Below are 104614 nucleotides of genomic sequence, written 5' to 3'. Positions count from 1 at the left end.
ACTTCTGGTTCTTTCGGATCCTCCGGTTTCACTTCTGGCTCCTTCGGTTCTTTCGGATCTTCCGGTTTCACTTCTGGTTCTTTCGGATCTTCCGGTATCTTAAAATCTTCTTTTGTTTTCGGTAAAATTGTAACTGTAGGCTCAAGTGGTGTATTTATTCTATCGTCCACTATCGCTCTATTTGTTATCCCTTTACTTGGTGCTGCTTTTACCTTCGCTTTAAAAATAATACTACGTTCTTTCGTATCTGTAATTTCTAGATACTTCGCTATTACTTTTCCAAACTCCATTTTTAACTCTACTGGATTTGGTTCAGCCCCTTCAAATCGAATACTATCTTGCACGTACTCTAAACCGGCTGGAATTTCATCTTCTACCTTTACCTCAGTTAGTTTTCCGTTCTCTACCGTATTTTCAAAGCTAATTCGATATTCTACTTCTTCTCCTAACTTCGGTTCATGATTACTTACTGTTTTTTCTGCTTGTAATGCACCATCTTTATGTTGAGGCTGTATAGCGACATTCGGTTTCTCTGGTGGGTTTATTGTATCTTCCACAACCGCCGTATTCACAATCGCTTCGCCAATTTTAGCTTTATCTTTCACTTTTACTTTAAAGACGATGCTTCTTTCTTTCATGTCCGTAATTTCTGGATATTCTGCGAGTACTGTGCCGTTTTTCACTTTCACATACAACGGTTTCGGATTCTCTCCCTCGGCTCTTTCACTACCTTCTACAAACTCTAAGCCAGTTGGTAATTCATCCTTAATCTTCACCTTCGCTACTTTTCCATGCTCTACTACGTTACGGAAAGTAATTCGATACTCTACTTCTTCTCCTAATTTTGGAGATGGATTATTTACTGTTTTCTCAGCTTTTAGTTTTCCGTCCTTATACTCCGGCGTAATAATCGCTTCTGGTTTTTGCGGCGGATTCTTCGGATTATCATCATCCACAATTGCCGTATTCACGATTTTCTTACCGACTTTTACTGCTTCCGTTACTTTTACCTTAAAGCGAATACTACGCTCAGCTGTATCAGTAATATTTTCATACTTCGCACTAACCTTACCAGCTTCTTCTTTTAACTCTACTGGCGCTGGCTCATTACCTTCTGATTTTAAACTATCCTTCACATACTCTAAGCCAGTTGGTAATTGATCCTCAATTTTCACTTCTGCTAGTTTTCCGTTTTCTACCGTATTTTTAAAACTAATTCGGTACTCTACTTCTTCTCCTAGCTTTGGATCTTTTTTGCTTACCTTTTTATCAGCTTTAAATTTACCAGCTTTATGCTGCGGTGTAATATCTACTTCCGGTCGCTCTGGTGGATTTTTTGTATCATCAACAATTGCTTTATTTACAATTGCTTTGTCCACTTCAACAGAATCTTTCACCTTCACTTTAAAGATAATACTTCTTTCTTTCATGTCAGTGATATTTTCATACTTCGCACTAACCTTACCAGCTTCTTCTTTCAACTCTACTGGGGCTGGCTTATCACCTTCTGCTTTTAGACTATTTTTCACATACTCTAAACCAGACGGAATTTCATCCTCAATTTTCACTTCTGCCAGCTGTCCATCTTTCACCGTATTATTAAATGAAATTCGGTATTCGATTTCCTCACCTAGCTTCGGTTTATGATTATTCACCTTTTTATGAGCAGCAATTTTACCGTCTTTATATTGCGGTGTAATTTTCGCTGTCGGTTCAGTTATAGGGTGGTTCGGATCATCGACGTGGATAATCGCTTTATTTGTAATGTCCTTACCTATTGTAACCGAATCTTTCACCTTCACTTTAAAGACGATACTTCTTTCTTTCGTATCCATAATCTCTGAATACTTTGCCATTACCTTACCATTTTCTACTTTCAACTCCACTGGTTTTGGCTCTTCACCTTCAGCCTTTTCGCTTCCTTCTACAAACTCTAATCCAGCTGGAATTTTATCTTCTATCTTTACCTCTACTAGTTTTCCATCTTTCACCGTATTATTAAAAATAATTCGATATTCGATTTCCTCACCTAACTTCGGTTCACGATTACTTACTTCTTTTCTTGCCTCAATTTTTCCATCTTTATATTGTGGTGTAATCGGTACATAAGGCTCTTCTGGTAGATTCTTTGTATCATCTACAATTGCCTCATTTACGATTTCTTCTCCCACTTTTGCGCTTTCTTTTACCTTCGCTTTAAAGACAATACTTCTTTCCTCTGTATCTGTAATTTCTGGATACTTTGCCATTACTTTATTATTTTTCACCTGTAGCTCTACTGGTTTCGGTTTAGAACCTTCTGCTGTGATGCTGCCTTCTACATACTCTAAACCATTTGGTAAGGCATCCTTTATATTTACCTCTGCTAGTTTCCCGTTTTCTATCGTATTTTTAAAACTAATTCGATATTCTACTTCTTCTCCTAGTTTCGGTTTATGATTATTTGCCACTTTCTGCGCAGCAATTTTACCATCTTTATATTGCGGAGTAATTTCCACATGAGGCTCTTCTGGCTTATTTTTTGTATCTACTACGATTGCTTTATTAACAATCTCCTTACCTATTTCTACCTCTTCTTTTACTTTCACTTTAAAGATAATACTTCTTTCTTTTGTATCGGTAATTTCTAGATACTTTGCCATTACCTTACCGTTTTCAAATTTCAATTCTACTGGACTAGGCTTAGATCCTTCTGCTTGTAAACTGTTCTCCACGTACTCTAATCCAGCTGGAATTTCATCTTCTACTTTAACCTCTACTAGTTTTCCGTTTTCTACCGTGTTTTTAAAACTAATTCGGTATTCTACTTCTTCTCCTAATTTCGGTTTTTTATTGTTTACAAATTTCTCTGCTTTAAGCTTACCGTCTTTATATTCTGGCGTAATTGTTACTTCTGAAGTTGTTGGATCTTTTGTATCATCAACAACTACTTTATTGACAATGCCTTCACCAACCTTAAATTCTTCTTTTACTTTCGCTTTAAAGACGATACTTCTTTCTTCTGTATCCGTAATTTCTGGATATTTTGCGATTACTTTTCCATCTTTCACTTTCAGTTCTACCGGATCTGGCTTAGAACCTTCTGCTCGTAAACTATCTTTCACATACTCTAATCCATTTGGTAAATCGTCTTCTATTTTTAACTCTGCTAGCTTTCCGTTTTCTACCGTATTTTTAAAGCTAATTCGGTATTCCACTTCTTCTCCTAACTTCGGCGTTTCATTATTTACCGTCTTCTTCGCTTCCACTTTTCCGTCTTTATGCTGTGGAGTAATTTCTGCCGTCGGTGTTTCTGGCTCATTTTTCGTATCATCAATAATTGCTTTATTGACGATTTTTTTACCGACTTTCACTTCATCTTTTACTTTCACTTTAAAAGTGATACTTCTTTCTTCTGTATCCGTAATCTCTGGATACTTCGCCATTACCTTACCATTTTCCACTTTCAATTCTACTGGATCCGGCTTAGAACCTTCTGCTTTCACACTGTTTTCTACGTACTCTAAACCTTCGGGTAAAGTATCTTCTATTTTCACCTCTGCTAGTTTTCCATCTTCTACCGTGTTTTTAAAACTAATTCGGTATTCTACTTCTTCTCCTAACTTCGGCGTTTCATTATTTACCGTCTTCTTCGCTTTCACTTTTCCGTCTTTATGTTGCGGAATAATTTCTGCTGTCGGTGTTTCTGGCGGATGTTTCGTATCGCTCACAATCGCTTCATTAACAATTGAATCGCTCACTTTACCTTTTACTTTCACTTTAAAGGTAATACTTCTCTCTTTTGTATCTGTAATCTCAGGATACTTTGCCATTACCTTACCGTTTTCAAATTTCAATTCCACTGGATCTGGCTTAGAACCTTCTGCTTTTACACTGTCTTTCACATACTCTAATCCATTAGGTAAATCATCTTCTATTTTTACCTCTGTTAGCTTTCCATGTTCTACCGTATTTTTAAAGCTGATTCGGTATTCCACTTCTTCTCCTAACTTCGGCGTTTCATTATTTACCATCTTTTTCGCTTCAAGTTTTCCATCTTTATACTGAGGAATAATTTCCGCTGTCGGATTAACTGGCTTGTTTTGTGAATCATCAATAGTTGCTTTATTAATGATTTTTTTACCAACTGTTACTTCTTCTTTTACTTTCACTTTAAAAACGATACTTCTTTCTTCTGTATCCATAATTTCTGGATATTTTGCCATTACCTTACCGTTTTCAAATTTCAGCTCTACTGAATCTGTTCCGGCACCTTCTGCTTTCAAACTATTTTCTACATACTCTAAACCTTCTGGTAGAGTATCCTCTATTATCACGTCTGTTAGCTTTCCGTACTTAACCGTATTTTTCATACTAATTCGGTATTCTACTTCTTCTCCTAACTTCGGTGTTTCATTATTTACGATTTTCTTCGCTTTAATTTTTCCATCTTTGTGTAATGGTGTGATTTTTGCTTCTGGTTCTTTCGGATGCTTCATATCATCAACAATTGCTTTATTGATGATTTCCTTACCTACTTCCGCTTCTTCCTTCACCTTTACCTTAAAGACAATACTTCTTTCTTTCATATCTGTAATATTGTCGTATTCAGCAATGACTTTTCCATCTTTCACACTTAACTTTAATGGAGCTGGTTTATCACCTTCAGCCTTTTCACTGCCTTTTACATACTCTAAACCGTTAGGAATTGTATCCTCTATCGTTACCTTTTCTAGTTTTCCGTTTTCTACCGTATTTTTAAAGCTAATTCGGTATTCTACTTCTTCTCCTAGTTTTGGTGATGGATTATCTACTGTCTTCTTCGAATCAATTATTCCATCCTTATATTGCGGAGTAATTCTTTCTTCCGGCTCAATCGGTGGATTTTTCGTATCATCAACAATTGCTTTATTGACAATCTCTTTATCTACTTTTGCTTCTTCCTTCACCTTTACTTTAAAGACGATACTTCTTTCTTTCATATCCATAATATCGATATACTTAGCTTTGACTATTCCATTTTCAACAGCTAATTCTACTGGTCCAGGTGCTTCTCCTTCGGCCTTGATACTATTTTCTACATATTCAAGACCTTTTGGAATTGTATCTTCCACTCGCACCTCTTCAAGTTTTCCGTTCTCAACCGTATTATGAAAACTAATGCGGTACTCGATTTCCTCGCCTAGCTTCGGTTTCTTATTATTAACTACCTTTGTAGCAGCAATTTCACCTTTTTTACTTTGTGGTGTAATAACAACCTTCGATTCAGCAGGCTCATTTTTCGGATCTTTTGCAATTGCTTTATTTACAATTGCCTCCCCTACTTTTGCCGAATCTTTTACTTTCACTTTAAAGACAATACTTCTTTTTTCTGTATCCGTAATTTCTGGATACTTTGCCATTACTTTGCCGTCTTCCACTTTTAGTTCTACTGGCTCTGGTTTTATACCTTCAGCTTTCAAACTATCTTTCACGTATTCAACACCTTTAGGTAGTGTATCTTCTACTAGCACCTTTTCTAGTTTTCCGTTTTCTACCGTATTATAAAATGTAATTCGGTATTCCACTTCTTCTCCTAGTTTTGGTGTTTGATTCGTTACGCTTTTTTCAACATCCACTTTACCGTATTTATAATCCGGCGTAATCTTTTCTTCTGGATGCTCAGTTTGTCCATTTGGCTCACTCACAACCGCTTTATTAACAATCGTTTCTCCGGCTTTTGCCTCTTCTTTTACTTTCACTTTAAAGGAAATGCTTCGCTCTTTTGTATCCGTAATCTCTGGATATTTTGCGATTACCTTACCATTTTCTACTTTTAACTCTACTGGATTTGGTTCAGCACCTTCAGCTCTCTCACTACCTTGAACAAATTCTAAGTTAGATGGAATTTCATCTTCTATTGTAACTGCATCTAGTTTTCCCTTTTCCACCGTATTTTTGAAGCTAATTTGATATTCAACTTCTTCTCCTAGCTTCGGCTTTTTATTTGTTGCTTTTTTCTTTGCAGCAATTTTACCGGCCTTATGGTGTGGTGTAATCTTCTCTTCTAAATCCTGTGGTGGATTTGTTTTATCACTAACGGTTGCTTTATTAACAATTTCTTCACCAATTTTTGCAGTTTCTTTTACTTTTGTTTTAAAGACGATACTTCTTTCTTCCATATCCATAATTTCTGGATACTTTGCAATTACTTTACCATTTTCAAACTTCAGCTCTACTGGCTCTGGTTTTGCACCTTCTGCTTTCAAGCTATCTTTCACGTATTCAAGACTACTTGGTAATTCGTCTTCAATTGTCAATACATCTAGACGTCCATCTTTTGTCTTATTTTTAAATGTAATACGATACTCTACCTCGTCACCTAGCTTCGGTGTTTTATTAGAAGCTATTTTTCTTGCCTCTATTTCTCCCGGAACTTCTTTCGGAAGCGTAACCGTAACATTTGCATCATCTGTAGTTTCATAATTTACCTCGGTACTATCTTTTCCCTTTACAGCAACGATATTTTTTATTGTTGTATCTGATTGTACAGAAGCTTTCACTTTTACTTTAAATGTAATAATGGCACTTTCACCAGGTTTTAAAACACCGCCGTCTTTAGCATCTGCCCCTTCACCAATACGGAAATCAATTTGATTATTTACAAACTCTGCTTCATCATCGCTTGCATTATCTGTTTTATTTCCTTTATTACTTCCAGAAATATATTGTATAGACCCCGGAACATACTCTAAACGATCATCTAATTTATCAAAACCTTTTACATTAGATACAGGTGCTTGGTTATTTTTCGTATCATTTTTCACTTCAATTTGATACGTAAACTCTTCACCAGATTTAATTTCCTTAACTTCTTTACCGGCACTATCTAATGCCTTTTTATCAACTTGTAAGTTTGGAGCATTATGTTCTGTAACGAATGTAGCGTTATTTAATACGTAAATATCACCACCGCCACCATTTGCTCTAAAACGCATTTTTGCTTCTTTTAAATCATTTTTTACTTGAGTCGGTCCTTCAAGATGATACGTATGAATGTCAGTACTGAATGAATTTGTCCAATCCGGGTTATATCCTGGATATTTTTTTGTAACAAACTCGTTAGTACCGTCTACTTGTACTTCTGTCATAGACGAATCATTCGCATCATTGTCTTTACCGTTAATATTTTTTATCTTTATATATCCAGCACCAAAATCATATTCTCCATAATCATATGCATATCCATCTTTCTCAGCTGGGTCACCTTGCGATGAAAAATAACTAAATTTCGCCTTAAAAGCACCTTCTTTTGGTGTGTTTATTTTATTAACACTAATATCTGTCCAGGCTGTACTTTTTTGAGAGACTAGCCCTTCCCAAATCTTCATGTCTTTTACTGTTTCTTTATAGTTTTCATAAACTAATATAAGATTCCAGTTACCCCAGTAATAGCCGCCACCTGTTACATCTTTAATTTGTGGCACATTTGCAACTGTCAACGTTTGTGAAATCCCTTGCTGTGCAATTACATTTGTTACATCTGCATACGCAACATATCCTGCGCCACTACCTGAGTAATTAGAAATATAAGGTAGGTAATCCGCTTTTCGTATGCTATCAGCAGTTACATCTGCATATTCTTTATTTCCCATTTTCATTTTGACTGGTTGTCTTACTTGATCCTCGGTAACCTTTCTATCAGCAATATTTCCTGGTAACCCCATTGCTGCTGTCCAGAATAAGTAAGCCTTTTTCACTTTACTTCCGGCAGGAATATTAGGAAATGCACCTGTTGACGAATTAAAAGTACTATCATCGTTATCAACGTCCACAGTCATTTTATTCGTTTTATAACCCATACTTTGTCTGCCATAATGATCAGTCGTCAAACCAAGTGTTACATTGCCAGTCTGTACTAAATTACCAGCAGTAATTGTAGAATACAGTGGATCTCCAAATCCTTGCTTATCCCCTGTTTGCATTTGAACCTTCGAAGCATTCTCTGATGCAGCTTGTACTTTTGCATCGCTCTGATTTTCCGCTTCTTTTTCTAGTTTCTTCTCATCTTTATCTACTGGCTGCTTCACTAGTTCCGTGTTCGCTGTAGGTTTATTTTTATCTCCTGCAGATACTTTTAATTTTCCATCCACTTCTTTTGATTTAGCATCAGCTGGTGATCCGATTTCTTTCTTACTACTGTCAGCCTCATCATCGGTATTAGCTTCAACCTTGTCTTCAGAAGGAATCCCTTCAACATCTACAGACATGTTTCCTATTTGTAGTTGATCCTTTTGCACACTAATTTTTTGCTTATACTCTTTATTAAAATGTTGTGCACGACGAGCTTTTATTAACACAGTCATTTTTTCATGTGATTTTAAATCTTTAATTTTAAGATTAGAAGAAAGAACCTTTCCTCCCTTATCTTTTTCCTCTACATAGAAATCCGCTACCTTATTTTCAGGTAACTTCTCTCCGTTTACTTTCACAGATTGCGAAGGGAACGTAATTTCATTTTCATTATTTTGTTTAAGCACCAATTCTTGAATTGGTGTAGCTCCCGTATTTTCAATCGTATATTGAAATACGTGCTCCCTCTCCGCTACTTCTCCCTTATATATTTCAGCATTTACTTGCTCTGCCTTAATTTTCACATCATTTCCTTGTAACTCATCCCAGCTTTTTTTATTTATCTCTGTAGCAAAAGCACTGGGTGAAGGCAATATGATGGATAGGAGAAGTGTGATCATCGTTACGACATTAAAACACTTCAATACTTGCTTCATATTTTCTACCTTTCTCCTTTCTATATACTTGCTATCCGTCTACTTAATTTCAGTAACCCTTTCATTTAGTAGCCGGAGGCATAGCAATATATATCCACTCGCAACAATCCGCCCTACGAAAATGTATCGTTGAAATCCCAATTTCAACAATATAAATCTCATAGAATATCACTATTTTAATTTATCAAAAATAGCATATATATCGGACACTTATACAAACCTTTACCATTTTTTAATATAGTAAAAACGCTCTACTGTATAGGTTTATATAACAGTTAAAGGATACATAAAAATCTTAACATACTCCCTAACCTATTCATACATACAATAGAATTTTTACCATTTTTTAGTTATTTCAGTTTGTTGTTTATGATTGAAATTTTCAAAAAACAATAACCGTTACATGTAAAAATATGTTATATTACTAAAGAACATATGTTCTTATTTTGAAGGAGGAATTTGTAATGATAAACGAACCCATTATCGTAAAAAAAGAAGCTTTCCAAGCAATCGGCGTTTCGATTACGACGACTAACGAAATAGAGGCATCTACTGAAGGAAAAATTCCCGAGCTCTGGAACAAATACTTTCAAGAACAAATGATGCATCACATCCTAAATCAAAAAACGAAAGAAACATTCGCTTTCTACTCAAACTACGAGTCAGATGAAACTGGTACATATACATTTACAATCGGTATGCCCGTTTCTTCATTAGAAGATGTTCCTGAAAATATGACAACTTTAACAATACCTGCCGCTACGTATGCGGTATTTACAACGAGAAAGGGACCAGTTGCTGAAGTCGTTTGTGAAGCTTGGGAATATATTTGGCAATGGTCGAAAGAAAATAAACGTGCCTTCACAACAGACTTCGAGCTTTACGACGCAAGAGCATTAGACCCAAATCATGTACAATTGGATATTTATATTGCGTTAGCCTAAAAAAAGATGCCCATTCGGCATCTTTTTTGTCGTTAAATAGCTACTGGGCAAATTCATTATTATTGTCTACAATGAGAAAGTGCAGTATAGAAATATTAGAAACTGTATAAAGTGAAACTATAATCAGTGGGGGCATCTCCCATTAAGTATTAGCCCTCACCAATCGGGCGTTTACTGGTTTTTTAGTTTAAATTTGTCACATAGAAAGGAAGCAATATGGAGGAACTACAACAAAATAAAACTGCTTTAGAAGGAAGCGGAAAACCGTTATTAAAAAATACGAATTTCCTTTTTCTTTGGGCAGCTACTCTTTTTTCAAGCTTTGCTTTAGCCTTTTTTACTTTTTCACAAACGTGGTACATAGCAAAAACATTAAACCTTGAAGCTTCACTCGGTGTTGTTTTCGTAGCTCTTAGTGTTCCAAGGCTTATTTTTATGATTATCGGCGGCGCTGTAGCTGATAAATTCCCGAAAAAAAACATTATGTTTTACTCCAATATTATTCGAGCGATTCTTGTCGCAACCATTCTCACATGGTTTATCGTTGGTGATGTAACACTATATACATTTGCTTTATTCGCTTTATTCTTTGGACTTGCTGATGCTTTCTTCTGGTCAGCAGATGGATCTATCTTACCGGAATTGGTAGAAAAAAGCCGGTTAACACAAGCGAATTCACTTACACAAATGACGAACCAAGCATCGGTCATCTTAGGCCCTGTACTTGGCGGAATTCTGATCAAATTTACAAACTACGAGACAATATTTTCTATTACAATTTTATTACTGATTGTCGCAGCCATACTCGTTCAAAAAATACAATTTACGATGCCAGAACTAAAAGATACAGATAAAGGTATGTTCACTTCCATTAAAGAAGGAATCTTATATGTAAAGGAATCGCCATTCCTTTCAACTTTCCTTCTTTGTAGCGCCTTTTTAAATTTATTTTTAATTGGTCCGATGCAAGTCGGTTTCCCGCTTTTCGTTAAAAATGTTCTGCACGGTGACTCGCTCCATTTCAGTTACTTAGAAGCATCTGTAGGCGGCGGAATGGCAATAGGCGCTGTCATTGTCGGTTTAAAAAATATTAATCGTAGACGCGGACTATTTTGCATTATCATGATGCTACTGTCTGGTGTATTCTTCTTATCCATCAACTTTAGCACCGTACTTTGGCAAGCATTATTAGCCGGCATGTTTTATGGTATTACAATTGCAATGGCTATCGTTCCGCTTATGGCGATGATTCAATCGACAGTAAAAGAGGAAATGATGGGACGCGTAATGAGCTTACTTATGCTATCATCAATGGGCTTTATCCCGCTCTCTTATGCATTCACATCAATCGCACTTGCAATGGGAATTCCAATCGTAACCGTTATGAAAAGCGGTGCAATTGCTGTTATCGTCTTCGTACTATTTGTAGCGATTCGTGTTCCAGTTGTAAGAAAGTTCGACTAGCTACTTGGAGTCATGTATTATACGCATGGCTCCTTTTTAAATGGATCAAATAACGCTATCCCCTTACTTCTTCTCACAGCTGCTCCCCATTCTAATCCAACCTCTAAAAATAAATCTCGCACTGTACTATATAAAAGTGCCTTCACATTTTTACGGATTTCCCCATATTTATAAGCTCTCACAACACTCTTCACTCGCCAAATGAAATTTCCATACACTTCTTCATCAGCTAATATCTGCTCTAGTAAAACACCTTGCTCTAGTAACCCGCTCTTTTTATACGCAAGCTCGACCTTACTCCAAAATATATTAATTTTCTTCGGATTACTCGTCATCGGTACCAGTGCGTATATAAAAGGCTTCGGTATATCATGACGGCAATACGTCTCATCAAGCTCGTACGTTATTTTTCTTTTCTCTTTTATTTGTGGAATGTTTTTAGAAAGAGTTGTTTCCCTTTCGCTTTTTTGCTCCTTTCCGCTACAGCCAGCTGCACGATCCTCACTTTCACATGCGGACATTTTCATACGGTCATCCATGCGGTCAATTGCAGATATAAGAAAAATATATAAGTTCGCACTATACCCACCGCGCTTATGTCTTTCTTTTGTTGCAACACGCTTTATAATTCCTAGTTCCTCTAACTTTGCAATTGAACGGCGTACTGTACGAATACTCTTTCCAACATTCTTCGCAATCGTCTCCATTAACGGACAGGCGACTCCTACTGTTTTTTGTTTCTCATTCACCGCATACTTTCCTAAAAAATGAATAATGGTAGCATCCGTTTTATTCAATTGAAATCGATAGCACTTCAAAACTTGTTTTTGATATGTATTAAACTCTTCTTTACTTCGAAATTCACTGTATGGTTTCATTAAATTATATAAGCTTCCCATTTATATCACCTCATTTATAAGTAAGAGGCAGGAAGAGAATTTGGCGTGGAATTTAATATTTTTTTAATGGAGATGAAAATATGATCGTAATTAGCGCTTGTTTAGGTGGTATAGCTTGTCGATATGACGGAAATGACAATCTCGTTTCAAAAATAGAGGAGCTACTACAAAAAGAAGATACAGTCCTCATTTGTCCTGAAGTATTAGGAGGACTGCCAACACCTCGTCCTTCTGCTGAAATTATTGGCGGGAATGGCGACGACGTTTTGGACGGAAAAGCGAAAGTGATGACAAAAGATGGTGAAGATGTCACAAAAGCTTTCGTAAATGGTGCTTATAAAGCATTAGAACAAATTAAAAATTTACACCCAGAATATATTATTTTAAAGGAACGTAGTCCATCTTGTGGCAGTTCTACGATTTACACTGGAGAATTTAACGGCAATAAGCAAACTGGTTACGGGGTAACTACTGCTTTATTTAAAAGACACGGATTTAAAGTCATTTCAGAAGAAGAATTTGAAAACAAAAAAAGGAATTGACCCTGTTCGTCAATTCCTTTTTATCTGTCTTATTTCACATTTAATTTTTCTTTCACTTTCGCAGGAAGCTCGTCTTTCTTTACTTCTTCCCAAGCTGATACACCTTTTTTATCTGAGTGATATACGCGTAGGAATGCTTCTTTACGAAGATTTTTCACAGCTGTAAATTCTAATTCTTTTTCTTTACCTTCTTTATCAAATCCAGTTAGTTTATATTGATAATCTTTATATGGTTCACCATTACTAGACTTACCATTATACTCTTTTCCATCTACTGTAATTTGAACGTAGTACTCATCTTTACCCATACGGTTTAAATCACAACCAACTAACAAGCTTGCAAATACAACTAAAATACTAAACAGTGCAATGTATCTTTTCATTTCCTTCACCTCATATGTTTTTTCTTATATTCTTATCTTAAAGCCAAGAGCTTAAAGAAGAAATTCAAAAACATGACGTGAACATTACACTTTTGTAAGATAATAATTATTTCTTCACTTTAGAAATCGTCATTCTATCACCAATTGGAACCAGTACAGATTGTAAATGCGGGTCGTTTGCTATCATTTCATTAAACTTCTTCATAACTTCTGTATAACGTTTTTGTTTCGCACGCTCATCAGCTACACTACCGCCAATAACGTCTTTCACGCCAATTTCGCCACTTATCACGTAATTTCCTTATACCGTTTATTACGCCTTCTATTATGCCCTCAATTATAATCTCTATTACAAGATATCTTACTAAATTAATAATAGGTTTAATTACGTATCTCCCTATGAATTCAAAAATATCCTCCATCATATTTTCCTCCTTCTTTCAAAAGGAAGCTGCTACTCCTCCGCGTCCTTTTACGTCCAATTACAATTGCTGCCCTACTGCGGTATATATCAACAAAAATAATACGACAACAACATCCACAATAACGCTATTGAATTTGGAAGAAACTTCGGTAAATACTAATACTATAGTTAACATGGCTAAGAGAATTATTTTTTCACCTATATTCGGAGATGCTCCCAAAAACTTTATAAAATCAAAGACAACTTTACTACAACTCTTCCCGTAACTAATTTATTATCGTGGTAAACCGTCTTCCACTACATCCGTAACAGTTCCATTCGGTTCAAAGATTACACGTAATGATCCTTCTCCACCATAACCAGTATAGTCATATACTGAATAAGATTTATATTTCTCAATCACATGTGGCTGTCCAATTGCAGCTTTTACCTGATTCGCGGGCATACCTTTTTTTATTTTCAAATATTGATTGTAACTTACTGCTGCCGAATTGTTATTTACATCTTTATACCACGGTACACGATCGTTTTTTTCTTTATATTCCTTTACAGGCTCTTCAATACGTTTCGTAGATACCCGATTCTCCTTACCTTTATCTTTATCTGTATCCTTTATAGCAGTACGTTCAATATTCACAACGTAACCATATGTATTTAATTCAACCATAATTTCATATGTACCATCCGTATCTTTTTCAGTATAAAATACGCGTTTTTCATTGTTATTATAATATTTTATGTTCTCACCACCGTAGTCAATCGTATTAAGAATATCCGTATACGTCATACCTTCCTCAATTTTTTGAGATTCATCATGAGAAATATAACGCTTCTGTGATGATGAAGCGTCCTCATTTTTAATACTTTCACGTTTACTCGTAGTCATAGGTGTTTTCTTCTGATCTTTTAGTACGTCACCTTCCGCCTTCGCTGGTTGCTTTGCTCCTACTTTTGTTAATACGTCTGTATCGCTAGAACAAGCTCCCAAAATCGATACTGTAGTCAACGCCATCCCTACTATAAGTACTCTCTTAAATGACTTCACTCTAATCCCCCCGGTATTTTTTAATATCTAGTAATCAACGTATTTTAATTAATACGGAACTATTCAGTTCTATACAATTTGCTATAGCCTTCTCTCTCATGCACCTTTTTTATATAAAGTGAAACTTTAATCAGCCCTCACCAATCATCTTCGTTACAAATATTAACATTAAATATAACTAATAAATAGTATATTTCTTCTATTCATTTACATTTCTGTTGCATAATATTTTCCGAAACGAACAATATGAAACTCGAATGAACAATTTTCATCAAATATTCCATATATAATAACATTAAAATTTAATTTAAAAGTCACTTTGCATGCATTTTCTGTTTTAACGCCAAAAGAAAAGACCTTTCTAACGATTTTATTCTATCGCTAAAAAGGTCTTTTCTATTTTGGCTAAAAACTTAGTACTCTTCTGGCTTACCAGCATTCGTCGCTGTACGGAAAAATGATCCAAATCTGCATGATGCGATTGCGTTTAGATAATCAATCGTGAATTATGCGTTCAATTTAAAGCAGGTTAAAAAATAATAATTCCTTATTCAATTAACATATGCATTAGTTTAACAGCCTAATGCTGCTGTACCAAATGATAGTTTAGTTTTCAATATGTGAAAAGGGATTTCTAAATAATGAATTGAATATATATTTATTGTTTACGCGTTTTTGAGAGGTTCCTTTATGAGAGATAAGCCTTACTATATTCCTGTACTTCGCACAGTTCTATAATAACTAATAGTGATGCTGTGACGTGATTTTCTATTAGTGAGATAAAGTATTTTTCAATTCATTTATTATAAATTGCAACTCTCGTCCTCCAGAATTATTTCTTTTGGGTGAAAGTTTTTTTATGATATAAGTTTCATTCTGTCCTAATTTAAAGGTTTCGAGAGGAGAAATGATATGAACTCTATTTTATTAGATGTTCCGTTACAAATAGAAACAAACAGACTCATTCTTCGAGCACCACTTCAAGCAGGTGAAGGGAATGTAGTACACGAAGCTATTAAAGATTCCATTAATGAATTAAAGCAATGGTTGTCTTTATTTCAGTCCATTCCTACTGTTGAAGAAACGGAAATTCTTCTGAGAAATGCACATATAGATTTTTTGAAAAGAGAAAGCTTTCGCTATCTTATCTATCATAAAGAGACGAATGATTTTGTTGGAACAGCTAGCCTTCATCGAATTGATTGGAAGGTTTCTAAATGTGAAATTGGATACTGGATTAACACGCAATTTAGTGGCAGTGGATATATGACAGAAACAGTAAGTGCGTTAACAAACCTTGGATTTCAGTTATTCAAATTTAGAAGGATTGAAATACGATGTGAATGTAATAACACGAAAAGTCGTGCACTCCCTGAAAAACTAGGCTTTGAACTTGAAGGGATATTACGTAATGAAGATTTTTCAGCTGACGGCAAACAACTAACTGATACTTGCATCTATGCAAAAATAAAGTGAAATATTGATTAGCCTTGGTAATCGGGCTTTTACGGCAAAAGAAAAGACCTCCTTAACGATTTTATTCCATCGCTAAAAAGGTCTTTTTCTATTTCAGCTAAAACCTTAGCACTCTTCTGGCTTACCAGCATTCGTCGCTGTACGGAAAGATGATCCACATCCGCATGATGCGATTGCGTTTGGATTGTCGATTGTGAATCCGCCACCAAGCATAGATTGTTTATAATCAATTTTTACTCCTTTAACAATTGGAGCACTTTCTGTATCGATAACAAATTCAACATCGAAAAACTCAAGAACTGTGTCGTCTTCTTTTGGTTCTACTTCAAATCCTAAGCCGTAAGAAAGGCCAGTACATCCGCCGCCATGTACAGCAAGGCGCACGTACTTCTCTCCATCTTCAGCATCTTTTAACATATCTTTAATTTGAAAAGCTGCTTGTTCTGTTACTTCAATCATGAAATACACCATCCTTTCTGTTCTCATTCTATTATACATCTTTACGCTTCTATCTTGTACTCATACACTCCGCGGCAAATTACTTCCGCAGGTCCTTTCATTAACACGTTTCCTTCTTCTGTCCACGCAATCATTAAATCGCCGCCAGCTAAATGGACTGTAATTTCTTTACCACGTTCCATCTTGCCATTCAAAATAGCAGCTACAACGGCAGCGCATGCCCCTGTTCCGCAAGCTTGCGTTACACCTGAACCACGTTCCCAAACGCGGAAATTCATTTCTTCATCGTTTAAAATCTCGATAAATTCAACATTCACTCGCTCTGGGAACATTTCATGTGTCTCAAGAACTGGACCAAGTGTTGTAAGAGGTGCCTTCTCTACATCCTCAACAAAAATAACCGCGTGCGGGTTCCCCATTGAAACAGCCGTAAATGCATAACGATGATTATTATATAAGAAGTTTTCACGAATAAATGGTGTTTCACCTTCACCGAGCATCGGTATTTCTTTGCGTGTTAAACGTGGTGCACCCATATCAATTTTCGCTAATATAACTTTTCCTTCTTCTACCGTTACTTCTGCCGTTACAATGCCAGCTAACGTTTCAATTGTGAAAACTGTTTCCTCTACTAGTTTATGCTCATACGCATATTTCGCTACGCAGCGCAAACCATTACCACAGCTCTTTCCTTCTGATCCATCATTATTAAACATACGCATCTTCACCGGAGCTATATCAGACGGACAAATTAAAATCATCCCATCTGCTCCAATACCAGTATTAATATTTGAAACCTTTTCCGCCACAAGAGCTAAATCTTCTTCAGGAATTTGCTCTTCAAACATATTTACATATATATAACTATTGCCAAGACCATGCATTTTTGTAAAAGAAAATTGGCTCATTTGTATTCACTCCAAAAATAATTTGTTATTTTAAGTATAGAATGCATGCTTTTAGAACACAATATGAATGTCCCCCGTTTCTCATATTTGACAACGTTTGGCGATGAGCCACTCTTACACACATTGTGTAAGAAAAAAGCCCTTCTAAAAAGGGCCTTTTTTTATTTATCTATAGTATTAAACTACCCTCCAAAATAACGTTTTATCTAAAATAAAATGAAAAAGGCGTTGCTCATTCGCAACACCTTAAAACATTGGATTTTCATCCAAATACTCATATACATTATTAACAAGCTCTTCTACTGTTGCACCTTGTACAACTTCACCATTTACAAGTGCAAACGGTCCTTCAAAACAAATACCACAATACCCTAGACAACCATACTCCATTACATCTAAATTCGGATCTTTTTCTAATTTTTCTAGAGCTGCTTGTGAACCACTTGCAAGGTTACCTACACAAAATTCAATTAATGGTTTAATCAAAATTCTCCCCCCTGTACTACAAAACAAATTACCTTCTGACCTCATCTATAAGAAGAAAACTAAGCTGTCTCTTGTTGTTTTCGTTATACATCCTAAACTATTTAGTTACTTCACTATTTCACTTCAAAGTAGATGATTTTATTTTATATAACATGCTACTTGCAATGAAATAGTAACTAAAAAGGCAAAACAGTTTACTTTACTTTTCTTCTTATTGTACAACAGAGTATTCATTCATGCATTGTTATTTGTTCACAAATTCGATATAATTTGATTGAGTAAAGTCAAAATATTTTATTAATATAAAATTTTATGATTAGGGGATATTTCAACAGAAAAGGGGTAATCCATCATGAAACACCTCGTAATACTAGGTGGCGGCTACGGTGGAATGAGAATTCTACAAAGGCTACTTCCAAGCAACCAACTTCCAGATGATGTACAAGTGACATTAATCGACAAAGTACCATATCATTGCTTCAAAACTGAATATTATGCATTAGTTGCGGGTACTATTTCAGAAACGCATATTCGTATACCGTTTCCTGAGCACCCACGCCTCAATATTCAATACGGCACAATAACAAATATTGACCTCGAAGAAAAAGCGGTTCATCTCGATGGCGGCGAAGCAATCCAATATGATGATTTAATTATCGGACTTGGCTGTGAAGATAAATATCATAACGTTCCTGGGGCGAAGGAATATACACATAGTCTACAATCAATTGAACAAACACGTAAAACATATGAACAATTAAATAGTCTAGAACCAAATGCAACAGTAGCTGTCGTTGGTGCTGGCTTAAGTGGTGTGGAAGTTGCAAGTGAACTTCGCGAAAGCCGTTCTGATTTAAAAATCTATTTATTTGATCGAAAAGATAGAATTTTATTCCCGTATCCAGAGAAATTAAGTAGATACGTAGAAGAATGGTTCGTAAAACATAAAGTTAATATTATAAGAAACTCTAACATTACAAAAGTGGAACCAAATATTGTGTATAACCACGATGAACCACTTGAATGTGATGCAATCGTCTGGACAGCTGGTATTCAAGCAAATGAAGTTGTTCGAAACCTTCCAGTTGAACAAGATGGTAGCGGACGGGTTGTCTTAACGAAATATCACAATATTCCAAACAACGAGCACGTTTACGTTGTAGGAGATTGCGCAGCACTTCCACATGCACCATCTGCCCAACTTGCTGAAGGTCAAGGAGAACAAATTGTCCAAATATTATTAAAACGTTGGAATAATGAACCACTCCCTGATGAACTACCTGTTATTAAATTAAAAGGTGTTCTAGGATCTCTTGGTAAAAAACATGGATTCGGTTTACTCGCAAATCAACCGTTAATGGGACGTGTACCAAGATTATTAAAATCCGGCCTTCTTTGGATGTACAAATATCATAAAGGTTAATACTTTACAGGCTGTCTACTATGTAGGCAGCTTCTTTGCATCAGTTTTTAAAAATTATCAGACACATCTTTCTCAATATGTATAATGATTTATTTTTCATTTTTATATTAAAAACTATTGATAAACAGTGTATGCTATTTGTAAGTTGTTTTATTATTTCCTTGAAGACCGAATTCATTCGGTCTTATTTTTTATGTTATAAATACTTTTGTAGGAGGCATTACATTCCACTTATGAACTTATCGAAACTAAACAATCGAATAGAAGCGAAAAAGAAAGAGTTAATCTATCTCGTTGAACGATACGGATTCACTCATGATAAAGTGATTTCTTTCAGCCAAGAATTAGATCGTTTACTTAACTTATTAATAAAACTTAAGACGAAGAAAAAACGTTGTTCGTTATAACCATTTCCCCCTCTTTTTTGATACGATATAACTAGAATCAGAAAGGAGCGATTTATGTTTATATTAAAAGAGGTTATATATAAAGATATACTACACATTCCTTATTTACAGATTCAAAAAGAAAAGATCACTTGCATTATCGGTGAAAGCGGAAGCGGAAAAAGCACATTGCTTCGCATGTTAAACGATTTACAATCTCCAACATCCGGCACAATTGAATATAACGGAAAGTTAATTTCTGATTATCCGCCTATTCAATTACGTCGTGACGTAGTTATGCTTGGGCAAACTCCACCTCTTTTTGATGGAACCGTTAAAGAAAATCTATTAATGGGACTTCGTCTTTCTGAAAAACCATTTCCAAATGATGATGCCCTGCGGAGCGCACTACAAACCGTTAGCTTAGACAAGCAATTAGAAGATAGCGCCTCCTCATTATCCGGCGGTGAAAAACAAAGACTTGCCTTTGCACGTATCGTACTTATGGATCCGCCTGTCTATTTATTAGATGAACCAACTTCAGCACTAGACAGTGATACAGAACGCCGCGTTATGAAACAATTTACTGAACTAGCACGAAAAAAGAAGAAAACAGTTATTTTCATCACGCACTCGCAACAACTTCCAGAAGAAATTGCAGACGATATTATTGAAATTAGCAAAACAAAGGGTGCAACTAGAAAGGAAGTGCTCTCAGTTGAAGGGCGTTATTGAACTCCAAATTTGGCAACTTGCCGCTGCCTATATTTTCATTCTTATTTTAATTGGACTCGTAAAATTAAAAGGAATACCTCGCGAAAAACAAATCGCACTCGCAACATTCCGTATGACCATTCAGCTCGTACTTGTTGCATATGTCCTTACATACGTATTTGAAAACAGTAATCCATTTTATACAATTGCTCTCATTACTTCTATTACTACCTTTGCAATTTTTAATATTTATAAACGAGTTAACATCCCGATGTCTAAAGAATTAAAACGAGTAGCCGCCCTTTCCATGGTCGCCGGATCAATTGGGCCACTTCTACTATTTATCTTCGTTATTATCGGTCATGACCCTTGGTATGCTCCGCAATATATCGTCCCTATTACAGGAATGTTAGTTGGGAATGCCATGACTGGTGTTTCTCTCGGTGCAAATACGTTCTTAAACAATATGAAGTCGCAAAGAGGTCAAATTGAAGGTGCACTTATGCTCGGAGCAACACCGAAAGAAGCTGCTGCTCCGCTCATTCGAGACGCTTTTGATTCTGCTATTTTACCAACAATTAATTCTATGGTCGGAATGGGGATTATAAGCTTACCAGGCATGATGACTGGTCAAATATTATCCGGTGTATCACCGTTCACAGCCATTCAATATCAAATCGCCATTATACTCGGTATTTCAGGAAGTACTGCCTTTGCTGTCATTATCTTTTTACAGCTTGGATATAAAACGTTCTTTAATAAGCGATGTCAGTTGAAAGAAATTGACTATGATGCACGGTGAATCGTGCGTAGTTCACGATGAATGAAATTATATTAACGATTTTTTCAATATATCTATCATAACTTGCAATATATCAACGATTTTTCAAATATATCTATCATAACTCAGAATATATCAACGATTTTGTACGAAATATCGATTTACCGACAAAAAGTGACATAATAAAAAGAGGAGGCTATTCGCCTCCTCTTTTTATTTGTACTACGCCTTCTTAACGAACTGTGATTTTAACTTCATAGCTCCGAAACCGTCGATTTTGCAATCGATATCGTGATCGCCATCAACTAGACGGATACTTTTTACTTTCGTACCGATCTTCACAACTGAAGAAGTTCCTTTTACTTTTAAGTCTTTAATAACAGTAACTGCATCGCCATCTTGAAGAACGTTTCCGTTCGCATCTTTTACAACTTTTGCACCATCATTATTTTCAGCTTCTGCGTCTTGGCCCCACTCATGAGCACATTCTGGACATACGAAAAGAACGCCATCCTCATACGTATATTCTGAATTACATTTTGGACAATTTGGTAAAGTAGCCATAAATTCATTTCCTCCGTTCATTATTTATACGTAAAAATCAAAATTGATGTTTACATCTCGATAAATAAAATTTGTATAGCATTTCTTTATAGTGCCATAGTCTCACGTTATTGACAACCCTACCGTAAATTCTCATTTTTTATTGTATTTTACAAAATTTCAATTCGTATGCCTTTTTTCTATTTGTTCTTCTACTAATTTTAAAAATCTTCGTTGTGCATTTTTATTTTTTACGAGCAAGCGAACTCTTAACTTACTTTGTAAATATGAACGAACTTTGTAGTTCGTAATAAATAATTTTCGATATTTCTCGTCTTCATACATCATTCGAAACCATTCATACTGCTGCAAGTAAAGTATGTTAGCATCAATCTTTTTCGTGTGTAAACCCGTACTTAAACCAATAGATCTTATTAGAGCTTCTATTAATGCTGAAATCATTTCTCTCCCCCCTAATAAACAAAAGAAGAATCTTCACAAGATTCTTCTTTTCAAAATGAACGAGTTCCCTCTAGAAACCCCAATTATTTTCTTCAATGTAAATTTGATATTCTTCTACTTCTTCTTCACTTAACTTCTTATTATTTTCATATACCTCTTGCCACTCGAAATAATCTTCATCGAAATAAACAGCAAATTTAATTTTCACGTTTTTCTTCTCTGTATAATCATAACCAGTAAACTCTACTACGTCATACTCTTTTTCTTTCTTCACAAACTTCCAAGTTGGATTATCAGTCATAATCTCTAAAGTAACCCCTTCACCACTTGAACGAACAACGTCTTTAATATTCGGCTCAGTTGGTAAAAAGGACAGCCCGAACGCAGCTAACCCAAACACAATCCCGACTATAATCTGTAAACCAATCATACCAGCAATACTCACGCCGCCCTTTGATTGTAAGAAATACGCCTTCTCATGATCAGACGCATCTTCTCCCTTACGAAAAACACGAACAGCATGCTTATAATATAAACGGTTTCCTTGCCATCCAGTAAATATCATCATTCCTAATTGAAGAGCTAAACTAAATGTTACATAAATCCCATCTGGAATATCTATAAAAGGGGGTATAACTATACTAGGTATAGCCAATAACGCAAATATAATAAATAACTTATACATTTTACGATAAGCTAACCAAAAAGTTGGGAAGAAAAAGGCTACCCAATTCCATGTATTTCCTTGCGCAGGATTTTCTACTTTACCCCACTTAAAATCATAATAAGCTGTATTTTTTTGAACAACTTTATGTAATTCTTGCTGAGAAATTGTTTCTTGTAAAACAGTGTCCTTCACGTACATCATCCTTTTCTTATTTCTATATACATTTATTGTATATGGACAAAATGAAGGAATCTAACAAAAAGTACACATATTTCATAAAATTGAACGGAAATCGAATATATTCCGACAATTATCCGTTTCTTATTTCATTTTACTTTTAAATATATTAAAATAATCATGTATCATATATTTAATACACTAAGTTAATTATTTTATATATTCACTAAAAAGGATGCATCAAAATCATTTTTATACATCTTTTTTAGTGAATATATACTACTACTTTAAAACAAACATCTCGACTTAAGAAAACTCACAAATTAGCCTTCTACTATTTCAAACATATTTCCACTTACACAACTAATGAATAGTCCATTATTAACTTCCTCAATTGATACAATAAAATCTATTACAACAACATTTTTAGGAAGTTTAATTATATTTTTTACTTCGCCACATTCAGCATCAAGTATTGTCAATTCTAAATTTGAAGTTGCAATGTAAATTTCTCCATCTTTATATAACAGAACCTCTGTAATATCATGTAGAGTATTAATATTCCAAAGCACTTTACCTGTTTGAATATTAATACCACAAATTCTGCCTTCTCCTAAGGACAATACCATCATCTCTCCGATAAGAAATGGAGGCAATTCAATTTCAAAAGACATATTTACTTCATATAACTTTTGACCGCTCTTATGGTCATAACATTGTATTTGTCTACTTACCCCTTCATATCCATACTCAGTTCTTGTTAATAGTATTTTCGCTTCCTTTGATTCAATGCAAGAGTACCATACCTCATCAAAAGCTTTTTCAAAAATTAAGTTACAGCCTTCTTTTCCATATTCCCACTTTTGTAATGAATCTATTGCTACACATATAAAATGTTCATTAGTTAAAGTAACTGGTTCATTTGGATTACAATCTTCCATCATTTGTTTCCATCGTGTAGAAGCATCTAATAATTGAATGGAAATTGCAACATTACTATATGCATCAACTTCCCCATCTTCATCAAAAGGATTCCCTGCTAATACATAGTAATCTGGGCCAAGATGGCACTGCAATTTTTCTCCTCCGACTCGAACATTCTTTTCCCATACTTTTACTCCACTTTCAAGCTCTAATAAAACATTGTAGCCTTCTTGTGTAATAACTAGTAAACGTGGTAACTCTTCTCCCGTAGTTTTTACATCTTGTATAATATGCCCTTCTATTTCTAAATCCCATAGAAGCTGTCCACAACTTGATGAAATAGCATACAATTTCGCAATACTTTCTCCAAATCTATTTGCATGCCAAATAATTACGACACCATTCACAGTAACGCAATTACAATCTTCTACTATTGGAATACGGCACTGCCAAATCTCTTCTTTCGTTTCACTATCGAGTTTACGAATTCTGTGGTTATTTTCCTCTACATAAAAGATACTCTTCTTATCATGAGATAGTACCGGAGTAAATATCGGTTCAACCTCTCTCCCTTTTAAATACTTCCATTTTAATTCATACTTGTCACTTGTAGAATGATAAGTTCGATACATAATTTCGTCATTTCCATTTACAAGTTTAGGAACAAATGGATCAATTTCTAACATTCTATGGTAAGCATCTTTGATTCGAAAAGAATCAACTCCACTCATGTAAATCTGCCCTATCTCCTTTTTAAGAAACGAAAAGAGTACTCGTAAAAATTGCTCGCTATCAACACTAGCTAACTTCTTGCCTCTCTGATTAATAATGAGAAACTCCCCATCTTTCTTCTTAAATTCCATCTTTTTTTCATATTCATTTAAGAAAATTGTAGCGTCATCATATTTAAAAACCTCGATACAAGCATCAAACAACTGACAAATCGGTCCTATTATGTCTGTTTTTTCTTCAAACACAATTCTCTCATCTATACTAAGTACTATTTCTCCAGCATTTTCTGTCGGCAGTTTATTTAGTTCGATTTGAAACTTTTTCATTATTTCCTCCCTCTTAATCACGTTGGAATACTATGTTTCTTTCCCCCACATTCCCCTTCACTTTCTCAATAATATCTTCTATACGCTCCGCTATACATTCCGGCTCCCATTCTCCCTCACCGTGCATAGCTGTATAAACTGGACAGTTCTCATCATTACTATCTACAAAAATCGGGTCTCCAAGATATGAATCTATCCCTATTACAATCCATCCTTCTTTCCAATCTCCTTCTTCATTCCCGACTAAGCTTTGTCCTTCTTCATCAAAACTATAACCAAGTTGCCCTTCTTCTATTTCTTCACTATTAAACAATTCTATCGTCATAGGTTCAGATTCATACTCTAGCTCAATTTCATTATCCTCAGCACGATCTACATGTGCTAAAAGTTGTTTAATTTTATTATGGTTAATCATGATATCTTCTCCATTCTATCTTTTAAAAATCTAATTTTATTCATAATGAGCTGCCGCAAGTAACATTTGAGCAATAAACTTCCATGAAATATTTTCTGGAAACTTCTCTCCTTGATTTATATAAACCGATTCACAAGAACCTAACCAACTATTTAATGCCTCTAAATAAGTCTCTACCTCTACATTCTCCCATTCATCTTTATTCACTTTAAAATCCTTTTGGAGGTATACAAGAAATTTTAATAAATCTTCTTTAGAATTTACGTGATCGAGGTATTCATACACATCCATACTCCGTCCCTCCCTCTATTGCGTGTTATCTAAACTAACTATAATATATGACATAAGATTCTTAAAACTATTATTTGAGGTGACCGAATATGAAGAGTACAATTTGGGCAGACGATGACTATTTAAAACTAGCACCCATTAACGATGAACTAATCAAAAAAGCAGAAGAAGTACTGAACGTAAAGCTTCCAGAATCATATATAACCCTTCTAAAAGAACAAAATGGGGGAACTCTTCGTCTCGATGTTCACCCTACTTCAAAGCCAAATTCTTGGGCAGACGATCACGTTAATGTATCTGGTTTATATGGTATTTCTTTTAATGAAAATGAATCTAGTATTTTAGAGAGCCGCTATTTAATTCGAGAATGGGAAATGCCTGAGAATATCGTACTTTTATCTGGTGATGGACATACATGGATTGCATTAGACTATCGAAATGTAGCTGAAAATCCTCCAGTTATATTTATCGATAATGAGTTTGAGGAAATTATTGAATTAGCACCTAACTTTGAAAGTTTCTTACAAAACTTAACTACTTATGAATATGACGAAGAATAAGCCTGGCTCTAAAAAGGAGCAAGATTTTATTACAAATTTACACGCCACTTTAAAACCACTCGGCTTTAAGAAAAAAAGACATACATTTTTCAAAGCTGAAAACGGATTTTATAAGCTCATTAACATACAAAAAAGCCAGTTTGGAGATGATTTTTATATAAATATAGGAGTTCACCCTATCGGTCTCCCGCAGCTTATTACGAACCAATTACAAATAAAAGAAAACATTTCAATATTCGCTTGCATTCTACAAACGAGAATAGAGCCTATACATATCAAACAGAACCAGCTATTGCACAATGTTTCACATGAAACTATCAACATTCCGAATTACCTTTCTACTATTTTCGACTGGTTTCAAACGTGGGCATCTTATGAAAATTTAGTGGAAATAAATATACATTCCATTACTCCGGTACTAGCTGTCGTTCCAATATTAGAAGAAAAAGCGTTTCTACTTCTTACCTGTTTTTCTTTCTACAAATTAAAACAGTACGAACAAGCTAATCGCTACTTACAGCAATATTTACATTGCACCGTGCATCTGAATACCGAGGAAAAAGAGCCCATATTCTTTCACGAAGTTGATATGTATATGAAAAAACTAGTAGAAAGTACAATGTAATTTCACATTGTACTTTCTACTAGTGCTTTATATTCCTTTTGTGACTTTTTAAATCAGAAATATTTTATCCTCCCCCTACAACTCCCAAGTAATATTCATTTCTTCAAATGAGTCCTTACTAACTTCCAATCCTTCGCTATCTTCCGTTCCAATCATTGCTATTTCTTCTTTAGACAACTTAATTTCCTCATTTGGACTTTGGATTTTTTTCTTATACACGAGTTGTAAAAGCTCTATTTGTTCCTCTGTCAGTTCATACTCTTCTTCCAGTCTTTCTATTGCTGATTCTGTATCAAGTAATGGAATTTCTAATAAGAATCCGCCGTGCTCTTCCATCTCTTCAAATGAATCAATTGAATACGCACCACTATCCTCAATCCAAAATGCAGTTGTAATAAAAGGAACTGTTTCGCCTTCTACTTCTTCTAATACGTATTGAAGTGCTTCTTCTTTCGCAATATCTATTACTTCCGAAGGTGCCCCTTCAAAATAATTTTTCGCATCAATCCACTCATCAATTCTCTCGCTATTCACATCTTGAAGACATACAATCGTGTAATTCGGATGAAACGTAATTGTCCCTTGTCCGCCTTGGCTATCTTGCATACTATAGTTAAATCCATCCCATGAACTTTCATGTGAGAAATCTGGACAATGCGCTACATTAATTGCATGGGCAATCGAATTTAAAACGCAGCCTTTCCATAGTTGTTCTTTATCTATATGTAATTTATATTTACTCATCATCTTCCCCCATGCGCATATTTTTTTCTATTATCTTTCCTCTACACAATACTTGTAAATACTTTTCTATCTACTACAAAATAAAAAAGACTTCCTTTTTAAAAGGCGTCTTTTTATAGTTGAAAATTTACTAATAAATAAAACGAATTATTTAATAAATGAATCCCAATTGGAACGAGTAAATTCTTCGTTTTCTTATATGTGTATGCTAAACATATACCCATACCAAAAATATATAAAATACTACCTACTGTAAGGGGATGGCCAAAAGTAAATATGAAAGCACTTATAACGATACTAGTAAGTGTAGAAAAACGCTGAGATAATTTCTTAAAAAGTATCCCTCGAAATAAAAGCTCTTCCCAAATCGGTGCAAAAATGGTGAGCACAACTACATATAAAATGATTTCATTTTTAGTAGGCTTTATTACTATACTAGACTCGTCCACACCAATCCCATGTGGTAAAACTAAATTTAATATTGCAAGATATATAAGCATTACAATCGCTGTCATTACTATCGTTACATAGTGTTTAAAATTATTGAATTGTAATGATTTTATTAAATGTAAGCAGCAATTTCTTGCCGGTGCATACATTACGATAATCATACAAAACGTGAAAGGTGGAATAAGATGATCTACATACCATGGATATAAGGAAGAATCATATAAAAGGTTCAAAAAACCAATTCCATGCATGGCCCCAAAAATAATTAATAGAATGCTAATTACTTGGCGCATACTCATTTGTTCATTCTTTTCTTCATATGTAGCTAATTCTATATTCATCCTATCCCCTCCAGTATAATTAAACCTTTTAAACCATTATATACCAAATCTAATATAAAAAAAGACAATCCCCCCCACTGTATTGTCCATTTTCTTCCCTACCATTTCTCTCTACACGTCTCAATTAAATGCAGTAAGTACCTCTTCGTCATATCTGCTCTTCTCCACCTTGAGAGCATTCGCTTTTCTTTTGGATTGTGCCGTATTCTCGCTACTTCTTTTAATAAGAGCTCCCATTCTTCCGCTGAACGTTCTGACAAGTATTGCAATCCTCTATCTTTTGAAACGATTGTTCTATAATCTAGTGTATATAAAATGCGTCCCATCGTAACGACAGCTGATTCTACCCACTCTTCTATAAAAAATAAATATGGCTTCTTCACCTTTTCACTCCAGTACTGTTCTACGTTGTATTTCATCGTATTTACTACATCATTCCATTGTATTTGCAGCGGAAGATCTTCTGCTTCTTTTCCTGTAACTGTAATGCCTTGATTTTTCAACGTCCACCATGTGACCGCATTAATGTCCCAATGACCAACATTAGCTTTACCATCTGCACAATACACGTACTCGTTCATTTCATCATTGTATTTCCCTAAGTCAGCAAGCGGAATATACATACCGTCCATTCTTTTACCTAGCGTATTATCACTAAGTTTCTTATGTAGTTCCACAAGCTGCTGTTTTTCAGCTTCATTCACGGAATCACTTATCACTGTAACAAAATCAACATCGCTCGTTTCTGCATAAAATGCACCAAGTGCGATGGAGCCGTAAATATATACCCCTACTATTTTTTCATCTAAAAAAATTTCTTTTAATTCTACTGTGTACCGCTCCATTAACTGTTGTACTTCCGTTGGTAACGCATGCTTCACTCCATTTTTCATATCTATCCCTCCAATAAAAAAAGCCTTTGCAAATTCGCAAAGACTTCTTGTTTTATAAATATTTCTCGATTTCTTCATAAACATCCTTCAAACGAGGATTTCCTTCTCCAACAATTTCTCCATTTACAAGAACGACCGGATAAAATAAATCTTCTTCCACTACGCGCTCTGCGAATGCTTTTTTATCTGCATCTTCTTGTTCTTCTTGGAAATCAATATACTCGAAATTAAATTTATTTTCTTGTCCTTCATATTTACGACCAATTGCCGCTTGTAACCATTCAAACGTTTCTGTTGAAGATGGCATTCCGACGCAGCTCGCACAAATTACTTTCGTCCCATACACTTGAACATTAACCATTTCTTCTCCCCCACTTCTTGTCCCAACAGTATATTCAGATGTCTTATTACATAAGCACATCATTTTACAAACTTATTCCATACCCCTATACTGAAAAAACACGATACAATATTTCGACAATAAAACAAGAAGAGAAAAAATAGATTTTCCCCTCTATCTTGATTATAATAAAACTGATGAAAGGAGTCGATAAAAATGGAAAACCCACATATGCAAGAACAAGTATTAGAAGTATTAGATAAATTACGTCCATTCTTACTTCGCGATGGCGGAGACGTTGAATTAGTAGACATTGAAGAAGGTATCGTAAAACTACGCCTTATGGGTGCATGCGGAAGCTGCCCAAGTTCTACAATCACACTAAAAGCTGGTATCGAGCGCGCGTTACTTGAAGAAGTACCAGGCGTTATCGAAGTAGAACAAGTATTTTAATTAAAAGCGGAAGCGGCTCGTTCAGAACAGGAGGTCATTGGAGCTCCTGACGAAGAGGCACTTTTTGCCTCACAGGAAGGCGCGAAATGGCCGACTGTTCTAGCCGCTGGAGCTAGATATTAATCTAAAAGCGGAAGCGGCTCGTTCAAAGTCACTTGCTAAAAGGAGACCAAATTTGGTCTCCTTTTTTTATTCAAATCACATTTATCCGTTAACATCATAAAACAAAATTGGAAATCCTTCTCAAAAAATGCGATAATTAATACTATATAGTGAATCGTTCACACATATACAGTAAAAAAATATAGGGGGACGACAGATGCCAAAAATGGGGAACACTTTTGTAACAATTCAAGAACTAGAAAAGAAGAAAGAGTATTTATTAGGCCTTTCATCCGTTATACCAACATGGAATACAAGCTATCAATTTTTATTTAAAGAAATCCAGCAAGAATTATTGGGTAAAGTAAATGAAAAGCTCGAAAGGCATCAATTCGTTTTAAATATATGTACAGATCAGCAGGTAGGGGCATAATGTATTACATAAAATTGTGGTATATAAAAAAGAGACCTCACTCGGTCTCTTTTTTATATTTTTAAGATAACCAATCTAATTTTCTAATCCCAAGCTTATCTACTGGTAAACGAAGTGAGCCATAAAAATGCTTCATAAATTGCTCTGAGCGGTTCACATCGTGTAAAATGGCTTCTAAGCGATCTCTATATATGCTTTTTTGTTCTTCGTTTCCAGTTTGGTAATATCGTTCGACCGTTTCAAAATAGTGAAGCGGGAACAGGAGCCTTGCAAATAATAAGCGCCAACCAAATGAGGATAGCGAATAATTACGTTCATAATCTGTAACAAATTGAACGATTGTTTGCTCCCAGTCTTTCTTTTTTTCTATCGTCATATGGCGGATCCATTCTGCAATATCTCGACTCGGGTGATCATACACCCAATCAAAAGGAAGTTTGAGCCGCTTCGTTTGATGCCATAATAAAGGTGTGAATCGTTCTTGGCAAATTGTTGCTGCATCCGTTAGTTGCGGCGTATCATCCATTTCTGTATCGACAACATATTGAATTGCATTTTCTGCAACTCCTAAGTAATACGGGAAGGATTCAATAAACAATTGATCGAATACGTCTGTAGGGTGGTTCATCACTTGCGATTGCCAAAACTTTTCTAACTGATCGAGTCTCTTTTCCCATAACGCTTTCCATTCACCAATGCGGCTTAATTGCTCGATTTCTTCTGGAAAGAATGCACCTCGTTTATGGAATATAGAAAGTTCACTTCCTAATGACATAGCATGTCGTTCTAACGTGCGCATACCTTTTAATAAGCAGTAATTTTGTTCTTCTATCTCACTTACATAGTAGCCGTGTATAGTCGGAACGAAAGTCGCTACAGTTATATCCCCTTGCTGGTTCATATAATCACTGAGCTTTTTCATCTCTACAAGTACTTCTTCCTCCATTTCTCCAATTGGAACAAGTACATAAATTTTGTTGCGAATCCAAAAGCTTTTATAGGGGCCAAGGGGGATTAATTCTTTAACATGCATGTGATAATGCTCATAAATATGCTGAATCATCGCAGTCGCCACCTATGGTTTTTCTTTATATATATGAGCTTGTGCTCGCCTTTCATTCCTATGCACATGATAAAGCAACGAAACGTATACAAATACTAAAAAGAAAAAAAGGTGATAAACATGAAAGAATCAAATCAACTACAAGAAAGAGCATTACAACTATTACAAGAACGCGGTGTAACAATTGACGATATTGCTGAACTTGTTCATTTTCTTCAAAAAAAATATCATCCAAATTTAGAGATGTCAGAATGCCGTTACAATGTAGAACGTGTACTATCAAAACGTGAAGTACAAAACGCACTGATTACTGGTATCGAGCTTGATGTCCTTGCTGAAAAGGGAATGCTAAGTGAGCCGTTACAAGATATTGTAAAACGTGATGAAGGCTTATACGGAATTGATGAAGTTATAGCACTTTCTATCGTGAATGTATACGGATCTATCGGTTTCACGAACTTTGGATATATCGATAAATTAAAACCTGGTATTTTAGAATACTTAAATGATAAATCAACTGGAAAAGTGCACACGTTCCTTGACGATATCGTTGGCGGAATTGCTGCCGCTGCCTCAAGCCGTTTAGCGCACCGAGCTGATCACTCGGAATAATAATGTTTTCTAGACCGTCAGTTTCATGCTGACGGTCTTTCGTATTCCATAAGCATAAATTCTCTTCCGCGACTCAAAAAAATAGGCCCTTGCTTAAATCCGATATTTTTATATAGCGTAATCGCTCTTGTATTAAATGTTGCTACGCTTAATCGAAACATGTTTGCGTTAAACTCTTTCGTGGCAAACGCTATTCCAGCTTGGAAAAATTCTTTCCCCATTCCTTTCCCAGTTAACGCCGGCTTCATACCAAGTCCGATATCAATCACATCTTCTCCACCATATAAATTAGCATCTCTTCCACCTGGTACTTGTGCATTTTCTCCAAAACAAAAATAGCCGATGAACTCTCCTTGATCGACACAACAGCCATAATACGTTCCATCTAATAGCTCTTCTATTACTTCTTTCTCGCCTGAAAAACTATATAAACTATATGGTTCCTCGTACGTCCACGTATTTATCTCATTTGCTTCTTCCTCTGTTAACTTATGTATATCCACTTTCTCTTTCCCCCTATTATATTTCTATTAACAATATTCGATATTCATCTTATAATTCATCTTTCTCAATATATTTTTTTAATTTCTCGCTTCATTTTTATGGAAGATTTTTCTTATTATGTTACGATTAAACAGAATCATTACAAATAAGGTGGTGACAATTTGAATTACTTTTCTTACCTCTCCTTAGAAGAACGGCAAAATTTTTTCTATAAAGAACCTCTTAGTTTTTCAAAAAATATAGGGAAAGAACAACTAGCTTACGCACTAGGCGCCACACTATATACTCCTGGCACGAAAGAAACGATTGCGGAAGATATAATTAGAAAGAAACATGTGGATGCTACCTCAATTATTCTTTGTCTAGAGGACGCTATCAGCGATGAAGAAGTAAAACTTGCAGAGCAAAACATCGTCGTTCAAATACAGCAAATCGCCAACTTAGTCAGTGCCAACATACTAAATCAAGCAGACATCCCACTTCTTTTTATTAGAGTTCGACAGCCAAGTCAAATGAAGACAATTGTTACTGAATTAGGTAGTGCTGTTCATTGTTTATGTGGTTTTGTCTTTCCAAAATTCACACCGATTAATGGAAAGGCTTATATCAATCAGCTTGCATATATAAACGAGTTATACTCATTATCACTTTATGGAATGCCGATTTTAGAATCACCAGAAATTATGTATAAAGAAACACGGATAGAATCATTATTACAAATAAAGGATTTACTAGATTCCTATCGTGATCACATCTTAAATGTACGTATTGGTGCTACTGACTTTTCAAGTATATTTAGTATTCGGCGTAATAAATACACACCTATCTATCATATTACTGTTGTTCGTGATTGTATTTCGGACATTATTAACGTTTTCTCAAGGGCAACAAATGAATATATTATTTCAGGATGTGTATGGGAATATTTTTCTAATGATTATGAAGAAGGGCTCATCCAAGAGGTATCACTCGACCATGCAAATGGATTAATCGGTAAGACAGTTATTCACCCATCTCATATTAAAGTTGTACAGGCAATGCATATTGTCACAATGGAAGATTATTTAGATGCGAGATCCATTTTACAAAATGCAGATACGTATAATGGAGTGCTAAAAAGTAGTTTTTCTAACAAAATGAATGAAGTAAAGCCACATTATGGCTGGGCTCACAAAACCATTTTAAAATCTAATATTTACGGGGTGCTACATGAAAACAAACAATTTACCGATCTCCTTATTACAAACGCAAAGCAACACGTATAACGTTTTAAATAATATACAAGTCCATGTAGAAGTACGTGATAATCCATATAATTTAGCGCTAGACAAGCTTTTTCAAATGGCTGCGAGAATAAATAAGAAACGTAGTTTTTTATTTGTGAGTACAATCCTTGGAAAGCATCTTCCTATTAAACCTGCAGTCTCCCTATCAAGTGGAGTTGCTCTCGCTGCAAGATATATGGAAATACTACATAATACTTCTCATCCATTTCAAAAAGAAATTTTAAATCTCATTTCATTAGAAATTGATGAAATCCCAGAGGAAGTATTTCGTTATCAATATCCTCTGCAAGAAGAAGTTTTGTTCATCGGATTCGCTGAAACAGCGACAGCACTTGGTCATTCTATGTTTCAATGCTTTCAAAATGCAAAGTATGTGCATACAACTAGGGAATCGATACCCCACCTAGAATCTGTCATTACATTTGAGGAAGAACATTCTCATGCAACATCGCACCGTTGTTATGTAGATGAAAGTTTTTTTCAAAACAACAATCCAATTGTTCTCGTAGATGATGAGATGACAACAGGAAAAACAGCATTAAATATTATTAGATCTATTCAAAATAAATTCCCAAGAGGAGAATATATAATTGCTTCTTTATTAGACTGGCGTTCTCATACTAATAGAAAACAATTTAAACAATTAGAAGAAGAACTTCAAATTAAGATTCATGTTATTTCTTTATTAGAAGGCAGTATTCATACAACTGGCCAACCATTAAATATTGCAAAAACAGATATTCAAATTAAAGAAATAAAACCTGATTTCAAAAAGCATACCCTTACCTGCCCAAAATCACCCTATACATCAAATTATATAAAATATACTGGGCGATTTGGCATTTCAGCATATGAACAAAAGCACATTCATTCTTTCGCTCAAGAAGCAGGAAAAGCTTTAAAAAGAGAAAGAGTTGGAAAACGAACACTCTGTCTCGGAACGGGTGAATTTATGTATATCCCAATGAAAATTGCTGCTGAAATGGGTGAAAATATTTTATATCAATCTACAACAAGAAGCCCTATCCATCCTGTTTCAAATGATGTGAACTATGCCATTCATAATCATTTCTCATATCCAAGTCCTGAAGATTCTACTATTACAAATTACTTTTATAATATTTCACCTCATGATTACGATGAAGTATTTGTTTTTATTGAGCGTGATTTAGGAGAAAAAGCCCTGTTTCCTCTTCTACAGCAGTTACAAACAGTTATTCCCTTTATTCATATCGTCTCATTTTCAAATAGTATAGAAAAGGAAGGTTGATAATTATGGTAAAAGTAAATTCTCATATTAGTAGTTACAATCCAAATGATGCTATTTTTCTATTAAAAGATATTAGTGATTTAATGAAAGAAAGTTCCACGGAAACTAGAGAACAAGCAATTCAAGCTGGCACACATTATTCCGAAATGTTACCAATGGAATATAAACCATCTAAAGCGTATATGGATTTATTCTTTTCTTCCCTGCAACAATACAAACACAAACTAGCCATCGCTGTTGGAGTTGTCGCCGAACAGATTATACAAACTAAAGGAACTAACCTTGTCCTCGTTTCATTAGCTCGTGCTGGTACACCTATTGGCATTCTTATCAAACGCTACATACGCTATCAATACAACCTTGATGTACCTCACTATTGTATTTCTATTGTTCGCGGACGCGGTATTGATGAAAATGCACTCCATTATATTTTGGAACATCACCCTAAAGAAACAATTCAATTCATTGATGGGTGGACTGGGAAAGGTGCAATAAAAAAAGAATTAGAATATGCAGTACACACATTTAACGAACGAAATAATACACACATTTCTCATTGTATGGCTGTGCTTGCTGATCCCGGTTACTGTACTTCAATTTACGGTACACGTGAAGATTTTCTTATTCCTAGCGCTTGCTTAAATGCAACAGTCTCTGGACTAATTAGCCGCACTGTACTAAATGACACCTATATCGGTCCAAATGATTTTCATGGTGTTAAATATTATAAAGAGCTAGAACAAGAAGATTTATCAAATTTCTTCGTTGATGAGGTAACAGATTTATTCCCTTCTGTTCATTCTCATATAGATAATCAATTACGTTATATTACTTCAACTTACACTGATCCCTCTTGGCAAGGATTAAAAGATATACAGTCTATCCAAAATCACTTTAAAATTGACGATATTAACTTAATTAAGCCAGGAGTCGGTGAAACAACTCGCGTATTACTCCGGAGAATACCGTGGAAAATTTTAATACGCCAGCAAAACAATCCCGATTTAAAGCATATTTTACTTCTCGCTAAAGAAAAGAATGTCCCTATTGAAATCTATGAGAATATGGCTTATTCATGTTGTGGGCTCATTAAGCCTCTTAGGAGGGAAACAATATGATTTTCGCCAGTGATCTTGATCAAACGCTTATTTATTCCCGGAAATCGTTTCGTGCCCCTATAGAAGATGAATCAATTCAACTCATTGAAACTTTAGATGGAAAAGAAATTTCTTTCATATCACATAAAACCATTTCACTACTAAAAAAATTACAACTGCACTCACATTTCATCCCAGTTACAACAAGAACTATTGAGCAGTTTCAGCGTATTGCTTTATTCCAAAACGAAATCATTCCCGAATACGCCATTACAAGTAACGGCGGCAATATCCTTCATAACGGGAAACAAGATGGTACTTGGAACAGGACAGTAAAAGAAAGACTATCGGTTGAATGTATAGAGAGAAACGACATACTAAAGGAATTTGGACAAATAGCTCATAAAGATTGGGTTATATCACAAAAAACAGCTGATGATCTATTCCATTATTGCATTATTAAACGGGAGAACATTCCTTATGATGAATTATCATCCTTCACTTCCTGGTTAGACAAACAAGGCTGGAATCATTCACTTCAAGGTAGAAAGCTATACTTTGTACCAAAACCAATTAATAAATGGGACGCCGTACAATATATAAAAGAAATTTTGCAAATAGATACGATTATTACAGCTGGGGATTCTTTACTTGATTTATGCATGCTTGAAAAGGCGAACCATGCCTTCGCACCACTTCATGGTGAGTTAGGGGCAATGCATGATAACTTACAACCCCATATTTTAAAAACAGACGCAATCGGCATATATGCCGCAGAAGAAATCGTAAATAAATCACTTCAAATTATTCACAGTTCATTACCTACCTCATGATCATAATATGCACAATTGCATACGCACCGCGATTAAACAGATGGTACAATTTATTTGAATCGCTGTTGCTACACTTCTTGATTAAAGAAAAGGCGTTAACACGGAAATTAGCGTCTTATCAACCTCAAGCAATTGGCACATTTTGTCATCTTAAAAGACACTCGAACGAGTGTCTTTTTTTCTATATCCAACAAGGACTTACTCATTTCAAAGTATAAATACATAAAATAATGTAAATCATTACACGTATGAATCACTTTCTAAAAGTTATAAAGTAGATTCAAAATAAAAAAAGCACTCTTAACTAGAGTGCTTTTTACTTTCAAACAAGGAGGCTACATATATGGATAGTACTCTCGTATTTAACTTTGGCATTGGTATTGTTATCATTTTATTCGTCTTCTTTGTACTTTGTATGAGCGGGGTATAAAAAGGCGATTTTCGAGCGTCTTTTTATACATACATATGTATTACTTGACTTCTATAAAATCAGTAACCATAATAGTTACAGATATACAAATAGCTATTCACATATCCACAAATAGGAGGAAGAACAATGAAACATGTAATCGTTTATGCACACCCAAATACAGAAAGCTTCAACCATGCGATTTTAGAAACGGTAAAACGTGAATTAGAAGAAAAAGGTCATGAAGTACGCGTTCGCGATCTATACGAATTAAACTTCAATCCAGTATTAGGCGCTTCCGATTTCATCTCATTTTCTCAAGGAAACACACCCGAAGATATTAAAGAAGAACAAGAGCATATCTCTTGGGCTGATAGCATTACATTCATTTATCCAGTGTGGTGGGCGGGACTTCCTGCTATTTTAAAAGGATACGTTGACCGTGTGTTTAGCCATGGATTTGCTTATGCTTACGGTGAAAACGGCATTGAAAAGTTATTAAGCGGTAAAAAAGGATTGTTATTATCTACAATGGGCAATACGAAAGAGGCATACACAGCAGGCGGCATGTTTGATGCAATGAAGAAAACAGCGGATGTTGGTATTTTTGAATTCACAGGTATTGAAACACTTGAGCATACATTCTATACAAGTGTCCCTTCTGTGGATAATGATGTGCGTAAACAATATCTTGAAGAAGTAAAAGACGTTGTGAATCGTGCATTCTAATAAAATTATATCAGCGATTTTTTTAATATATCAGCGCAACTCAGATTATATCAGCGATTTTCTAAATATATCGGCGTAACTCAGATTATATCGGCGATTTTTCAAATATATCGACTTACCGACAAAAATCGACACTAGTCACAACGAAATAAAAAAAGCTGTTCCAAAGTTTGGAACAGCTTTTTTCATTACATCTTCTCAATCCACTCCGTCAAGTTATGCACAACTTGCGTCGGTTGAACTTCGTATTCTGTTAACTTCTCCACAGTTGTGACTCCAGTGTGGACAAGAAGCGTATGCATACCAGCATTTACTCCTGCTAAAATGTCTGTATCATAGTTATCCCCAACCATTAATGCTTCATCTTTTCCTATACCAAGAACTTTTAAAGCTTGTTCCATAATGATTGATTCTGGTTTTCCGATAAAGATTGGATCCACACCTGTCGATACTGCTACAACCGATGTTAATGAACCGTTACCTGGTAATAACCCGCGCTCAGTTGGGATGGCAATGTCCCCATTTGTGGAAATAAACGTTGCGCCGTTACGCACAGCAAGACACGCTTTTGCTAACTTTTCATATGTGATGTCACGATCTAAACCAACAACAACGAAATCAGGATTTTCATCCACAAGTTCAAATCCTTTTTCCACAAGTGCATCGTGTAAGCCTTCTTCACCAATCATATATACAGTTGCATCTTGTTTACGTTCATAAATGAAGTTCGCAGTCGCCATACTCGTTGTGAATACTTGCTCTGCTTTCGCTGGAATATCGAAACGAACAAGTTTTTCTGCCACTTGTTCTGGTTTACGCGTTGAGTTATTCGTAACGAATAAATAAGGAATGCCGCGCTCTCCTAAAGCTTTTACGAAGTCGCTCGCTTCTTCAATTTGTTCTTCTCCGCGATACATCGTACCGTCTAAGTCAATTAAGTAACCTTTATACATCATTATGTCTCTCCTTCTATGCTAACGTTCTCACCTATCATACCACTCTTATATTACCCGCTTTTTCCAAAGAAAAAAACGCTTTACCTTAAAGCGCCCCATAACGTTCATTTTTTCTCTTTTATTTGGTAAGAACAACTACAATCGCCCTCGCACATGTTTGCTAGCGTTTTCACTTCTGCGTTCGTAAATAAACGATTATACATCTCTTTTTCATCTTCACATACTTGCGGGAATCTCTCTGCAATTTCTTTTAATGGACAGTTTTGTTTTTCAATTACGAAAGAGTTCTCTCCATCTCTCTTTATTTGAACCATATAACCATTTTTCTCTTGCATAGCTGCTATCTCTTGCACTTTATATGCTAAATTCTTTTGATTACTTACTCTCTTTTGCAACTGTTCTTCCATTCGCTTCGTTCTCTCTTTTAAAACGTAACGAAGTATTTTTTCATCGCCCATTCGAGCTAAATCTTCTAACATATCAATCGCAAATTGCTTATATTCTTTCGGGAATGTATCTTCTCCCTTTTCACTTAATCCATACAAATAAGTTGGTCTTCCGACATGTTGCCTTACCATCTTAGAATAAATGAGTCCGTCTTTCTCAAGATTACTTAAATGTCTTCTGATTGCCATTTCTGTAATCTCTAAAACATCAGCTAGTTCAGCTACTGTGTGCTCTCCCTTTACTTTCAACAATTGTACAATCTCGTCTTTCGTAGTACGTGCTTCCCCCATACTTCACCCTTCTCCCTTTTCTTTCTCACATACAATATAAGATCCCCAAAAGGCATTCTCTGGGGATCTTATAAGCATAATTATTCTGGTACAAATGCAGATACAGGTCCTAATTCCTTTTCTAAATAACTGCGAATATTTGCTGGGTATTTTTCTACCACTGCAATATGTTTTTGAATCGTCTTATATAATTCGTCATGATTCATTTGAATATAATCTTGCGTAAGCATCTTTCGAAGAAGGATAATTTCTTTCATCCCTTGTCCATCTTCTTCACTTATCACTCGCTCGTCCATTAAAATATCAATAATATCTTCATAGCTTCCTGGATCGCGCATAATAAATCCATCAATCATCGCATTTCCTACATCTAATACAGTATCAATAATCAGATGGGCTATGCGCTCTAATGCGTAAAATTCAAACTCGGTTTCATATATCTTTTTCTCTTGAAATGTACTTGTTGCTCGTTCTAAACATACTAGCATTTGTTCTATTTTCTTTCTGTCTACAAAATACATGAATGTCACCTACCTGGAAATTAAAGCATTTACATTTTAATTGTAACGCTTTCTTCTGAAAAAATCGACAATTTTTCGAATTCACCTTTTCTCCGTTATTTGTTATAGTTATATTTGTATGATTTTTGAAATTGGAGGAATGGAATCTTGGAACGTGAACTCGCACTAGAAATTGTCCGTGTAACAGAAGCAGCAGCCTTAGCATCCGCACAGTGGATGGGCCGCGGAAAGAAAAATGAAGCAGATGATGCAGCAACTACAGCAATGCGTGATATGTTCGATTCAGTAAACATGGCAGGTACAGTTGTAATTGGTGAGGGAGAACTTGATGAAGCACCGATGTTGTATATTGGTGAAGAACTAGGAACAGGTAACGGTCCGGAAGTAGACATCGCCGTTGATCCATTAGAAGGTACAAACATCGTTGCAAAAGGTCTTGCAAATGCAATGGCAGTTATTGCAATCGCAGACAAAGGGAACCTTCTTCATGCTCCTGATATGTACATGGAAAAAATCGCGGTTGGTCCAAAAGCAGCTGGTAAAATTAGCTTAGATGATCCAATTGAAAAAACAATTGAAATTGTAGCAGAAGCTAACAATAAAAAGATTCGTGATCTAACGGTTATCGTTCAAGAACGTGAACGTCATCAAGATATTATTGACCGTGTTCGTGCAAAAGGTGCACGCGTAAAATTATTTGGTGACGGTGATGTTGGTGCGTCAATCGCAACAGCACTACCTGGAACGGGTATCGACTTATTCGTAGGTATTGGCGGAGCTCCAGAAGGTGTTATTTCTGCAGCAGCATTAAAGTGCCTTGAAGGTGAAATGCAAGCTCGCTTAGTTCCAATGAACGAAGAAGAAGAAGCTCGTTGTCGTGAAATGGGATTAGAAGACCCTCGTCAACTTCTTATGTTAGATGACTTAGTATCTGGGGATGATGCAATCTTCTCAGCAACTGGTGTATCTGCTGGTGAGTTATTAGACGGTGTTAAATTCCTTGGCGGAGATTTAGCTGAAACATACTCTATCGTAATGCGTTACAAAACAAGAACAGTACGATTCATTAAAACGCATCACCATTTAGATCATAAACCACACTTAAACTTAGATATTTAATAAAGGAGCCATGTGTATGGAAGAACGTTTCTTTCTGTACGACGACACTGTCGCTACAAAAACTCGTTTCGTTAGCTTTATGGGAGAAAATGAGCGTCACGATTTAGCGCTTTTATACTCCGATCGTCATTACGGTAAAACAATTGTACTTGATATGCAAAGTAATAAATTTGCAATTATCGGTGCTGACGATTTAAACGAACCAGGCTACTTAGAGCACGCATTTTCTATGACTGAAGAAATTGCAGAAGAATTACGCTCATTTTTATTTGAACTTATATAATTTATCTCAAACACCAGTTTTCAGCTGGTGTTTTTCTATTATAAATATTTTTAATATTCAATTTTATGTATTATAATTAAAAATAAATAGAAGGAACGCCAAAGTATAAGTAGTTTCTTCTGTCTTTTTCCTGTTGTAGTTTTCCGGAAATAAGTAATTGATAGAAGAACATTTCAACATGTTGCTAAAAACTTATCGAATAACCGATGCCGGAAATCCAAAAATAAGGGGATGAAACATATGTCACAGACCCTGACAGTGAAAGTGAAATTGATTCCAACAAAAGTACAAATTCGTTTATTGGAACAAAGTAGCCATGAATATATCAAAGTTATAAATACACTTGTATCAGAAATGGTTGAAGCAAAGAAAAGTACAAAGAAAAGCACAAAAGATATTAAAGCGAATATCCCAAGCGCGGTGAAGAATCAAGCGATTAAAGATGCGAAAAGTTTGTTTGCTACAAAAGTAAAGAAGAGCAATTATAAAACTATTCCGATTCTAAAGAAGCCTATTTGCGTATGGAACAATCAAAATTATTCCTTCGATTACAATCATATTTCTATCCCGTTAATGATAAATGGAAAGTCAACTCGTTTAAAGGTACGCGCTTTATTAGTCGATAAAAACAATCGCAATTTAAATTTGTTAAAACATAGGTTAGGCACACTTCGTATCACAAAGAAATCGAATAAGTGGATGGCCCAAATATCTGTCACACTTCCTACGAATGAAGGAGTAGGAACGAAAATTTTAGGGATAGACCTAGGCCTCAAGGTCCCTGCGGTAGCAATCACAGATGATGGTAAGATTCGTTTCTTTGGGAATGGTAGACAAAACAAATATAAGAAGCGTCAGTTTCGTAGTGTTCGTAAGAAGTTAGGAAAAGACAAAAAATTGAATGCCATTCAGCAATTAGATAATAAAGAGCAAAGATGGATGCAGGACAAAGATCATAAAATAAGTCGTAAAATTATTAATTTTGCGGTTGATAATCATATTTCTGTCATTCGATTAGAAAAACTAACGAATATAAGACAGACGGCAAGAACAAGCCGTAAAAACGAAAAAAACCTACACACTTGGTCATTCTATCGTTTATCACGATTTATTGCGTATAAAGCAATGCTAGCTGGTATTCAAGTTGAATATGTGAATCCATCTTATACAAGTCAAAGTTGTCCGCAATGTGCCGAAAAGAACAAGGCGCGAGATAGAAAATACAAGTGTCGATGTGGATTTAAGACACATCGTGATATCGTTGGGGCGATGAACATTCGCTACGCAACTGTGATTGATGGTAACAGTCAATCAGCCTAAGCACCTATATGGTCTGGTTTAGGAGGGGCAATGAGATACCCTCATCTTGAAGACTGTTCAAAACAGAAATGGACTGCGAACGTTTAGTCATTCAAGAATCCCATCCTTCATTCCGCAAAGATTCAGGCTTGCGACTTTAATCCTGGGAGTCTCAAAAAGGAACGTAATGCATCTGTAGTATGATCATGTTTCCCGGCAACATATGAAGCCAAATGCAATACTTTCTGAAGGCGATCATATCTCGATTTGTTTATAAGCGAGAATATGTAAAAAATCCTCTTACAATTGTAAGAGGATTTTTTTATTTCTTCACTTTTCGTAATACGAAGTGTGCACAACCGAAGTTACAGTACTCGTATAAATACTCCGTTAACGTACTAATTTTCGTATCATATGTCGCACGTTGGTTACTATCATCAAAGAATCCTCGCAGTCTAAGTTGCTCATATCCCCAGTCTCCAACGATATAATCATATTTATTTAAAATTTCTGCATAGCGCTCTTTAAATGCTTCTTCACTAAAACCGTCACGAAAGTTTTTAATTACTTCGTACTGAACATTATTAATGCTCACCGTAGCATGAATCTCTTGCTCTTGCTTTTGCTCCATCATTAACTTCCTCTCTAAGCATTCTTCTTTTTATCGTATCACAAAGCATAACAACCAACAATTTCAAATACAAAAAATTGCAAATTAGTACATGCTATGGAGAAGGAGGTGATACATCGTGAAAAAACAAATTTTACTTTCCCTTCTCACTCTTTCCTTATTTGCAGGCTGCCAAACAAATAATAAAGCCGAAATGGAGCGCGAAGAAGGAAGCCGTGTTCTTGTTTCCAATAAAAACGACATGTATCATACAGAAAATACAAATACAAGGCTCACAAGAGTCGGTTATTCATCTAAACAAAAACATGAAGTATCTAACAAACAAGTAGGGGCCATTAATCGCGAGAAGGTCGCTGAAATGATTACAAGCATGACAGTCAAACTTCCTGACGTTACAAACGCTGCTACACTCGTTACTGATGATGAAGTATTTGTTGTATACCGTGCAAACACAACGGATCCAAAACTCGTAGCAGATCAAGTATATAAAACCGCTTTGTCCATCGTCCCTCGCTATTATAAAGCATATGTATCAACAGACCAAAAGTTGATTTCTCAAATTCAAGGGCTTCAATCTGGCGCATTAAATGATACAGAATATACACAAAGCCTCGATATGTTAAAACGAGAAATGAGTAAAAATCCTCATTTGAACAATACGGGAGATCAGACTTTGAATGATATGATTAAAAAGTAAAACAGGTGGAGAAAATCTCCACCTGTTTTACTTTTTATTTTTTATTACGATCCGCATAAACCTCCATCGCATCACACATAAACTGCGCTAACCCCTCACCAAACTTATCGATATTTTTCGTGAAGCGCTCATCAGCGACGTACATTTGACCGAGTCCTTTAAAAGCATCTAACGAATATTCACCGAAGTTTTGCAAGTAATCGTACCATACTTTAATAGCTGCCTGCGCCTCTTTAGAATCTGGTGCATCGTGTCTAAGCGTTGCTAAATTTCTATAAATAGCATTAAACTCCTCTTGGTTCTCTTTTGACATACCTTTTGCATATTCGTTCGCTTTATCTACAGCTGCATTTCCCCATTTTTCACGTGCTTCTTCTTCATATGGGTTATGGCTGAAATCGAATCCTTCAAATTTCTCTTTATTCGTCATTTCAATCTCTCCTTTTGTATGCTGAATTGTTTTATCAATCGTCGCAATCACCTTATCTAATCTGGCACGCTTTTCAAGAAGCATCTTCTTATGAAGCTGTAGTGCCTCTTCGCGATCAAATGATGGACTCATGATAATCTCTTTAATTTTCTTCAAAGGGAAGCCAAGCTCTTTAAAAAACAAAATTTGCTGCAATGTCTCTAAATTTTCATTGGAATACAGACGATATCCAGACTCTGTCGTCTCATCTGGGGTTAACAACCCAATTTCATCGTAATGATGCAGTGTGCGCACACTAATTCCAACTAAATCAGCTACTTCTTTTACTCTCATTGTCATTTGTATCTCCCCCTTAGTACATACGATAAAGTATGACGCAACGTTAGAGTCAATAAGTAAATTCATTTTCTTTCTAAAAGTTTCATCTCTCCCCTATTTCATGCATAATAGATATGTACATATATTAGAAAGCGGTGAAAGTATGGTTTCAAATACTGTAATTGCCAGCATCATTTTTCAACTCATTGTCTCGATTCTGGTCCCAATTATCGTACTCGTTTATTTCCGTAAAAAATATAATATTAATTGGAAAGTGGTCGGCGTTGGTGTTCTTATCTTTATCGGATTCACCCAAATTCTTGAAACACCATTCCACCTATTTATGCGCGGTAATCCAACAATCGCTCCATTTTTAGAAAATCCGTTTGTCTTCGCAATTTATGGCGGATTGACTGCTGGTATTTTTGAAGAATTAGGACGCTTCGTTGCCTTCTTCTTCTTACTAAAAAAATATCTAGAATATAAAGATGGCTTCGCTTATGGAATTGGTCACGGCGGAATTGAATCTATTTTAATTGGCGGTTTTTCTGCATTACAAGCATTAATTTTTGCTAATTCTATTAACGATGGTAGCTTCGCTCGACTGATTGAACAAAAACCCGAGCTCAGCATTTTACAGGACATGCTAATTCAGCAACCTGCCTACTTATACTTCCTTGGTAGCTTAGAAAGAATTATGGCACTCGTGCTTCAAATCGCCTTTACAATGCTTGTTTTATACGCAGTAAAACAGAAGAAATACATCTTCCTAGTATACGCTATACTATTCCACGCATTTGTAGACTTTTTCGCGGCACTTTACCAAACAAAAACAATCAACATCTTCGTTGCCGAAGGAATTACACTTCTGTGTACAATTGGCGCTGTCGTTCTTATTCGCAAAATGAAAGAGAAATTAATGAGTGTACCGGAGTAAAAAATAAACCACCAAAATTGGTGGTTTATTTTTTATATGGATGATAACTTTTGCCCTCTTGCAGCTCCCTCTTTGTTTCTGCATCTATAACGATGTACTTATGAAACGCTTCTACTTCATTTTGAGTAAAAGAAGCGAAAAAATAAACTTGGCGATCAGGGTGAACAAAAAAATCTTGAAGCACCACTCTACTTCGACAACCGACAGCTGTTTTTTGTAGGAAAGAAAATTCTTCATCAGGCACTTCTTTAAATAAGATTTTTTTCCGAACACTATATGCTGCATTTTTGTATTCTTTATAGATCTTCTTATCTAACTGTTTATAAAAAGCATCCTCACTCACAAATGACTTATTTTGATTGCTTGGATAATTTAGTTTTCGGTTGGATTCTGCATATGTTGTGGACAATTGCGCAAGAAAACAAATAATGAATACGATACATATCATTTTTTTCATCATTGCACCTCAATTTTTTATTATCCACATTACTTTTCCACATATTTAAATCCATATGCTGTTTCCAATAAAAAGGAATTATTTCCACATTTGTCGAAGTATATAGCGTCAACTTGAAAGATGGGGATGAATTATGAAGAAAATTATTTTAATACGACATTGTTCAGCAACTGGGCAAGAATGTGATGCTGAATTAACGACCGATGGAAAAGACCAAGCAAATACCCTTGCTACATTCCTCTTAGAAAATACTCTACAAATCGATCATATTATTTCAAGCCCATTTGTCCGAGCTATCGATTCCATTCGGCCCTATGCGCTCCAAGCTAACTTATCTATCCAAGAAGATGAACGATTAACTGAACGCATATTGAGCAACGTTCCAATGGATGATTGGATGCAAAAACTAGAATCCACTTTTACGAACATAGATATTGCCTTCTTAGGCGGAGAGTCCACAAAACAAGCAACAGACCGTGCCATATCGCTTATTCAAGACGTTTTACAATTAAACCATACGACAACACTACTTGTTACACATGGCAATTTACTTACACTCATTTTAAAGCATTTTGATCATACGATTGGTTTTAATGAATGGAGAAATTTAACGAATCCTGATATTTACGAAATTACAATCGACGAACAATGTATCATAACACGCTTATGGGAAGCATCGTCCAAGTAATATCCCTTTCCAAAACATTCAGTTGACGCCACGAGAAGAGACTGTTCTAACAATAGAAAGGGGTATTATTTCATATGTACGAAGACGTACTTGCTCTACTACATAAAACAAATGTTTCTTATGAAAAGTTCGAACACGAACCGGTACTCGATTATGAGACAGATCGGATTGTACGTGAAAGACTTGGCTTACAAGGTACTCCAAGTAAAAGCTTATTTTTAAAATCAACATCTGGAAATTTTTATGTGTTTTTTACGTTAGAAGGAAATCGGCTTAATCGCGGAGAGATGAAAGAAATAACGGGAGAACGCTTATCGCTCTGTTCTCCTGATGAACTAAGAATGGAAACTGGCTGTACTCCAGGATGTGTAGCTCCTTTTGGTTATTCACAAGAAGTAACAATTATTGTGGACAGTTCCGTTTATACGTACGATAAAATTTTAATTACACCTGGTGTACCTGAATTTACAATTGAATTATCCACAGAAGAATTAAAAAAGATTTTATTAACATGTACAAATACCGTTTTAGAGTACAAACAAAAAGAGAGCTGATCGTTAGCTCTCTTTTTTCATTATTTAGCTTCTGCTGTTTTTTCTTTTGCAGAACGTACTTGCTCGTCCGCATGGTAAGAAGAACGCACAAGTGGGCCAGCTTCACAGTGGCTAAATCCTTTGCTAAGTGCAATTTCTTTAAGCTCTGCAAATTCTGCTGGTGGATAATATTTAATAACTGGTAAATGCTTCTTAGATGGTTGTAGATATTGTCCAAGAGTTAAAATATCCACATTGTTTGCACGTAAGTCATCCATTGCTTCAATTAAATCTTCTCTTGTTTCACCTAAGCCGACCATAATGCTCGATTTAGTTGGAATATCAGGCTGCATTTCTTTTGCTCGACGTAAAAACTCTAATGAACGGTCATACTTTGCTCTAGCGCGAACTCGGTTAGATAATCGACGTACTGTTTCAATGTTATGGTTTAAAATATCTGGTTTTGCATCCATTAACATTTTTAAGTTTTCTTCTACCCCAGCCATATCAGATGGTAATACTTCGATAGACGTGAATGGGTTTTTACGACGTACTGCTCGTACTGTTTCAGCAAAAACAGCTGCTCCGCCGTCCTTTAAATCATCACGTGCAACCGCTGTTATAACAACGTGCTTTAAGCCCATTTGTACTACTGAATCTGCTACGCGTTCTGGTTCTTGTAAATCAAGCTCAGTTGGTAAGCCTGTTTTAACCGCACAAAAACGACAAGCACGTGTACAAACCGCACCTAAAATCATAAATGTTGCTGTTTTTCTTACAGCCCAGCATTCATGAATATTCGGACATTTTGCCTCTTCACAAACGGTATGAAGATTCTTAGAACGCATCATTTTCTTTAAGCCTGTATAGTTTTCATTCGTGTTTAACTTAATTTTCAACCATTCGGGCTTGCGCTTATATTCTGTTTGTTTTGTCATGGTTATCAACTCCGCACAATATGAAATAGTTTACCGTGTTCGCTTCTTTCAATGTAACATATCTATTCTAACGTATGAAAGCGATTTGCTCAAATGAAGATTCTAAGATTTTTTCCAATCGTTCCCTATAATGAAATACTCCGTATATCCCACACTAAAAAGAGTGATGTTGTGAAAGGAGTCTATTTCATGCTTCGAAAAATTTCTCTTTTGCTTTCTATTTGTTTTCTTCTCCACCAAAACATCGCTTACGGTGAAGATAATCAGCAAAGCATATACGAAAAGCGCATGGCACTATATAAAGAAACCGAGCAGTCTTCAGGCATTCCATGGTATTACTTAGCTGCAATGGATCAATATGAAAGAAATATACGGAGCGTAAGAAAAGATATTCCAAAAAAACCAGATGCCATCATTTCCCTTTATTTCAAACCAGAAATATGGGCTGGACCTGTTAATAGTAACGATACTCTCCCCCATACAATTTCTCTATTTGGCGGAATAGGTTTAGATGGTGACAAAGATGGATTTGCAAATGCAAATAGCGACCGTGATCTTCTGCATACCGCAGCGACTATTTTAAGGAAACAAGGAACGTCAGAAGACCGTATTAAAATTATGCTTTGGGAATATTATAGACGTGCAAAAACAGTTGATTTAATTAGCCAGTACGCCCAAATTTATAAACATTATGGACGTATTAATTTAGAAGGAAATGCTTTTCCTCTTCCGATTCGTAGTGACCATAGCTACCGTAGTACTTTCGGCGCTGGAAGAAGTTTTGGCGGAAGACGAATTCATGAAGGAACCGATATTTTCGCCGGATATGGCGTGCCAGTAAGATCGACTTGCTATGGCATTATTGAAACAAAAGGCTGGAACCGCCTTGGTGGATGGCGCATTGGTATTCGTGACCTTCATAACAATTACCATTATTACGCTCATTTAGGCGGGTTCTCAAAAGAAATACAGCTTGGACAAATTGTTGAGCCAGGAAAAGTAATTGGATTTGTTGGTAGCACTGGTTATGGACCTCCTGGTACAGCCGGAAAATTCCCACCCCACTTACATTTTGGCATATATAAAGACAATGGCTATACAGAATGGGCCTTCGATCCATACATGCATTTAAGCCTTTGGGAGCGAAAAGAACGCGCCAATACAAAACGATAACCGTAGCACATTGCTACGGTTATTTTTTATCCAGTAACAGCCCGGCTCAGCCGAGTTTCACTTTATATGCAACTAACTATCTGTTTTCTTTTTATCAGGTACAGCAACACTTCCGCTTCCATAATACGTAGGCACTTCCCCTTGAACGATACGCGTCGCAATCGGAACATTTTGTTTCACAGTTATCTCTTTCGTATGAAATGGAATAATTACTTGCAATGTTACTTCCATTTCCATAACAATTTGAATCGCTGTAGTATTAATTCCATGCGGCTCAATTTTTTGTTTAATATCTGTATTCACATGCCCAATTGGCGTGAAATGAATCGGAATATCTGGTCCTATATTACCAAGAAGTGCATTATCAGTTACACGTCCAAAAGGAACTGCCATAGTCGCCCCGTTTTTTTCAGAAATACCTAGCTCCTTCAACTTCCCTTGTTCTACTTGTTGCAAATATTTTTCTATGTACGTGGTCGTTGACGTTACGATTTCATTTACTTGCTTCGTATTTAAATTAATTGTGGATACTTTTCCGTTTTTATCATTCTGTACTTTCATTAATGAATCGACATCGAATCCTTCATTAATTCTATCCTTTACCGCCTTCGTCATAATTGCTGTCGCCATTTTATGTGTCTCTACTTCCCCATATTTAATTAAGGTCGGCTGAATGCTGCTGTTCACAATCCATAATCCTTGCACGAGTAATATGACAAAAAGAATAAACGACATAAGCAGTATGTGCCGAAAGGAAATAGGTCCCCTTCGAAACCGCGAATTTTTCGAACGAAATATACTCATAAAAAACCCTCCTTCTTATAGCATTTCTATGCAAGAAGGAGGGACGATATATGCTTATCTCATTTTTAATAACGCTTCTTTTCCGATTGTACCAGCCGTAATACCTAAAGCTTCGGCTTCAATCGTTACTGATTCTAGCGGCGCTTCAAGAAGTTGTTCAATCGTTCTTACACCAACCGCGCGGCCAGCAATAATACCTCGATCACCTAACTTCTCATTTAAAAGACCTATATCTAATGCACCGCACATAATATATCCTTTATCGCTCATTACAGCTAGCAAATTCGTCTTTGGAAGTTTCACGCTAACCGCAATAAACGTATAATTATCAATTATAATTGGCTCCACATTAACCATAGTTCACACTCCTCTCTTTCTTATCTGTATGACAAGAGAAAAATGAGTGTTACAAGTTAACTAGCCTATAGTTTAACGGAAGTTGTATGAGTTATTAACATATCCGTTAACACATCTCTAAGTAGTTCTGGCATATAATATTGTTTGCCAGAAAGTGTGGATAGCTCTGGGTATAAGTATCCAAACGTAAACATATCGATTGTTCCTACCGTATATATACGATCTAACTCCAGCGATTCGCCGTTAATCAATACATCTTCTAATAAAATTTTATTGCCAGGAATCGTATCTGGAATGACTTCTACACCAGCATAAATCATTTTCCCCATCACTTTTCCCCGAAATCCGAATCCTTTCACCTCAAGATTCTCCATATTCGGCTTACGTGCTTTCAAAATAACTTCTCTTAATATCTTTCCTGGAACTTTCAAAGCACACGGATTAATTGGATGTGGACAAATTCTGTGAATATCTCCGCGCGTTACAACACCCTCTTCTAGCCCTTCAAGAAGTACACCGGCGTTCACCATGCCAATCTCTGCATCGCACCATGTTTTCAGCGCGCTTGCTAACATATGAGAAAACGGCGTCTCCTGAAACCAATCAACCGGTAATGACTCTTTTAAATGAACGACAGGCTCTGCCATTATATGCTTACTTTCTTCCTGCAGTATTTCAATTGTGGATAACGGATCGCTATAAGCACCTAACCGTTCCGTCTTAATCGCTCTACCGTCCTTTTCCAACAACTTCTTCGTCTCTTTATCCACAGTAAGCTGAACGTGGCCAACGTAACGTCCCCACTTTTCACAACAGCAAAGTAAAGTATTGTTCAGTAGAACACCACGCTCAAATAAATGATGCGTATGTGCACCTAAAATAACATCTATATCATAATGCTCTGCCATATACTCATCCATACTTTTTCCAAGGTGAGATAGGACAACGGTAATATGCGCCTCATCTTTCACTTCTTCTAAAATAGACTCTAAATGGATAAGCGGATCTTCAATATGCCAATCGAGCATATGATAAAACTCTGGATAAGCTACCGTTAATCCGATAAAAGCAATGGTAATCCCATCCGTCGTTGTGTGCAATTTATAAGGCTTCGCCCACGCTGGACGTACCCCTTCTTTTTCAAATAAATTCGCAACGAGCACCTCAAATCCAGCATCATCATATAGACGATTCAAATGCTCCTTCGCTAACGTAATGCCTTCATTATTTCCGATCGTTACATAATCATATAACGCCTCATTTAAAAGCTTCGTATTCCCAAGGCCATTTGTCGCTTCCGAAATACTATGAAAACGATCCACATGATCACCGATATCAACCGTCAAAACAGTCTCTCCCGCTTCCTGTCTTCGCTTTTTCTCCCCTAGAACAAACCGAGAAATTTGCGGCCAATTTTCAAAATGACTATGTATATCGTTTGTATGATAAAGGTGGATGATTGTTTCTTTATTTATATTCAGAGAAAAAACCTCCTCTCAGTTCCTTACTGCCATTTACGCTACGCGTACGCAATAATCCTGTAAATACTTTTCGTCTTTTCTTGCTATTTTACATTGTACTCGCATTGAGGGAAAAAGCAAAAGATTGTCCTTTTCATATGAGAAACTTTTGCTAATGCAGGAAAGAATTCCAGATAGTGGAGGGAGGGGTGGATTTGTCAAAAAGTTTAATAGAGAATTCAGTGGGTGGTTGTTCAAGTGGATTTGTCAGTATCTTTGTCTTAAACCTAGTCGTTCTCTGTTCTTATAAAATGTTTGGGTTATGTGAGGATTTTCTTTTGTCTTATCTTGTCGACAAATCGATATTCCTTGTCGAAACGTTGATATATTGAAATAATCGTTGATATATTCCCGTTTATGATCGATATATTTGAAAAATCGTTGATATATTTAGCTGAACACCCACCCGGGTATCCTCTCCCAAGCCACGACAAATCCGCAAAACAAAAAAGCGCCCTGCACAGCAGGGCGCTTCTACTTTATCTATTAACCAATAGAACCTTCCATCTCAAACTTGATTAGACGGTTCATTTCAACTGCGTATTCCATTGGAAGTTCGCGAGTGAATGGCTCGATGAAGCCCATTACGATCATTTCTGTAGCTTCTTGCTCAGAAATACCGCGGCTCATTAGGTAGAATAATTGTTCTTCTGATACTTTCGATACTTTCGCTTCGTGCTCAAGTGAAACGTAATCGTTTTTGATTTCGTTGTAAGGAATTGTATCAGATGTAGATTGGTTATCCATGATTAACGTGTCACACTCGATGTTAGAGCGAGAGTTTTTCGCTTTTGGTCCGAAGTGTACGATACCACGGTAAGTTACTTTACCACCATGCTTCGCAATCGATTTAGAAACGATTGTTGAAGACGTGTTTGGTGCTAAGTGAATCATTTTCGCACCAGCATCTTGGTGTTGGCCTTTACCAGCAATCGCGATTGATAATGTTAAACCACGAGCGCCTTCGCCTTTTAAGATAACTGCTGGGTATTTCATCGTTAATTTAGAACCGATGTTACCATCAATCCATTCCATCGTTGCGTTTTCTTCACAAACCGCACGTTTTGTAACTAGGTTGTATACGTTGTTCGCCCAGTTTTGGATTGTTGTATAACGGCAATACGCATCTTTTTTAATGATGATTTCTACTACCGCACTGTGAAGTGAGTTAGTAGTGTAAACAGGTGCTGTACAACCTTCTACGTAGTGTACGTGTGCGCCTTCGTCTACGATGATAAGCGTACGCTCGAATTGTCCCATATTTTCAGAGTTAATACGGAAATACGCTTGAAGTGGTGTATCAACTTTAATACCTTTTGGAACGTAGATGAATGATCCACCAGACCAAACTGCAGAGTTTAATGCAGAGAATTTGTTGTCTGTTGGTGGAATTACTTTTCCGAAATGCTCACGGAAAATATCTTCGTTCTCTTTTAATGCGCTATCTGTATCTTTGAAGACGATTCCTAGAGCTTCTAGGTCTTCTTTCATGTTGTGGTATACAACTTCAGATTCGTACTGTGCAGATACACCAGCTAAATATTTTTGCTCAGCTTCTGGAATACCTAATTTATCAAATGTTGCTTTAATTTCATCAGGTACTTCATCCCAAGACTTCTCAGATTTCTCAGATGGTTTTACGTAGTACGTAATTTCATCGAAATCTAAGTCGTTTAAGTCGCCGCCCCATTGTGGCATTGGCATTTCATAGAACTTATCCAGTGATTTTAAACGGAAGTCTAACATCCACTGTGGTTCTTCTTTCATACGTGAAATCTCTTCAACGATCTCTTTTGTTAAACCGCGTCCAGCACGGAAAATCGAAACGTCTTTGTCTTTGAAACCATATTTGTAATCGCCGATATCTGGCAGTTGCTTCGCCATGTTGGTGTGTCCCTCCTTAGATAACCTCATTTTTAGGAACCTTTAACATTACTTATCTTCGTTTAAGCCCTTTTCTAACGCTTTCCACGCTAATGTTGCACATTTAATACGTGCAGGGAACTTGCATACGCCTTGTAATGCTTCAATATCTCCTAAATCGATGCTGTCATCGTACTCTTTTCCTAGCATCATGTCAGAGAAAATTTTCGAAAGCTGAAGTGCTTCTTCAATTTTCTTACCTTTTACTGCTTGTGTCATCATTGAAGCTGAAGACATTGAGATTGAACATCCTTCGCCTTCAAACTTCGCCTCTTGCACAATACCTTCTTCTACTTTCATCGTAAGTTGAATACGATCGCCGCAAGTTGGATTGTTCAAGTTAACGGTAACACTATCTTCTAACACGCCATGGTTACGAGGATTTTTGTAATGATCCATAATAACTTGACGATATAACGTATCTAAATTATTAAATGACATTTGTGAAATACTCCTTTGTCTTGATTAGCGATTCAACAAATGTATCAATTTCTTCTTTTGTATTATATAAATAGAAGCTCGCACGTGCTGTTGAAGAAGCTTTTAGCCACTTCATAAGCGGTTGTGCACAGTGATGTCCTGCGCGAACTGCAATGCCTTCTACATCTAATACAGTCGCTACATCGTGAGGATGTACGTCTTCAATATTAAATGTAACAAGACCAGCGCGATGCTTTGGACCATAAATTGTAACGCCATCTACTTCTGATAGTCTTTCTAAAGCGTATTGCGCTAATTCATGCTCATGCTTTTCAATATTATCAAGACCGATTTCTTCTAGGAAATCAATTGCCGCACCAAGTCCGATTGCATTACCGATAATCGGTGTACCTGCTTCAAACTTCCACGGAAGCTCTTTCCAAGTAGATTCTTGTAAATCTACGAAATCAATCATTTCACCACCAAATTCAATTGGCTCCATATTGTTTAGCAATTCTTTCTTACCATATAATACGCCGATACCTGTAGGTCCGCACATCTTATGAGCAGATAATGCGTAGAAATCACAGTTTAAATCTTGTACATCCACTTTCATGTGAGGTGTACTTTGTGCACCATCAACGACCATAATTGCTCCGTTTTCGTGTGCGATTGCTCCGATTTCTTTTACAGGGTTAATCGTTCCAAGTACGTTTGATACTTGCATAATAGAAACGATTTTTGTATTCGGTGTAACAGTTTGACGAACATCTTCTAAAGAAATTGTACCGTCTGGTTGAAGCGGAAGGTATTTCAAAGTTGCACCAGTTTTCTTCGCAACTTGTTGCCACGGAATGATGTTACTATGGTGCTCCATGTAAGAAATAACGATTTCATCGCCCTCTTTTACATTTTCAAGGCCATAGCTAGCTGCTACTGTATTTAATGCAGTTGTCGTTCCGCGCGTGAAAATAATCTCTTCCATTGATTTCGCGTTAATAAACTTGCGAACTTTCTCACGTGCACCTTCATACGCGTCGGTAGCTTTCGTACCGAGCGTATGAACACCGCGATGCACGTTAGAATTATATTCTTTATAGTAACGTTCTAACGTTTCAATGACTTGAATTGGTTTTTGAGAAGTTGCTGCACTATCGAAATAAACAAGTTGTTTGCCGTTCACTTTTTGATCAAGAATTGGAAACTGTTTGCGTATTTCATGAATATTCATTAGCGAACTTTCCTTTCAATTACCTCAACAAGCTGTGCTTTTACTCCTTCAATTGGAAGCTCATTAACTACAGGTGCTAAGAATCCATGGATGACTAAACGTTCTGCTTCGCGTTTTGGAATACCACGGCTCATCAAGTAGTATAATTGGTACGGATCTACGCGGCCTACTGAAGCTGCGTGACCTGCCATAACATCATCTTCATCAATTAAAAGAATTGGGTTCGCATCACCGCGAGCTTTTTCGTCTAGCATAAGAACGCGAGAAGATTGTTGTGCATTTGATTTAGATGCACCGTGTTCAATCTTACCAATTCCATTAAAGATAGATGTTGCACTATCTTTTTGTACACCGTGTTTTAAAATCCAACCTTCAGAGTGTTTACCGAAGTGAACAACTTTAGTTGTAAAGTTTTGTGTTTGGTTACCACGGCCAATTGTTACTGTTTTCGTATCAGCATATGAACCGTCGCCCATTAAGTTCGTAACGTTCTCTGAAATTGTGTTTCCATCATTCATAAGGCCTAGAGCCCAATCAATGCGGCCGTCGCGTCCAACAACACCGCGGCGGTTAACGTAAGTTGTTACGTCTTTTGCTAATAGATCAACCGCACCGAATTTCACTTGTGCGCCTTGTTCCACGATTACTTCTGCTACGATATTTGCAATACCTTTAGCATTTTCATTTGCAACATAGTTTTCTACATAAGTTGCAGTACTGTTCGCATCAGCTACGAATAATACGTGGTTATATACGTTAGCTTCTTCGCCGTCTACTAAGAATACAGCTTGAAGTGGAGTTTCAAGAACAACGTTTTTCGGAACATATACGAATGCACCGCCGTTGATTAATGCAGCATGAAGTGCAGTTAGACGATGCTCGTCTACTTTCACGCCGTCTTTCATTAAATACTTTTGTAGTAGTTCAGCATGCTCTGTTGCAGCTGTTACGATATCTGTGAAAATAACACCTTTGTCTTTTGCTTCGTCTGCTAAAGAAACGAACGCAGTTGTACCAGTACGTTGCACTAATACGCTGTTATTTTCATCGATTAAGTTTTTCACTGCTTCTGGAAGCTCTGTTAAAGAACTTACAGGCTCTTGCTTAGCAGCGTCGCCTTTTCCGATAAAGTCCCATTTTTCAATTTTCGTTTTATCAGGCGTTGGCATTGGAAGTTCTGTTGCTTGTGCAAGAGCTTGTAAGCGGAACTCAGTCAACCAAGCAGCTTCGTTTACTTCGCTTGCGCGTTGACGGATTGTTTCTTGATCGAAAGGTAATGTACCGATTGTCATGTTTATGCTCCTCTCTTACGCTTCTTGCTCTGTTGTTTCGTCTTCAATACCTAATTCTTTTTTAATCCAGTCGTAACCTTCAGCTTCTAGACGTTGTGCAAGCTCAGGGCCACCAGATTTAACGATACGACCGTTCATCATAACGTGAACGAAGTCTGGAGTGATGTAGTTTAATAAGCGTTGGTAATGCGTAATCATTAGGCAACCGAACTCTTCGCCGCGCATTTGGTTAATACCTTTAGATACAACTTTTAATGCATCGATATCAAGACCTGAGTCGATTTCATCTAAGATTGCGATTTTTGGCTCAATCATCATTAATTGAAGAATTTCGTTACGCTTTTTCTCTCCACCAGAGAAACCTTCGTTTAAGTAACGTTGTGCCATTTCTGGATCCATTTCTAGGAATTCCATGTTTTTATCTAATGTACGGATAAATTTCATAAGAGAAATTTCATCGCCTTCTTCACGACGTGCGTTAATTGCAGAACGTAAGAAGTCAGCGTTTGTTACTCCGCTAATTTCACTTGGATATTGCATTGCTAGGAATAGACCCGCTTGTGCGCGCTCGTCTACTTCCATTTCTAATACATCTTCACCGTCAATGATGATGCTACCTTCTGTTACTTCATACTTTGGGTGACCCATAATTGCAGAAGATAAAGTTGATTTACCTGTTCCGTTAGGTCCCATAATTGCGTGGATTTCTCCACCTTTTACTTCAAGGTTTACACCCTTTAAAATTTCTTTGCCGTCAATTGATACGTGTAAGTCTTTAACCGTTAATGTAGAACCAGCCATCTCAATACCTCCATTAATCCTATATATACATTTTAAAAATTCCTAAAACGTTCATATTCTCATTTTATTCTCATTCTAATTTTATATCAAATAAAATGATATCGCAAACGACGAAAAAAAGTAACCGTTTTTTCACAAATGTATATAAGTATTTCCTTTACATCTTTCTATGATACACCTTTCTTCTTATTTATATAAAGAAAAAAGGACTGGTAATTTCCCAGTCCTTTCCTTATATTTATTCACTTACCGGAAGTACAGCACCTTTATATTCTTTATTAATAAAATCTTGAATTTCTTTTGAATGTAACACTTCTACTAGCTCTTTAATTTCTTTTTTCTTCTCATCACCTTTACGAACTGCAATGATGTTTGCATACGGAGAGTCTGCTCCTTCAATCGCAATTGCATCCTTCGTTGGATTTAATTTTGCATCAATTGCATAGTTCGAATTAATGAATAAAGCATCTCCCTCATTATTTTCATACAACTTCGGTGAAAGTCCAGGTTCAACATCTGTTTTAAATTTTAAGTTTTTCGGATTTTCGACTACATCTTTTACTGTCGCCTTAACCACATCTACACCATCTTTAAGCTTAATCACGCCGCCTTTTTGTAACAATGCTAACATACGGCCACGCTCCGCTACGTTATTACTCATAATCACTGTCCCGCCATCTGGTAAGTCTTTTAAGCTTTTATATTTCTTAGAATAAATGCCCATTGGCTCTAAATGGATTTTTCCTGCGTTTACAATTTTATATCCTTTTTCTTGGATTTCTTTATCTAAGTAAGGAATGTGTTGGAAGTAGTTCGCATCAATTTCCTTATCCGCTAACGCTTTATTCGGCAACACATAATCTTGGAATTTTTTAATTTCTAATTTAATACCCTTTTTCTCTAATATCGGCTGTGCCTTTTCTAAAATAACAGCGTGTGGCACGTTAGAAGCTCCAACAACAAGCTTATTCTCATCTTTCCCTCCGCAAGCAGCTAATGTAAATACAGACAGCGCTGTAACAACTGACAATAGAATCTTTTTCATATGATGTCCCCTTCTCCCCAATAGTTATGTAGTTATGAAAAAGAGCTGGCATCAGACCAGCCCTTTTCAGCAATTATTCTTTTACAGGAACAACTGCCCCTTTATATTCTTTATTAATGAAGTCTTCAATTTCTTTAGAATGTAATACTTCTACAAGAGCTTTAATCTCTTTCTTATCTTTATCGCCTTTACGAACAGCTACTATGTTTGCGTACGGTGAATCATTTCCTTCAATTGCAATGGCATCTTTTTCCGGATTTAACTTTGCATCAATTGCATAGTTAGAGTTAATTAAAACAGCATCGCCTTCTTTATTGTTATACACTTGTGGCAATAAACCAGGCTCGATATCCGTTTTGAATTTTAGATTTTTCGGATTATCTGCAATATCTTTTGGAGTTGCTTTAACTGGATCTATTCCGTCTTTAATCTTTAAAATGCCTTCTTTTTGTAAAATCGCTAAACCACGTCCATGATCAGCAACTGAATTACTCATAATGATTGTTGCACCGTCCGGAAGCTCTTTTAAGCTCTTATATTTTTGAGAATATACACCAATTGGCTCTAAATGAATTTTTCCTGCTACTTCAAAGTCATATTTTTTATCTTTAATTTCTTTTTCTAAATACGGAATGTGCTGGAAGTAGTTTGCATCTAAATCCTTATCCGCTAACGATTTATTTGGTAATACGTAGTCTTGGAATTTTTTAATTTCTAACTCAATTCCTTTTTTCTCAAGTAACGGTTTTGCCTTTTCTAAAATTTCAGCGTGCGGTACGTTAGAAGCACCAACAACAAGTTTCTTTTCATCTTTATCTTTCCCGCCACAAGCAGCTAAACCAAAAATTGAAGTTGAAATAAGTGCCGTAAGTAATAATTTTTTCATTTGAAACATCCTCCCGTTTTTTATTATCGTTTATCTATTCGAGTCGTTAAACTATCACCAATCCACTGAATTAAAAATACAACTAGTAATACACAAATTGTCGCAACGATTGTTACATCGTTATTCCCTCTCTGGAATCCTTCTAAGTAAGCAAGTGTTCCAAGACCACCAGCACCAACAACTCCCGCCATTGCTGTATAGCCTACTAAAGCAATTGTCGTAACTGTAATACCAGATACTAATGCTGGTAACGATTCTGGAATCAATACTTTTAAAATAATTGTGCTTGTTTTTGCTCCCATTGCTTTTGAAGCTTCAATTACACCTTTATCAATTTCGCGAAGTGCGATTTCAACCATTCTCGCGTAGAATGGTGCCGCTCCAATAATTAAAGCTGGCAGCGCTGCACTTGCTCCAAGAATTGTTCCAAGAAGAATCTTTGTGAATGGGATTAATAAAATAATTAAAATGATGAACGGTATAGAACGGAATATGTTTACGAATGCTCCAATCACCGTATTAATTGATTTGTTTTCCCATAAATTATCTTTCGCTGTCATGAAGAGTAACAATCCTAAAATTAGTCCTAAAACAAATGTCGCAAGAGCTGCGATTGCCGTCATATATAACGTTTCACCAGTTGCTTCTAACATTTGATTCCAATCAACATTTGCGAGTAACTTATCCATGTGCAATCACCTCCAGCTCTACTTGATCTTGATGAATTCCTTCTATTGCTTGCTGGATCGCTGTTTCCTCACCATTTAAATGAACAACTAAACTACCGTAAGAACCGTTATTCGTTTGTGCGATATTTCCTTGCAAAATGCTAACTTCTATATCACTGCGTTGCATCAATCGTTGAAGCACTGGTCTTTCTACAGCCTCACCGATAAACTGCAAACGAATCACTTTTCCATCTGGATATTTTTCAATTAAACTTTCAATCGTTTCATTTGTATCTTCAGAATCTGTTAACTGCTGTACAAATCGTTTCGTAATATCTTGCTTCGGATTACGGAATACATCAAGTACTGGACCCGTTTCTACAATCTTTCCTCTCTCCATTACCGCCACTCGATTACAAATCTTTCGAATTACGTGCATCTCATGTGTAATGAGTACAATTGTTAAACCAAGGCGCTTATTAATGTCTAATAGTAAATCCAAAATTTGATCTGTCGTTTCTGGATCAAGAGCTGACGTTGCCTCATCACATAAAAGTACTTGTGGGTTGTTAGCTAATGCTCTTGCAATCCCAACGCGTTGTTTTTGTCCCCCGCTCAGCTGAGATGGGTACGCGTCTCCTCTTCCTTCTAATCCAACAAGATGAATTAATTCATCAACACGTTTTCTTCTCTTCGTTTTATCAACACCTGCAATTTCAAGTGGAAACTCTATATTTTCACTTACAGTTCGTGACCAAAGTAAGTTGAAGTGCTGAAAAATCATTCCGATTTCTTGCCTTGCCTTACGAAGTTCACTTCCTGTAATTGCTGATATAACACGATTCGCAATTGTAATTTGGCCAGAAGTCGGTTTCTCTAACTGATTAAACAATCTGATTAAAGAACTTTTCCCAGCGCCGCTATATCCGATAACACCAAATATTTCGCCTTTTTCTATTTTTAAATTGGCGTTATCTACAGCAGTGACATCACCGCTTTTCGCCTTATATATTTTCCTTACATTCTCTAATAGAATCATGATGTTCACCCCTTTTTTGTTTAGGTCGACTCCGCAATTTTTTATTTTTAATGCGTGTAGTCCACTGTTATCATTACTTTTATTATTTGAATGTCCTCCACATTCAAACAATAAAAAAACCTTTCTGCTTTAGAGAAGCAGAAAGGTTTATATGCGTATATAACAACATTATCCCTCTCTCTCATCTCTCAAAGCATTCGCTTTGCAGGAATTGGCACCATTTCAACATAAGTTGACGGTTGCCGGGCTTCACAGGGCACAGTCCCTCCACCTCTCTTGATAAGAGAAATCAGATTCAATTTTCGTCTGATTTGAAATTTATGAAATTGTCTATATTTTATGACTTGAATTGTATCAATATACACTCACCATGTCAACAGAAATTTTCGTAAAAAATGAAACTTCAGAATTTTAAGCACCTACTGACATCGGTTTACATATATGAAACATCGATTCCACTAATAACATCGTTCGGTACGTTCCTGAATATTGTACACGTCCATCATTCATTAACATTTGCAATCGTACATTTCCATTCACCAATTGTTCTATATCCTTTTCGTCTAAGCAAATGATTTGTTCCGTTCCTCTTTCCTCATGTACCAGCTCTATATAATCTCTTGAAATTTGTAACGAACAACTTTCATCTCTAAAGCGGAAATTAACAGTTTTTTCTTCTTGTCTTAAAAGTGGCTCTAAATGATATTGACCATTAGCGTAATTTACAAATGATTGAAGCAAAGAATATAATCTCACCCTAAATCACATCCTTCATATCACTTTCTATTACATACCATTCCCTCTCACTAAAGAGCAATCCTGTTATTTTCGCTCGACAAATACTGTATCCATCCTGCATCTCGACATATTTCCCAAGAAATATGTCGAGGCGGCAAAAATTTTGCCGCCTACTTTAATTCCGTATATAAATATTCAACCGAATGAAATGCATATATCTTCTTCATCAGTGTCCCATTTTCAAAAACAAGTAAACAAGGTACACTTTCAATCCCATACTCTTTCGCTAAATGCGGAGCATAATTTAAATCTAACATCCCAATTTTGAGGCCTTCAATTGTCATCTCAACGACTGTTAACATCTTTTTTGCTAATTGGCATGTTCCACACATTGGAGTATATACATATAACACTGTTTTTTCTTCATTCTCTATTAGGGCTGTAGCTTCGGCTCCTGTCCAATCGATCACTTCTATCATTCCTTACCGTAAATATTCTGTATAAACGTCAATGTCGGCTCCCCATAATACATTTGCTAAGTGTGTAGATGGCGCAGTTGCCACTTCTCGGTACGAGCGATCAATATAGATATGCTCGGCTTGCGGAAATTCTTTTCGAAATTGTTTCCTTAACTTTTCTCCAGCATCATCAGCATCCACTAGCACATACACTTCCTTATCAAAAAACTGATCAACAAGCTCATCCATTTTCGACAAACCAATTGTACCATTTGTACAAACAATTTCCACTGGTTCACGAATAATAGATTCAATCTTTCTTCTATCTGATGTACCTTCTACAATAATGACTTTTTCCACATAAATCATATGTCATCACCCGATCACCATATACTATACAACCTTGAACTTAGTATATAGTATATTCGTTATTTTCATGTTGTTTCCTGTTTATTTTTGCAAAAGAAAAGCGAAACCGACTGTTTAGCCCTGTTGGCTAAGGTTCTTCCGTACAGAAGACGCTTTTTGTCTTCTCGTGCGGAAGGTTCTTAGACATGAAGGGCTAGGAGTTGGAGCTAGACAATGAAAAGCGCAAGCGGCTCATTTAGATTTTGAGGGGGATGGAGCTTCTGACGTAGAGGCGCTTTTTGCCTTGTAGGAAGAAGCGAAGCCACCGAACAATCTAGTCGCTGGAGCTAGACAACGAAAAACAAAAACGGCTAGACCTGCATAAAGATTAAACGAAAAAGTTTTTTCAAAAAACGTTCTCCTACACGATAATTAGTATATGATTCTACATTCATTATTTTACACAAAATAAAAAAGGACAGCACAAAGGCTGTCCTTTAGTCGACTATAATTAGTCTTGGTTTGTCATTTCTGCATATTTTTCTGCAGTTAATAACTTCTCAACTTGGCTTGCATCAGAAAGTTCAACTTTAACCATCCATGCACCCTCGTATGGAGATTCGTTAACAAGTTCTGGTTGGTCACTTAATTCTTCGTTTACTGCTACAACTTTACCGCTTACAGGTGCGTATAACTCAGAAACTGTTTTAACAGATTCTACGCTTCCGAATGGCTCGTCAGCTTCGATTGTTGCACCTACTTCAGGAAGTTCAACGAATACGATATCACCTAGCTCACCTTGTGCAAAGTGAGTGATACCGATAACAACTTCATTACCTTCAGTTTTTACCCATTCGTGTTCTTCAGAGTAACGTAAATTATTTGGAATGCTCATGACTGTACCTCCAGTGAATGTATTAATTATGTAAAAATACCTTATTGGTACTTTTTCCACACACTTTCAAACTGCTCTTCGTTAAAACCAAGTGTTACATTCGTTCCATCTGTTACAATTGGACGTTTGATCAACATGCCATCAGATGCTAAAAGCTCATACATTTCGTCTTCGCTTGCATCTTTCAACTTATCTTTCAGACCAAGTTCACGGTAACGCATTCCACTTGTATTAAAGAATTTTTTTAATGGTAATTCACTTTTTTCATGTAAATTACGTAAATCTTCTTTTGATGGTGGATTTTCAACAATATGAATCATCTCATATGCTACATCGTTTGCCTCAAACCATTTCTTTGCCTTTTGACATGTGCCACACTTTGGATATGAATAAAATGTTACTGTCATAAATTCACCTACTTTTTTACTAACCTTTACCTTTATCATATAGAAAACGTTTTATTATTTCAAACCATTATTCGCTAAACTTTTACTTATTTCGTGATAATTTTTAATAATCCTGCGAATTTTTCTTATTTTTCCGCCATTTGTTAAGAAAAAAATAAATATATAAATTTTTTTAGATTCTGCACCAAACATATATCTTAAACAAGCGTTTGATTAATTTCTTATTTTTCTTTGTTAACCTTTGAACTACATGAGTTTCTTTCTACCGAACATACAGCTTAAACAAACGTTTGATTAATTCTCCATTTTTCTTTGTTAACCTTTGAGCTGCATCGATTTCTTCCTACCGAACATACAGCTTAAACAAACGTTTGATTAACTCCCTATTTTTCTTTACTAACCCCTGGGCTGCATCGGTTTCTTCCTATAGTCACAAAACTTGGAAACAATTCACATGACAAAGGCGCACAGATAAAAGGAACTAACGATTTTGGCCGTAATAGTGAGAGAATTCCATGATGATTAAGAAATTACTACAAAGAAAAAGCCATGCATACACATGACTTTCATAGCATACTCACTTCTATATTCAATAGAAATTAAAGTGAATTATATTTCTTTACTTTTAAAGGAATATAATTCACATATAAATCTATAGCATAAGTAATAATCAAAATTACTTTTCCTTCATCAGCAAATTTCACTTACAGAAACTGTTCTGAAATTTTCCTTTTTCCCCATCTCTTTGGAAGCCATTCAACTCCTAAGAACATAATAATAATCCCTCTACTTATTAACTAGCTACTTTTCTTTTTTCCATGATATTTCAAATTCCCCACCATGTTCTTCTGTTATAATTTTAACTTTATATGTATCATCTTTAGACACTTTAATATTATTTTCGCCTTTTCCACTATTAACTTCCAGTATTGTATTATCATCTGAATCTAAAACATAAGCCTTTATGGTTCCTTGCTTAGTTTTATCATCAAAAGTAAATATCCAGCTTTCACCTTTTTTTACATCCATATCTTGAGTTGCAAAACCTGTGAAACTTTTATACTTTCCATCTATACTATTTGAACCTCCATGAACCTTACCACCAACAATCGTTCCCTCTCTTGTAAAACAACCACTAAGAACCACCAAACATAGAACAAATAATAATGTATTTTTAATAGTTTTCAACATCATTCCCCCTTATTCTCACAATAAATACCCCCTATTTACATTCAAAAAAACTATAGCATCTATAATATTATTTTAACTCTTCACGCAACTCCATTTACATATCCAGTAAAAATCACCTCTGATATATGTTCATGATTAAAAAACATATATCAGAGGTTGAAATATTTCCGATAGGATAATAACAAGCTACATAATCCCAAGTTTTCTTAGTTTTTGAATCTTCTTGTTTTCTATCATATATCATCAATGATTGTTCCCATGTTTTAAATTTCACAGCTGAACCAATCGGAAGTAATGTATCTTTCTCTACTTTCTCCATTTTAATTCACCTCTTTATTTAATGAAAAATTTACCTATTTTATATAAAATTAAAAAACTAATAGGAACTGTAATTAAATATATCAATGAAAAGATTATTTTTCTTTTAAATTATATGTAACATCAAACATTGTAAAAATAATAGTACCAAAAAAACAAATAACAAAAAGAATTATTAAAATTTTTTTCAAACTTTCTAAAGTCATAAAAAATAATCCTTTTTATTTTATCTTTACTTCAACACCTGTACCCACAGGACTAGCTCCAGGCCCCCAAGGGAAATTTACTTTAAATCCACTTGAACTTACCTTAAAAGAACCACCCGTTTGTCCAAGTGAGGGTGAACCCCGATATGTAAATCATGATTTGTAAATGGTATAGGTATATCTATACCCACTTCATATTTTGCTAAAGAGGCCTCCTCCCCAAGTTCAAAACCATTTTTATCTATTTTATCAGCAACTTCTGTATTCCCCATACTTAAACTAGCTTCTACATAAAAAAATAAGAAGCCTCGTTTACAGGCTCCTTCATCATCGACTTAAGTAATCCGAAATGGTTTGAAATACTACTATATACATATTATGAATATTTCGATCGGAAACAGTATCATTATATAATCCCATACCCCAATATTGACCTTCAGGGTTCCCCATATTTACAAACCCTTGCGTATATGTCATCGTTTTATCCTTTGGGGTATTATCATAATCTAAATCCTTGTTAGTAAAAATTAAATACGGTCTATCTTGCAAACCAATAAAAAACACCGGCTTCTTTAACGATAAAAATAAGTCCGTATACTGCTCCTTTGATGCCTCTTTAAAATATTCTTTCATAACGAAAAAACCATCAACTTTTGCTGATTTCTCCTGCATTTCTTCTAACTTTATACTTTCAAACTTTACATTCCTAAACGTATCTTTCGGCTTTTCTCCAACAACTCCAATTACGAGTGCTCTTCCGTTATATTCTAATTTTTCTCCTTCGTTATTCTTTGCACACCCAGCACCTACTAGGCATAACAATATAAAAACTAAAAAATATGATAAACGCTTCATTTAGCACCCTCACCCTTCTTTTTAGTCAAGTGACAAAAACGTAAGGTTAATTCAAGAAAATGTAAGTAAAATCGATAGCCCAATTCACGTTTCTATATTATAATCAATTGAATTTACTTACATTACTAAACATAGGAGATCAACATGAAGAAATTTAAACTTTCATCTTTTCTTCCGTTAAGTTATATACTTCTACTCGTACTCGTAAGTCCCCTTTACGACGTATTAAATAAATCGACTGTTCACGCAGTAGACGTTACAACTGTAGTAGATGATTGGATTCCATTTGTAAAAGCATTTATTATTCCTTATTTACTTTGGTTTCCATACTTATACGGCGCACTTATTTATTACTGCTTCGCTGACCGAAAGCAATATTATGTCACTTTAAGTAGTGTTATTTTTGGAAAGCTTGCTTGTTTTTCTATTTATTATTTTTGGCAAACAACTGTACCGCGTCCGACTGTCGTTGGAACAGATGTATTTTCTGAACTAGTTCGCTATATTTATAGTATCGATCAACCGGTAAACTGTTTCCCTAGCATTCACGTTCTTACTACATTTGTAATTATGTTAGCTGCCTTTAAGCGTAGAGAGCAACATGCTTTTGAATATTACATCCTTACTTTCTTCGGTACACTTATTATTTTATCAACGCTATTTACGAAGCAACATGCCTTTGTAGATGCCGTTTCTGGAATGACACTCGCAAGCATACTATACTTCGGCGTTCAACTCTTATTGGCCAAAGAATCAATAAGAGTTCCAGTAAAACAAAATCATAGAATGTAACATGAAAAAAAAAGCAGACTGTGGCTTCTCAGTCTGCTTTTATCTATTATTAAGGAGATGTTCAATTTAAGATTGCGGTACAGTCATATCACCAGAATGAATACGACCTGCTTTTTTAAGAGCAATGTAAAGTATATAAGAAACAGCTACTGGAATGACGATATAAGTAATTACCATCGCCGGGAGAACTTCCCATCCTTCGCTGGAAATTAAATTAATTGGTGCGATAAGAGAACTTAATCCAAGACCTGCAATTTCTTTTCCTGCTTCCAGTTGGAAAATTAATGCGGATACCGGACCGACTATAGCACTGGCGACGACAGTTGGGACGAGAATCATTGGATTTTTAGTGATATTTGGCAACTGTACTTTCGGAGTACAAAGAGCTTGAGCTAATATGCCACCTAAATTGTTTTCTTTTGCTGAGATGACAGAGAATCCGATAAACTGAGCAACGCATCCGGCAAGAGCTGCACCACCTGCAACACCGTCTAAGCTAAGTGCGATCGCTAACGCAGCTGATGAAGCTGGAGAGATAAGTAATAGTCCCCAAACTACTGCAATGACGATAGAAGCGATAAACGGGCTACCAGCTGAGCTATCTTTAATGAACGCTCCAACTGCATTTAAAACAGGAGTAATATTATGAGATAACCAAATACCAACTAAACCAGAACCTAATATGGCCGCAAATGGAACGAGCATCATATCTAAAGCAGTTTTTCCGCTTAAACGTTTACCAATATATACAGCTAAAGTTGCTGTTAATAATGCACCGATTGGCTCACCTGTTTTAATAATTAGACCAGCTTCAGTAATTGAAATGGATCCGGCACCAATCGCTCCGGCTACCATCGCTGAGAAGATTACAAGACCGTTTGCACCGAGCATAAAAGCAATGCCGGCACCAATCGCTGGTGCCATTAGTGATTTTGCAACAACTCCGATTGTAATAAGTAATGGTATATCAACAATTCTTCCTATATTTTCGATTAGTAAACCAATTCCGAGGGATACGAAAATACCTTGTGCGATACCAGCAGATGCTTTAAATACACGAGACATTATATATTCCTTCATTTGTTTCACCTTCTCCTATAAGTTAGTAACCAATTGTTTTCATATAATCACGTAAAATATCGTTTGATTTTGCGAATCGAGATTCTTCATCCTCTGTTAAATTGAGTTCTACAACTTCTCTTATACCGTCTCTAGTAATAATAGCGGGTACTCCTGTACAAATATCATATTCACCGTACTCACCATCTAAAATGGCTGATACAGCAATGACACGGTGATCATCATTAAAGATTGAGCTTGCAATATATGCTAGAGAATTTCCGATTCCGTAATAAGTAGTTCCTTTACGTTTATAAATTTCCCATCCGGCTTTTGCAGTCTTCTCAACGATTTCATCTAAATCTATTTCACCAAATCGTTCTTTTTGTTCTTCTAAAATTTGTAGAATTGGCTTTCCACCAACAGTTACATGAGACCAAGCAACCATTTGAGAATCACCATGTTCTCCTAATGAATACCCATGAATACTACGAGGGTCTACATGTAGCATTTCAGATAAAATTGTTCTTAAGCGAGAAGAATCTAGTGATGTACCAGTACCGATTACGCGATTTCTAGGTAATCCAGATAATTTCCACACTTGATATGTAATAATATCAACTGGGTTCGATGCAAGTAAGAAAATACCATCAAATCCACTTGCCATTACACCACCAACAACACTTTCCATAATCTTCGCACTCGCTCCTAAAGTATCTAAGCGACTTTGTCCAGGTTTTGGTGCTGGCCCTGCTGTAATAATAACAATGTCCATATCTTTGCAGTCTTCATAGCTTCCTGCATATACTTTTGTTCTTGTATTTGTAAAGTTAATGCAATGTGATAAATCCATTGCTTCCCCAACTGCACGTTCATGATTTATATCAATTAATAATAGCTCTTCGCAAATACCTTGATTCACAATAGAATACGCACAACTTGATCCAACTAATCCAGTACCGATAATTGCAATTTTTCTTGTATGTCTTTTCATAGCAATCTCTCCTAAGTGATCATATAATCTATTTCTTTTGTTCTTTACACTCCTAATTATAGAGGTTCTCACGATAGAAACCATGGATACTTTGTGAAATATTGAGCAAAGTTTTTGTCCTTTTTGTGAATTGTCATATTCCATTTTCGTCATATTTGTTACAACTGGAAAAATATTTATTATGTATTTATTGACATATACAAAAAGAAAACGAACGAATAGATTCGCTCGTTTTCTTTTCCCTATTGTTCCGCACTTAATTGACTTTTTAATTGCTGTACAATCATCGGATTAGCAGGTGCTGCCGGTTTGTAATAACTCTTTTGCTTTGCGTACTCATACATATTACGTTGGCGCGCCTCGTCTTGATTACGAATTTGAATTAACGTTTGATGTAACTGTTCATTATCAGACTGAGCAATATAATTTGCATAGCTTGTTAAACTTGCATTTAATCCTGCTAAATAATCATTTACCATATCTTTTTCATTCATCTTTCTCTTCCTCCTATCCTAGGAAAGTCATTAATTGCTGTTTCGTATTTCGTGCATCTTGCGCATCTTTTTGTAGCATTTGTTTCAGTTGTGGATCTGTACACGTCTGTGCATACTGCTCCAACTTGTTAATAATCGTTGCATGTCCACCAATTAAATGACGTAAGTTTTCTACTTCAAGCTCTGTTAAGTTTTGCATATAACATACCCGCCTTTCTTTGTTCATTCATCATTAGTATTTGGTTCTTTTTGGATTGTATTCATCAACTTTTCCCACATATAAACAAAATAAAAGATGAATAGCTAGGCCATTCATCTTTTATGCTAAATATTCATTCAATTTTATAAAGAAACAATCATACTTATACTCACAAGTAAGTTCCATATAATGTGTAAAATAATACTAGGTATAATAGATTGCGTCTTTTTGTATAACATAGCAAATACAATCCCCATAATCATTGCCGTAACCGGAAAACCACCATGAAGAATCCCAAAGATAAAGGAAGAAATAATAATACCAACTAGAAAACTATATTTCTTTTCAAAAAATCGATACAAAATACCTCTATATAAAATTTCTTCTTTAATTGGTGTAATTATAGCAACACTTAACACATATATAATACTTTGTAGACTATTTTGAAGCCCTAAGCTCCCTAATTGATCTCGTTGCTGCTCTGCACTTTCAAAGCTAAACAACTCTAATATTACATACTGAGTTAATGCAATGATGATAAAACCTATTAATAAATACAAGTAGGTTTTCCCATTTTTTAAAATAGATACATCCCATATGTTCTTAATAAAATGAAGCACTGGTTTATACGCAAATAAAACAATAGTAACAACAGCTGCATCAAATAGAAGTAAATAATATCCCTCTAAATTAGCACGTAATACCTCTTCTCCAAAAATTCCAAGGGCTAAAGCAAGGAATAATCCCCCTAAGAGTGAGAACCCTAGAATGCTTGCAATCGTTACAACTAGATTTTTATATGTTATGTTATCTACTTCTCTTTCTGCATTATACGCGTCTAATACTGTTTTTCTCATACTATTCCTCCATTTGTTTTCATTACCTTAACAAAAAACCTTTAATGCAAATATATAGATAATATAACAATTTTTTCAAAAAGAATAATATGCAATTTTACATATCATGAAAGCTTTGTATTATATAGTTTTTGGAATTAGATTACTATAGAATAATTATTAGATGAAATCCCAAAAATTTCTTATCTATCCACCATAACTCTCGCATCATATAAAATTTATTAGTTAAAGGAGCAATGAACATGAAAACACATGACTTCCTTACAGGAATCCAGAAGGGCTCTGAGCCTAGTCCATATCAAGATCCTATTGCTTTTATTTTCGTTTGCCTTTCCGTAGCTATATACACATTTTTCAAACCTGCTAAATAATATCATGTAATGAGAAAAAGCCTACCGCTCTTTTCGAATCATATGCACTAAAAAACCTTAGAATCACTTCTAAGGTTTTTGTTTGCCTCGTTTCTTATTCACGTAATCCTTTAATAAACGTTTCCAATAATACATGTAAACTTGTATCTAAATCTAACGGCAAACCAAATCCACCTTGCTGTTCAATTGACGCAAACCCATGACAAATACTTCTAAATCCACGTGTCGCATGAAGTGCATTCTCTCCTTCTAAGCCATACTGTTGTAAAACCTGAAGACAAAGCTTTACAATTCCGTCACCTGCTTTTCTTACTTCTTCATCTCGTAAAAAAGTTGCTTCATATAGTCCAGGATGTTTTCGGACAAATGCTACATATGCTTCTCCTAATGCATGAATTGCTTCATCCATCTGTTTATCCTCGGCCGCTTCTTCCAGTTTGTTATGCAACTGTTGTATTCCGTAAATACCAAGATGTTTCCGTACATCTTGTAACCCTTTTACATGATTATATAGTGAGGGCGAACGTATCCCTAACCTTTGCGCTAATGAAGCTAACGTTACTTCTTGTATTCCATTTGTATCTGCAATTTCTGCAGCTGTTTCTACAATTTTCTGTAATGTAAGTCCGATTCTCGGTGACATAAATTACCCCTCTCTCTTACTTTCTATATTCCGCTTCGCTTCCTTAATAGAAAGCTCTATGACGGCCCCTGGATTTTTTATCATTTTTCCGTGCCCTGCCGCAAGCAAGGAAGGTTCATATTCACTTAGCTTCTGTGCACTTTGTAATGATATTTCTTTGCTCCACGTTGCCATCGCTGGAAACGGAAACCAAAATTTCATTTGTCCCGAAACAGCCATACCTCCTCTTGTTTGAAATGCATCCCCAACAATAAGAGCTTTATTTCGTATATCAAGAAACGACATGGATCCTGGTGTATGTCCCGGTGTCATAATCGCAAGAAGCGATCCAACTCGGTCGCCATCTTCTAATAAAACATCAGGTACCGTTTTTACTTTTTTAGGTACACCGCCTTTTATCGGTATATTCGGTTCATCCTTTTGTAACGTCGTATCTCCTTCTAACAGCTTTGCGTCCCGCTTAGAAATATGGACTGGAACATGAGGAAGTACTTCCTTTAATGCATCTAATGCACCGATGTGATCATCATGCGCATGTGTTAATACAATCTTAGTAATTGGTTTTCCTATTTTCTCAGCCGCCTGTAAAATACCTTTTGCGCTATATGGCAAAGCCGCGTCAATTAAAGTTAAACCATCATCTTCCTCTACAAAGTAACAATTTACAGGAAACGCTCTTGGCAAAAATGACAATTGATATAACGTTTTTTCATGTATCATCCTCATAGTCCCATCTCCCTTTTCACGAAAACTAATACCATTAGTTTTATTATACTAATGGTATTAGTTTTATGTCACTAAAAATTTCTTTTTTTCAAAAAAAAGAACAGTAGCCGTATAAACGACTACTGTTCTTTAAAGATATTAAACTGTGTAACGCTCATCTTCTAAAATTTTCGCAGCGATTTCACGTTTCTTCGGAATTACGTTAAGTGGTGTGTGGCGAGTTAATTTACGTAATGATGATAACATCATGCGCAGCATGTCGCCGTTTTCAACTGCGATAAGTGTTTCTTTCGCGTCTGCTTCGATTTCGTTAAATGCTTCTTGGCAGAATACTTCAGTGTATAACACTTTTTGTTTATTCTTTTCAAGACCAGTTGTTTTGATTGCTTTTTCTGTACGAAGAACAGCTGATTCCATTGCGTATAGGTTGCTTACGATGTCAGCGATATTCACAAGAATTTCTTGCTCTTTATCTAATGCTTTACCGTATTTTTGAGCAGCTAATCCAGCTACCATTAAGCCTATTTTCTTCGCATTAGTTACTAAATACTTTTGAAGTGCTAATGGCTCATCGCCTACTTCTTCTGGCATCATCATCATTAACTCTTCTTGTAATTTTTGTGCTTTTTGAAGAAGTGGTAATTCACCTTTCATCGCTTTACGTAAGAACGTACCTGGTACGATTAGGCGGTTAATTTCGTTCGTTCCTTCGAAAATACGGTTAATACGAGAATCGCGGTACATTCTTTCAATCTCGTATTCTGCCATAAATCCGTAACCACCGTGAATTTGAACACCTTCATCTACTGTATAGTCTAATACTTCAGAACCGAATACTTTGTTTAAAGAGCACTCGATTGCATATTCAGCGATAGAAGCTGCTACTGCTTTACCGTCTTTTACTTCTTCTTCAGATAATGTGCTCATGCGGCTTTCGAATAAACCTACTGTACGATATACAGAACTTTCAGCTGCATATGTTTTTGCTGCCATATTCGCAAGTTTCTCTTGAATTAATGGGAAGCGAGCGATTGGTTGCTTGAACTGTTGACGTTGGTTTGCATATTGTGCTGAAATTTCTACTGCACGTTTTGCAGATCCAACTGTACCAACACCTAATTTATAACGACCGATATTTAAAATGTTGAATGCGATAATATGACCTTTACCGATTTCACCAAGTAGGTTTTCTTTCGGTACTAACGCATCTTCTAAAATTAACGTACGAGTTGAAGAACATTTAATACCCATTTTCTTCTCTTCAGGGCTTGTAGATACACCAGCGTATTCTTTCTCTACGATAAATGCTGAGAAATGCTCTCCATCAATTTTTGCATATACAACGAATACGTCAGCGAATGCAGAGTTTGTAATCCACTGTTTTTCACCGTTTAATACATAGTGTGTACCTTCTGCATTTAAACGTGCAGTTGTTTTTGCGCCTAATGCGTCAGATCCTGAACCTGGCTCAGTTAATGCGTATGCAGCTAATTTTTCACCAGTTGCAAGTAATGGTAAATACTTTTTCTTTTGCTCTTCGTTACCGAATAATACGATTGGTAAAGATCCGATACCTACGTGAGCACCGTGAGTGATTGCAAAGCCGCCAGCGCGAGAGAATTTCTCTGCGATTAACGCTGAGCTTACTTTATCAAGACCAATCCCACCGTACTCTTCTGGTACGTCAGCGCCTAATAAACCAAGCTCCCCAGCTTCTTTTAAAAGACGAACTGAACGATCAAATTCATGTTGCTCTAAATATTCAAGCTCTGGAAGAACTTCATTTACGATAAAGTCCTCTGTCGTTTTTGCAATCATTTTATGCTCAGATGAAAAATCTTCTGGCGTAAACACTTGATCAATCGTAATCTCATCAACTAAAAAGCTACCGCCTTTAACCGCATTTCCTACTGTTTTTTCCATGAAAATTTCCTCCTTCATATTTTCATGAGCAGCTTCTCTCTTTTTGAAAGAAGCTGGCTCTCCCGTTTATTTTTTATAAACCTTTGTTGCTTCCATTCTTTGCTTTAGCGTCGTCTCGTTCTGAGCAAGCCGCTTACACTTTTTTTATAATCCAGTTCCAGTGGCTAGAACAGTCGGTCGTTTCACCCCTTCCTGTGAGGCAAAAAGCGCCTCTTCGTCAGGGCTTCCAACGCCCTCCTGTTCTGAGCGAGCCACCTGCACTTTTTATCTAATCCAGTTCCAGCGGCTAGAATGTTCGGTGGCTTCGCTTCTTCCTGCGAGGCAAAGAACGCCTCTACGTCTGAAGCTCCATCCCCCTCACATTCTGAACGAGCCGCTTCCACTTTTTATAGTAATTCAAATACTCCCGCTGCTCCCATTCCGCCGCCAATACACATTGTTACGATACCGAATTGTTCGTTGCGGCGTTTCATTTCGTGAATAAGAGATAGTGTTAGTTTTGCTCCTGTACAGCCAAGTGGATGTCCAAGTGCGATTGCACCACCGTTTACGTTTACTTTTTCTTCATCTAAACCAAGTTCACGAATAACTTGGATCGATTGAGAAGCAAATGCTTCGTTTAGTTCGAATAAGCCAATATCAGATAGCTCTAAGCCAGCTAGTTTTAACGCTTTTGGAATTGCAGCGATTGGGCCGATTCCCATTACTTCTGGTGGTACGCCAGCTACTGCAAATGAACGGAATTTCGCAAGTGGCTTCATGCCATCGCTCACTGCTTTTTCACGATCCATTAATAGTACAGATGCTGCACCGTCACTCATTTGTGAAGAGTTACCAGCTGTTACAGAACCGCGAACGTTAAATGCTGGACGTAATTTCCCTAAAATGTCTAGCGTCGTCTCTGCTCTTACACCTTCATCTTGTGCGAAAATGATTGTTTCTTCTTGCAGTTTATTGTTTGAGCCAACCGAGCGTAACGTCACATCTACAGATACTGTTTCATCAGCAAAGTTTCCTGCCGCTAATGCTTTGGCAGCACGTTGATGACTTCTTACTGCAAATGCATCTTGCTCTTCACGAGAAATTCCATATTTCACAGCAACTTGCTCTGCTGTATGTCCCATACCCATATAATATTCCGGAGCCGCTTCTACAAGGCGACTATTCGGACGAACAACGTGTCCCATCATTGGAACTAAACTCATTGATTCCGCTCCGCCTGATAATACAGCTTCAGAGTGACCAAGCATAATGCGCTCTGCTCCGTAAGCGATACTTTGTAAACCAGAAGAACAGTAACGGTTAATTGTAATAGCTGGAACATCGTAAGAAAGTCCTGCTAGTCCGCCGATATTACGAGCCATATTTAAACCTTGTTCTGCTTCTGGCATCGCACAACCGAAAATTAAATCATCGATTGGTCCTTCATAATTTGCACGCTTTAACGTTTCCTTTACTACTAACGCCCCTAGATCGTCAGGACGAACTGTTTTTAATGAACCCCTCTTTGCTTTTCCAATTGGTGTTCTTGCTCCCGCAACAATGACAGCTTCTCTCATGAACGATATCTCCCCTCGTTATTAGTTACGTAATGGCTTTCCTTTTACAAGCATGTGCTGCATTCTTGCTTGTGATTTCATCTCACTTACTAAGCTAATAAATGCTTCACGTTCTACATCTAATAAATACTGCTCATCAACTTCTGTTCCGTACGGCACTTTTCCGCCCGCAATGACATATGCAAGTTTCTTCGCAATGTGAAGATCATGTTCAGAAATGTAACCTGATAAATGCATTGCTTCTGCACCAAGTACAAGAGTTGCATATCCTGTTTCACCAACAACTGGTATCTTTTTACGAATCGGTGCTTTATAACCAGCTTCATATAAAGCAAGTGCTTTCTGTTTTGCATCATATAGTAAGTGATCACCATTCACACTAATACCGTCTTTATCGCCTAAGAAGTTGTTCGATACAGCTTCTTGTGCTGATGTAGAAACTTTCGCCATCGCTACAGATTCGAACACTTTATTCGCAACTTTTTGCAGATCAAACTCTACACCGTTTGGCATTTTATTTAAGTGTTTAATGTATAACTCTTTATTACCGCCTCCGCCAGGGATTAAGCCAACACCAACTTCTACTAAGCCCATATACGTTTCACTAGAAGCTTGAATGCTAGCTGCTGGTAAGCAAACTTCTGTACCTCCGCCAAGCGTCATACCGTATGGTGCTGCTACAACTGGCTTAGAAGAGTACTTAATTTTCGTCATTGCATCTTGGAAGTTTTTCACAACCAACTCAATTTCAAAGTAGTTGTCATCTTGTGCTTCCATTAAGATCATTGCTAGGTTCGCACCAACGCAGAAGTTCTTCGATTGATTACCGATAACAAGACCTTTATAATTCTTTTCTACTTCATCAACAGCGTAGTTAATCATTTGCGTAATATCCATACCGATTGCATTGCTCTTCGAATGGAACTCTAAGCAAAGGATGCCGTCGCCTAAATCAATTAAGCTCGCTCCGCTATTTTTCTTTAATACACCATTTTTCGCTTTTAATTGCTTAAGAGAAATTGCTTTTTTATTACGCTCGATTAGCTTATATTCGCCATTATCGTAATAGTAGCTATCGCCGTTATCATGTTTATAGAAAGTAGTGAAACCTTTCTCTAACATTTCTTTCACCCAAGTAGGAACGACTACGCCGTTTTCTTCCATCTTTTGAACAGATTTTTCAACGCCGATTGCATCCCAAACTTCAAACGGTCCTTGCTCCCAGCCGAAGCCCCACTTCATCGCTTGGTCAATTGCAACGATATCGTCAGCAATTTCTTTATGAAGTTTTGCAGAGTATAAAAGAGTTGGTGTAATGATGTTCCATAATAACTCTCCTGCGCGGTCTTTTGCGTATACAAGCGCTTTCAATTTATTCGCTAATCCTTTTTCTTGTTTACTTAACTCTACGGATGCAGCTTTTAATTTTTTACGCGCTTCATATTCCATCGTTTCAGGATTTAGTTCTAAAATTTCTTTTCCTTGTTTTAAGAAGAAGCCTTGACCTGTTTTGCTTCCAAGCCATTTTTTATCAAGCATGTCATGCATGAAAGCTGGTACTTTAAATACATCACGCTCTTCTTCTTGTACGTTTTCATATACGTTATTTGCAACGTGTACGAATGTATCTAAACCGACAACATCTAATGTACGGAACGTTGCACTCTTCGGACGACCAATTAATGGACCTGTTACAGAATCAACTTCCCCAATGCTGTAGCCGCGTTTTATCATCTCTTGAAGAGTTACTAATAAACCGTACGTACCGATGCGGTTTCCAATAAAGTTTGGTGTGTCTTTTGCGATAACAACGCCTTTTCCAAGAACGTCTTCGCCAAATAGTTTCATGAAGCTTAATACTTGTGGATCTGTTTCTTTCGTCGGTATTACCTCTAGAAGTTTTAAATATCGTGGTGGGTTAAAAAAGTGTGTGCCTAAGAAGTGTTTCTGGAAGTCGTCTGAACGACCTTCTGCCATTTTTTCAACTGAAATACCTGACGTATTCGAGCTTACAATAGAACCTGGTTTACGAACAGCGTCTACTTTTTCAAATAATTTCTTTTTAATATCTAAGTTTTCAACTACTACTTCAATAATCCAATCTACATCAGCAAGAAGCTCAAGATCATCTTCTAAGTTACCTGCTTCAATCAGTGCTAGATTTCCTTTCACTGTCAGAGGAGCTGGTTTTTGCTTCAATAGTTTCTGTACAGCCGTATTACTAAAACGATTTCTCACACTTTTATGTTCTAATGTAAGTCCCTTCGCTTCCTCTTCTTTCGTAAGCGCAGGTGGTACAATATCAAGCAATAATGTCGGAATACCAATATTAGCTAAGTGTGCCGCAATTCCCGAACCCATTACGCCTGAACCTAGAACAGCAGCCTTTTTAATTTGGAACATCCAATTCTCCCCCTATTCTTGAATGAATGCTCATTCAATTTTTCGACATAAGTCGCAATCAATGAGTGAGCCTCTACTAATAAATATATGATACTGTTTAAATTTTCGCAATATATTTATTGATAAAATTTTCTGAAATAAATATTTTTCTTTCATTTGGCTATGCTATACATGTGTATTTTCTTTGTTTAAATGCACTTTTCCTTTTTATAATCTGACGAAACTGGAGGAATATATATGGCAAAACTTAAGAAGAACCCTTCAAAGGCTGGAATTAGTGCAGCTAGTGTAACTGGAAACGCAGGTCCACATAATCACGGTGTTGAAAAAGGACGCCAAGGTAATAACCAACAATATAAGAAGCATAATATGGGCGAAAAATAACGCTATATTTTTGGGCAGAGAACGTGGCATAATGATTAATGGCTACTTTTTCTGCCCAATTTATTTGTACATATGGAAAACAAAAGAGGGAACGATGATGAAACGAACAATAGTTATGATTGTAATGATTGCTACACTATTTACAGGGATGATTTTCTTCTCTTATGCACAAAGGCAACAAGCTGTAAGAGCTGATCAACCTAACATTACTGGGCAATATGGGGTTACAATCGATGCAAACACAGGTGAAATTTTATATGGGAAACGCGAAGACGAACGTTCTTATCCGGCTAGTATAGCCAAAATGATGACAACCCTTCTTTTACTAGAGAATGTAAAAGAAGATGAAGAAATTACGGTTACAGAAAATGCAATTAAAACAGAAAGTCAAAGCAAGAAAATTAAACTTCGTGCTGGAGAAAAATTAAAGCGTGATGAGGCATTAAAACTTATGCTTATCATTAGTGCAGATCCAATAGCTGAATCAATTGCAGAACATATCGCAGGATCAAAAAATGAATTTGTGAAAATGATGAATGCTAGAGCAAAGGAACTTGGTACAAAGCATGCAACTTTCAAGAACGCAAGTGGTGCTGATGCAATTGGGAATAAAGTATCACCATATGACATTGCTATTATTACGAAAGAAGCATTAAAGTATCCAGTTGTTTTAGAATATATGAATTCAACACGTACAACTCTACATACTTCAGAACGCTCTCCAAACATCGCAAACTATGGACGAGAAGAACTATATGACGATCCATATGCGATTGGAAGTAAAAGCGGTCTATCAGCACTCGGCAAATATACAGTCGTAACAGTGGATGAAAAAGACGGTAAACGCGTCATTAACGTCGTATTATCTTCTACTCGCGCGCAACTATATCCTGATACGAAAAAAATGGCGCATTACGCATTTCAGCAATTAAAATAACCAAGGAGTATTTTCTCCTTGGTTATTTTTTAACCATACCTTTTAATACGAACGCAACGTTTGCTGGACGCTCTGCTAGACGACGCATGAAGTAGCCATACCAGTCGTTTCCATAAGGTACGTAAACACGCATTTTGTAACCTTCTTTTACTAGCTCAAGTTGACGCTCATTACGAATACCATATAACATTTGGAATTCAAATTGATCCCTTGGAATGTTGTGTTCTTCAGCAAGTTTTTTTGTATATTCAATAATCGCTTCGTCATGTGAAGCAATTGCAGTATAATTCCCATTTAATAAGTGCATTTTAATAATTTTTTTATAATTGTCATCTACATCTTTCTTGTCCGGGAACGCCACTTCTTCAGGTTCTTTATAAGCCCCTTTTACAAGACGTAAATTAGGATTATAAGCGTTTAAGTCTTCAATATCTTTTTCTGTACGATATAGGTAAGCTTGAATAACAGTACCAATATTATCGTATTCAGATTTTAATTGTTTAAAGATATCAATTGTTTTCCCGCAGCGTGTATAGTCTTCCATATCAATGGTAACGAACACACCATTTTCTTTTGCCGCTTCTAAAATACGGCGCATATTGTTCATTACGATTTCATCAGAGATATCTAATCCCATAGAAGTCATCTTTAAAGAAAGCTGCGAATCAAGACCTTCTCTTCCAATTGCACGGATCGCTTCAATCGATTGGTTAGCCATTTCATTTGCTTCCGCTTCATTATCAACGAATTCACCTAAATAATCGATTGTTACACAAAGTCCTTGCTTATTTAATGCCTGAATGGCAGCTGTCGCTAATTCAATCGTCTCCCCTGCGACGAAGCGACCTGCACCAAAGCGTAAACCGTACTTTTTAGCCAGTTTTGTTAGCGCTTTATTTTTAGATAAGAAAAGAAACGAATTTCGCATTAATTGTTCCATGTAATTCACCCCTATGACTGTAATTTATCTGTTTTTTACCCCTCTTCAAAATTATATCATTGTTTAAAATTATTGGATACAAATAATTATTTAGATAATTTATAAAATACTATAAAAACATTTAAAAACCTATATTCTCGCATGTAAATATGAAGGGAATATTTTTCGACATTTAGAAAAAACGGGTTTACTAGGGCAAAAATAGGCATACCGAAAATATTCGACATGCCTATAAAACCCTTAATATTCCATGTAAATTATATAAGGATATTAATAAAGAAAACTTGAGGTAACATTCACCTCAAGTTTTCTCACTGCTCATTTCGCTTCTCTTCATTCAGCCTTTTAATATCCGTAATTAACTGCACCATCTCTTCTTTCGCATCTGGATATGTCTCATTCCAATGCTTCACTAAAGCTGGCATCGTCTTCGCTATGTAAGAATAAAGTGCCCACTTCTGCACCTGTTCTTTTCGCTCTTCACTACTCTCTCCAAGTAACAGCTCAGTGTATTTCTCTAGTAACCCGTCAAACTGCTCGTTAAACTTTTCACTCATTTCATTTACCTCCTATATGAAAAAAGCAGCGAAAATCGCTGCTTTTTCTTATAATTTTGATCGAACAGAGTTTAATTTCTTCTCCATTGTGCTTACTTTATCACGACGATCATCAATACGAATTGTTGTTGCAACACGCTGTGCACCTTTCGTATAAGGCACTTCATGCATTTGTTGAATTACTTCTAGAATGACAGGAAGATCTCCTTCAATAATTGTATTCATCGGTGTTAATTGATACTTCACGCGATCCGCATTTTTCTCTAGCACCTTTTGTACTTCTGCTACATATTCACTAACACTTGGATTACCTGTTCCTACTGGAATAATCGATACATCAACAATTGCCATAGTAGTCTTCCTCCTATAATCGTTTCTTATATATCCATTGTCTATTTTACCGAAATCCTCATCATTTTACTAATATGTTACTCTTCCACTTTAAACTGCTCGACTAATCTTTCTAAATCTCTCATATGTTCTGTCAAACTTTCCATCGTGTGAGCTACCTTTTCTAAATGATTCACCTGTGATTCCGTTGCAGCATGTACCTCTTCGGAAACAGCTGCACTTTCTTGACTCGTACCAGCAATTGTGTGCATTACCGCTGTAATTTCTCCTTGCTCGTAACCTATGTTATGTACCTCTTCTACAATTTTTTCAACTGAAGTACTAATCGTATTTACAACTGACATAATTGTGCGGAACTCCATTTCTGCCTCTGTCGTCACTTTATTTTGCACATCTGCAATGTCTTTCAATTTACTTACAACTTCTACAACTCTTTTTACTTCTACTTGCACATCACCAATCATCGTTGTGATTTCTCCGGTAGCCTCTTTTGATTGTTCCGCTAATTTCCGAACCTCTTCAGCAACAACCGCAAATCCCTTACCTTGCTCACCTGCACGGGCAGCTTCAATCGAAGCATTTAAAGCAAGTAAATTTGTTTGATCCGAAATGCCTTTTATAAGCTCAACAACATTTTGAATCGATCCAACTCTTTGTTCTAACTTATCCGATGCTTCTTCTGTATGAACAACAATCGAAGATGATTGTCCCCTCGTACGGATTAAATTCCTCATTGTATTTAATCCTTGCTTAGATGCCTCTTCCGCTTTGCCAGCCACTCCTTTTATTTCACCAACGGAGCTATTCATTTGTTCCACTGACTCCGCCATATTCTCGAGCTGAGCTGAAACTTCATCCACACTATTCGCAAGAGTAGAAGCTCCTCCGCTCACATCATCCATCGCTCCTGAAACTTCTCTACTAGCCGCTACTGTTTCGTTCGTTAAATAATGTAAACTATTCGTTGATTGTTGCACCGTTGATACGCTGTTTTTAATTTTACTTACCATTTCATTCATTTGTTCAACCATATCATTAAAGTGCTTCGTCAACTCTCCAACTTCATCTTTACTTGTCACTTTCATTCGCAGCGTTAAATCGCCTTCTGCTACTTTTTGCACGTGATTCTTTAATAGTTGCAGTGGTCTTGCTAATCTTCTTGAGAACAAGTAGGAAGCTACGATTCCAACTAATAAACTAATACATGCCATTATAATAACTGTATTTCTCGTACTATTTAATAGCCCATCGATCGTTTCTTTCGGATAAAAGATTCCTATCGTCCATTTCATCGTATCAAATGATTGACTATAAACAACTACATCTTCACCTTTTATTGTAGTGACCGCATATTTGGTTACCTCTTTATTTAAACTCTTTATAAGTGGCTCTTTAGAAACATCTTTCCCTATCTTTTCTGGATAAACAAGAGCCATATTTTTATCATTTATAATAAACATTTCTCCGTCATTATTGTATTGAATATTGTGAAGCAACTTCTGAATCGTCCCAAGCGATACATCCATCGCAACAACGCCTAATACAGACCCATCTTGAGCTGTAATTGCTTTAGAAACACCTACACTTAACTTGCCTGTTGCAATTTCATAAGAAGGTTGTCCCCAATGGACCTTTTTTACATCAGCCTCTGAATCTTTATACCATGGTCTTGTCGTTGGATCGTATCCTTCTGGCACTTGCCCACCTTCAGCAAGATTGGCACTTAATGTTTTTTTATCTTTCGTACCAATATATAAATCTAAAATACCAGGATGATTCTTTTTATACTCCGCAAACTCTTTCGTTAAAAACACTTCCTCTTCCGGAGTAACCCCACCTTGAAGCATATTACGAATCATCTCACTGTTCGCGTAATACCCCATATCTTCATCCGTTCTTTGAACAAATGTCGTAAGTTGCTCTGTCACAAGATCCATCGCATTTTGAGAATACTCGTCTAAGGAACGCACTTCCTTTTCTTTCTGTAATTGATACACAGCTGTACCCAATATTACGAACATCATAGAAATAAGTACTGAAAACACTACCGCAATTTTTAAACGTAAACTTCTTAACATCTTTCCCCAAGCATCCCCTTCGTATTAAATTAAAATCTTATTAATCATTATATTAAGTATAATAGATAAAATTAAAAAATTGAAATTAATTCTCACCTTAATACAATTAGAAAACGGACTACCACTTGTGCAAAAACAAATAGTTCATTATCCTTAAAATATAATCTCATTCGTTCGGAGGGAACTATGTTACAAAAATTCGGTTTCTCACAATATGAAAGCCAAGCTTATGAAGTTGTCGTATCAAGCAATGAACCATTAGATGCTACAACAATTGTGAAGCATTCAGGTGTTCCAAAAGCAAAAATATATGAAGTACTAGCACGCCTAATCGATAAAGGAATGGTAATGGATTCTGTTTCAGAAAAGAAAAAATTGTATACAGCATTACCACTAAAACTAGCAATTGAAAAATTAACGACAGAATTCCAATCAAATATTAAAGAGCTGGAAACAAACATATCAAAAAAATCATTTACAGATGACCGTGTGTGGAGCTTAAAAATGCAATCTTCTATTCGAGTTCAAAGTAAAGAACTCATTGAAAGTGCAAAAGAATCAATCCGTATTTCAGCTTGGAATGATACTCTTTTAGAATATCTCCCTTTACTAGAACAAAAAGCAAAACAAGGTGTTCAAATTGAATCTCTTATTGTTGGAGAAGTAGAAACAGACTTAGAAAACATGCATTTTCTAATCCCAGCTGAAGAGCCTAATGCATTAGAGCGCTACTTACTACTCATCGTTGACGATCGTGAAATTTTATTTGCTGGCGTAGAACAAGAGTCATGGCAAGCGATGAAAACAATGTCACAACCTTTCGTAAAGTTCTTTACAGAATTTTTCTATCACGACGTTGCACTTGCAAAGATTACCCAGAAGCACCACGATCTCTTTATGAAAGATGAGGAAATTAAGAGTTTGTTAATGAAATTAAGATACTAATTAAATAATAAAAAGGAGTCTAGTTTTTCACTTAGACTCCTTTTTATTTTGTTCCTTTATCTCCATCAACAGCTCAATGATTTTCTCATTTTGCTCTACCTGTTTCTCTGAATTTTGATAGATGAAACGAATCCATCTAAGTGCAAGAATAATAAGAAACAAAGGGAGCATTGAAATTAGAAGACCAATAATTGAAAAATTCGAATACATATACCTCACCTCGCTATATACCCTTTTCTCCATTTACCTACTAAAACCTGCAATTTTTTACAAATAAAAAAGAACCTATCAAACGATAGATTCTTCTTTCACGAACTGAGTAGAGCGTCCTCTCGTAATCGAGAAAATAGCGCAAAGCAGTGCTAATATAATAAAGCCACCGCCTACCCAAGCATTATATATAACAGATGATTTTTCAATAACAACTCCACCTACTGTTGAACCAAGTGCAATTCCTAAATGAAGCGCAGAGTTATTTAAACCTTGCTGAATACCAGCTGATTCCGGTGCAATTTCAATTAAATAATTTTGCTGTGCTGGTGAAATCGCCCAGCTCAGCATACTCCAAAGTCCCATCATAATGATGAAGAGCGGGAATGAGAATGTCATTAATGGCAACATGAAGATTGCACATGCAAATACGATAATAATCGAGATAATACTTTTCTTCGATCCCCATTTATCAGCAAGCCATCCACCGAACCCGCCGCCAATTACTGCTGCGATTCCGAAAATAAAGTAAAACACACTAATCCAGTTTGCTTCAACATGCATAACATCTTTTAAAAACGGTGTTAAATATGCATACAATGTTAAATGACCCGTTAAAAACAAAAATGATGTTAACTGTGCACTTACAATTTTTTTATCTTTTAAAGTAGCAAGTTGTTCTTTTATTGATAATACCGATGTCGGTGGTACTTTCGTTAAGAACAATGAAATACAAGCAATTGCCATAACTGTTAATACAGAAATTAATACAAATGGTGCACGCCATCCGTATGCATTTCCGAGTACAAGACCAAGCGGTACTCCAAGTACAAGTGATCCACTAATTCCCATAAAAATGATTCCAATTGCACGCGCACGAAAATGCGGTTCTACTACACTAGACGCAAGTGTTACAGATAGTGCAATAATTAATGAACCACTCGCCGCACAAATAACCCTTGAGAACATTAGCATTCCGTAATTCACACTAAATGCGGAAATAATATTTCCGATTAAGAAAATCGATAATGCTCCAACATACAATGTTTTTCTTTCAAACTTCCCTGTCAAAGCTAATAAAACTGGACCTGACAAAGCAAATACTACCGAAAATATTGTGATAAGCTGACCAGCTGCGCTAATAGATACTCCTAAATCATTGGCAACTAAATCGAGCGTTCCTCCTATAATTAACTCAACCGTTCCGACTACGAAAGCCGCGATAGCTAAAATATAAACACGAAAATTCAAGTCTTTCCCCACGCTTTCTATTTTGGTTACTACGACTATAGTAACCAAAATAGAAAGTGGACGCAAGTATAATTTTTTTACAGTAAAAAAGGTAGGCGTATTATACGCCTACCCTTCCATCATTCTGTTTCTTTCTTCTTATTTAAGTACCAATACACCGGCAGTCCAGTAAAGACAATTCCAATTGATAAGAAACAACTTACCGGATCGTTAATAATCGCACTACCGATTACAAAGAACGAACCTAAAATCGCTACGATTGGTACGATTGGGAATAACGGTACACTATATGCACGCTCTTTATTCTTATTACGTTTTCTTAAGATGAAGACACCAATAAACGTCATTACGTAGAAAATATAAATAATGAATACGGAAATCTCAGATAGCTTATTCGGATCACTAATAATCATTAAAATAATTCCTAAAATGATTTCAACAGTAATCGCATTTGCTGGTGTTTTAAATCTCGGACTTTCCTTTGCAATAAACTTAGAAAATGGAAGTTGTCCACGTTCCGCCATAGACATTGGAATACGTGGGAATGTTAAAATCTTTCCATTTAAACAGCCGAAAATAGAAACGATAATACCGATACTAATAATTTTCCCGCCATATTCTCCAAGTAACATACCCGCAGCTGTCGCTGTCGCATTTTCTCCAAGGTCTACAATTTTCGCTGCTGGTAATACATTTAATAACGCCAAGTTAATTAATACGTAAGCAGCAGTTACGATTAAAATCCCCACTGTCATTGCTTTCGGTAATAACTTTGTTGGATTCTTCATTTCTCCGCCAATCGAAGCAAGTAAAATCCATCCGTCATAAGCAAATAACGTTGCTAAAATTGCCATACCGATACTTTGATTTTCTGATATCGGCACTACTACGTTAAAGATATCGCTATTCCCTTTCCAAAAACCTAGCACGACAATTAATATGATCGGAATCATCTTCCCGATTGTCGTGATTGTTTGGACGATACCTCCGTATTTTGTTCCCATACTATTTATAACGCCAAGGAACACAACCGTTCCAATTGCAATTGGTAAATTCCACACTTTATCTAAATAGAAAAAATTAATCATTAAAGAACTAAAGTATAAACCTAATGTTCCGATAATAGCAGGTCCATAAACAATTGTTTGCATCCAACCTGATAAATATCCCCAAAAACTTCCGTAAATCTCCTCTAAATACGTATACAACCCACCATTTTTCGGGATTTGCGCTCCAATTTCAGCTACTGTTAAACCACTTGCTAGCGTCAACAGACCACCAATTACCCAAGCAAGAATGGCCATATTAGAACTCCCCGAGTAATCTAATACGCTCCCTGGTTTCATAAACACACCAGATCCAATAATCGTTCCTACTACGATAGAAAGTGCTACTGTTAAACCAATTTTGTTCTTCTCATCATGATGCATGCTGCGTATCCTCCTTCCAATCCTAGTGTGATGCAAAAATGAAATAAAAAAACACTCCTCCCTAAAAAAGGGACGAGTGTTGTATTCGTGGTTCCACCCTTGTTTCAATTCGCAAAGTAACACACTTCACCAATTTCTCAAGTCTAAATAACGGTTTTTGCCGGCAAGCAATTACTAGATGCTCGTTCACTGCTGCAGTTCAGAGGTGGTAATCCATTTTTCCGTATTAGGAAGCTCACAGCCAAAGGCTTCCCTCTCTGAGAATCGTAAAAAATTGATCATGTCCTCATCATCACTTCTTGATGTCGAATTTTGTAGTTATTGTTCATTATATTGAATTGTTAGAAAAAATCAATATATTTTTTTATATAACATAGGAAATATTTCTCTTCTTATATTATAACAGAACATACAAAACTTCTCTAATTCCCTAAAAATGGTATAATTCTTTTAGGAGGTGTACTAATAATGATTGCTGTCTTTTGTATTATCGCTACGTTTCTCTCTGTTCTATTCGCTATCATGTATCGAAACAAGTATCCTGGTTATAGCATTTTAGCGGTAGCTATTATACCAGCTGTTTCCTTCTACGTATTGGGTAAATATCAATATACGGAAGTGTTTATCGGTTTTGCAATCTTCTACTGCGTCTTCGGATACATACTAACAATAAAAAGAATTTCAATGCCTCATTAAAAGGGACCGATTTCTACTTATAGAAATCGGCCCTTGCACGTACCTTCCTGTTGCCCACACGAAAGATACGACTTCATTCAATTATTTATCTTCTTTTTTCATAAAAAACTTATGGTGCGGTAAATCAACATTCAATGCCTCTAATTGTTTCTTTTCATTGTCTAAAATCGCTTTTGCTTTTTCTTTTGTTGCTTCATCTAATCCTGCAAAGATGTCTTCATGCTTCTTTTTCTCTGGGAGTTTCACGCCTAACTTCGTTAATTCTTCTTTTGCTTGCTCATGCGTTAATTTTCCGGATTTTTCTTGCTCAAAAATTGACTTCACTTTTTCTTTCGTCTGTTCATCTAAATTAGCAAGCATATCTTTACGCTTACCTTTCTCTGGCATTTTCACACCTAACTTTGATAATTCCTCTTGCGCTTGTTCACGTGTTAATTTTCCAGATTTCTCTTGCTCTAAAATGGACTTCGCTTTTTCTTTCGCCTGTTCATCTAATCCTGCAAACATGTCTCCATGCTTACCTTTCTCCGGCATTTTCACGCCTAGCTTTGTTAATTCCTCTTTTGCTTGTTCACGTGTTAGTTTTCCGGATTTCTCTTGCTCTAAAATGGACTTCGCTTTTTCTTTCGCCTGTTCATCTAATCCTGCAAACATGTCTTTACGCTTCTCTTTCTCTGGAAGCTTTACACCTAGTTCCTCTAACTGTTTCTTTGTATCGTCCATAATTGTTTTTACTTTTTGTTTTGTAGCGTCATCCAAATCCTTTTTCGCCGTTTTTGCAGGCTGATCCACTGCTGGAGTATTCGTTGCCGCGAATGCCGGAATACCGACTCCTCCAATGATTCCGAATGATAACGCACCTGCAATCGCTAAATACCCAACTGTTTTCTTCTTCATAGGAAATTTCCTCCTTCATATTTCTAATGCATGTACACTTTCGTATACAATGCCTATAGTAATGTCGGTTTCTTAACATTTCCTTAACGACTTAACAAAAAAACACCGCTCGTAATGAGCGGTGTTTCTCTATGCTTTTTGTAATTGTAACTCTTCACGTTCCATTATTTTTCTTAATACAATTGTTTGTGTCATTGTAAATAAGTTACCTGTTATCCAGTACAACACAAGTCCTGATGGCGCCGCAAACCCCATAAATAGAATCATTGCCGGCATCATAATTTGCTGCATCTTTAGCATCTGTACTTGTTCTCCAGGTGTAATATTCGATTGGAAAACTTTCATCTGAATAAATGTCGTTAACGCTGCAATAATCGGTAATATATGATATGGATCTGCATGTCCTAGGTTCACCCATAAAAACGAAGATGTGCGAATCTCTTCCGTTCTGCTAATCGCATAATACAAAGCAGAGAAAATCGGCATTTGTATTAATAATGGCCAGCAACCAGCAAGTGGATTCCAACCGCCTGATTTCATTAGTTCTGACATTTCTTTTTGATACTGCTTTTGTTTTTCAAGGTCTTTGCTTACATCACCGTACTTTTTCTTTAGCTTCTGCAGTTCAGGTTGCATTTTCTTCATTTTCGCTTGGCTGCGATATTGCGAAACAGCTAATGGAATCATTGCTGAACGAATAACGAGCGTCATAATAATGATAGCAATCCCAAAGCTAGCTCCAGGTATATGATGAGCAACAAATTGAATCATAAACGAGATTGGATATACAAAATAATGATCCCAAATCCCAGTACTATGTGCATCAATTGGGGCTGCATTACTGCAACCAGATAAAACAAAAACAAATAATAATGATAAACTAACGAGCACAGCTCGGTATGATTTTAACATGTTCATTCCTCCAATGTTTCGTAATTATTTAGCGAAACATTGGTGTATACGGACCGACCTCGTCATTCTCTTCACTTGATTCTTGTCTGCGTACAGAACGAATCATTCCATATTTATAAAAAATAGAAAATAGCGGTACATTTCCCGCACTATCTTCACATGTATCAACTAGCGCAAAAGCTCTTTGTCTACCGCTTGACGCTTGTTGACGCACAAAGCGAGAAACATTAGCAAGGAAGAAAACTTCTAATAAACAAAGTGCCGTCGTTACAAACGATATATATAGAATTGCATCCTGCAATAAAAATTCCATCGCTTCACATCCTTAATAAGGTCATTTTAGCACATTAGGCAAACATTCTCTATTTCCTTTTATTTTCAAAAAAAGTATTTTGCATATTTTCTCAAGAAAATAATAATTAAGAAACGTTGTATTCGCTTTCTTTAGTATATTCACACACATCAATGAATAGGCTTGATTTATTAGAAATTTATAAAATTTTTGCATTATAATAAAACTATTGCCAGTTTTTGAAAAAACCTTTATTCTCTTCTTGTAATCAAAAATGAATATGGAGATGAAACATACTATGGGTCAACTAGGAGACGCCGATTACGTTCCCGACACCGCCTTTTTATCCTTCCCAGCAGCTAAAACATTTCACTTAGAATTTATGATACAGTTGGTTGTTATTTTTATAGCTTCTATTTTGTATGCAATTTCTATGAATATGTTTTTTATCCCGCATAACATGATTAGCGGTGGATTCGCTGGTGTAGGGATGATTATCGGTTATTTAATGCACTACAATATCGGTGCACTTATCTTTTTACTAAACATTCCTCTTCTTATTTTAAGTCACTTTTACTTAGGCAAGAAGACAACCTTTTTAACAGCTTACTTTGTAGCTGTATCATCGTTAGCGATGAACATTATCCCTGTACACCAGGTTTCAGACGATATTTTACTATCTTCTGTATTCGGTGGTGTAATCTGCGGAGCAGCTTCCGGAATCATATTCCGATTTGCTTCTTCAACAGGTGGCTTTGATGTTGTTGGATTGATTGTAGCGAAACATCGAGATATTTCAATTGGAGCAATCATCTTTGTATTCAACTTAGTCTTACTTGTTGCAGCAGGTTTTATTTTCGGATGGGATATTACACTTTATACGTTAATTAGCCGGTTTGTAGTCAGCAAAGTTATCGATGCTGTGCATACGAAACATATTAAATTAACGATAATGACAGTTACAGAAAAAGGTGAGGAAATAAAAAGCGCACTACTACATCACGGCATACGCGGGGTGACAATGGTAGACGCTGTCGGCGGCTATACAAACCATAAGAAAAAAATGATTTACACTGTCGTGACTCGCTATGAGTTAGGCGAAATGAAACGTATTATCCGTCAAGTGGATAACAAAGCATTTATGAACATTACTGAAACAGTTGAAATTGTCGGCCGTTTCAAACGCATATAAAAAAGGTTAATAAATTAAAGGGCATAACATATTAGTCATATATAATATGTTATGCCCTTTGTTATTCAACTCACGTACCTTTTAGCATAATAAAATCACTAAGTTTATTACTACAAATCGGAGGATAGCATCCCATATACAATACTATCTGTCCATTCATCTTTATTCCAAAAATCTTGTATGAAATGGGCTTCCTTTCTCATGCCTATTCGTTCACACAATTTTTGTGAAGCTGTATTACGTGCATCAAGATTAGCCTGTATACGATGTACATTAAATTCATTAAATAATTTCAATACCAAACTACTTACTGCTTCTGTCGCCAAACCTCTCCCAGCTACTTCATTTGAAAAACTATAACCAATCTCAACAGTGTCTTTCATATTTGTGTACCATACGGATAAATCACCAACTACTTTAGTTTTGTATATAACTGCCAAACTTAATATTGATTCTTTAGTAAGTACATTATTTGCTAACTTCTTATTAAATCTTTTCTGCATGTCTTCATGAGTCCACTTATTATGTAATAGGAACTTACATGTATCATCACTATTATAAATAACAAATACATCCTGTAAATCAGTACTCTTAAAAGGTCTAATTATTAATCTTTCTGTTGTGAACTCCAAGTTAGCTCTCCTCCCTTACATTCATACTATAAAACATTTTTTATAGTATTTAAGCCTCCTTCTTAGATCTCACCTTGATTACATATTTCATCATAATAAATTAAAATCCTTCTTCCACTAAACTGCACCGTTAATGGTATTTCCTTGCGCTTTTTATTTTTTACACTTATTACAAAATCAGATAATTCTATTATTATGTCTCTAAATGTGTTATAATGAAAGCAGACTCACAAAAAAAGAGTATATAGACTTGGAAGTTTCTCTTATTTTACAAGCAAAAAGAAACGAGCAGTCGGGTATATTTCAGACACCATACACGTAACGGTTTAAACAACCGATCATCTTAGTTACTCTTCAATGATCTTTTTATAAAAAGATACGTACAATTAAAACTCACTTCAATATACTATACCTACCTTTTTGACTTCCAAATCATCTTATTACATAAGGAGATGAACATATGAATCAATATATACGATATACAATAGCTGTCCTGTTTGCTATTATCGGCGGAACAATCTGCTTCTGGACAAACACACAGCTTGGAGAGAATATCATTTTTAATGGAATCGAAACACTTGTAAGCGCTTCAATTTTAGGCGGATACATTTACTTCCTCTTCAATCCAGAAGAAAATGCTCAAAAAACAATGTTATTAACAATGATCGGAATCGTTGGTGGATGTATTTCCTACTCAATGACAAACTATACATTACCACTTCAATTAAGCTCAGCTTTCTTCCACGGTCTATGGACTTGGTTCATTGCATTCTGCTTAGCAGACGTATTCAACCTATTACAAGACAATGAAGAAGATAGCGGTCGCCAAATCGAAAGTAACTCTTAAGCTGGAAGATACTCTTCCAGCTTTTTTATGTTGGTTTGCATATCCCCGCATCACGATAAAAAGAAGTTACCCTCACGGCAACTTCTTTTCCATATACCCCACTTCGTATTCACTAAAATATATCAACGATTTTTCAAATATATCGATCGTTTCTCCACTTATATCAACGATTTTTTCATTATATCGACGCTTCGACACAAGATATCGATTTACCGACAACCTTCGACACTCAAAACGCACAACATACCCTATCCCCCAAGCAACTTACTGCCGAACTCTACGATTAAAAAGATAATTAATAGGATCGCGAGTATCTTTAATGCTACATATGCTACTTTAAAAACAACATAAATGAGCAAGACTATTAAAATAATTGATAAAATTTCCATATTTACTTCCTCCAAGCTTTGCTCTTCTTATCTCATTTTACTCGCCCTAGGCTGTTTATGGAACGGCATAAGATGACATATAAAAAAGAGGATACCTCACCCATCGTAAGATACCCTCTCTTTCAGCTGCTTAAACCATTCTCTTTCTAATTGTAAATATCCCATTTCACTCTTCTCGGCGCTCTTTAATTCTTGATCAGCTTTCTTCATATAAGTACGGGACGCTTCCATATTGCCCTCTACATATTTAATAATTCCTTGTGTACGGTAATATCCACTTAGGTCCATTTTTGTAATAGCCTTTGCATGTTCCTTTGCTTCTTGCAACGAAAGACTATCCATCTGATAAAGAGCTTTATATAAAAGGTACCAACTATGAAAACTACTAACGAAAAACTTATTTTCTTTCGTTACAGGTAGTTGAACAATTCGTTCTATATACGGTATCGCTCTTTCCATTCCCTCTTGATCTGCACGAGCAAAAAAGACGAGCATAAGTCTACTCATTATCTCTCTTATCCCTTTATTCTCTTTTATTTTCTCCTCACTCAATTCTACTAATCTTTCATCCCAATCTTTCGGTCTTTTATAACTAAATAACTCACTCGATATTTGAATCTCATATAAGTGATTTCTAGCTCTTTCATCATCTTTAATTAAAATAAGAAATTGCATCCCATCACTCATAAGCATTCCTTTTATCGGCACAATTGTAACCACAAAGATTGCAAAATGGAAAAAGGAAAAATATAAAAGATATTGATAATAACTCACCATGTATATGTAACCGGAAGTAATACCAAATAGTAAACTCGTAATCGGTCCACCTAAAGTGAGCCACGCCCATTTTTCCGAAAGATTCGGTGTCTCTATAGAAGGTGGTACTAGTGTTGCAACGCCTCCAAAGTACGCCCATAATTTATTTTCTCGAATGCGTAATTTTCCCTTTTCTTTTTGAATAGTAATGGGTCCTACTGTCATAAATTTAAATGTTAAACCACCTATTACACCAAATACTACATGTCCTAGCTCATGAATGGCTAACACTAACAATGAAATTCCAACTATTGCCCATAGGTTCAAAATTACTTCTAATTTCCCAGTTCGGATTACTCCGTATAAAATGGACAGAATTAGCGCCACTGTCATTGAGCCAGCTGGCCTTCTTAAAATATCCACCTTTTTCTCCCCTTAATAAATCATTTTTCTCTGCATTTCGTACATGAACTTCCCGAGATGCAATATCCAAATAAATGAGATTAAGCCAATTAATACAAAATCGATATCACTAGCAGCTGTATATATAACGGCAGCCCACCATACATATGTCAATATTGTATTCGTAAATTCATACGCTTTATATCCAGCCTCATGCACAATGTGCTTTAATCCTTCATCTGCATTTTTCGTCCACATTTTCATAGATTCCATATACGTTACACCTTGTTCAGGATATAGCTTGTTATAACGATTTTTTGTTATGAGTCCGATAATTACTACAGTAGTTAAACAAAGAATAGAAACTACTAAATTCCACACCGCAAATGAAACATTTGTATCCTGCAACAATGCACGTCTACATGTAATAACTGCATATACAAACCATGCCTGCGTAACTATATCACCTACACGTAAATATATACTTATAATGCCTAATTTCCTACCTTGTACGCTCTCTTCTTCATCGCGTGCCTCTGCTAACATACGCGTATTCTTCCAAGTATAGTACATCATTAAGATTCCAAAAACAGCACATATACCTATAAATGTATTAGATGATAATTTTCTCGGTTCATCCGAGAGTAAATTTAAAGCTATATAAGACGTTAAAAAGCCACCCATCATACTTACTGCTATTTTCCCCACAGAATCAAATTGTTTTTTTCGCTTACTCTTCATCGTCCTCTTTCCCCTCTACTAACGTAAATATTTCCTCCACTGGTACATTGAAAATTTGTGCGATTTTTAACGACAATACGATAGATGGTGCATAATCCCCGCGCTCAATTAAACTAATCGTTTGCCGTGATGATCCAATCGCTTTCCCTAAATCCCCTTGTGATAAACGATGCTTTGCTCGCAATTCCCTCACTCGATTTTGAAGCTTCATGTCTTCCCTCTTTTTCATTTATTTAATTAAAATTGTAAATAATATCCTTATCTTTGTCAATTATAATTGTCATTTTGACGTTAATAATTGACAAAAATAAAGATGTATTATGTTGGAAATAACCTATATAATGAATGTGAAATATTAAACAAAGGAAGTGACATATGAATAAAATATCTACTTTTTCCTATATTCTTACTAAGCTTACAGCGACTTTCTTGTTATTATTACTCATTAGCACGCTTCTCTTAACAACTAATCAGCAAACATTATATAGTTTCTTAGCTGGATTACGAGAACTACTATATGTTCCCTTCGTTCCTATTCTTGCGGCATATGCAATTTTTTGTTCTATTTGCATCGATAAATTGAAATTAAAAACACATACAAGACTGAAGACATTATGCCTTTATATTTTTTGCGGCTATTTATTTTCTCTTCCATTCCTAATATTTAAAGAAGCTAGTCTAATACAGTTCTTGTTTCTCGGATCAATTGGAGCAGTGTGTTCTCTTTTTTTCTACCTATGTACAGTTATAGCAACAAAATTTAAGTGGATACAATATGTCGTGCCAGGCATTATGCTTATTATATTTATCACAATCAACTTTATCGATTTAGAAAAGGTTGGAACATCAAAAGAACAATGGGTCGAAACAAAAACAGAAAACTCTTTCGAAGCATCTTTTCAACATTTTAGCGGTGAACATAAAGTCCCAATTGAGCTAAGACGAGGTGACATATTAGAATTCAGCATTGAATCACGAGCTGAAAATCCGGATGGCTACATGGGAGACGTAAAAATGGCTAGTGAGTTTCAAGAGAAAGAAAATTATTTAGCCCCAGCTGGCCCTAATACATATCATTTCGCGGCAATTAAGACAGGAACTTATTACATTATAGTTAGCGGAAATCAGCTAAAAGGAAAATTTAAAATAGATTGGAACATAAAATGAAACTTTAATCAGCCCTCACCAATCGGGCTTTTACCGGCAGCAGGGCCCCACCTAACTTCTTTTCTTCCGCTGAATTTTGAGGTGGGGTCTTACTGCCCGGCATATAGCGGGATAAAATAAAGAAGGCAGTGCTTTTGCACTGCCTTCCTAAATTCTGACATAGAATGGATTTCATATTAGCTTGCGTTTTGTAGTAATACTCGTTTTAACTGCTTACGGAAACGAATACCTAACGTAACCGCTACAATCACAATAACTCCAAAAATGATTTTACCGATATGACCTTCTAGCACTCCAAAGATATCATGTAAGTTTCCACCTAACCAGTAACCACCGATTAAGAAGAATGATACCCAAAATAGAGCGCCTGAATAAATTGTAATGGCAAAACGACGGAATGGTAAATTAATAATTCCTGCAAAGTATCCTGTGAAATGACGTACACCAGGAATAAAGAAACCAATAAAAATCAGGAAGTACCCATACTTATCAAACCACATTCTCGTTAAGTCAATTTTTCTTTGTGTTAAAAATACGTATTTCCCATACTTTTGAATGAAAGGCATACCTAATTTATTTCCTAAAAAGTATTGAATCGTCATTCCTACACTTGTCCCAATAAAGGATAGAATAATTAAAATCGGTAAACTTAAATCACCCTTATGTGCTAAAAATCCCGCATATGCTAACGTTGGCTCTCCCGGAAACGGAAGTGCAATATATTCTAACAGCAAACCTACAAGTACAACATAGTACCCGTATTGCTGAAATAATTCATGAATCCATTCCATGTCATCTCTCCTTTCAATCACGTACAACTTCTTACTATTATTGTATAAAAAAATTGTCGAAATAACTATCACAATAGCTTACATTTTTATTACATTTTTGTAAGGGTCACACTAATGATTTCCGTTCTTTATTAAGTAGCTAAAAGCATTTTTTAAGTCGAAATAACAAAAAGACGCATTAATAATATGCAAATTTTATCCATTTTTTAACACTGGAAAACCTTTCTTATTTTGTTCTCAATAAAAAACCACCACAAACTCATGCTAACTTCATATTAGCTTCATATACGTATTGTAAGATTATATCGGAATTTGTTGAAAAATTTAACTAATATATGACTAAGCATTAATTTGAATAAATATAAGTCGTTTTTCGAAATTGAAAAAAGGGTGAATACGAAATGGAAGCATATAAAATGCACGATTTTATTAATACAAATGTTGAATCTCATCAAAATGAAACCGTTTTTAATTTACACATATGTGAAACAAGTGAATTTGACGTAAGTTTAACAAAATCTACAACACTATCTTTTATCGTTTCAAAAAAGAATATTAAAATTGTCACGAAAAAATGGACTAACTCAAACCAAGAAAGCATGATTGGCAAAAGCTACATCATTCCAACGAAAGCTTTTCACTATTTCTTACCAATTATTTCTGAAAATGAAGATGAGCTAAATATTCAAGTTCAAAGTTTTGGACTACGTGGTGAGCTTTTATTAAACGAAAGATTACTTATTGATAAAAACAACAAACACAACAGCAAAATCACTACATTCTTTGAAACATTAGATGAAAATGTAAATAAAGCATTACGAGGATTACAACTTCATTGTATGTAAGACTATTACGATAGTAAAAGGAGAATAACAATGAAAAAATTATTATTAAGCGCACTATTATCATTAGGATTTTTAACTCTTCCATTCGCTAGCGCAGAGGCCGCTACAACGAAAGATCAATTAATTGTAGACACTCAGTTAAATAAAATGGATTATTATCAGGATGGAAAATTTATAAAAAGTTTTACTGTCGCTACTGGAAAAGCTGCAACGCCTACACCTAAAGGCACTTTTCAAATCGTAAATAAAATTAAAAACCGCCCTTATTATACAGGCAAAATTAAAGGCGGGGATCCACGTAATCCACTTGGTGACCGTTGGCTTGGATTAAATATGGCAGGAACTTACGGAACAACTTATGCGATTCACGGAACTAACAATAATCAAGCAATCGGCAAATGGACAACACTTGGTTGTATTCGTATGTATAATAATGATATACACTGGTTATTTGAGCGCGTTCAGCAGCAAGCTACTGTCACTGTCAAATAGCCTAAAAACAAGATTTATGTGTAGCCAAGAATTTTATGTCTTGGCTTATTTTATTTATTCATTTACAGTAGCAAAACAACTGTATTTACATATATAATAGGAATAGATTTGATTAGCTAATATCTAAACATTGATAAACGTAGATATTAAAATTATACAGTTATAATGTTTTATAAATTTTATAATACATACTATAATAGAACTACTGTAATTCTGAACTATTCAGTAACACTAAACTATTCCCCTTGCTACCTTCATGATTATTTTATAGCGGGGGCTTATTATATGTATAAACAATCTGAGTCACTCGAAAAATGATGAATTCGAATATTGCAGTAAAAAGCGTTATTTAGGAGGTGTTACTATGACGCATATACTGGTGATTGAAGACAACCCAGATATACAAGAACTTATTCGTGAATTTCTAATGGCACAAAACTTTACCGTTGATGTAGTTGGTGCTGGAACAGAAGGTATTCTTCTTTTCCAAAAAAATTCATATGATCTTGTCCTCCTCGATGTAATGTTACCAGATATAGATGGCTATAGTATTTGTAAAATTATGCGAGGACAATCTGATGTACCAATCATTATGTTAACAGGCTTACATAATGAAGAAAGTGAAATTAAAGGATTTGAATTAGGTATTGATGACTATATTACGAAACCGTTCCATTACACTGTATTTATTAAGCGTGTAGAGGCTGTATTAAGAAGGGCAGCAACGAAGGAAGCAGAAGCTGCTACTATACTACAATTCCATGAATTGATGTTAAACTCTACAGCATATGCAGCTTATGTTCATGGTAATCAAATTGAATTGACAACAAAAGAATTTGAAATTATTTATACTTTACTGCAAAATCGAGGAAAAGTATTATCAAGAAGTGATTTGTTGAATAAGGTATGGGGCTATGAACATTATGGTGATGTAAGAGTTATAGATACACATATTAAAAACTTAAGAAAAAAATTAGGAATTACTTATATTAAAACGGTGAAAGGTATTGGCTACAAAATCGAATCGTAGTAAAGACAACATCACCAAAAATATTTTCATCAAAACCTTATTATTTTGTATTCTTTTATCACTTTGTCTTTATCAAATTATTTACTTTCTAGCTTCAAACTACGATAAAGAACGTTTTGCGAAAGAAAATGGAACGCCGACTACAGAACAGGCGGATTCAGATAAGCAAAACGATCAAAGTAAAACGAATCAAAATAAAGCTGTGTCAGAAGGGAACATTTCTAATTTCCAATCTTCTATTGTAGATTATAAATCTCTTTCTGCAGCTATCAATCACCTTTTGCAGCCTAGCCAAACTGCAAAAGCAAAAGAACATACACAAAACCTTTCGGGGAAAAATAGCACTTCTAATCAGCTTACAGAAGCAGAAAAGAAAGCCGCTAATAATGATGCCTTACATACACAAAATGCAGCAAGTAAAACAAATGATACAAATGATAATCCAAAGTTAGCAGATGCGTTGCAGCAGTTAGCTCCACAGGTTGGCGCGACAATGCTTGCATTATCTCTACTCGGATCTTTAATGTACGCAAAACTAATTGCTAAACCTTTTCAATATATGAGCGATGCTTTAAAAGATATTATGAATCTTGATTTCTCAGATAAAAAGCTACTTAGCAAAAATACAGATCAAACAGATTTTAATTTGTCAGTAGCCGCTTCACAAGTACCAAATATTGTGAAGAATTTACATGAAAGCAATCAAGATTTAAGAAATGAGCTCAAGAAGGAACAACAATTAGAACAATCTCGTAAAGAATTTATGTCTATGGTATCCCATGAATTAAAAACACCCATCGCAGCCGTTATGGGACAACTAGATGGCATGATTCACGGAATTGGAGCTTATAAAGATAGAGATAAGTATTTGAAACGTTCCTACGAGATGATGCAAGACATTAACATATTAACGGAAAAAATGTCGGAATTATCCAAAATACAAAACCCTCAATTTAAACCGAATTTAGAAGTCATTTCTTTATCTAATATTATTGAGGATGTTATAAAGAAAGTAGATTACTTTGTATCTGTAAAACAATTAAATGTACAATCTAATATTAAACACGACGTACAAATTTTAGCTGATCCTAAATTTATTCAAACTGCTATTTTTAACATTATTTCAAATGCAATTCATTATACAATTGACCATCAGCACGTATATATAAAGCTTTATGAAAAACCAAACGGTTACGCATTAGAAGTATTGAATACAGGTTCACAAATTGATGAAGATAAACTTGCTCATTTATTTGAGCCTTTCTATCGCGCAAACCCTGATAAACACGGTTTAGTACAAGGTAGTGGTCTTGGATTATATATCGTGAAACAAATATTAGATAAACATCAGTTTCCTTACGGGATACAAAACACAGCTCAAGGTGTAAAATGCTCCATTGTATTCCCAAAAGCAATGTAACATTCACTATAATTACATACCCCAAACTCATACTTCATGTGTGAGTGGCGGAATTTTGTAGAGTGTCTTACTCTGTTTCGTTCGCCCGTTATCCTTATTTGGATAGCGGGCGTTTTTTATTACTTAAAAGGAGGATTTTTCATGGATAAGTTTAAATATTCATTGCTCGTTTTATTCGGTGCTTGCAGCTACGGCATACTTTCAACTATTTTCAAACTCGGATTCATAAATGGATTTTCAGCACATCAACTATTAGGGGGACAATATGTCTTCGGATGGATTGGACTATTTCTACTCGTTCTTTTCTTTTCACGTCATAAAGTAACAAAAAAACAATTCTTTTCATTACTAACCGTCGGAACAACAATGAGTATGACTGGAATTTTCTACGCTATTTCTGTAGAAGAACTACCCGCATCTATCGCTGTCGTCCTACTCTTTCAGTTCACTTGGATTGGTGTCATTATCGAAGCAATTGCAAATCGAACATTTCCAAGCCGCGATAAGATCATATCTATCCTTATTTTATTTGCTGGTACATTGTTTGCAGGTGGTGTATTTGAAGGCCTCGGACAAAGTTTTTCTACGAAAGGGATTATCTTTGGACTATTAGCTGCAGTCTCTTTTTCATTCTATGTTTTTGCAAGCGGACGCGTTGCTACCGATGTTCCGCCTTATACGAAAAGCTTTCTTATGACAACAAGTGCTACTCTTATCGTATGCCTATTCTTTCCGCCAACCTTTTTAACAGATGGTGCTTTGCAAGCTGGCCTATGGAAATATGCTTTCTTCCTCGGCTTGTTCGGTGTTGTCGTACCTGTCATTTGTTTTTCAATCGGTGTACCAAAGGTTGGAACAGGACTCGGTACAATATTAGGTGCAGCTGAATTACCAACTGCTATTATCGCTTCTATTACACTTGTACATGAAGTCGTAACATTCATGCAGTGGATTGGTATTATTTTTATATTGGTTGGGATTTTCACTCCTCAGCTGCTTACGGCTAGGAAAGAAAGGAAACACAATCGCGTGCATAGCGCTTGAAAAAATACAGAATTTATATAAAAGATATAACTGCAATTAAAATAAGTAAATTTATCTGGAGGTATAAATGACTATTTTAAGTATCATATTTTTTGCTATTATGTGTATCTTCTTCCTAATAAGATATATGAAAGAAAAGAAATTTTACGATTTACTTCTCATTCCCGGTTGTATATATGCAGGAGCAGTGAAAACTCCTTTCGTAGAGTACTTAAACTTTAATACTACATTTAAAATAACGTATGATATTGCAGCTATTATTCTTGTAATCCTTGCCGTACTTTTCTTTTTGAAAGATAAGAAAGAGAATCATACTGCATAACAAAAGACCTTTCATTTACTTGAAAGGTCTTTTTCTATATTTCACTTTACCGCTCCATATAGCTTCCCTACCTCATGCTCAATTTGTTTTACATCGATTCGCTCAAATAGTGGCTGCACGCTATCAATTCTACTTGGCAACGTATTTTGCGGTTCCCAATTTCGTTTAATAATCGACAATGTGCTTCTAACTCTTTCACTTGAAAATGGTAAAAACGGTTCAAGGAGATTTGCAAAATTAGCGATAAGATACACACAGTTATAAATCGTTTCTTCACACGAAACTGGATCATCTTCTCTTTGTTTCCAAGGCTGCTTTTCATCAAAATATTTATTTGCAAAACGTATTGCATCAAATATTGTCTCTAACGCCACCTTAAATTTAGTTTGCTCAATCGCCTCTCCTACATTTTTATATAATCCTTCTACTTTATCTTTCAGCTCTATATCAATAGTCCCCTTTGGTACAGTGCCATCATAATATTTTTCAATAAACTTTAATGTGCGGTTCACGAAGTTTCCATATGCTCCTAACAATTCACTATTATGACTGTAAATAAATTCACGCCATGAAAAATCAGTGTCACGATTTTCTGGTGCATTTACTGTTAAGAAGTAACGGATAGAATCTGGATCATAGCGTTCTAATATGTCAGGCACCCATACTGCCCAGTTTTTACTTGTAGATAATTTTCTTTTTTCAACTGTTAAATATTCATTCGAAACGATATGACGTGGGATTGCTTCTTCCCCTATTCCAAGTAATACCGCTGGCCAAATGACGGAGTGAAATGGAATATTATCCTTGCCGTGTACATAATATGTTTGCGCATCGCTATTCCAAAACTCTTGATCATCTTTTCCTGTTTCTTCAGCCCAATGTTTACTCGCTGAATAATATCCTGCCACTGCTTCAATCCATACGTAAATTTTTTTATCTTCATACCCTTTCACTGGAATTGATACCCCGATTGGTAAATCTCTTGATACAGCCCTATCTTGTAACCCTTCCTTTACATATCTTTCCGTTAATTGAATTGCATTATCACGCCATGTTCCTTTTTCTTTTGCGATTTCTACAACTTTTTTAATTTGCTCCTGAAATGTATGCAATGCAAAATAGAAATGCTCTGTTTCCTCTACAGATGGCGTACTACCACATAA

The 104614-nt window shown here is 35.9% G+C and carries 113 protein-coding genes, 5 pseudogenes, 1 riboswitch and 1 other annotated feature (1 of these 120 cut by a window edge); of the genes and pseudogenes, 40 read left to right on the top strand and 78 right to left on the bottom strand.

What is annotated here, in order from left to right:
- Positions 1-8747, bottom strand: an 8747-nt coding sequence (locus MRP26_RS14645; protein ID WP_242806226.1) for an isopeptide-forming domain-containing fimbrial protein, incomplete at its 3' end; no start/stop codon positions are given.
- A 464-nt stretch (positions 8748-9211) separates the two neighbouring features.
- On the opposite strand from MRP26_RS14645, the gene MRP26_RS14640 reads away from it, so the two are divergent.
- Positions 9212-9691: a GyrI-like domain-containing protein gene (locus MRP26_RS14640; RefSeq protein ID WP_197242244.1), complete on the top strand. Its 480-nt coding sequence runs from the start codon at positions 9212-9214 to the stop codon at positions 9689-9691.
- 216 nt (positions 9692-9907) lie between these two features.
- Complete coding sequence (locus MRP26_RS14635; protein WP_000391931.1) at positions 9908-11155, top strand: MFS transporter; 1248 nt, start codon at positions 9908-9910, stop codon at positions 11153-11155.
- A gap of 17 nt (positions 11156-11172) precedes the next feature.
- On the opposite strand, the gene MRP26_RS14630 is transcribed toward MRP26_RS14635, so the two are convergent.
- The gene (locus MRP26_RS14630; protein WP_088025399.1) at positions 11173-12054 is read right to left on the bottom strand and encodes a helix-turn-helix domain-containing protein; all 882 of its coding nucleotides are present in this window, start codon (positions 12052-12054) and stop codon (positions 11173-11175) included.
- A gap of 80 nt (positions 12055-12134) precedes the next feature.
- On the opposite strand from MRP26_RS14630, the gene MRP26_RS14625 reads away from it, so the two are divergent.
- Positions 12135-12596, top strand: coding sequence for a 2-thiouracil desulfurase family protein (locus tag MRP26_RS14625; protein WP_242806225.1), 462 nt, complete (start codon positions 12135-12137; stop codon positions 12594-12596).
- Positions 12597-12625: 29 nt separating this feature from the next.
- Here the strand turns inward: MRP26_RS14625 and MRP26_RS14620 are convergent, their stop codons facing one another.
- The 5 genes and pseudogenes from MRP26_RS14620 to MRP26_RS14605 all read right to left on the bottom strand — a co-directional run.
- Positions 12626-12979, bottom strand: coding sequence for a YxeA family protein (locus tag MRP26_RS14620; RefSeq protein WP_088025397.1), 354 nt, complete (start codon positions 12977-12979; stop codon positions 12626-12628).
- Positions 12980-13085: 106 nt separating this feature from the next.
- Positions 13086-13271, bottom strand: coding sequence for an O-methyltransferase (locus tag MRP26_RS14615; RefSeq protein WP_098125859.1), 186 nt, complete (start codon positions 13269-13271; stop codon positions 13086-13088).
- A 113-nt stretch (positions 13272-13384) separates the two neighbouring features.
- A pseudogene (locus MRP26_RS31065) lies at positions 13385-13578 on the bottom strand (hypothetical protein).
- Positions 13579-13677: 99 nt separating this feature from the next.
- A complete protein-coding gene (locus MRP26_RS14610; protein ID WP_242806224.1) occupies positions 13678-14448 on the bottom strand; it encodes a hypothetical protein in 771 nt (256 codons plus the stop codon).
- 413 nt (positions 14449-14861) lie between these two features.
- Positions 14862-14954: pseudogene (locus MRP26_RS14605) on the bottom strand (iron-sulfur cluster assembly accessory protein); the annotation flags it as partial.
- 406 nt (positions 14955-15360) lie between these two features.
- Here MRP26_RS14605 and MRP26_RS14600 point away from each other — a divergent pair.
- Entirely contained in the window at positions 15361-15924 is a 564-nt protein-coding gene (locus MRP26_RS14600) for a GNAT family N-acetyltransferase (protein WP_078400733.1), read from the top strand.
- Positions 15925-16029: 105 nt separating this feature from the next.
- Here MRP26_RS14600 and MRP26_RS14595 read toward each other — a convergent pair whose 3' ends face one another.
- From MRP26_RS14595 to MRP26_RS14585, 3 genes are all read right to left on the bottom strand, one after another.
- On the bottom strand, positions 16030-16383 hold the full coding sequence (locus MRP26_RS14595) for a HesB/IscA family protein (RefSeq protein WP_242806223.1): 354 nt from the start codon (positions 16381-16383) through the stop codon (positions 16030-16032).
- Between the two features lie 41 nt (positions 16384-16424).
- Positions 16425-17291 carry a diaminopimelate epimerase gene (dapF, locus tag MRP26_RS14590; protein ID WP_078400732.1) on the bottom strand — a complete coding sequence of 289 codons (867 nt, stop codon included), beginning with the start codon at positions 17289-17291 and terminating at the stop codon, positions 16425-16427.
- 246 nt (positions 17292-17537) lie between these two features.
- Entirely contained in the window at positions 17538-17777 is a 240-nt protein-coding gene (locus tag MRP26_RS14585; protein WP_000595026.1) for a YuzB family protein, read from the bottom strand.
- A 352-nt stretch (positions 17778-18129) separates the two neighbouring features.
- On the opposite strand from MRP26_RS14585, the gene MRP26_RS14580 reads away from it, so the two are divergent.
- The 4 genes from MRP26_RS14580 (at position 18130) to MRP26_RS14565 (ending at position 21102) form a co-directional block, all read left to right on the top strand.
- Positions 18130-19200, top strand: coding sequence for an NAD(P)/FAD-dependent oxidoreductase (locus MRP26_RS14580; protein ID WP_000682065.1), 1071 nt, complete (start codon positions 18130-18132; stop codon positions 19198-19200).
- Positions 19201-19433: 233 nt separating this feature from the next.
- A complete protein-coding gene (locus MRP26_RS14575) occupies positions 19434-19607 on the top strand; it encodes an aspartyl-phosphate phosphatase Spo0E family protein (protein ID WP_001054089.1) in 174 nt (57 codons plus the stop codon).
- A 54-nt stretch (positions 19608-19661) separates the two neighbouring features.
- Entirely contained in the window at positions 19662-20321 is a 660-nt protein-coding gene (locus tag MRP26_RS14570; RefSeq protein ID WP_197235756.1) for an ABC transporter ATP-binding protein, read from the top strand.
- A complete protein-coding gene (locus tag MRP26_RS14565) occupies positions 20305-21102 on the top strand; it encodes an ABC transporter permease (protein WP_078400730.1) in 798 nt (265 codons plus the stop codon). The genes MRP26_RS14570 and MRP26_RS14565 overlap by 17 nt, the downstream gene beginning before the upstream one ends.
- Positions 21103-21303: 201 nt before the next feature.
- On the opposite strand, the gene phnA is transcribed toward MRP26_RS14565, so the two are convergent.
- The 6 genes from phnA to MRP26_RS14535 all read right to left on the bottom strand — a co-directional run bounded on the left by phnA (position 21304) and on the right by MRP26_RS14535 (position 25618).
- Positions 21304-21645: an alkylphosphonate utilization operon protein PhnA gene (gene phnA / locus MRP26_RS14560; RefSeq protein ID WP_000212735.1), complete on the bottom strand. Its 342-nt coding sequence runs from the start codon at positions 21643-21645 to the stop codon at positions 21304-21306.
- Between the two features lie 159 nt (positions 21646-21804).
- Positions 21805-22086: a hypothetical protein gene (locus MRP26_RS14555; RefSeq protein ID WP_242806222.1), complete on the bottom strand. Its 282-nt coding sequence runs from the start codon at positions 22084-22086 to the stop codon at positions 21805-21807.
- A 70-nt stretch (positions 22087-22156) separates the two neighbouring features.
- On the bottom strand, positions 22157-22954 hold the full coding sequence (locus MRP26_RS14550) for a DUF2628 domain-containing protein (RefSeq protein WP_140155677.1): 798 nt from the start codon (positions 22952-22954) through the stop codon (positions 22157-22159).
- 299 nt (positions 22955-23253) lie between these two features.
- A complete protein-coding gene (locus tag MRP26_RS14545; RefSeq protein ID WP_242806221.1) occupies positions 23254-24912 on the bottom strand; it encodes an outer membrane protein assembly factor BamB family protein in 1659 nt (552 codons plus the stop codon).
- A 13-nt stretch (positions 24913-24925) separates the two neighbouring features.
- Positions 24926-25327: a hypothetical protein gene (locus MRP26_RS14540; RefSeq protein WP_088025387.1), complete on the bottom strand. Its 402-nt coding sequence runs from the start codon at positions 25325-25327 to the stop codon at positions 24926-24928.
- Positions 25328-25363: 36 nt separating this feature from the next.
- Complete coding sequence (locus MRP26_RS14535; protein ID WP_000383680.1) at positions 25364-25618, bottom strand: DUF7660 family protein; 255 nt, start codon at positions 25616-25618, stop codon at positions 25364-25366.
- A gap of 89 nt (positions 25619-25707) precedes the next feature.
- On the opposite strand from MRP26_RS14535, the gene MRP26_RS14530 reads away from it, so the two are divergent.
- Together MRP26_RS14530 and MRP26_RS14525 are read left to right on the top strand one after the other, a co-directional pair.
- Positions 25708-26178: an SMI1/KNR4 family protein gene (locus MRP26_RS14530; RefSeq protein WP_002025033.1), complete on the top strand. Its 471-nt coding sequence runs from the start codon at positions 25708-25710 to the stop codon at positions 26176-26178.
- Positions 26165-26803 carry a DUF4304 domain-containing protein gene (locus MRP26_RS14525; protein WP_006918875.1) on the top strand — a complete coding sequence of 213 codons (639 nt, stop codon included), beginning with the start codon at positions 26165-26167 and terminating at the stop codon, positions 26801-26803. The genes MRP26_RS14530 and MRP26_RS14525 overlap by 14 nt, the downstream gene beginning before the upstream one ends.
- 75 nt (positions 26804-26878) lie before the next feature.
- Here the strand turns inward: MRP26_RS14525 and MRP26_RS14520 are convergent, their stop codons facing one another.
- From MRP26_RS14520 to MRP26_RS14505, 4 genes are all read right to left on the bottom strand, one after another.
- The gene (locus MRP26_RS14520; RefSeq protein WP_053563437.1) at positions 26879-27547 is read right to left on the bottom strand and encodes a hypothetical protein; all 669 of its coding nucleotides are present in this window, start codon (positions 27545-27547) and stop codon (positions 26879-26881) included.
- Positions 27548-27660: 113 nt separating this feature from the next.
- Positions 27661-28338: a CPBP family intramembrane glutamic endopeptidase gene (locus MRP26_RS14515; RefSeq protein ID WP_088025381.1), complete on the bottom strand. Its 678-nt coding sequence runs from the start codon at positions 28336-28338 to the stop codon at positions 27661-27663.
- Positions 28339-28436: 98 nt separating this feature from the next.
- Positions 28437-29231, bottom strand: coding sequence for a nucleotidyltransferase domain-containing protein (locus MRP26_RS14510; protein WP_242806220.1), 795 nt, complete (start codon positions 29229-29231; stop codon positions 28437-28439).
- A gap of 52 nt (positions 29232-29283) precedes the next feature.
- Positions 29284-29592, bottom strand: a complete 309-nt coding sequence (locus MRP26_RS14505; protein ID WP_000248588.1) for a YuzD family protein — start codon at positions 29590-29592, stop codon at positions 29284-29286.
- Positions 29593-29787: 195 nt separating this feature from the next.
- Between MRP26_RS14505 and MRP26_RS14500 the strand changes: the two genes are divergently transcribed.
- Together MRP26_RS14500 and MRP26_RS14495 are read left to right on the top strand one after the other, a co-directional pair.
- A complete protein-coding gene (locus tag MRP26_RS14500) occupies positions 29788-30024 on the top strand; it encodes a NifU family protein (RefSeq protein WP_000431159.1) in 237 nt (78 codons plus the stop codon).
- A 319-nt stretch (positions 30025-30343) separates the two neighbouring features.
- Positions 30344-30559: a hypothetical protein gene (locus MRP26_RS14495; RefSeq protein WP_001125507.1), complete on the top strand. Its 216-nt coding sequence runs from the start codon at positions 30344-30346 to the stop codon at positions 30557-30559.
- A gap of 61 nt (positions 30560-30620) precedes the next feature.
- Here MRP26_RS14495 and yutH read toward each other — a convergent pair whose 3' ends face one another.
- Complete coding sequence (gene yutH, locus MRP26_RS14490; protein WP_197242254.1) at positions 30621-31622, bottom strand: spore coat putative kinase YutH; 1002 nt, start codon at positions 31620-31622, stop codon at positions 30621-30623.
- 120 nt (positions 31623-31742) lie between these two features.
- On the opposite strand from yutH, the gene MRP26_RS14485 reads away from it, so the two are divergent.
- Positions 31743-32234 (top strand): phosphatidylglycerophosphatase A family protein, encoded by a 492-nt coding sequence (locus MRP26_RS14485; RefSeq protein WP_000665102.1) that lies wholly within the window; start codon positions 31743-31745, stop codon positions 32232-32234.
- Positions 32235-32257: 23 nt separating this feature from the next.
- Here the strand turns inward: MRP26_RS14485 and MRP26_RS14480 are convergent, their stop codons facing one another.
- Entirely contained in the window at positions 32258-32737 is a 480-nt protein-coding gene (locus tag MRP26_RS14480; protein WP_197242255.1) for a GNAT family N-acetyltransferase, read from the bottom strand.
- A gap of 162 nt (positions 32738-32899) precedes the next feature.
- Between MRP26_RS14480 and MRP26_RS14475 the strand changes: the two genes are divergently transcribed.
- From MRP26_RS14475 to MRP26_RS14455, 5 genes are all read left to right on the top strand, one after another.
- Complete coding sequence (locus MRP26_RS14475) at positions 32900-34003, top strand: HpcH/HpaI aldolase/citrate lyase family protein (RefSeq protein ID WP_197242257.1); 1104 nt, start codon at positions 32900-32902, stop codon at positions 34001-34003.
- A complete protein-coding gene (locus tag MRP26_RS14470) occupies positions 33948-35294 on the top strand; it encodes a phosphoribosyltransferase family protein (RefSeq protein ID WP_197242258.1) in 1347 nt (448 codons plus the stop codon). Before MRP26_RS14475 ends, MRP26_RS14470 begins: the two co-directional genes overlap by 56 nt.
- A gap of 5 nt (positions 35295-35299) precedes the next feature.
- Entirely contained in the window at positions 35300-36412 is a 1113-nt protein-coding gene (locus MRP26_RS14465; RefSeq protein WP_242806219.1) for a cysteine protease StiP family protein, read from the top strand.
- Positions 36409-37224, top strand: a complete 816-nt coding sequence (locus tag MRP26_RS14460; RefSeq protein ID WP_000575380.1) for an HAD family hydrolase — start codon at positions 36409-36411, stop codon at positions 37222-37224. Before MRP26_RS14465 ends, MRP26_RS14460 begins: the two co-directional genes overlap by 4 nt.
- A gap of 556 nt (positions 37225-37780) precedes the next feature.
- Complete coding sequence (locus MRP26_RS14455) at positions 37781-38362, top strand: NAD(P)H-dependent oxidoreductase (RefSeq protein ID WP_000683411.1); 582 nt, start codon at positions 37781-37783, stop codon at positions 38360-38362.
- Positions 38363-38550: 188 nt separating this feature from the next.
- On the opposite strand, the gene MRP26_RS14450 is transcribed toward MRP26_RS14455, so the two are convergent.
- From MRP26_RS14450 to MRP26_RS14440, 3 genes are all read right to left on the bottom strand, one after another.
- Positions 38551-39315: a TIGR01457 family HAD-type hydrolase gene (locus MRP26_RS14450; protein WP_000276470.1), complete on the bottom strand. Its 765-nt coding sequence runs from the start codon at positions 39313-39315 to the stop codon at positions 38551-38553.
- A gap of 107 nt (positions 39316-39422) precedes the next feature.
- The gene (locus tag MRP26_RS14445) at positions 39423-40055 is read right to left on the bottom strand and encodes a helix-turn-helix transcriptional regulator (protein WP_000503349.1); all 633 of its coding nucleotides are present in this window, start codon (positions 40053-40055) and stop codon (positions 39423-39425) included.
- A gap of 80 nt (positions 40056-40135) precedes the next feature.
- Entirely contained in the window at positions 40136-40576 is a 441-nt protein-coding gene (locus MRP26_RS14440) for a DUF86 domain-containing protein (RefSeq protein ID WP_000274010.1), read from the bottom strand.
- 147 nt (positions 40577-40723) lie between these two features.
- Here MRP26_RS14440 and glpX point away from each other — a divergent pair, with 147 nt between their 5' ends.
- The 3 genes from glpX (at position 40724) to MRP26_RS14425 (ending at position 43298) form a co-directional block, all read left to right on the top strand.
- Positions 40724-41695 (top strand): class II fructose-bisphosphatase, encoded by a 972-nt coding sequence (gene glpX, locus MRP26_RS14435; RefSeq protein ID WP_000439090.1) that lies wholly within the window; start codon positions 40724-40726, stop codon positions 41693-41695.
- Between the two features lie 16 nt (positions 41696-41711).
- Positions 41712-41978 (top strand): DUF3055 domain-containing protein, encoded by a 267-nt coding sequence (locus MRP26_RS14430; RefSeq protein WP_000392611.1) that lies wholly within the window; start codon positions 41712-41714, stop codon positions 41976-41978.
- A gap of 240 nt (positions 41979-42218) precedes the next feature.
- Entirely contained in the window at positions 42219-43298 is a 1080-nt protein-coding gene (locus tag MRP26_RS14425; protein WP_197242262.1) for an RNA-guided endonuclease InsQ/TnpB family protein, read from the top strand.
- A 301-nt stretch (positions 43299-43599) separates the two neighbouring features.
- Here MRP26_RS14425 and MRP26_RS14420 read toward each other — a convergent pair whose 3' ends face one another.
- Positions 43600-43911: a YutD family protein gene (locus MRP26_RS14420; RefSeq protein ID WP_000970508.1), complete on the bottom strand. Its 312-nt coding sequence runs from the start codon at positions 43909-43911 to the stop codon at positions 43600-43602.
- A gap of 115 nt (positions 43912-44026) precedes the next feature.
- Between MRP26_RS14420 and MRP26_RS14415 the strand changes: the two genes are divergently transcribed.
- Positions 44027-44605 (top strand): YhcN/YlaJ family sporulation lipoprotein, encoded by a 579-nt coding sequence (locus MRP26_RS14415; protein ID WP_016079842.1) that lies wholly within the window; start codon positions 44027-44029, stop codon positions 44603-44605.
- Between the two features lie 34 nt (positions 44606-44639).
- Here the strand turns inward: MRP26_RS14415 and MRP26_RS14410 are convergent, their stop codons facing one another.
- Entirely contained in the window at positions 44640-45374 is a 735-nt protein-coding gene (locus MRP26_RS14410; protein ID WP_242806218.1) for a MerR family transcriptional regulator, read from the bottom strand.
- Between the two features lie 100 nt (positions 45375-45474).
- On the opposite strand from MRP26_RS14410, the gene MRP26_RS14405 reads away from it, so the two are divergent.
- A complete protein-coding gene (locus tag MRP26_RS14405) occupies positions 45475-46290 on the top strand; it encodes a YhfC family intramembrane metalloprotease (RefSeq protein ID WP_016079840.1) in 816 nt (271 codons plus the stop codon).
- 25 nt (positions 46291-46315) lie between these two features.
- On the opposite strand, the gene MRP26_RS14400 is transcribed toward MRP26_RS14405, so the two are convergent.
- Positions 46316-46747: a hypothetical protein gene (locus MRP26_RS14400; protein ID WP_078401284.1), complete on the bottom strand. Its 432-nt coding sequence runs from the start codon at positions 46745-46747 to the stop codon at positions 46316-46318.
- Positions 46748-46880: 133 nt separating this feature from the next.
- Between MRP26_RS14400 and MRP26_RS14395 the strand changes: the two genes are divergently transcribed.
- Together MRP26_RS14395 and MRP26_RS14390 are read left to right on the top strand one after the other, a co-directional pair.
- Positions 46881-47435, top strand: a complete 555-nt coding sequence (locus tag MRP26_RS14395) for a histidine phosphatase family protein (protein WP_088022016.1) — start codon at positions 46881-46883, stop codon at positions 47433-47435.
- A 74-nt stretch (positions 47436-47509) separates the two neighbouring features.
- A complete protein-coding gene (locus tag MRP26_RS14390; RefSeq protein WP_000272751.1) occupies positions 47510-47989 on the top strand; it encodes a YbaK/EbsC family protein in 480 nt (159 codons plus the stop codon).
- 20 nt (positions 47990-48009) lie between these two features.
- Here MRP26_RS14390 and lipA read toward each other — a convergent pair whose 3' ends face one another.
- Positions 48010-48906 carry a lipoyl synthase gene (gene lipA / locus MRP26_RS14385; RefSeq protein WP_000166367.1) on the bottom strand — a complete coding sequence of 299 codons (897 nt, stop codon included), beginning with the start codon at positions 48904-48906 and terminating at the stop codon, positions 48010-48012.
- 189 nt (positions 48907-49095) lie between these two features.
- On the opposite strand from lipA, the gene MRP26_RS14380 reads away from it, so the two are divergent.
- Positions 49096-50079 (top strand): M23 family metallopeptidase, encoded by a 984-nt coding sequence (locus MRP26_RS14380; protein ID WP_242806217.1) that lies wholly within the window; start codon positions 49096-49098, stop codon positions 50077-50079.
- A 72-nt stretch (positions 50080-50151) separates the two neighbouring features.
- Here the strand turns inward: MRP26_RS14380 and yunB are convergent, their stop codons facing one another.
- From yunB to MRP26_RS14275, 22 genes and pseudogenes are all read right to left on the bottom strand, one after another.
- Positions 50152-50883, bottom strand: coding sequence for a sporulation protein YunB (gene yunB, locus MRP26_RS14375; protein ID WP_078401287.1), 732 nt, complete (start codon positions 50881-50883; stop codon positions 50152-50154).
- Positions 50884-50937: 54 nt separating this feature from the next.
- Positions 50938-51240 (bottom strand): YunC family protein, encoded by a 303-nt coding sequence (locus tag MRP26_RS14370; RefSeq protein WP_000248461.1) that lies wholly within the window; start codon positions 51238-51240, stop codon positions 50938-50940.
- A gap of 65 nt (positions 51241-51305) precedes the next feature.
- The gene (locus MRP26_RS14365; protein WP_197234022.1) at positions 51306-52697 is read right to left on the bottom strand and encodes a 5'-nucleotidase C-terminal domain-containing protein; all 1392 of its coding nucleotides are present in this window, start codon (positions 52695-52697) and stop codon (positions 51306-51308) included.
- A 549-nt stretch (positions 52698-53246) separates the two neighbouring features.
- Positions 53247-54644, bottom strand: coding sequence for a Fe-S cluster assembly protein SufB (gene sufB / locus MRP26_RS14360; RefSeq protein ID WP_001118824.1), 1398 nt, complete (start codon positions 54642-54644; stop codon positions 53247-53249).
- Positions 54645-54692: 48 nt separating this feature from the next.
- Entirely contained in the window at positions 54693-55124 is a 432-nt protein-coding gene (sufU, locus tag MRP26_RS14355) for a Fe-S cluster assembly sulfur transfer protein SufU (protein WP_000009523.1), read from the bottom strand.
- Complete coding sequence (sufS, locus tag MRP26_RS14350) at positions 55114-56334, bottom strand: cysteine desulfurase SufS (RefSeq protein WP_001020767.1); 1221 nt, start codon at positions 56332-56334, stop codon at positions 55114-55116. The genes sufU and sufS overlap by 11 nt, the downstream gene beginning before the upstream one ends.
- Positions 56334-57626, bottom strand: coding sequence for a Fe-S cluster assembly protein SufD (gene sufD, locus MRP26_RS14345; protein ID WP_000152173.1), 1293 nt, complete (start codon positions 57624-57626; stop codon positions 56334-56336). Before sufD ends, sufS begins: the two co-directional genes overlap by 1 nt.
- Positions 57627-57641: 15 nt before the next feature.
- Complete coding sequence (sufC, locus tag MRP26_RS14340) at positions 57642-58427, bottom strand: Fe-S cluster assembly ATPase SufC (RefSeq protein WP_000929163.1); 786 nt, start codon at positions 58425-58427, stop codon at positions 57642-57644.
- Between the two features lie 238 nt (positions 58428-58665).
- Entirely contained in the window at positions 58666-59472 is an 807-nt protein-coding gene (gene metQ / locus MRP26_RS14335) for a methionine ABC transporter substrate-binding lipoprotein MetQ (RefSeq protein ID WP_000722397.1), read from the bottom strand.
- Positions 59473-59545: 73 nt separating this feature from the next.
- Entirely contained in the window at positions 59546-60358 is an 813-nt protein-coding gene (gene metQ / locus MRP26_RS14330) for a methionine ABC transporter substrate-binding lipoprotein MetQ (RefSeq protein ID WP_053563423.1), read from the bottom strand.
- A gap of 23 nt (positions 60359-60381) precedes the next feature.
- Entirely contained in the window at positions 60382-61047 is a 666-nt protein-coding gene (locus MRP26_RS14325; protein WP_000359401.1) for a methionine ABC transporter permease, read from the bottom strand.
- Positions 61040-62065 carry a methionine ABC transporter ATP-binding protein gene (locus MRP26_RS14320; RefSeq protein WP_242806216.1) on the bottom strand — a complete coding sequence of 342 codons (1026 nt, stop codon included), beginning with the start codon at positions 62063-62065 and terminating at the stop codon, positions 61040-61042. Before MRP26_RS14320 ends, MRP26_RS14325 begins: the two co-directional genes overlap by 8 nt.
- 178 nt (positions 62066-62243) lie before the next feature.
- Positions 62244-62351, bottom strand: a riboswitch (SAM riboswitch).
- Between the two features lie 125 nt (positions 62352-62476).
- The gene (locus tag MRP26_RS14315; protein WP_001242140.1) at positions 62477-62821 is read right to left on the bottom strand and encodes a hypothetical protein; all 345 of its coding nucleotides are present in this window, start codon (positions 62819-62821) and stop codon (positions 62477-62479) included.
- A 152-nt stretch (positions 62822-62973) separates the two neighbouring features.
- The gene (locus tag MRP26_RS14310; protein WP_002025020.1) at positions 62974-63282 is read right to left on the bottom strand and encodes a thioredoxin family protein; all 309 of its coding nucleotides are present in this window, start codon (positions 63280-63282) and stop codon (positions 62974-62976) included.
- 3 nt (positions 63283-63285) lie between these two features.
- Positions 63286-63630: a toprim domain-containing protein gene (locus tag MRP26_RS14305; RefSeq protein WP_000640870.1), complete on the bottom strand. Its 345-nt coding sequence runs from the start codon at positions 63628-63630 to the stop codon at positions 63286-63288.
- A gap of 490 nt (positions 63631-64120) precedes the next feature.
- Positions 64121-64504 carry a glycine cleavage system protein GcvH gene (gene gcvH / locus MRP26_RS14300; RefSeq protein WP_000026896.1) on the bottom strand — a complete coding sequence of 128 codons (384 nt, stop codon included), beginning with the start codon at positions 64502-64504 and terminating at the stop codon, positions 64121-64123.
- Positions 64505-64545: 41 nt separating this feature from the next.
- Complete coding sequence (locus MRP26_RS14295; RefSeq protein WP_000218968.1) at positions 64546-64911, bottom strand: arsenate reductase family protein; 366 nt, start codon at positions 64909-64911, stop codon at positions 64546-64548.
- Positions 64912-65712: 801 nt separating this feature from the next.
- Positions 65713-66102: a hypothetical protein gene (locus tag MRP26_RS14290; protein ID WP_000920743.1), complete on the bottom strand. Its 390-nt coding sequence runs from the start codon at positions 66100-66102 to the stop codon at positions 65713-65715.
- 80 nt (positions 66103-66182) lie between these two features.
- Positions 66183-66421 (bottom strand): annotated as a pseudogene (locus MRP26_RS14285) (DUF4176 domain-containing protein).
- A gap of 14 nt (positions 66422-66435) precedes the next feature.
- Positions 66436-66626 (bottom strand): annotated as a pseudogene (locus MRP26_RS30910) (hypothetical protein).
- A 15-nt stretch (positions 66627-66641) separates the two neighbouring features.
- Positions 66642-66898 (bottom strand): annotated as a pseudogene (locus tag MRP26_RS14280) (hypothetical protein).
- A 55-nt stretch (positions 66899-66953) separates the two neighbouring features.
- Positions 66954-67481 (bottom strand): hypothetical protein, encoded by a 528-nt coding sequence (locus MRP26_RS14275; protein WP_000826910.1) that lies wholly within the window; start codon positions 67479-67481, stop codon positions 66954-66956.
- Between the two features lie 144 nt (positions 67482-67625).
- Here MRP26_RS14275 and MRP26_RS14270 point away from each other — a divergent pair, with 144 nt between their 5' ends.
- A complete protein-coding gene (locus tag MRP26_RS14270) occupies positions 67626-68273 on the top strand; it encodes a phosphatase PAP2 family protein (RefSeq protein WP_000713773.1) in 648 nt (215 codons plus the stop codon).
- Between the two features lie 66 nt (positions 68274-68339).
- Here the strand turns inward: MRP26_RS14270 and MRP26_RS14265 are convergent, their stop codons facing one another.
- From MRP26_RS14265 to MRP26_RS14220, 10 genes are all read right to left on the bottom strand, one after another.
- On the bottom strand, positions 68340-69353 hold the full coding sequence (locus tag MRP26_RS14265; RefSeq protein ID WP_000666168.1) for a PTS sugar transporter subunit IIC: 1014 nt from the start codon (positions 69351-69353) through the stop codon (positions 68340-68342).
- A 22-nt stretch (positions 69354-69375) separates the two neighbouring features.
- Positions 69376-70326, bottom strand: coding sequence for an L-lactate dehydrogenase (locus MRP26_RS14260; RefSeq protein ID WP_000820649.1), 951 nt, complete (start codon positions 70324-70326; stop codon positions 69376-69378).
- A gap of 242 nt (positions 70327-70568) precedes the next feature.
- A complete protein-coding gene (locus MRP26_RS14255; RefSeq protein WP_001002982.1) occupies positions 70569-70820 on the bottom strand; it encodes a spore coat protein in 252 nt (83 codons plus the stop codon).
- A 13-nt stretch (positions 70821-70833) separates the two neighbouring features.
- Entirely contained in the window at positions 70834-71019 is a 186-nt protein-coding gene (locus tag MRP26_RS14250) for a hypothetical protein (protein ID WP_001180555.1), read from the bottom strand.
- A 143-nt stretch (positions 71020-71162) separates the two neighbouring features.
- Positions 71163-71876, bottom strand: coding sequence for a CPBP family intramembrane glutamic endopeptidase (locus MRP26_RS14245; protein ID WP_242806215.1), 714 nt, complete (start codon positions 71874-71876; stop codon positions 71163-71165).
- A gap of 465 nt (positions 71877-72341) precedes the next feature.
- A complete protein-coding gene (locus MRP26_RS14240) occupies positions 72342-72890 on the bottom strand; it encodes a TetR/AcrR family transcriptional regulator (protein WP_029443535.1) in 549 nt (182 codons plus the stop codon).
- Positions 72891-72893: 3 nt separating this feature from the next.
- Positions 72894-73616, bottom strand: a complete 723-nt coding sequence (locus MRP26_RS14235; protein WP_029443536.1) for an MBL fold metallo-hydrolase — start codon at positions 73614-73616, stop codon at positions 72894-72896.
- 138 nt (positions 73617-73754) lie between these two features.
- Positions 73755-75539, bottom strand: coding sequence for an acyl-CoA dehydrogenase family protein (locus MRP26_RS14230; protein ID WP_000416293.1), 1785 nt, complete (start codon positions 75537-75539; stop codon positions 73755-73757).
- 386 nt (positions 75540-75925) lie between these two features.
- Positions 75926-77098 (bottom strand): acetyl-CoA C-acetyltransferase, encoded by a 1173-nt coding sequence (locus MRP26_RS14225; RefSeq protein ID WP_001206331.1) that lies wholly within the window; start codon positions 77096-77098, stop codon positions 75926-75928.
- 21 nt (positions 77099-77119) lie between these two features.
- Positions 77120-79501, bottom strand: coding sequence for a 3-hydroxyacyl-CoA dehydrogenase/enoyl-CoA hydratase family protein (locus MRP26_RS14220; RefSeq protein ID WP_000486359.1), 2382 nt, complete (start codon positions 79499-79501; stop codon positions 77120-77122).
- 237 nt (positions 79502-79738) lie between these two features.
- On the opposite strand from MRP26_RS14220, the gene MRP26_RS14215 reads away from it, so the two are divergent.
- Both MRP26_RS14215 and MRP26_RS14210 read left to right on the top strand, forming a co-directional pair.
- Positions 79739-79885, top strand: coding sequence for a YuzL family protein (locus MRP26_RS14215; RefSeq protein ID WP_001096344.1), 147 nt, complete (start codon positions 79739-79741; stop codon positions 79883-79885).
- A 97-nt stretch (positions 79886-79982) separates the two neighbouring features.
- Entirely contained in the window at positions 79983-80822 is an 840-nt protein-coding gene (locus MRP26_RS14210; RefSeq protein WP_023523353.1) for a D-alanyl-D-alanine carboxypeptidase family protein, read from the top strand.
- A gap of 22 nt (positions 80823-80844) precedes the next feature.
- Here MRP26_RS14210 and MRP26_RS14205 read toward each other — a convergent pair whose 3' ends face one another.
- The 4 genes from MRP26_RS14205 to MRP26_RS14190 all read right to left on the bottom strand — a co-directional run bounded on the left by MRP26_RS14205 (position 80845) and on the right by MRP26_RS14190 (position 84748).
- On the bottom strand, positions 80845-81762 hold the full coding sequence (locus tag MRP26_RS14205; RefSeq protein ID WP_000436780.1) for a proline dehydrogenase family protein: 918 nt from the start codon (positions 81760-81762) through the stop codon (positions 80845-80847).
- 311 nt (positions 81763-82073) lie between these two features.
- On the bottom strand, positions 82074-82319 hold the full coding sequence (locus tag MRP26_RS14200; protein ID WP_001290600.1) for a YusU family protein: 246 nt from the start codon (positions 82317-82319) through the stop codon (positions 82074-82076).
- 48 nt (positions 82320-82367) lie between these two features.
- The gene (locus MRP26_RS14195; protein ID WP_001018860.1) at positions 82368-82670 is read right to left on the bottom strand and encodes an MTH1187 family thiamine-binding protein; all 303 of its coding nucleotides are present in this window, start codon (positions 82668-82670) and stop codon (positions 82368-82370) included.
- A gap of 77 nt (positions 82671-82747) precedes the next feature.
- The gene (locus MRP26_RS14190) at positions 82748-84748 is read right to left on the bottom strand and encodes a methyl-accepting chemotaxis protein (RefSeq protein WP_098679829.1); all 2001 of its coding nucleotides are present in this window, start codon (positions 84746-84748) and stop codon (positions 82748-82750) included.
- A gap of 186 nt (positions 84749-84934) precedes the next feature.
- On the opposite strand from MRP26_RS14190, the gene MRP26_RS14185 reads away from it, so the two are divergent.
- Positions 84935-85693, top strand: a complete 759-nt coding sequence (locus MRP26_RS14185) for a TrmB family transcriptional regulator (RefSeq protein ID WP_069356426.1) — start codon at positions 84935-84937, stop codon at positions 85691-85693.
- Between the two features lie 27 nt (positions 85694-85720).
- On the opposite strand, the gene MRP26_RS14180 is transcribed toward MRP26_RS14185, so the two are convergent.
- The 3 genes from MRP26_RS14180 to MRP26_RS14170 all read right to left on the bottom strand — a co-directional run bounded on the left by MRP26_RS14180 (position 85721) and on the right by MRP26_RS14170 (position 88584).
- Entirely contained in the window at positions 85721-85903 is a 183-nt protein-coding gene (locus tag MRP26_RS14180; RefSeq protein ID WP_069356427.1) for a hypothetical protein, read from the bottom strand.
- A 78-nt stretch (positions 85904-85981) separates the two neighbouring features.
- Complete coding sequence (locus MRP26_RS14175) at positions 85982-87220, bottom strand: MFS transporter (protein WP_140155578.1); 1239 nt, start codon at positions 87218-87220, stop codon at positions 85982-85984.
- Positions 87221-87273: 53 nt separating this feature from the next.
- The gene (locus MRP26_RS14170) at positions 87274-88584 is read right to left on the bottom strand and encodes an APC family permease (RefSeq protein ID WP_023523356.1); all 1311 of its coding nucleotides are present in this window, start codon (positions 88582-88584) and stop codon (positions 87274-87276) included.
- A gap of 65 nt (positions 88585-88649) precedes the next feature.
- Positions 88650-88886: a binding site (T-box leader), on the bottom strand.
- 166 nt (positions 88887-89052) lie between these two features.
- Here MRP26_RS14170 and MRP26_RS14165 point away from each other — a divergent pair.
- A complete protein-coding gene (locus MRP26_RS14165; RefSeq protein WP_053563416.1) occupies positions 89053-89280 on the top strand; it encodes a hypothetical protein in 228 nt (75 codons plus the stop codon).
- 81 nt (positions 89281-89361) lie between these two features.
- Here MRP26_RS14165 and MRP26_RS14160 read toward each other — a convergent pair whose 3' ends face one another.
- The 3 genes from MRP26_RS14160 to MRP26_RS14150 all read right to left on the bottom strand — a co-directional run bounded on the left by MRP26_RS14160 (position 89362) and on the right by MRP26_RS14150 (position 91402).
- Positions 89362-90177, bottom strand: coding sequence for a hypothetical protein (locus MRP26_RS14160; RefSeq protein WP_088023100.1), 816 nt, complete (start codon positions 90175-90177; stop codon positions 89362-89364).
- A gap of 129 nt (positions 90178-90306) precedes the next feature.
- The gene (gene yidC, locus MRP26_RS14155; protein ID WP_000920524.1) at positions 90307-91089 is read right to left on the bottom strand and encodes a membrane protein insertase YidC; all 783 of its coding nucleotides are present in this window, start codon (positions 91087-91089) and stop codon (positions 90307-90309) included.
- 28 nt (positions 91090-91117) lie between these two features.
- The gene (locus MRP26_RS14150; protein ID WP_000394930.1) at positions 91118-91402 is read right to left on the bottom strand and encodes a hypothetical protein; all 285 of its coding nucleotides are present in this window, start codon (positions 91400-91402) and stop codon (positions 91118-91120) included.
- Between the two features lie 277 nt (positions 91403-91679).
- Between MRP26_RS14150 and MRP26_RS14145 the strand changes: the two genes are divergently transcribed.
- Positions 91680-92573 (top strand): YitT family protein, encoded by an 894-nt coding sequence (locus MRP26_RS14145; RefSeq protein ID WP_000530043.1) that lies wholly within the window; start codon positions 91680-91682, stop codon positions 92571-92573.
- A gap of 110 nt (positions 92574-92683) precedes the next feature.
- On the opposite strand, the gene MRP26_RS14140 is transcribed toward MRP26_RS14145, so the two are convergent.
- On the bottom strand, positions 92684-93205 hold the full coding sequence (locus MRP26_RS14140) for a GNAT family N-acetyltransferase (RefSeq protein ID WP_000397315.1): 522 nt from the start codon (positions 93203-93205) through the stop codon (positions 92684-92686).
- A gap of 460 nt (positions 93206-93665) precedes the next feature.
- Here MRP26_RS14140 and MRP26_RS14135 point away from each other — a divergent pair, with 460 nt between their 5' ends.
- The gene (locus tag MRP26_RS14135) at positions 93666-94052 is read left to right on the top strand and encodes a DUF3938 domain-containing protein (protein WP_001077773.1); all 387 of its coding nucleotides are present in this window, start codon (positions 93666-93668) and stop codon (positions 94050-94052) included.
- 248 nt (positions 94053-94300) lie between these two features.
- Here the strand turns inward: MRP26_RS14135 and MRP26_RS14130 are convergent, their stop codons facing one another.
- The 4 genes from MRP26_RS14130 to MRP26_RS14115 form a co-directional block, all read right to left on the bottom strand.
- The gene (locus tag MRP26_RS14130) at positions 94301-94441 is read right to left on the bottom strand and encodes a DUF3985 family protein (protein WP_000404758.1); all 141 of its coding nucleotides are present in this window, start codon (positions 94439-94441) and stop codon (positions 94301-94303) included.
- A 96-nt stretch (positions 94442-94537) separates the two neighbouring features.
- Positions 94538-95590, bottom strand: coding sequence for a zinc metalloprotease (locus MRP26_RS14125; RefSeq protein WP_197242349.1), 1053 nt, complete (start codon positions 95588-95590; stop codon positions 94538-94540).
- A 42-nt stretch (positions 95591-95632) separates the two neighbouring features.
- Positions 95633-96340 carry a DUF3169 family protein gene (locus MRP26_RS14120; RefSeq protein ID WP_197242273.1) on the bottom strand — a complete coding sequence of 236 codons (708 nt, stop codon included), beginning with the start codon at positions 96338-96340 and terminating at the stop codon, positions 95633-95635.
- A complete protein-coding gene (locus tag MRP26_RS14115) occupies positions 96330-96551 on the bottom strand; it encodes a helix-turn-helix transcriptional regulator (RefSeq protein ID WP_242806214.1) in 222 nt (73 codons plus the stop codon). The genes MRP26_RS14120 and MRP26_RS14115 overlap by 11 nt, the downstream gene beginning before the upstream one ends.
- 164 nt (positions 96552-96715) lie before the next feature.
- Between MRP26_RS14115 and MRP26_RS14110 the strand changes: the two genes are divergently transcribed.
- Positions 96716-97507 carry a hypothetical protein gene (locus MRP26_RS14110; protein WP_060634752.1) on the top strand — a complete coding sequence of 264 codons (792 nt, stop codon included), beginning with the start codon at positions 96716-96718 and terminating at the stop codon, positions 97505-97507.
- Between the two features lie 176 nt (positions 97508-97683).
- Here MRP26_RS14110 and MRP26_RS14105 read toward each other — a convergent pair whose 3' ends face one another.
- Positions 97684-98298 (bottom strand): DedA family protein, encoded by a 615-nt coding sequence (locus MRP26_RS14105; RefSeq protein ID WP_000454754.1) that lies wholly within the window; start codon positions 98296-98298, stop codon positions 97684-97686.
- Positions 98299-98699: 401 nt separating this feature from the next.
- Here MRP26_RS14105 and MRP26_RS14100 point away from each other — a divergent pair, with 401 nt between their 5' ends.
- From MRP26_RS14100 to MRP26_RS14075, 6 genes are all read left to right on the top strand, one after another.
- A complete protein-coding gene (locus MRP26_RS14100; protein ID WP_000388762.1) occupies positions 98700-99143 on the top strand; it encodes a DUF3978 family protein in 444 nt (147 codons plus the stop codon).
- 30 nt (positions 99144-99173) lie between these two features.
- Positions 99174-99635, top strand: a complete 462-nt coding sequence (locus MRP26_RS14095; RefSeq protein WP_000735058.1) for a L,D-transpeptidase — start codon at positions 99174-99176, stop codon at positions 99633-99635.
- Positions 99636-99999: 364 nt separating this feature from the next.
- Positions 100000-100665 (top strand): response regulator transcription factor, encoded by a 666-nt coding sequence (locus tag MRP26_RS14090; RefSeq protein WP_000148834.1) that lies wholly within the window; start codon positions 100000-100002, stop codon positions 100663-100665.
- Positions 100643-102085, top strand: coding sequence for a sensor histidine kinase (locus MRP26_RS14085; RefSeq protein WP_088023116.1), 1443 nt, complete (start codon positions 100643-100645; stop codon positions 102083-102085). Before MRP26_RS14090 ends, MRP26_RS14085 begins: the two co-directional genes overlap by 23 nt.
- Positions 102086-102226: 141 nt before the next feature.
- A complete protein-coding gene (locus MRP26_RS14080; protein ID WP_000357148.1) occupies positions 102227-103129 on the top strand; it encodes an EamA family transporter in 903 nt (300 codons plus the stop codon).
- Positions 103130-103196: 67 nt separating this feature from the next.
- A complete protein-coding gene (locus MRP26_RS14075) occupies positions 103197-103451 on the top strand; it encodes a hypothetical protein (RefSeq protein ID WP_242806213.1) in 255 nt (84 codons plus the stop codon).
- 41 nt (positions 103452-103492) lie between these two features.
- Here the strand turns inward: MRP26_RS14075 and metG are convergent, their stop codons facing one another.
- Positions 103493-104614, bottom strand: the 3' portion of a protein-coding gene (gene metG / locus MRP26_RS14070) for a methionine--tRNA ligase (protein WP_168410389.1). It continues 513 nt past the right edge of the window; the window shows 1122 of its 1635 coding nt (coding positions 514-1635); its start codon lies beyond the right edge, outside the window; its stop codon occupies positions 103493-103495.

The sequence above is a fragment of the Bacillus sp. CCB-MMP212 genome, from assembly GCF_022748145.1.
Taxonomy (GTDB): domain Bacteria; phylum Bacillota; class Bacilli; order Bacillales; family Bacillaceae_G; genus Bacillus_A; species Bacillus_A cereus.
This window is presented reverse-complemented; position numbering and strand designations above follow the sequence as displayed.

What these genes read in the sequence shown, in the direction of transcription:
- MRP26_RS14640 (WP_197242244.1), top strand. Translation starts at nt 9,212, where the DNA reads ATGATAAACGAACCCATTATCGTAAAAAAAGAAGCTTTCCAAGCAATC.
- MRP26_RS14635 (WP_000391931.1), top strand. Translation starts at nt 9,908, where the DNA reads ATGGAGGAACTACAACAAAATAAAACTGCTTTAGAAGGAAGCGGAAAA.
- MRP26_RS14630 (WP_088025399.1), bottom strand. Translation starts at nt 12,054, where the DNA reads ATGGGAAGCTTATATAATTTAATGAAACCATACAGTGAATTTCGAAGT.
- MRP26_RS14625 (WP_242806225.1), top strand. Translation starts at nt 12,135, where the DNA reads ATGATCGTAATTAGCGCTTGTTTAGGTGGTATAGCTTGTCGATATGAC.
- MRP26_RS14620 (WP_088025397.1), bottom strand. Translation starts at nt 12,979, where the DNA reads ATGAAAAGATACATTGCACTGTTTAGTATTTTAGTTGTATTTGCAAGC.
- MRP26_RS14600 (WP_078400733.1), top strand. Translation starts at nt 15,361, where the DNA reads ATGAACTCTATTTTATTAGATGTTCCGTTACAAATAGAAACAAACAGA.
- MRP26_RS14595 (WP_242806223.1), bottom strand. Translation starts at nt 16,383, where the DNA reads ATGATTGAAGTAACAGAACAAGCAGCTTTTCAAATTAAAGATATGTTA.
- dapF (WP_078400732.1), bottom strand. Translation starts at nt 17,291, where the DNA reads ATGAGCCAATTTTCTTTTACAAAAATGCATGGTCTTGGCAATAGTTAT.
- MRP26_RS14580 (WP_000682065.1), top strand. Translation starts at nt 18,130, where the DNA reads ATGAAACACCTCGTAATACTAGGTGGCGGCTACGGTGGAATGAGAATT.
- MRP26_RS14575 (WP_001054089.1), top strand. Translation starts at nt 19,434, where the DNA reads ATGAACTTATCGAAACTAAACAATCGAATAGAAGCGAAAAAGAAAGAG.
- MRP26_RS14570 (WP_197235756.1), top strand. Translation starts at nt 19,662, where the DNA reads ATGTTTATATTAAAAGAGGTTATATATAAAGATATACTACACATTCCT.
- phnA (WP_000212735.1), bottom strand. Translation starts at nt 21,645, where the DNA reads ATGGCTACTTTACCAAATTGTCCAAAATGTAATTCAGAATATACGTAT.
- MRP26_RS14555 (WP_242806222.1), bottom strand. Translation starts at nt 22,086, where the DNA reads ATGATTTCAGCATTAATAGAAGCTCTAATAAGATCTATTGGTTTAAGT.
- MRP26_RS14550 (WP_140155677.1), bottom strand. Translation starts at nt 22,954, where the DNA reads ATGATGTACGTGAAGGACACTGTTTTACAAGAAACAATTTCTCAGCAA.
- MRP26_RS14545 (WP_242806221.1), bottom strand. Translation starts at nt 24,912, where the DNA reads ATGAAAAAGTTTCAAATCGAACTAAATAAACTGCCGACAGAAAATGCT.
- MRP26_RS14540 (WP_088025387.1), bottom strand. Translation starts at nt 25,327, where the DNA reads ATGATTAACCATAATAAAATTAAACAACTTTTAGCACATGTAGATCGT.
- MRP26_RS14535 (WP_000383680.1), bottom strand. Translation starts at nt 25,618, where the DNA reads ATGGATGTGTATGAATACCTCGATCACGTAAATTCTAAAGAAGATTTA.
- MRP26_RS14530 (WP_002025033.1), top strand. Translation starts at nt 25,708, where the DNA reads ATGAAGAGTACAATTTGGGCAGACGATGACTATTTAAAACTAGCACCC.
- MRP26_RS14525 (WP_006918875.1), top strand. Translation starts at nt 26,165, where the DNA reads ATGACGAAGAATAAGCCTGGCTCTAAAAAGGAGCAAGATTTTATTACA.
- MRP26_RS14520 (WP_053563437.1), bottom strand. Translation starts at nt 27,547, where the DNA reads ATGAGTAAATATAAATTACATATAGATAAAGAACAACTATGGAAAGGC.
- MRP26_RS14515 (WP_088025381.1), bottom strand. Translation starts at nt 28,338, where the DNA reads ATGAATATAGAATTAGCTACATATGAAGAAAAGAATGAACAAATGAGT.
- MRP26_RS14510 (WP_242806220.1), bottom strand. Translation starts at nt 29,231, where the DNA reads ATGAAAAATGGAGTGAAGCATGCGTTACCAACGGAAGTACAACAGTTA.
- MRP26_RS14505 (WP_000248588.1), bottom strand. Translation starts at nt 29,592, where the DNA reads ATGGTTAATGTTCAAGTGTATGGGACGAAAGTAATTTGTGCGAGCTGC.
- MRP26_RS14500 (WP_000431159.1), top strand. Translation starts at nt 29,788, where the DNA reads ATGGAAAACCCACATATGCAAGAACAAGTATTAGAAGTATTAGATAAA.
- MRP26_RS14495 (WP_001125507.1), top strand. Translation starts at nt 30,344, where the DNA reads ATGCCAAAAATGGGGAACACTTTTGTAACAATTCAAGAACTAGAAAAG.
- yutH (WP_197242254.1), bottom strand. Translation starts at nt 31,622, where the DNA reads ATGATTCAGCATATTTATGAGCATTATCACATGCATGTTAAAGAATTA.
- MRP26_RS14485 (WP_000665102.1), top strand. Translation starts at nt 31,743, where the DNA reads ATGAAAGAATCAAATCAACTACAAGAAAGAGCATTACAACTATTACAA.
- MRP26_RS14470 (WP_197242258.1), top strand. Translation starts at nt 33,948, where the DNA reads ATGAAAACAAACAATTTACCGATCTCCTTATTACAAACGCAAAGCAAC.
- MRP26_RS14465 (WP_242806219.1), top strand. Translation starts at nt 35,300, where the DNA reads ATGGTAAAAGTAAATTCTCATATTAGTAGTTACAATCCAAATGATGCT.
- MRP26_RS14460 (WP_000575380.1), top strand. Translation starts at nt 36,409, where the DNA reads ATGATTTTCGCCAGTGATCTTGATCAAACGCTTATTTATTCCCGGAAA.
- MRP26_RS14455 (WP_000683411.1), top strand. Translation starts at nt 37,781, where the DNA reads ATGAAACATGTAATCGTTTATGCACACCCAAATACAGAAAGCTTCAAC.
- MRP26_RS14450 (WP_000276470.1), bottom strand. Translation starts at nt 39,315, where the DNA reads ATGTATAAAGGTTACTTAATTGACTTAGACGGTACGATGTATCGCGGA.
- MRP26_RS14445 (WP_000503349.1), bottom strand. Translation starts at nt 40,055, where the DNA reads ATGGGGGAAGCACGTACTACGAAAGACGAGATTGTACAATTGTTGAAA.
- MRP26_RS14440 (WP_000274010.1), bottom strand. Translation starts at nt 40,576, where the DNA reads ATGTATTTTGTAGACAGAAAGAAAATAGAACAAATGCTAGTATGTTTA.
- MRP26_RS14430 (WP_000392611.1), top strand. Translation starts at nt 41,712, where the DNA reads ATGGAAGAACGTTTCTTTCTGTACGACGACACTGTCGCTACAAAAACT.
- MRP26_RS14425 (WP_197242262.1), top strand. Translation starts at nt 42,219, where the DNA reads ATGTCACAGACCCTGACAGTGAAAGTGAAATTGATTCCAACAAAAGTA.
- MRP26_RS14420 (WP_000970508.1), bottom strand. Translation starts at nt 43,911, where the DNA reads ATGATGGAGCAAAAGCAAGAGCAAGAGATTCATGCTACGGTGAGCATT.
- MRP26_RS14410 (WP_242806218.1), bottom strand. Translation starts at nt 45,374, where the DNA reads ATGACAATGAGAGTAAAAGAAGTAGCTGATTTAGTTGGAATTAGTGTG.
- MRP26_RS14405 (WP_016079840.1), top strand. Translation starts at nt 45,475, where the DNA reads ATGCATAATAGATATGTACATATATTAGAAAGCGGTGAAAGTATGGTT.
- MRP26_RS14400 (WP_078401284.1), bottom strand. Translation starts at nt 46,747, where the DNA reads ATGAAAAAAATGATATGTATCGTATTCATTATTTGTTTTCTTGCGCAA.
- MRP26_RS14395 (WP_088022016.1), top strand. Translation starts at nt 46,881, where the DNA reads ATGAAGAAAATTATTTTAATACGACATTGTTCAGCAACTGGGCAAGAA.
- MRP26_RS14390 (WP_000272751.1), top strand. Translation starts at nt 47,510, where the DNA reads ATGTACGAAGACGTACTTGCTCTACTACATAAAACAAATGTTTCTTAT.
- lipA (WP_000166367.1), bottom strand. Translation starts at nt 48,906, where the DNA reads ATGACAAAACAAACAGAATATAAGCGCAAGCCCGAATGGTTGAAAATT.
- MRP26_RS14380 (WP_242806217.1), top strand. Translation starts at nt 49,096, where the DNA reads ATGCTTCGAAAAATTTCTCTTTTGCTTTCTATTTGTTTTCTTCTCCAC.
- yunB (WP_078401287.1), bottom strand. Translation starts at nt 50,883, where the DNA reads ATGAGTATATTTCGTTCGAAAAATTCGCGGTTTCGAAGGGGACCTATT.
- MRP26_RS14370 (WP_000248461.1), bottom strand. Translation starts at nt 51,240, where the DNA reads ATGGTTAATGTGGAGCCAATTATAATTGATAATTATACGTTTATTGCG.
- sufB (WP_001118824.1), bottom strand. Translation starts at nt 54,644, where the DNA reads ATGGCGAAGCAACTGCCAGATATCGGCGATTACAAATATGGTTTCAAA.
- sufU (WP_000009523.1), bottom strand. Translation starts at nt 55,124, where the DNA reads ATGTCATTTAATAATTTAGATACGTTATATCGTCAAGTTATTATGGAT.
- sufS (WP_001020767.1), bottom strand. Translation starts at nt 56,334, where the DNA reads ATGAATATTCATGAAATACGCAAACAGTTTCCAATTCTTGATCAAAAA.
- sufD (WP_000152173.1), bottom strand. Translation starts at nt 57,626, where the DNA reads ATGACAATCGGTACATTACCTTTCGATCAAGAAACAATCCGTCAACGC.
- sufC (WP_000929163.1), bottom strand. Translation starts at nt 58,427, where the DNA reads ATGGCTGGTTCTACATTAACGGTTAAAGACTTACACGTATCAATTGAC.
- metQ (WP_000722397.1), bottom strand. Translation starts at nt 59,472, where the DNA reads ATGAAAAAGATTCTATTGTCAGTTGTTACAGCGCTGTCTGTATTTACA.
- metQ (WP_053563423.1), bottom strand. Translation starts at nt 60,358, where the DNA reads ATGAAAAAATTATTACTTACGGCACTTATTTCAACTTCAATTTTTGGT.
- MRP26_RS14325 (WP_000359401.1), bottom strand. Translation starts at nt 61,047, where the DNA reads ATGGATAAGTTACTCGCAAATGTTGATTGGAATCAAATGTTAGAAGCA.
- MRP26_RS14320 (WP_242806216.1), bottom strand. Translation starts at nt 62,065, where the DNA reads ATGATTCTATTAGAGAATGTAAGGAAAATATATAAGGCGAAAAGCGGT.
- MRP26_RS14310 (WP_002025020.1), bottom strand. Translation starts at nt 63,282, where the DNA reads ATGATAGAAGTGATCGATTGGACAGGAGCCGAAGCTACAGCCCTAATA.
- MRP26_RS14305 (WP_000640870.1), bottom strand. Translation starts at nt 63,630, where the DNA reads ATGATTTATGTGGAAAAAGTCATTATTGTAGAAGGTACATCAGATAGA.
- gcvH (WP_000026896.1), bottom strand. Translation starts at nt 64,504, where the DNA reads ATGAGCATTCCAAATAATTTACGTTACTCTGAAGAACACGAATGGGTA.
- MRP26_RS14295 (WP_000218968.1), bottom strand. Translation starts at nt 64,911, where the DNA reads ATGACAGTAACATTTTATTCATATCCAAAGTGTGGCACATGTCAAAAG.
- MRP26_RS14290 (WP_000920743.1), bottom strand. Translation starts at nt 66,102, where the DNA reads ATGTTGAAAACTATTAAAAATACATTATTATTTGTTCTATGTTTGGTG.
- MRP26_RS14275 (WP_000826910.1), bottom strand. Translation starts at nt 67,481, where the DNA reads ATGAAGCGTTTATCATATTTTTTAGTTTTTATATTGTTATGCCTAGTA.
- MRP26_RS14270 (WP_000713773.1), top strand. Translation starts at nt 67,626, where the DNA reads ATGAAGAAATTTAAACTTTCATCTTTTCTTCCGTTAAGTTATATACTT.
- MRP26_RS14265 (WP_000666168.1), bottom strand. Translation starts at nt 69,353, where the DNA reads ATGAAGGAATATATAATGTCTCGTGTATTTAAAGCATCTGCTGGTATC.
- MRP26_RS14260 (WP_000820649.1), bottom strand. Translation starts at nt 70,326, where the DNA reads ATGAAAAGACATACAAGAAAAATTGCAATTATCGGTACTGGATTAGTT.
- MRP26_RS14255 (WP_001002982.1), bottom strand. Translation starts at nt 70,820, where the DNA reads ATGAATGAAAAAGATATGGTAAATGATTATTTAGCAGGATTAAATGCA.
- MRP26_RS14250 (WP_001180555.1), bottom strand. Translation starts at nt 71,019, where the DNA reads ATGCAAAACTTAACAGAGCTTGAAGTAGAAAACTTACGTCATTTAATT.
- MRP26_RS14245 (WP_242806215.1), bottom strand. Translation starts at nt 71,876, where the DNA reads ATGAGAAAAACAGTATTAGACGCGTATAATGCAGAAAGAGAAGTAGAT.
- MRP26_RS14240 (WP_029443535.1), bottom strand. Translation starts at nt 72,890, where the DNA reads ATGTCACCGAGAATCGGACTTACATTACAGAAAATTGTAGAAACAGCT.
- MRP26_RS14235 (WP_029443536.1), bottom strand. Translation starts at nt 73,616, where the DNA reads ATGAGGATGATACATGAAAAAACGTTATATCAATTGTCATTTTTGCCA.
- MRP26_RS14230 (WP_000416293.1), bottom strand. Translation starts at nt 75,539, where the DNA reads ATGGAAAAAACAGTAGGAAATGCGGTTAAAGGCGGTAGCTTTTTAGTT.
- MRP26_RS14225 (WP_001206331.1), bottom strand. Translation starts at nt 77,098, where the DNA reads ATGAGAGAAGCTGTCATTGTTGCGGGAGCAAGAACACCAATTGGAAAA.
- MRP26_RS14220 (WP_000486359.1), bottom strand. Translation starts at nt 79,501, where the DNA reads ATGTTCCAAATTAAAAAGGCTGCTGTTCTAGGTTCAGGCGTAATGGGT.
- MRP26_RS14215 (WP_001096344.1), top strand. Translation starts at nt 79,739, where the DNA reads ATGGCAAAACTTAAGAAGAACCCTTCAAAGGCTGGAATTAGTGCAGCT.
- MRP26_RS14210 (WP_023523353.1), top strand. Translation starts at nt 79,983, where the DNA reads ATGAAACGAACAATAGTTATGATTGTAATGATTGCTACACTATTTACA.
- MRP26_RS14205 (WP_000436780.1), bottom strand. Translation starts at nt 81,762, where the DNA reads ATGGAACAATTAATGCGAAATTCGTTTCTTTTCTTATCTAAAAATAAA.
- MRP26_RS14200 (WP_001290600.1), bottom strand. Translation starts at nt 82,319, where the DNA reads ATGAGTGAAAAGTTTAACGAGCAGTTTGACGGGTTACTAGAGAAATAC.
- MRP26_RS14195 (WP_001018860.1), bottom strand. Translation starts at nt 82,670, where the DNA reads ATGGCAATTGTTGATGTATCGATTATTCCAGTAGGAACAGGTAATCCA.
- MRP26_RS14190 (WP_098679829.1), bottom strand. Translation starts at nt 84,748, where the DNA reads ATGTTAAGAAGTTTACGTTTAAAAATTGCGGTAGTGTTTTCAGTACTT.
- MRP26_RS14185 (WP_069356426.1), top strand. Translation starts at nt 84,935, where the DNA reads ATGTTACAAAAATTCGGTTTCTCACAATATGAAAGCCAAGCTTATGAA.
- MRP26_RS14180 (WP_069356427.1), bottom strand. Translation starts at nt 85,903, where the DNA reads ATGTATTCGAATTTTTCAATTATTGGTCTTCTAATTTCAATGCTCCCT.
- MRP26_RS14170 (WP_023523356.1), bottom strand. Translation starts at nt 88,584, where the DNA reads ATGCATCATGATGAGAAGAACAAAATTGGTTTAACAGTAGCACTTTCT.
- MRP26_RS14165 (WP_053563416.1), top strand. Translation starts at nt 89,053, where the DNA reads ATGATTGCTGTCTTTTGTATTATCGCTACGTTTCTCTCTGTTCTATTC.
- MRP26_RS14160 (WP_088023100.1), bottom strand. Translation starts at nt 90,177, where the DNA reads ATGAAGAAGAAAACAGTTGGGTATTTAGCGATTGCAGGTGCGTTATCA.
- yidC (WP_000920524.1), bottom strand. Translation starts at nt 91,089, where the DNA reads ATGTTAAAATCATACCGAGCTGTGCTCGTTAGTTTATCATTATTATTT.
- MRP26_RS14150 (WP_000394930.1), bottom strand. Translation starts at nt 91,402, where the DNA reads ATGGAATTTTTATTGCAGGATGCAATTCTATATATATCGTTTGTAACG.
- MRP26_RS14145 (WP_000530043.1), top strand. Translation starts at nt 91,680, where the DNA reads ATGGGTCAACTAGGAGACGCCGATTACGTTCCCGACACCGCCTTTTTA.
- MRP26_RS14135 (WP_001077773.1), top strand. Translation starts at nt 93,666, where the DNA reads ATGAATCAATATATACGATATACAATAGCTGTCCTGTTTGCTATTATC.
- MRP26_RS14130 (WP_000404758.1), bottom strand. Translation starts at nt 94,441, where the DNA reads ATGGAAATTTTATCAATTATTTTAATAGTCTTGCTCATTTATGTTGTT.
- MRP26_RS14125 (WP_197242349.1), bottom strand. Translation starts at nt 95,590, where the DNA reads ATGACAGTGGCGCTAATTCTGTCCATTTTATACGGAGTAATCCGAACT.
- MRP26_RS14120 (WP_197242273.1), bottom strand. Translation starts at nt 96,340, where the DNA reads ATGAAGAGTAAGCGAAAAAAACAATTTGATTCTGTGGGGAAAATAGCA.
- MRP26_RS14115 (WP_242806214.1), bottom strand. Translation starts at nt 96,551, where the DNA reads ATGAAGCTTCAAAATCGAGTGAGGGAATTGCGAGCAAAGCATCGTTTA.
- MRP26_RS14110 (WP_060634752.1), top strand. Translation starts at nt 96,716, where the DNA reads ATGAATAAAATATCTACTTTTTCCTATATTCTTACTAAGCTTACAGCG.
- MRP26_RS14105 (WP_000454754.1), bottom strand. Translation starts at nt 98,298, where the DNA reads ATGGAATGGATTCATGAATTATTTCAGCAATACGGGTACTATGTTGTA.
- MRP26_RS14100 (WP_000388762.1), top strand. Translation starts at nt 98,700, where the DNA reads ATGGAAGCATATAAAATGCACGATTTTATTAATACAAATGTTGAATCT.
- MRP26_RS14095 (WP_000735058.1), top strand. Translation starts at nt 99,174, where the DNA reads ATGAAAAAATTATTATTAAGCGCACTATTATCATTAGGATTTTTAACT.
- MRP26_RS14090 (WP_000148834.1), top strand. Translation starts at nt 100,000, where the DNA reads ATGACGCATATACTGGTGATTGAAGACAACCCAGATATACAAGAACTT.
- MRP26_RS14080 (WP_000357148.1), top strand. Translation starts at nt 102,227, where the DNA reads ATGGATAAGTTTAAATATTCATTGCTCGTTTTATTCGGTGCTTGCAGC.
- MRP26_RS14075 (WP_242806213.1), top strand. Translation starts at nt 103,197, where the DNA reads ATGACTATTTTAAGTATCATATTTTTTGCTATTATGTGTATCTTCTTC.